Here is a 108,140-nt window from a genome sequence, read left to right as displayed (position 1 = left end):
GAGGGGATGTCGGCATTCTAACGCCGTGCAAGACACGCCGTGCCGGCGCGACGCGTCAGGGTAGCGTGCCCGGCGTGAGGCGACCCATGAGATCCATTCGGTAGCCGCCACCGGGACGGGCGCGCGGCTGCATGACGACAAGTTCGCCAGGCGCCGGATAGATGCCGCTCAAGGCCGTGATGTTGACCTGATGCGTGACCCAGACTCGGTTGCCTGCGACCGGGTCCGCCAACCCGGCCAGGGCGGCGGCGGTGGCAGCGTCGGCGCGATGGCGGGCATCGAAGAAGGAGTCCAGTGGTGGCCATGGGATCACCGTCGTCTGTGGCGCGAAGGCCAGCGTCGCAGTGTCGAGGCAACGACACCATCGGCTGCTGCGCACTTCGCCGACGGGGATGCGCTGCGCACCGAACCACGCGCCCAGTGCGCGGGCCTGGTCGCGTCCGGCGGCCGACAGATTGCGCTGCGTGGTGCAGTCGTCGCGTTGGAAGCCGGGCGGATCGCCGGTGCCGGATTCGGTCGCGGCATGCCGAATCAGCACGACGAGGCCGCCGGCGCGCAGGGCATCGACCAAGTGCGCGTCATTGGCCGCGGCGGTGGGGGTGCTCAGGAGGGTGAGTACCAGCGCACACAGGCCTGCCCATTTGCGGGCGGGCGCGAAGCGCTGGGGGCGAACGGCAAGATCGGTCATGGCAGGCTACCTCTGATCGGCAGACTGCTTGGGCGGGCGAAGGTTCAGGCGCGACGCGCCAGCCACACCCCGCCCACCGCGACCCCCATGCCGGCAATCGCCATCGGCGAGAGGGTTTCGTCGAACAGCGCCCAGGCGATCACCGCGGTGACCGGGGGCGTGAGGTAGAACAGGCTGGCCACGTTGGTGGCGCTGCCTTGGCGGATGAGGACATTGAGCAGGCTCACCGCGCCGACCGAGAGCACCAGCACCAGCCATAGCAAGGCGAAGATGAAGCGGCCATCCCACTCGATCTGCAGGGTTTCAGTCTGCACCGCGATAAAGCCGGTGACGATGAACACCGGCAGAAATTGGATGACGCTGCCGGTGCGCAACTCAAACTTCGGGCAGAAGCGCTTCTGGTAGAGCGTGCCGATGGTGATGCCGAACAGGGCGATCAGCGCGGGCCAGAGCATGTGCCACAGGTCGCCGGCCGGGATGCCGAGCTGTGCCCGCCCGCCGACCACCAGCGCCACGCCGACAAAGCCGAGCGCCAGGCCCAGCCACTGGCGCGAACTGACCCGCTCGCCCAGCAGCCAGCCTGCGCCGACGGCGGTCAGCAGCGGTTGCATGCCCACCACGAGGCTGGCGATGCCGGCCGGCAGGCCGTGGTCGATGGAGACGAACACGCCGCCCAGGTAGAGGCCGTGCAGCAGCAGACCGTTGATCGCGATGTGGCCGGCGCTGCGCCAGTCTTCCGGCCAGGGCGCGCGGCTGGCGAGTGCCACGAGCAGCATGACCGCCACCACCAGCGCGTAGCGCACACTCAGAAAGGTGAGCGGTTCGGCGTGCGGCAGGCCGAGTTTGGCGCCGATGAAGCCGGTGCTCCAGAGCAGAACGAAAAACACCGGGAGGAGGGCTTGGGCGCGCGGATTCATGTCGGCATTGTCGCCCAAAGTCTGGGGTTTGACCCGGAACGCATTGTGCCGGGCAAACCGGGCCAGTCGACGAAAAACCCCGCCACGCGGGCGGGGTCTTTCGTGATGCGGGTGAGTCGCTTACAGACCGGCGTCGGCGCGCAGCTGGGCGGCCTTGTCGGTGGCTTCCCAGGTGAACTCGGGCTCGTCGCGACCGAAGTGGCCGTAGGCGGCCGTCTTGCCGTAGATCGGGCGCAGCAGGTTGAGCGTCTGAATGATGCCTTTCGGACGCAGGTCGAAGTGGCGGCGCACCAGCGCTTCGATGTGGTCTTCCTCGATCTTGCCGGTGCCGAAGGTGTTGACCATCAGCGACACGGGCTGGGCCACGCCGATGGCGTAGGCGATCTGCACTTCGCACTTGTCGGCCAGGCCAGCGGCGACGATGTTCTTGGCGACGTAACGACCGGCGTAGGCGGCCGAGCGGTCAACCTTGGACGGGTCCTTGCCGGAGAACGCGCCGCCACCGTGGTGGGCTGCGCCGCCGTAGGTGTCAACGATGATCTTGCGACCGGTCAGGCCGCAGTCGCCGTGCGGGCCGCCAACCACGAAGCGGCCGGTGGGGTTGATCAGGTAGCGCACTTTATCGCCGATCATCTCGCTCGGCAGCACCGGCTTGATGATCTCTTCGATCACCGCTTCGGAGAGCTGGGCGTGGGAGATGTCCGGGTGGTGCTGGGTGGACACCACCACGGTGTCGATGCCGACCGGTTTGCCGTCCACATACTTGACGGTGAGCTGGCACTTGGCGTCCGGGCGCAGCCACGGCAGGCGGCCGTCTTTGCGCAACTCGGCCTGGCGCTGCATGACGCGGTGCGCGTAGTAGATCGGCAGCGGCATCAGCGAGGGGGTTTCGTTGCAGGCGTAGCCAAACATCAGGCCCTGGTCGCCGGCGCCCTGGTCCAGATCCAGACCTTCGCCTTCATTCACGCCCTGGGCGATGTCGGCCGACTGGCGGTTGATGGCGGTGAGGATGGCGCAGGATTTGTAGTCGAAGCCGGAAGACGAATCGTCGTAGCCGATGCGGCGGATGGTGTCCTGCGCCACTTCGCGATAGTTGATGTGGGTGTTCGTGGTGATCTCGCCGGAGATCACGACCAGACCGGTAGAGACCAGGGTTTCGCAGGCCACGCGGCCGTTCGGGTCGTCGGTCAGGATGGCGTCGAGAATCGCGTCCGAGACCTGGTCGGCGACTTTGTCGGGATGGCCTTCGGACACGGATTCCGAAGTAAACAGGAAGGCATTAGCCATGAGTGAGCAGCTCCAAAAACAAAAAATCCCCGAGCATCGCTGGCGAGGCCAGCTCCGGGGATTTCTGTCGAGCGGCGACGCTTTAGCAGTATTTGGCCGCCGAAGCAGCCTGCCGCCCTGCAAGTTGTCTTTAACTCGGCGGTAGCTGCGAATTATAGGACAACTTGTCGCGCATGCAAAATCCCCCCGCCGGGGCGCCCGCTGAACGGCGGAATCGGTTATAAACGCGCTCGTGCCTGCTCAGGTTTTGTTCCGCCTTCTTGCTGCCCTGCCGCTCTCGCTCGTGCATCGTCTCGGTGCGCTGGTCGGGTGGCTGACCTATGCGCTGTCGCCCAAGTACCGGGCGCGCCTGAAGGGCAATCTGGCGCAGGCGATGGGGCCGGCGGCGAATCGTCTGCGCGCCAGCGTGATTGCCGAGTCGGGCAAGCAGGCGCTGGAGTTGCCCTGGATCTTGCTGCGTTCGCATGCCGAGGTGGTGGCCAAGGTGGTGCAGGTGACGGGCTGGGAGTTGGTTGAGGCGGCCAAGGCCGAGGGCGCGGGCATGTTGTTTCTGGTGCCGCACCTGGGCGGCTTCGAGGCCACGGCCCAGTACTACGCGTCGCGCGGGAAGATGACCGTGCTATATCGCCCCCCCAACTTTGCCGAATTGATGCCGCTGATCACGTCCGGTCGTCAGCGCGGCGGCATGAGCATTGCGCCCGCCGAGTTGAGCGGCGTACGCAAGCTGATCAAGGCGCTGCGCAGCGGCGAGGCGATCGGCATGCTGCCCGACCAGACGCCCGATGTGGGCGAGGGCATGTGGGCGCCGTTTTTTGATCGGCCGGCCTGGACCATGACGCTGGCGGCGCGGCTGAGCGAGGTCAAAGGCGTGCAGGTGATCTGCTGCTGGGCCGAGCGACTGCCCGGCGGGCGGGGCTACCATATTCGCTTTCAGGCGCCGACCGAGCCCATCGAGGGCGATACCGCCGCCCGGGTGGCGGCGATCAACCGGCAGATGGAAGCCATGATCCGCGCCTGCCCGACTCAGTATCTGTGGGGTTATCACCGCTACAAGCGGCCGTCGAAGGTGGCGCCGCCGGAGAGTGAGGTATGAGCGCGCCCGACAGGAGGATCGTTCAGTGAGCCGGCTACTGGTGGCGCTGCTGTGGCTGCTGCACTGGTTGCCGCTGGCGCTGCTGGCACCCCTGGGCGAGGCGCTGGGTCTGCTGCTCTACCGGGTGGTGAGCGCGCGCCGCAAGGTGGTGCTGACCAATTTGCGGCATTGTTTTCCCGAGTGGTCGGAAGGCGAGTGCCGAGAGGTCGCCCGCCGGCACTTCCGGTTGCTCGGGCGCAGCCTGTTCGAGCGCGGCCTGTTGTGGTGGGCGCCGCGTGAGCGGCTCGAACGCATCATCCGCATCTCGGGCACGGAGCGCGTGCAGGCCTTGCTCGATGCCGGCACGCCGGTGATTCTGATGGCACCGCATTTTGTCGGCCTCGACATGGGGGGCACGCGGGTGACCATGGCCTTCGATATCGTCAGCATCTACGCGCGCCAGCGCGACAAGGTGATCGACCGCTGGCTCTACCACGGCCGCAGCCGTTTCGGTGACCAGCACCTGCTGCCGCGCGACGAGAGCATCCGCAGCACCGTGCGGGCGATGAAGGCGGGGCGGCCGTTTTACTACCTGCCGGACATGGATCATGGCCGCAAGGAGTCGATCTTCGTGCCCTTCTTTGGTATTCAGACCGCCACCATCACCGGCCTGCCGCGCTTTGCCCGCATGGCCGGCGCGGCGGTCGTGCCTTGCCAGACCCGCATGTTGCCGGGCGGCGCGGGTTACGAAGTGACGCTGGGCGAACCCTGGGCCGACTACCCCTCGGGCGATGTCACCGCCGATGTGGCGCGCATGAACGCCGAAATCGAAGGCATGGTGCGCGAGGCGCCCGAACAGTATTACTGGGTGCATCGCCGCTTCAAGACCCGACCCGAGGGCGAGCGGCGCTTTTATTGAGTGTCGTCCCCGGCGGCCAGCCGCGCGAACACCAGCGGAAACGCGCCGCTGCCCGCCAGCGCAATGCCCGACACCAGCATCACGATGCCCGCGCCGTCCGTGGCCAGCAGCGGGTGCCAGTCGGCGCCCAGACCGGCCATCAGCGCCAGTCCAAAGATGGTGCACAAGGCGCCGATCACGATCATCAGCGAGGCGAGCACGGGGGGTGATTTGGGACGCGCTTCGGTCATCTCAGGGGCTCCGGCGGATGCGGTGTTTGCGCAGTTTGTTGGCAATCATGGTGTGCGAGGTGTTCAACCGGGTGGCGAGGCGCCGGCTCGACGGGTAGTGCGGATACAGCCGGGTCAGCAACACGCGCTCGAAGTCGTCGATGGCGGCGGTCCAGTCGGTGATCTGCTCGGGCTGCAGCGTGTCGTTGGTGGGGCCGACGGCACCGGCCAGGTCCACATCCTCGGCGTCGATCAGCGGGCGGTCCTGCATGGTGACGGTGCGGAAGATCACGTTCTGTAACTGACGTACATTGCCCGGCCAGTCGTTGGCGGTGAGCTTGTCCAGCGCGGCGCCCGACAGGCGCACCGGCGGCCGGCCTGACTGGGTGCAGGCGCGGCGGATGAAGTGCTGGGCGAGCAGCGGGATGTCGTCGCGGCGCTCGCGCAGCGGTGGCACCTGCAGGGTCAGCACATTCAAGCGGTAATACAGATCCTCGCGGAAATCGCCCTCGGCCACCATGCGTTCGAGATTGCGATGGGTGGCGCTGATGATGCGCACATCGACCTGCGTTTCGCGTGAGCCGCCGACGCGGCGAAAACGCCCGTCGTTCAGAAAGCGCAGCAGCTTGGCCTGCAGGTAGGGCGACATCTCGCCGACTTCGTCGAGAAACACCGAGCCGCCGTCGGCCATCTCCAGCAGACCCGGTTTGCCGCCGCGCTGGGCGCCACTGAAGGCGCCGGGGGCGTAGCCGAAGAGTTCGCTCTCGGCCAGGCTCTCGGGCAGGGCCGCGCAGTTGAGCGCCAGAAACGGCGCCTCGTGCCGGCCACTCGCCTGATGGCAGGCCAGCGCGATCAGCTCTTTGCCGGTGCCGGTTTCGCCCAGCAGCATCAAGGGGCTGTCAGTGCCGGCCATGCGCACGGCGCGCTCCTTGACCGCGCGCAGCGCCGTCGAGCTGCCGAGGATGGCGTCAAAGCCGTGATCGTCCGGGTGTTGCAAGGCGTGCAGACGCTCGCCGATGCGCTGCGGTGCGTGGAGGGTGATCAGCCCGCCGACCGGCGGCGCGTCGGCGCCATAGGCCGGGTCGTGAATGGGCCGCACGTCGAGCAGAAACGGTTTGCCGCGGACCGAGATTTCGCGCGCCGGCACGCGAAAGCCCTGGCGCAGCAACTCGTCGGCCAGGGCACGGTCATCGAGCAATTGGTGCAGGGTGACCTGCCCGCCGGCGTCCCGGCTGCCATCGGCCAGCGGGGTGGCGGCCGGGTTGGCGTTGATCAGCCCGCCGCCCGCGTCAACCGCCAGCACCGGGTCGGCCATGGCCGCCAGCAGCGCTTCCAGGTGCAGGCGCTGGCGCATGCCGGGCAGCATCTCGATGGCCTCGACCGCGACCACGCCAGGCACGCTGAACAGCGCCGCGCGCGTCTCGAGAAAGTAGGGCTCGTGCAGGTCGGGGGCGTCGATGTAGACGTGGGACATGTCCACCTCCACATTCACCACGCTCAGCTGACGCCGCGCCATCTGGGCGAGGATCTCCTGGGCGATACCGACACGATCCTTGAAGGTGACGACAAGACGCATAGGCTGGCTTGGGTGTAAACGAAAGGCTACAGTGTAACGATATGTTTACGGCTGGCGCAAGCGCATGATTTAGATCGGAAGTTTTACGTGCTCCGTCGGGAAAGCATCGCTCGACGTAAACAATTGTTTACGCGCGCTGAGCGCAGACAAGCAGTTGATTCCCTTGCAAGCCAATAAAACCGCAGAATTTTGCGTGTGGCACGACGCTTGCATAGGACCTGCCCTTGCCAAGCCGGGCATCACCGGATCGCAGGGAGGAGACCCCGTCATGAAGATCGATCGTGTTCAGCGACAGTTGCTCAGCGAATTGCAGCTCAATGCACGTGTCAGTAATCAGGAGTTGGCCGACCGTGTGGGCTTGTCGGTGTCGCCGTGCTGGCGGCGGGTGCGCGACCTGGAAAGCTCCGGCCTGATCAAGCGCTATGTGGCGGTGCTCGATCGGCGCAAGCTCGGCCTGGGGACCTGTGTGCTGGTTAATCTGCAGCTCAAGACGCACGACGCGCGGGTGACCGATCAGGTCGAGCGGCACATCCACTCGCGCCGCGAGATTGTCGAGTGCTATGCCTTGTCGGGCGATAGCGATTACATGCTCAAGGTCTTCCTGCCGGACGTCGAGAGCTACGCCATGTTCATGCACAATTTTCTGCTCAAGCTGCCCGAAGTGGCGACGGTGCGTTCGGTTGTCGCGCTGCGCGAAGTCAAGCACGACACCGCCTTGCCCATTTGACGCGTCTGGCGCGTGTGCGCTGGACGCGCCCGCGCCGCTGCGGGACAATGCCATCCCAGTAGACATGGCGGGATGCGGCAATGCGATTGCGCTTTACCAAGATGCACGGGCTGGGCAACGACTTCGTCGTGCTCGACGCCACGCGTGCGCCGATTGACCTGACCCCTGAGCGGGTCCGTTTTCTGGCGGATCGCCACTTTGGCGTCGGTTGCGATCAACTGCTGGTGGTCGAAGCCCCGACCCAGCCCGGCGTTGATTTTCGCTATCGCATCTTCAATGCCGATGGCGGCGAGGTCGAGCAGTGCGGCAATGGCGCGCGCTGCTTCGTGCGCTTTGTGCATGACCGCGGCCTGACCGACAAGACCCACATCCGGGTCGAAACCCAATCCGGCCTGATCGAACCGCGCCTCGAGGCGGACGGGCAGGTCACCGTCGACATGGGTGAGCCGCGACTCGACCCCGACGATGTCCCCTTTGATTCTGACAGCGACGCGGTCGTCCAGCCCCTGTCGCTGGGCGATGTGCGCGTCCTGATCACCGCCGTGAGCATGGGCAACCCGCACGCCGTGCAGGTGGTGGCTGATGTCGATGCCGCGCCGGTGACCACGCTGGGGCCGTCCATTGAAACCCATGCGCGCTTTCCGGCGCGGGTCAATGCCGGCTTCATGCAGGTGGTGGATGAGCACCATATTCGTTTGCGGGTATGGGAGCGCGGCGCCGGCGAAACTCTGGCCTGCGGCACCGGCGCCTGCGCGGCCGTGGTGGCCGGTATGTTGCGCGAGTTGCTGGTCAGCCCGGTGCAGGTGGAGACGCGCGGCGGCGCATTGAGCATTGCCTGGGATGGGCCGGGGACGCCCGTGTTGATGACCGGGCCGGCGGTGACGGTATTCGAGGCCGAAATCGAACTGGACTAACAGCGTCGCGACAGGCGCGAGGAGACATGCGTAGATGAAGACCGATGACATCGTCCAGTTTCTCAAGGACAACCCCGATTTCTTCGAACAAAACGGCGAGCTGCTCGACTCCCTCACCGTGGCGCATCCGCACAACGGGCAGGCCATTTCGCTGGCCGAGCGGCAACTGCATGCCCTGCGCGAAAAAATCCGCCAGCTCGAAGTCAAGCTCACCGAATTGATTCGTTTCGGCGAAGAAAACGACGAAATCAGCGAAAAAGTGCACCGCATGGTGCTGGCTCTGCTCGACGCCGACAGCTTCGAAGGCGTGCGCGATGCGGTGTTCAGCCATCTGCGCGAAGATTTCTCGGTGCCGCATGTGGCCATCCGCATCTGGAACAGCGTGCTGCGTCGCGATACCGCCGAGTTCACGCCGGTCTCTGAAGACATCCGCTTCTTTGCCGGCGACATGCGTCGCCCCTTCTGCGGCAGCCCCGCCCATGTCGAAATCACCGACTGGTTTGGCGAAGCCGCGCCGCATGTGCGCTCCGTCGCGCTGGTGCCACTCAAGCAGGACGGCCGCCTGCTGGGCCTGTTGGCCATGGGCAGCGAAGACCCCGAGCGCTTCTATGCCGAAATGGGCACCTTGTATGTGAGCCGCATCGGCGAGATGGTCAGCGCTGCGGTTCAGCGTCGCCTGGGCTGACATGACCGAGGGGCGCGCCGCCTCGCCCTTCGATCCGCTGATCGACGCCTACCTCGGCTATCTCGCCAGCCAGCGCCGGGCCAGCGCACACACCCTCACCAGTTACCATCGCGAGCTGCTCAAGCTGGTCGAACTGGCCGACGGCGCAAGTCCTGACGCCATCACCACCGCCCAGATCCGCCGCTTCGCCGCACGCCTGCATGGCGGGGGGCTGTCGCCACGCTCGGTGGCGCGGGCGCTGTCGGCCTGGCGCGGTTTCTTTCGCTGGCGAGTGCGCCATCACGGCGCGGCCGACAACCCCGCCGAGGGCGTGCGCCCGCCGCGTGCCCCGCGCACCTTACCCAAAAACCTCAGCCCCGACGCCATGGTCGGCCTGCTCAATGCGCCGCCCGACGACCCGCTGGAAGTGCGCGATCACGCCATGTTCGAGCTGCTCTACAGCGCCGGTCTGCGCCTCGCCGAGCTGTTGTCGCTGGATGTGGATCGCGGGGTGGATGTGGCGGCCGGCGAAGTGACCGTGACCGGCAAGCGCGGCAAGACGCGCATCGTGCCGGTCGGCCGCGCCGCCTTGGCCGCGCTCGACGCCTGGCTGGCGGTACGCGCCGGCATTGCCCCGGCCCACGAAAAAGCCTTGTTCGTCACCCGGCAGGGCAGCCGCCCGTCACAGGCGGCGGTGCGCAGCCGGCTCGATCGCTGGGGCAAAGTGCACGGCGATGGCACGCACGTCCATCCGCACATGCTCCGCCACAGCTTTGCCAGCCATGTGCTGCAATCGAGTGGCGACCTGCGCGCGGTGCAGGAGATGCTCGGCCATGCCAGCATCCGCAGTACGCAGGTGTATACCCACCTCGATTTCCAGCATCTGGCCAAGGTGTATGACGCGGCGCATCCGCGGGCGCGGAAGCGGGGGAAGGGCTGAGGCAGTCGGGCCGGGCGTTTTCCGTCTCGGGAGATTTGCCGAGGGTGCTGTCTATCGACGGATCGTTGGCCGGGTCTCGCCCCGGCGGGCGAGTCACTTCTTTGTCGCGACAAAGAAGTCACCAAGAAAACGCCCCGCTGTACCGCCGGCTTCGCCGGTGCCCGAACGAAGCCCGCGCCCGGCGGGTCGTGTCGCAAACTCGCCCTGCGGGCTCAAACAGGCGACACGACAATTCCCGCCGTCCCCGGTCTTCGTTCGGCGGTACAGAAGGGGAGGGGGCGCGGCTTCGCCATCGCCCGCCCGGGGTATTGGCCGTAGGGTGGGCGGCTTGCCGCCCACCATCGTGCCTCACGACAAACGTTGCTTGGTGGGCAGCGGAGCTGACCACCCTACGAAACCCCATGATGGTCGAGTCGGGCACATTTGCCCGCCCTCTGCCGCGCCAACCGAAGGAGGGGGCGGGCGGAAAAAGGGGCTTCGCTGTTTGAGCCCGTAGGGCGAGTTTGCGAAGCACCCCGCCTGACACCTCCGTAGGGCGGGCACCCCGAAGGGGCGCGAAAGCGGGCTGTGCATCGACGCTTAGCTTTCTTGCACAAGCAAGAAAGTAAGTCGCCCGCCGGGGCGAGACCCGGCCAATGCCCAGCCGAAGCACGCACCGCCGTTGCCAAACGACCAACTGGTCACAAGTCCTCCCCCCGCGTACACTCGCAGGCTTTCGACCCTCACAACGCACCCATGGCTCAGCTCATTCTCAAATCCGGCAAGGATCGCGCCTTGATCCGGCGCCACCCCTGGATCTACGACTCTGCCGTGGCGCAGCTCGATGGTCGTGCCCGGCCGGGCGATACAGTCACGGTGCTGGCCGATAGCGGCAAGGTGCTGGGCAAGGCGTCGTGGTCGCCGGAGTCGAAGATTCGGGCGCGGATGTGGACTTTCGACCCCGACGAGACGGTGGATCATGCCTTCTTCAAGCGTGCGGTGGCGGCCTCGGTGGCGCGTCGGCAGACGCATCCGGCGCTGGCCGGGCAGGACGGACTGCGGCTGATTCACGGCGAGTCCGACGGCCTGCCGGGCGTGGTGGTGGATCGTTACGGGCCGGTGGTGGTGATGCAGCTGACCAGCGCCGGCGCCGACAAGTGGCGCGATGCGATTGTGGCTGCGCTGGTGCAGGCGACCGGCTGTGAGGCGGTGTATGAGCGCTCCGACTCCGATGTGCGTGGGCGCGAGGGGCTGGAGCCGGTGACCGGCTGTGTGTATGGCGAGCTGCCGGCCGATCTGTCGATCATCGAGAACGGCGTGCGCATGGCGGTGGATGTGGTCGGTGGCCACAAGACCGGCTTCTATCTCGACCAGCGCGATAACCGCCGGCTGACCGGTGAGCTGGCGGCCGGTCGGCGGGTGCTCAACTGTTTTTGCTACACCGGCGGCTTTTCGCTGCAGGCGCTGGCGGGCGGCGCGACGTCGGCGCTGTCGATCGACTCGTCCGGCCCGGCGCTGACCACGGCGGCAGCCAATCTGGCGATGAATCCGCAGCTCGATGCCGGCCGTGCCGAGTGGCGTGAGGCTGATGTGTTTGCCGCGCTGCGCGAATTGCGCGAGGCCGGCGAGCGCTTCGACATGATCATTCTCGATCCGCCCAAGTTCGCCCCCTCGGCCGCGCACGCCGAGCGCGCCGCGCGTGCCTATAAAGACATCAACATGTATGGCTTCCGCCTGCTCAATCCGGGCGGGCTGCTGATGACCTATTCGTGTTCGGGCGGGATTGGTATCGAGCTGTTCCACAAGATCATCGCGGGCGCCGCCTCCGATGCCGGCGTGGACGGCCGCATCCTGCATCGCCTCGGCGCGTCACCTGATCATCCGGTGGGCCTGTCGGTGCCTGAAGGCGAGTATCTGAAAGGACTGACCTGCCAGGTGGGTTGAGTGCGATTGGCCAGGCGTTACGTTTTTCCACAGCCTGGGTGGGCATGAGCGGGCAGTGGCGCCGGTATACTGGTCGGGAGTCAGCTAACCCATGCCGAGACGTGTGTCGTCCGGGATCGGCTGAGTACGACAAAGGGGGATGTGATGGAATATGAAATGTGGATGATTGTGGTGGGCGTGGGGCTGGTGACGCTGGTGCTGGGCTTCATGCTCGGGCGCATCTTCAGTGGCAACAAAAGCCGCATGGTCGAGTTGCAGATGGAACTGGATCGCGCGCAGACCGAGCTGACAGATTACAAACAGGATGTTGAGGCGCATTTCGACAAGACCGCGTCGCTGTTCGTATCCATGGCCGGCTCCTACAAGGATTTGTTTGATCATCTGTCGTCCGGCTCCGAGCGGATTTCGGCCGGGCCGGCGCGCAAGCGCTTCCGTGAGCGGGTCGATGCGATGCTGCTCGGCGAGGGCGCGGACACCAAGCAGCTGACCAGCGGTGTTGCCGCCGCAGCGGTGACGGGGGCGGCACTGGCCGAGGCGGATGACGCCGAGGAGGTCGATGCCCTGGCTGCCGACGCCAAAGCGTCCGTGGCCGAGCCCGCGGATGACGCCACGGATGTGGCGCAAGCGCCGGAAGCCCCGGATGCGCCCGAGCCGATGGGGGAGGTGGCCGAGCGCGCGGCTGACGAAGCCCCCGCCGCGGGCGCGGCTGAAGGCGCCGAGGAGGCCGCGACGGCGACCTTGCCGGAAGCGGATGCGGAAAACGCCGCGTCGGATGTCGAGTCGGACGCCGAGCGTCAGAAACCCAGCTAAACACACTGGCCCGCCGTCCGGGCCGCGACCGAACGGGAGGCACGGATGGCCTTTGCTTTTGAGGAACTCGATTTTCAGACGACCCCGCTGGGCGATATCAGCCTGCGGCGTCGTGCCGAGCCGCGCCTGGCCGGGCGGATCGTGTATGAGGTGAAGCTGAACGACGACTTCCTGATGTCGAGTCTGTTTACCGAATCCGAAATTCAGCTCGCAAGAATGGGGCTGGCGGCGCTCGAGGGCGATGCGCTGGATGTGGTGGTGGGTGGCCTGGGGCTGGGCTATACGGCGGTCGAGGCGTTGGATAATCCGGCGGTCCGCTCGCTGACCGTGATCGACGTCATGGCGCCGGTTATCGACTGGCACCGGCGCGGCCTGGTGCCGCTGGGTCCGACGCTCACGGGCGATGCCCGCTGCTCTTTGGTCGAGGCCGACTTCTTCGCGCGCGCCAGCGCGCCGGGCAATGGCTTTGGTGAGGGCACGAGCGACCAGCGCGTGCATGCGGTGCTGCTCGACATCGATCACTCGCCCAGCCACTGGCTGAACAGCGGCAACAGCCTGTTCTATACCGATGAGACGCTGGGCATGCTGGCTGACAAGATTCACCCGGGTGGTGTGTTCGCGCTCTGGTCCAACGATCCGCCGGACGATGCCTTCATGCAGTTGCTGGGGCGCGTGTTTGCCTCGAGCGAAGCGCATGTGGTGCCGTTCCCGAATTTTTACACCGGCGGCGAGTCATCGTGCTCGGTGTATCTGGCGCGCACCCACGCCTGAGGTTCTGATCGCTTGAATCGGGCCTTGGCTACGCGGGCAGCTGCCCCGCGATCAGCTCGCGCCCATCCGCCTGCACGGCATAGCAAAGACAATCCATTTTGGCGATGGCCGGCTGGGTGGTGATCATGAACAGCTTGAGCGCCTGCCGGGTGATCAACTCGCCGTCCGCCAGCGTGAGCACGTCCTTGAGCAGGCAGCTGCGCGCCGTGTTTTTTGCCACAAACAGCTCATCCAGCCGCGCCCCGCGCACCCAGCCCAGCGAGGTGCCGGCGGCCGTCACCCCGAAGTTGTAGTGCTCGATGTCCGGCCGCAGGGTCAGATGCACATCGTCGCGCGGGGTGTCGGCATAGGCCAGCGAACACGCGGGGGTGAGCTCCAGGCGTACCGGATTGCGCATGACGTCGACCTCGATGTCGGCGCGGCGGGTCAGCACGTCGGGTCGGCGAAAGAAGTGATCGATGCCGGCCCAGGCCACGGTGTGGGCGGCGTCGTCGGTCCGGCCGCCGCATTCGATTGTGACCGTCGGCACCAGGTGCTCGCTGATTTCCATGAGTGAGCCGAGGCGCAGATCGGTGTGCACCAGGCGCCGGGTGAACAGTGTGGTCAGGGCGAGGTGGGCGTCATCCGCGCAGATCGACACGCCAAACGAGGGGCCCGAGCCCGAGGTGTTGTGCAGGTCGATCACCGCCTCGGGCGCGAAGTGCACCAGCAAGTCGAGAATGCGCTGCGCCAGCAGGCCTTGCGCGTCGACATCGAAAGGCGCGCGAAAACAGCGGTTCAGATCGCGCCGACCGGTGAGCACGCGGTGGCTGAACACCGGCGGGTGTTGCGCCGCTTCGACCGCAGCGATCACGCACACGATGGTGACCGCGGGCTGAACGCCGGCGTGCAGCCAGCGGTGCAGCGCGCGTACGCCCGAGGGCTCGTTGCCGTGGAGCAGGGTGACCAGCGCACGACAGCGGCTGGGGTCGGCGCCGGTCAGGACGATGCAGGTGGGGCCGTCGAGGGCGGCCAGAAAGGCTTCCGGCGTGTCGCCCAAGGCCTCGGGCGTGGGGTTTTGCAGGGTGTGAAAATGCGGCGCCAGGGTGGCGGGCAGATCAGACAGGGGCATTGCGTTCAGTTCCATTCGCCGACCGGCGTGTTCGACAGACTGTGCTCATGGTAGCGGGCCAGCATCTCGCGTGCGGCGCGCTCGGGCGGAAGTTTTGTTTCCAGCCGGTGCAGGGTGTCGCGCTGCCAGATGGCGCCGGTTTGTCGGCTGGCCAGCCGCTGCTCGATCACCGCGAGATAGCCGCTGGCTTCATCATCCGCGACACCGATGGCGCGCAGGCCGTCGTAGGCGAATGGCAGGTAGCGCTTGAGCAGGTCGGCGGCGCTGTGTTCGTGACAGCTGGTCTGTTGCGGATCGGGCCACACCAGCCGGGCGGCGAGCCCGTCCTGCGCCGCCCGGTAGAAATTGTACTCGGCCAGGGCGAAGGGCAGCGCCGGCAGCAGCGTGTCGATCTGCGGGCGCAGGCCCTCGGCCAGGCCGATGCACAGGGCGGCGTTAGCGACCATGTCGATCGGCGTCGGCCCGGCCGGCAGGGCGCGGATCTCGATGCGCAGATGGCCGCCGCCGGTGTCGTCATAGACCGGGCGGTTCCACAGCCACACCGAGCTTTGATGTAGGCGTAGTTCTTCGAGCGCAGGTGTGCGGCCCTGGGCGAGTTCGTCCAGCGGATTGTGCTCGCCGCAGAGGGGGAAGAAGGGCGGGTAGAGCAGTACCGACTCGGCGAACAACTCGTAGGCGCCCTGACGCACCCAGCCGTGGCCGAAGCCGACGCGCGGGCTCTGGTGCCAGCGGTAGCGGTCCTTGATGCGGGTGTCGATCGACTGCTTGAACAGCGGCACCCGCGTCTCGTGCCACAGCTCATGGCCGAACAGCCCGGGCGAGTTGGCCGACACGGCAAGCGCCAGCGGGGTGATCAGCTGCATCGCGTTGAAGGTGTCGGCATAGGCCTCGGGCCTGACGCGGTAGTGAATCTGGAAGGAGGTGTTGGCGCCTTCCAGCGTCACGTCATCCATGGTCAGTTGCAGCGGGTCGCGCCCGTCGATGTTTACCTTGAATTGCTCGCCCCGGCTGCGCTTCAGGCGCTCGACCAGCACCTGATAGCGCTTTCGCTCGGTCATCTGCTGCGGGCCGAAGTCGCCAGGGGCCAGCGTCGGCAAGATGCCGATGAGCGCGATGCGCCCGCCGAAGTTGGTCGTGCATTGGCGCAGGTGCTGAAGTTTGTCGAGCATCTCCTGTTCGGTGGACCGAAACGCCTGCGCCGAGATCGGATAGGGCGACAGGTTGTATTCGAGGTTGTAGCGGTTCAGCTCCAGGGTGAGCTGCGGGTCGTGTGCGGCCTCGAGAATCTGCTGATTGACGCACAGGGGCCGGCCGTCAGCGTCGATGATGTACATCTCCAGTTCGGCGCCGAGCGAGGCCTCGCCCTGACCAAAGCCGCGACGTGCCAGCACCTGCTTCAGGGCGGCGAGATTGTCCTGCAGTCGCCGGCCAAAGCGCTGTTCCATCTCTGGCGTAAAGCCGGTTTCGGAAATTTCGATCCCCATGGTGGTGTCGCCTCCTCACCGCAGTGTCAGGGACATTTTGCGGACACGGCATGGCGTGTCGTCAAGGTTTTTTGTTTGACCGATGCTGTGGCATGGGCGTTCGCGGGCCCGCCGTTCGTCGGTGCGGCAAAAATTTGCGCCAACTCAAGGCGTTAGGTCGCTCAAATCGGGATCATCGGCGTACGAGGTCAGCGTCCGCGCTGGCCGTATCCGCAAACCCCAAGAGTGAAACCAACATGAACGATAGCAACGTCTTTCCGTTCGACGCCCGCGGTGTGGCCAAGCGCTTCCGCCATGCGTCGATTTTCGGTGCGCTGGAGTCCCTCGCCGACGGCGAGACCATGCGCTTTGTGAATGACCACGACCCGCTGCCCCTGCTGGGCCAGATCCAGCAGCGTTATGGCAACCAGGTCGGCATCAACTATGTGACCCGCGAAGCCGGCGAAATCGTCATCGACTTCACCATCCAGCTCGGCGTGGCCAATGGCGCACCGGCAGAGTCGGCGCCTGAGCAAGGTGGCGGCGGTTGCGGCGGCGGCGGTGGTGGTTGCGGCTGCTCGGGCGGCTGATCGTCGTTTCCGAAACGCAAAAAGGCGCGCCCATCGAGGCGCGCTTTTTTGTTCGCTGCGGGGTGATCAGTACGGCGTGAGATGGCTTTGCGGCGCGGTCTGCGGTTGGGCCTGGCCGAAGTAGCCCTCGGTGTGGATCATCTCGTCGGTGGCGCCCAGCGCTTTGGCCGCCGCGACGCAGTCGGCGACGAAGGCCGGGCTGCCGGCGATGAACACACTGTGCCTGGACAGGTCGGGAAACTGTTTTTGCAGCACCTCGGGAATCCGGCCGTGCAGCAGGCCATCGCAGGTTTCGCGGGTGAGCGTGGGGCGGTAGGTGAAGTTGCGGTGTTTGGTTTCCCAATACTTCATCAGGCCGCCATCGTAGAGGTCGGTGCGCTCGCGGGCCGAAAACACCAGGTCGACCGGCTTGCGATAGCCGCGGCGCAGCGCCGCTTCGGCCAGCGACAGAATCGGCGCGAGCCCCGAGCCGGCGGCCAGGCACAGCACCGGCGATTCGACGGCCGGGTCGCCAATGAAGGTGCCGTAGGGGCCGGAGAGTTTGACGAGCTCGCCGATGCCGAGCTTGTCGTGCACCCACAGACTGGTCTGGCCTTCGTCGACGCGGGTCACTTGCAGCACGATCTCGCCATCCGGGCGCGGCGCGTTGGCGATTGAGTAGCAGCGCGCCGGGGCGCCGTCGCGCTCGTTGCCGAGGGTGATGTACTGACCGGGCCAGAAGCGCATGGGCGGGCCGACCGGGCGCAGGCGCAGCTCGACGATGCGCGGCGTGCGCGGGATGCGGTCGGTGACCACGAAGCGCTGGTTCTCGCGCGGCGGAAAGAGTTTGGGCTTGGCGTCTTCCGTCCCCCACTCGATGACCATCTCTTCGGACAGCGGCTTGGCCATGCACATCAGGCCGAAGCCCTGCGTGCGCTCGTCTTGCGACAGCGCCATGTCGAGCACCATGCCCTGGTCGAAGTTGCCCGATACGACCTTGACCTTGCATTCGCCACAGGCGCCGGCGCGGCAGTTGTTGGGTAGCGCGTAACCGGCTTTTTCGAGGGCACCGAGCACGGTGTCACCGCTGGCACACTCCACTTCACGACCGGAGGGATGCAGGCGGATTCGACTCATTGTGATTCTCCTGGTGGGGCAAAAACGGGCCGCCGCACGCGCGACGACCCGGTGGCTGCATGACGCCGATCAGAATACCGGAATGATGTCGTCCATCTCGATGTCCGAGATCTCCTGGCCCGAGATGCCGACTTCGGGGATCGCCGGGAAGGGAATGTCGTAGCGGTCGAGCACGCCCTTCAGGTTGAGCATGGCGTTTTTCCAGTTTTCCTTCTTGGCCTCGTAGGTCGGGACGCCGAAGCCGGCGCCCCGGGCCACTTCCTCGGCCTCTCGCTGCACGTCGATGAAGTCGGCCGGCAGGTCCCAGAAGTCCATGGGCGGTTCGAACAGCACGGCCGACAGGAACAGATAGCCGGCGCGGATCTGCTTGGTGACGATGGCGCGGTCCTCGTCCGGCAGCTTGGGATAATCGCGCTCCATCAGCGCCATGCAGATCGCCATGTGGCGGCCTTCGTCACGGCCGATGTTGCGGAAGGCTTCCTTGAAGACCAGCTCGCGGGTGTTGTCATGCATCTGCTTGAAGATCGTCGCGGCAGCGATCTCGCCCATCAGGAAAGAGCTGAACAGCACGGCCAGGCTGTACTTGGGCACCGCCTTCTTGTAGCCCGTCCAGTAACGGGCGCCGTTGTAGTACAGCCAGTGGGCGTTGCGCTGCAGCTTCTTGCCCAGCTCGGTCTTGGGGGTGTAGGTGAGCGGGTCCGGATGCTCGAGCAGACGGGTGATGGCCAGGCCGCACATCTGCTCGTGGTTCTGCTCGTCGCGGGTGACCGAGAAGAAGCAGCGGCGCACCGGGTCTTCTTCATGGTCTTCGTAGCACTTGATCAGCGCTTCGGCGAAGACCGGCGGTGCCGAGGCGTCGAAACAGGACAGCAGGGTCCACCAGTAGGCGATGGACTCGCGCTCTTCCCAGCTATAGCTCTCGACGTCAAAGGTGTCCCAGGCCAGCTGCTTGGGATCCCAGTTCTCGCGCTGGGCGGCATCCCACACTTCTTCCATCTTGGCGGTCTGCGCGTTCCACGACAGCGGGAACACGTTGGGCTGCGCCGTGACCGGCGGCAGGTCCATGGTGTGGGCAATTTTTTCTTTATTCACTGTCTGTCTCCTCCTGAGTATCCGGGCGTCGCCATCGGCGACGCCCTGTGCTGTGCGCGCCCTGCTGGTGACATTAGCCAGGCCGCGAAAACGTGTTTTTGATACAGGTCAAGAGGTTAAACATTAACCGACCGGTCGGTCAATGTTTAAATTTCAAGGACGACGAACGGTCAGTGAAACCCGAAGGGATGCGCGTCAGTGGGTCTGGGCGGCGCTATGAGACGGGGCGCGGTAGTCGGGGTTGAGCACGACTTCAGCCTTGATGAAGGCGGCGGTGAACAGCACGATGCACAGCGAGAGGATCACAAAGTGCCGGATCTGCCAGGCGCGATCCGCGCCGGCGCGGGTGCCCATCGCCATGCGCTGCATGAAGCTGAGCCCCGCCGCGCTGAGGCACAGCAGGGCGCCGGCCAGCAAGCGGGCCGAGATGCCGCTGAAATGCGTGGCCAGCGACAGATCGAAGCGGTTGGGCAGATAGAACTCGCCGCGCGTGAACAACCATGCCCCGGCCAGGCCGCTGAGCAGCACCACGAACAGCGACAGCGTGCGCATCATGGGGTGGCGGCGGCTCCATTGGTGAGGGCGGCGGTGACCGGCGCGATCAGCGCATCACCGAGTTGTTCGTGCGCCTGGGCGTCCAGATGCACGCCATCGGCGGCGCTGCAGTGGATGACGCTGCCGGCATCGAAGAACGCGCAGTCGTGGTCCTTGGCGACGCGTTCGAGGGCGGCGGACAGGCCGGTGCATTTCAGATCGCCTTCACGAAATTTCTGCGCCATGGTGCCCGCGGGCATGCCGATCGGCGGCGGGGCGACGACCAGGATGGGCGGCGAGGGCATGCCCGGTTCGATTGGCGCATTGCGGATGGCGTCGATCAGCGCACCCACGCCCTCGGCAGCATGCCAGGCATTGTGCGGGTGCATGGACTGGAAGTCGTTATTGCCGAGCATGAGAATGACCAGATCCAGCGGACTGTTCACCTCGATGCGCTGGGCCAGCCCCTCGATGCCCTTGCGGCCGGCCTTGAAGGGGTCGTCCCACACCGTGCGCCGGCCATTCAGGCAGTCTTCGATAACGCGGACATCCTGCCCGGCCGCGCGCAGCGCGTTCTCCAGCCGGCCGGGCCAGCGCACCGGAAACGGGTGTCGCTGCCGCGTGTTGGGGATGATGCCCCAGGACAATGAATCGCCGTACACCAGAATCTGTTGCATCTGACTCTCCCTGTGTGTGGATCAGTCGCCGCCGCAGCCACCGCCACAACCGCCATCCGAACCGCCCGAATCGCTGCTGCAGCCACTGCAACCGCCGCCACAACCGATGTGACCGGCACAGTATGCGCCGCTGCCGGCCGCGCCGGCCTTGAGGCAGTCGAGTTGGTAGTTGAAGCCGTCGCTCAGGCCGAGCGTCGCGTCGATGGCAAACAGGCGCGGCAAGCGGGTCGGCGATTTCGGATCGATGCCCTCATGGGCGCAGGCGTGCCGCCAGCTGCGCTTGAGACCGTCTTGCGCCTGCGTCGGGCGGGTCATGGCCTCGGCAGGCACATGGTGCAGGAAACGGCCCAGCCCCTTGCGGCAGAAATCCTGATAGTTGCGGGTGAACAGGATGAACTCGTGCCAGGCATCGTCCACCGCTTGCGAGGGCATGGCCAGCTTGCGCCGGCCGGCGCGGTGGTTGATCTCGAACCAGTCGCGCAGGCCGTGAAACACCGCCTTGCGCTGCGTCGGGGTCAGCTCGGGACGGCGCTCGGCGAGGCGTTTGTCGAGCAGGCGGCTGAAGTCGTAGCTCGCCAGAAACTGCCCCCGTGCGCCGGCGGTGCGTTTCCGCCACAGGACGCCACCGGCGAGCACGGCGACCGCGCCAGCCATCAGCAAGGGGATGCTGATGCCCGCCACGGATCAGCCGCCGAACATGTCGCCTGCCTTGCCCGGCGGCGTGAGGCCGAAATGCTGCCAGATCGCGTGCGTGGCGATACGACCGCGCGGGGTGCGCTGCAGGTAGCCCTGCTGGATCAGATAGGGTTCGAGCACATCCTCGATGGTGTCGGGCGACTCGCCGATTGCCGCCGCGATGTTGTCCAGCCCCACCGGGCCGCCGCCGAATTTCTCGAGCACCGCGCTGAGCAGCTTGCGGTCCATCAGATCCAGCCCGAGCGAGTCGACATCGAGCATCACCAGCGCGGCATCGGCCACCGGCGAGGAGATGTGGCCATCGGCGCGCACCTCGGCGTAGTCGCGCACCCGGCGCAGCAGGCGGTTGGCGATGCGTGGCGTGCCACGCGCGCGGCGGGCGATCTCCAGTGCGCCGGCGTCGTCGATGTCCACATTGAGCAGGCCGGACGAGCGGCTGACGATGGTGCGTAATTCGTCGGCGGTGTAGAACTCCAGCCGCGACACGATGCCGAAGCGGTCGCGCAGCGGGTTGGTGAGCATGCCGGCGCGGGTGGTGGCGCCGACCAGCGTGAAGGGCGGCAGGTCCAGCTTGACCGAGCGCGCCGCCGGCCCCTCGCCGATCATGATGTCGATCTGAAAGTCTTCCAGCGCCGGGTAGAGGATCTCCTCCACCACGGGCGACAGGCGATGGATCTCGTCGATGAACAAGACATCGTTCGGTTCGAGGTTGGTCAGCAGGGCCGCCAGGTCGCCCGCGCGCTCCAGCACCGGGCCGGAGGTCTGACGCAGGTTGACGCCCATTTCGGCCGCCACGATATGCGCCAGCGTCGTCTTGCCCAGCCCCGGCGGCCCGAACAGCAGCACATGATCAAGCGCCTCGGAGCGGCGCCGCGCGGCCTGGATGAAAATCTCCAGCTGCTCGCGGATTTTCTCCTGCCCCACATAGTCGGCTAGCCGCTTCGGCCGCAGCGCGCGCTCGATGGCGTCTTCCTGCCGGTTGGCCGTCTGCGGCGCAATCAGCCGCTCGGTGCTCGCCTGGAGTTTGTCGGTTTCGATCATGGCGGCAGTTTAACGGATGCGCTCGCCTGCAGGCTGAGTGACCGCTCAGCCGGCCGGTTTGGGGGCGAGCTTCCGGATGTAGACCGTCTTCTCCACCCGCGCACATACCTCGCCGTCGGCATTGACCACGTCAACCGTGTAGGTCGGCAGGTGTTTTTCGCCGTCGGCGGTGGCGGCGCGGACCGCCTCGATTTGCGCTTCGTCGAGCGTGAAGCGGGCGGTGACCGTGCCTTTGGCGGGGTGCAGGAAGTCGATCTTGGCGGCGCGATCCCACACCACATAGCCTTTGCCGAGGCGGTGCATCAGCATCAGCATGAAGAACGGATCGGTCATGGAGAACAGCGAGCCGCCGAAGTGGGTGCCGACGTAGTTGCGGTTGAACAGGCCCATCTTGAGAGCGACCACGATTTCGCTGAAGTCGGGCGCGATGTATTGCACGCGGATGCCGGCGCCGAGGAAGGGCGGCCACAGGCTGATGCCCCATTTGAGCAGGCCGGGGCCGAGGCGGATGCTGCGTAAAAAGCCCTGTTTCGGGGTCGGCGGTGCGACGCGTTGCATCAGGCTTTGGCGAGGAGCTTGAGGGCCGCGCGGATGCCGTCGGAGACGGTGGCGTCGTCGGCCAGGCCTTTCATGGCGCCGAGGGCTTCTTTCTCGTTGTAGCCCAGCGCCATCAGCGCGTTGAGGATGTCGCTGCGTGCGTCCGGTGCGGCCGCGCTGCCGGCTGGCGCGAGGCTGGCGGCGACGGTCGGCAGGGCTTTGCCGAGTTTGTCCTTGAGTTCGAGCAGCAGGCGTTCGGCGGTTTTCTTGCCGATGCCGGGGATCTTCACCAGCCGGCCGGTTTCCTGTAGCGCGATGGCTTGCGCCAGGTCGGTGACCGACAGGCCCGAGAGCACGGCCAGCGCGGTGCGTGCGCCGATGCCGGAGACCTTGATCAGCTGGCGAAAGGCGGCGCGTTCTTCGACGCTGCCAAAACCGTACAGAAAGTGGCCGTCTTCGCGCACCGCGAGGTGGGTGTGCAGGCTCACCGCCTGGCCAGTGGCGGGCAGGTGGTAGAAGGTGCTCATGGGGACGTCGACTTCATAGCCGACGCCGCCGGCGTCGATGAGGATCTGCGGCGGGGTTTTTTCGAGCAGGGTGCCGCGAAGGCGTCCGATCATGGTGTGGGGCTCAGAAATCTGCAGCTTGAAATGCCGTCAGGGCCTCGGCTGCGGCTGCATGGGCGGCGAGGCGGGGGTAGTCGGCGGGGTCAATCACGCCGGGGAGTTTGCTTTGAGTGAAGCGCCAGGCGACGGCGGTGCTGACGTCGGCCTGGGTGAGGTCGTCGCCACACAGCCAGTCGCTATCGCCAAACTCGGCTTCGAGCAGGTCGTAGCTGGCACGTAGCTGTTCGGTCAGGCGGCCGGACCAGTCGAGCCAGCGGTGTTCTTCGGGGCGGATGCTGGTTTCGTAGTAGCGCTGGACGGAGCGGTCGCAGGCGGCCAGCGCCAGGCTGGTCAGCCGCAGGCAGCGCTGGCGCGCCACTGGATCGCTTGGCGTGAGGCGGTCTTTGGGGGCGGCGAGGGTTTCGAGGTATTGCAGGATGATCTGGGACTCGACCATCACCGTGCCGTCGTCAAAGACCAGGGTCGGTGCCTTGACCAGCGGGTTGAGCGCGCGGAACTGCTCGTACTGGCGAAACACCGAGATCTGTTCGTGGTCCAGCGACAGATGCATCAGGTGCGCCGAGACGACGGTGCGGCGGACAAAGGGCGAGTCGAGCATGCCGATGAGTTTCATGACGGGCTGGGGGTTAAATCAAACGGGCGTTTATTGGCGCGTGAACCGGGTGGCGATGTCAAGCAGACTATCGACCACGAGGATGCCGCCGGCGCGGATATCGTCGGCTGGAGTGACCAGATCGGGCACCATCACCACGCACATGCCGGCGTCGCGGGCGGCGCGTACGCCGGCGTTGGAGTCTTCCAGCGCGAGGCAGTCGGACGGGCGCTGGCCGAGGCGTTCGGCGGCGGCGAGAAAGATGTCGGGTGCGGGTTTGCCCCGGGCGACCTCGTCGCCGGCGACGACGATGTGCACACGGTCGAGCAGGCCGACGGCGTCAAGTTTGGGCAGGGCACGGCTGCGCCGGGTGGAGGTGGCCACGCCGCGCGGCAGGCCGGCGGCCTCCAGCGCATCAAACAGTTCGAGCACGCCGGGTTTGAGCGGGATGGTACCGGCGTCGATCACCGCCTCGTAGCGCAGGCCGAACTCGGCGCGATGCGCGTCGAGCGGGTAGTCGTCACCGAAGGCGCCCTTGAGCAGGGATTCGTGTTCGCGCGAGTTGAGGCCGATCATCTGCATGGCCACCTCATGCGTCCAGGGGATGCCCAGATCGAGGCTGACCTGGCGGCCGATGTCGTAGGCGATGCGTTCGCTGTCGAGCAGCAGGCCGTCCATGTCGAAAACGACGGCGCGGAGGTCGGTCGGGTTGAAGGTGTTCATTTTGGAAGATGAGCTCGCTCGGACGAGGTGTGGCGGCCGAGGGGCGGGCAGTGCCCGCGGGATGCGCCACCTGCGCGGTGGCGGCGCAGGTGGCAGTGTCTAGTTAGTGAGGGATGATCGGTGTGTGGCCAACGGCATGCTTTTTGGCTTGCTTGGCGGCTTTCTTTTCCTTGGGGCTGAGCAGCGGCTGTTTTCGCTGTTCTTTGTTGCTTTGCTTGATTTTGCCCATGATCGTACTCCCGAGACGCGTCGGCAAATGCCGCTGCTGACCCAGTATAGGCCGTCCCGACGTCGGGTGCCGCCCGACGACATCAATTGGCCGGGGGGCGTACGATGGTGCTTTGGAGGGCCGCGTATGCAGATTCAATCAGCATTCAGCATGTCCGGCGCCGTATTGGCGGTGCGGGGGAGCGTGGTCGACGTGCGTTTTGAGGGCGGCGTGCCGCCCATTCGTACGCTGTTGCGCTCGGGCGCGTCCAGCGAGATTGCCATTGAGGTGATGGCGCACCTGGATGCCCATCGTGTGCGCTGCATCGCGCTGACCCCGACCCAGGGGCTGGCGCGTGGCATGCCGGTGACCAACTCCGGCGCGCCCTTGCAGGCGCCTGTCGGGCCGGGCATTTTGTCGCGCATGTTCGATGTGTTCGGCCAGGCAATCGATCGGCAGGCGCCGCCCGAGGTGAGCTGGCGCAGCGTGCATCGGGCGCCACCTGCGCTGGCGCAGCGCTCGACCCGCTCGGAGGTGTTTGAGACCGGCATTAAGATGATCGATGTGCTGATGCCGCTGGAGCGCGGAGGCAAGGCGGGGTTGTTCGGCGGCGCGGGCGTGGGCAAGACGGTGCTGCTCACCGAGATGATTCACAATATGGTCGGCCAGCATGCCGGAGTGAGCATCTTCTGCGGCATCGGCGAGCGCTGCCGCGAGGGCGAGGAGCTCTACCGCGACATGAAGGCGGCCGGCGTGCTGGACAACATGGTGATGGTGTTCGGCCAGATGAACGAGCCGCCGGGCGCCCGCTTCCGGGTCGGCCATGCGGCGCTGACCATGGCCGAGTATTTTCGCGACGACACCCACCGTGACGTGTTGCTGCTGGTCGACAATATCTTCCGTTTCATCCAGGCCGGTATGGAGATCTCCGGCATGTTGGGGCAGATGCCTTCGCGCCTGGGCTATCAGCCGACCATGGGCACCGAGTTGTCGCAGCTCGAGGAGCGCATCGCCAACACCGATCGCGGTGCGATCACCTCGATCCAGGCGGTGTATGTGCCCGCCGATGACTTCACCGATCCGGCCGCGGTGCACACCTTTTCCCACCTGTCCGCCTCGATCGTGCTGTCACGCAAGCGCGCCAGCGAGGGTTTGTATCCGGCCATCGACCCCTTGCAGTCAAGCTCGCGCATGGCCACGCCGGGCGTCGTCGGCGAGCGCCACTATGCCCTGGCGCAGGCCATTCGCCGCACGCTGGCGCAATACGCCGACTTGAAAGACATCATCGCCATGCTCGGGCTGGAGCAGCTGTCGGTGGCGGACCGAAAAGTGGTGGCGCGCGCACGCCGGCTGGAGCGCTTTCTGACCCAACCCTTCTTCACCACCGAGCAGTTCTCGGGGCTCCAGGGGCGGCTGGTCAGCCTGGCCGATGCGCTCGACGGCTGCGAGCGGATTCTCAATGACGAGTTCGCCGACGTGCCGGAGCGCTCGCTGTACATGATCGGCGCCGTCGACGAGGCCCGGCGCAAGACCGTTCCGGCGCCGGAAACGGCGACGGCCCCATGAAGCTGAAAATCCTCCTCCCCGATCGTATCTTCGCCGACATCGGCGGGGTGTCGCGCATCGTGGCCGAATCGGTCGACGGCGCGTTTGGCCTGTTGCCGCGGCGACTCGATTGCGCGGTGGCGCTGGCGCCGGGCATCTTGCTGTACGAGACCGATGCCGACGGCGAGGTGTGTGTGGCGGTGGATCAGGGGGTGCTGGTCAAGGCCGGCGCCGAGGTCCGGGTGTCGGTGCGAAGCGCCATGGCCGGAGCCGATCTGGGCAGCTTGCGCGAGGCGGTAGACAGGGAGTTTCTCGCGCTCGACGCGCAGGAAAAGACGCTGCGCGACGCGCTGAACAAGCTCGAAGGTACGCTGGTGCGGCGGCTGGCGGAGTTCAGCCATGACTGAGCCGCGCAACAATCGTCCGTCACCAGAAAGCGAATTCAGCCGTGAGGTCGGCCGCAAGGCGGCGCGCAAGCTCAAGGCCCAGCGGCAGGTGAATCACACCATCTGGTTCGGGCTGGGGATGATGGGCCTGGTGGGCTGGTCGGTGGCCATGCCAACCCTGGTGGCGGTGGGCATCGGCTGGTGGCTCGACGCCCGCCATCCGGCCGGGCACTCCTGGGTGCTGGTGTTGATGCCGATCGGGCTGGTGCTGGGCTGCTTCAGCGCCTGGCACTGGGTGCTGCGCGAGGGGCAGGAAATCCGCGATCGGGAGGATGATGACGATGCATGAAGCGCTGGCGCTGATGCTGCCGCTGGGGGTGGGCGGTGTGCTGGGCGCGATCTTTTTCGGTGGCCTGTGGTGGACCGTGCGCCGGGCGGTCTCATCGCCGCGGGTGGCGCTGTGGTTTTTCGGCAGTCTGGTGCTGCGCATGGGGATCGTGCTGGCCGGGTTCTTTGCCGTGTGTGGCAGCGACTGGCGGCGCTGGCTGGCGGCCCTGCTCGGTTTTGTGCTGGCGCGTGTGGCGGTCACTCGGCTGACCCGATCGGCAGATGCGGAGACGAGCCATGCACCTTAGCCCCGACGACATCATTCTGTGGCAGTTTGGCCTCTTCAAGATCAACGCCACCATCGCCTTCACCTGGGCGCTGATGGCGGTGCTGACGGTGGGTGCCTGGGCGATCACGCGGCGGCTGTCGCGCGGTCTGGCCCGCTCGCGCTGGCAGAACCTGCTCGAGATCATCGTCACCGGCATCGAAACGCAGATTGCCGATATCGGGCTGGTCGCGCCGCGCAAATATGTGGGCTTTCTCGGCACCTTGTTCCTGTTCGTTGCCACGGCCAGCCTGTTCACCATCGTGCCCGGCTACGAGCCGCCCACCGGCTCGCTGTCGACCACCACCGCGCTGGCGCTGGCGGTGTTTGTCGCGGTGCCGATGTTCGGCATTGCCGAATGCGGGCTGCGCGACTACCTCGCCGCCTATGTCAAACCGACCGTCATCATGCTGCCGTTTAACATCATCAGCGAGCTGTCGCGCACCCTGGCGCTGGCGGCCCGCCTGTTCGGCAACATGATGAGTGGGACCATGATCCTGGCCATTTTGCTCACCATCACCCCCTTCATCTTCCCCATCGTGCTCAGCGCCCTCGGGCTGCTGACCGGCATGGTGCAAGCCTATATTTTCAGTGTCCTGGCGGCGGTGTATATCGCCGCCGCCACGCGCATTCGCCCCCCGGTTCCGGGCGGCGCTGCGGCTGACACAGCGTCTGCAAATACACTCTGAGGAGTCATCATGGATAGTCAGACCATCATTGCCGTGGTGTCGATCATCACCGCCGGACTCACCATCGCGATCGGCAGCATCGGGCCGGCGCTGGGCGAGGGGCGGGCGGTGTCGTCGGCGCTCACTTCGCTGGCCCAGCAGCCCGACGCCGCAGCCACCATCACCCGCACCCTGTTCGTTGGCCTGGCGATGGTCGAGTCGGTGGCGATCTACTGTTTCGTGGTGTCGATGATCCTGCTTTTCGCCAACCCGTTCTGGTCGCACGCCATTGCCCAGAGTGCAGGAAGTTGAGCCATGCTCATCGATTGGTTTACCGTTGTTGCGCAGTTGCTCAATTTTCTGATTCTGGTGTGGTTGCTCAAGCGCTTCCTGTATCAGCCAGTGCTCGACGCGATCGACGCGCGCGAGCACCGGATTGCCAAGGAACTGGCACAGGCCGACGCCACGCGCAATGCGGCCCAGGCCGAGCAGACGCATTTTCGTGAGCAGCAGGCGGCGCTGGACGCACAGCGCGAGGCACTGCTCGCCACCGCGACGGCCGAGGCCGATGCCGAAGGAAAGCGCCTGATCGAGGCTGCGCGTCAGCGTGCGACCGAACTGGAGGCCCACCAGACGCAGCGACTGGCCACGCAGGCGACGGCGCTCAGGCAGGCGCTCGCCGAGCGCACGCAACACGAAGTGTTTGCAGTGTGCCGCAAGGCCCTGGGCGACCTGGCCGATGCCGGCCTGGAGTCGCGCATGGTGGCCACCTTTGTGCGTCGGTTGCAGGCGGCCCGTGCGACGGACGAAGCGGCGCTGTTGGCGGGCTTCAAGACATCGGTGGCGCCCTTGGTGGTGCGCAGCGCCTTCGCCTTGTCCGACGCGGATCGCGCCGCCGTGCAGGCTGCCTTGAAGGACGATTTGGGCATCGCCCAGGCGCCGCAATTCGAGATTGCGTCCGACCGGGTGGCCGGGATCGAAATCGCTTCGGCGGGCCAGGCGCTGGGCTGGAGCATCGCAGACTACCTCGATGCGCTGCAGGCGAGCGTGACCGAGCTGCTGGCGGCGCCGGCGCCCCCGGCGGGCGAGGCCAAGCCCAGTATCAAACTCAAGGTGCCGACCGATGCCGGGTGACAGCCTCGCCTCGGCCCTCGCGCAGCGCTTAGACACCATCGCCCAGGCGCGCGAGGCTTTTGCACCGCCGCTTGCGCCGAAAGAAACCGGCACGGTGACGCATGTCGCCGCCGGCGTCGCACGCGTCTCGGGCCTGCCCGGCGTAGCCTTCGAGGAGGTGCTGGCCTTCCCCGGCGGGCTGACTGGCATCGCCTTCAATGTGGACGAAGACGAGATCGGTGTGGTGTTGCTCGGCGACTACTGGCCGCTGCGCGCCGGAGACCGGGTGACGCGGCTGGGGCATGTGGTTGACGTGCCGGTGGGCGAGGCCCTGATCGGCCGCCTCATCGACCCCACGGGGCGGGTGCTGGACGGCGGTCCGCCGCTGCTGAGCGATGCGCGATTGCCGGTCGAACGCCCGGCGGCGCACATCATGGATCGTGCGCCGGTGACCGTGCCGCTGCAGACCGGCATCAAGGTCATCGATGCGCTGATCCCGATCGGGCGCGGTCAGCGCGAGCTGATTCTCGGCGACCGGCAAAGCGGCAAGACCGCCATCGCCGTCGACACCATCCTCAACCAGCGCGGCAAGAACGTGCTGTGCGTGTACTGCGCCATCGGCCAGCGCGCCGCCGGGGTGGCCAAGGTGATCGCCATGCTGCGTGAGCACGAGGCCATGGCCTACACCGTGGCAGTGGTCACCGAGGGTAATGACGCGCCCGGGCTGAGCTATATCGCGCCCTATGCAGCCACCAGCATTGCCGAGCATTTCATGGCCCAGGGGCGGGATGTGCTGGTGGTGTACGACGACCTCACCCACCATGCGCGCGCCTATCGCGAGTTGTCCTTGCTGTTGCGTCGGCCGCCGGGGCGGGAGGCCTTTCCGGGCGACATCTTCTACATCCACTCGCGCCTGCTCGAGCGTGCCACCCATTTGCGTGACGACCTCGGTGGCGGCTCGCTGACCGCGCTGCCGATTATCGAGACCGAGGCGCAGGATATTTCGGCTTACATCCCGACCAATCTGATTTCGATCACCGACGGGCAGATCTACCTGTCGCCGACCCTGTTCGAGTTGGGCGTGCTGCCGGCGGTTGATGTGGGCATGTCGGTGTCGCGCGTCGGCGGCAAGGCGCAGCGAGCCGCTTACCGCGCGGTGGCCGGCGACCTGAAACTGGCCTACGCCCAGTTCGAAGAGCTGGAGAGCTTTACCCGCTTTGGCGCGCGGCTGGACGAGGACACCGTGCGCATGATCGACCACGGTCGGCGCATCCGCGCCTGCCTCAAGCAGCCCGATGGCGCGCCGATCCCCATGCCCGCGCAGATTGCCGTGCTGCTCGCCTTGAGCGATGGCTTGTTTGACGCGGTGCCCTTGTCTGATATGCCCACCGCCGAGGCCGCCGTGCGCGCGGTCGCGGTGGCGCTGCCCGATGCGCTGTGTGCGCGGCTCGATGCGGCCGATACCTTGAGCGACGCCGACCGTGCAGAGATTGTTGGGCGCGCACGCGAGGCGCTGGCGGGCTTTGTGAAAGACGCCGCCGAACCGACGGAGGCGCCGACCCCATGAGCGACGGCGTCGCCGGCTTGCGCCACCAGATTGCCGGGGCCGGCGAGTTGGCCACGGTGGTGCGCACCATGAAGGCCATGGCGGCCTCCAGCATCGGCCAGTACGAGAACGCAGTGCGTTCGCTCGACGAATACGCCCGCACCGTGCAATTGGGGCTGGCCGCCAGTTTGCGCCCGGTCGACACCACTGCGGTGCTCGCGCCCGCGTCGGGGCGCGACGCGCCGGTCGGTGCCGTGGTGTTCGGTTCCGACCAGGGGCTGGTTGGCCGTTTCAACGAGGTCTTGCTGTCCTATGTGGTCGAGACGCTGGGCGCACCACCAGGCGGGGCCGTGGTGTGGGCGGTGGGGGAGCGTATCCAGGCCCGTCTGGCCGACGTCGGGCTGGCGGCGGGCGCGCCCTTTGCGCTGCCCAATGGCATCGCGGCCATCACCGCACTGGTGGGGCGCGTTCTGAACGCACTGGAGCAACGGCGTGACGCGGGCGAGGTTGGCGCTGTCTGGCTATTCCACAACCAGCCGCAGCCGGGCGCACTGTACCGGCCCGTCGGTCAGCGTCTGCTGCCGCTGGATGCGGCGTGGCGGCAGCAATGGGCGCAGACGCCCTGGCCGACCGGTAACTTGCCGGAACTGATGAACGGCCCGGCCCGGACGTTGCCGGCCTTTGTGCGCGAATACCTGTTCATCTCGCTGTTTCGCGCCTGTGCCGAATCGCTGGCCAGTGAAAACGCCAGCCGGCTGGCGGCCATGCAGCGGGCGGAGAAAAACATTGGTGAGCTGCTCGACGTCCTGAAGCGCCGCTTCCACCGCCTGCGCCAGAGCGGCATCGACGCCGAGCTGTTCGATGTGGTCGCGGGCTTCGAAGCCCTGGCAGACGAACACGGCCGAGGCGAGGCCAAACCTTAAGGCCGCGCCCCCATCGGGCGGCATATCACACTGGCCGCCGGCATGTTGCCGGCAGGCTGCTACCGACCGGGTGAATCGACGACCGATCTGTCGCTCGTCAGAACCCATGGAGTCCCTGTCATGAACACCTCCCCCAAAGCGACTCACTTCCCCTGCCATGAACACTCCGTGCCGTGCTTCTGGCCCATGGCCGCCGCGATCGAGCTCGGAGAAGAAGGCCTCACCCTGTTCCAGAATAACCTGCGATTCGTCGAGAAAGCCATCGCGTTTGGTGACCCATCTGACCCCGAGTGGGCCACCGAAAATCGCATCGTGCTGGAGCTCGACACCCTGCGTCTGCGCGACTTCTCGCCCCCCGGTCAGAACGCCGCGCAAACCCCGGTGCTGGTGGACGCCCCCTACGCCGGCCACAGCTCGACCATCGCCGACTACGCCGTCGGCCAGAGCCTGGTCGAAACCCTCATGGCCAGTGGCCTCACGCAGGTGCTGGTCACCGACTGGAAAAACGCCACCGCCGAGATGAAGGACTTCGACATCGACACCTATCTGGCCGACATCGACAGGGTCGTCGACCACCTGGGGGGCAAGGTCGATCTCGTCGGCCTGTGCCAGGGCGGGTGGATGAGCGCCATGTATGCCGCGCGCTTTCCGCACAAGGTGCACTGCATCGTGCTCGCCGGCGCGCCCATCGACACCGATGCCGGCGACGGGCCGATCAAGAAGCTCGCGCATACGCTGCCGTTGAGCCTTTACGAGCAAATGGTGGCCGCGGGCGATGGCCGGATGCTCGGCCAGACCATGCTCGCTGGCTGGAAAGGCATGAACGCAGACGAGCAATACCTGGGCAAGTTCATCGACCTGTATGCACACATCGAAGACAAGAACTTCCTGCGCCGCACCGAGCATTTCGAGCGATGGTACGAAAATCCCATCGATCTGCCCGGCGCGTACTACCTCCAGACCATCCAGCAGCTCTTCAAGGAGAACCGCTTTGCCAAGGGCGAGTTCGTTGGCCTTGGCCAACGCCTGTCGCTCAAGGACATCGTGTGCCCGGTCTACCTGCTGGCCGGATCGGAGGACGACATCACCACCAAGGAACAGGTCTTCGACGCCGAGAAATACCTCGGCACCCCCAAGGCCGACATCGTCAAGAAACTCGTCGCGGGCGGGCACATCGGGCTGTTCATGGGTTCCAGGACACTGACCGAATGCTGGCCGCAGATCGCCCTCTGGTTACGCGCCGGCGGGCGGCAGGGGCGTTGAGCGTGGCGACGTGTGGGGCTGGAGTCGACCCGGAGCCGTCCGTCGTAAGTGCGCAACGGCACCATGTAGGCTGGATTGAGCGCAGCGAGCCCCAACATTCAACCGCGCAATCATGAAACACTGAGTGTTGGGCTTCCTTCGTCAGCTCAGCGTACGCGCGCTGACCAGATGAAATTGGCGAGTTGTTCGAAGTTGGCGCTCATGGGTGCGTCCTGGAATGCGAGGGATTCTGTAGGGCCGCTATTGACTGGGCCTCATCCGCGGCGATCGATATAAGGCTTTGATTTATTTGATCTGTGCTGGCGTATCGCTCGTTTTCTATCGTCCAGCTATTGCCGATAGGGCGCAAGTTGTCCGATAGCCTGTTCATTACACCGCCCAGTAGCGCCGCCAGCGCTTGTCGCCCTCAAAGCGCACGTCGCCCTTGTCGACCAGGCCATCCACCGCACGCTTGACCTGCCTCGGGTGGATTTCGCTACCGATGCGCTGGCGGATATCGCCGATCGCGGATTCGGGGTAGCGCTTGAGGTCCTCCAGAATCAGGGCCGCAAGCCGGTGCGGCTCGATCCGCTTCAGGGTAGTCTCCCCGGCAAAATCGAGATGGCGCAGCAGCCCCGGATCGACGAAATAGCGCGTGGCTTGCGTGCGCCCTGCGCTCTGGATCAGATCCCAATCCAGCAGCCGCTTGATCCACGGTTGCAGCGCCTCGACCGAGGGCAGCTCCAATACCACAGACAGTTCGCGTGCGGTCATGGCGTCGTGCTGCGCCAGCAAACCCAGGGCGATGCGTTCGCGCTGGGTTAGCTGGTAGGTCTGATCCGCCTTGGCAATGAAATCGATGACTTCCGCCTTGAGAATGCGGCGGCGTACCGTGACCTGCACGCGGTCGTGGGTTTCGATCAACTGCGGCGCCGGGCGGCCTTGCGACAGCAGCACCTCGAAGATCTTGTCGAAGCCACTGCCTTCGCGCTCCATCAGCTTCAGGTCGTGGAACAGGCGGGCCAGGTGCTCGTTGCGGCGCACGGTGGTATGCAGCACGTTCTGCGGGGTGACGCCCAGCGGCAATGGGCCGGGGTTTACCACTTCCAATCGGTCTGGGTGCAGATTCAGGAAGATATCACCTCGCTGGGTGTAGGGGCGATGGACCAGTGCGTTGACCAGCAGTTCACGCACCACGATTTCGTCGAAGGCGGGCACGTTCTGCCGGTACAGGCCATCGGGCAGTTCGTAGCGCTCGCGGAAGTCGGGCACCTCCAGCCAAACTGCCTCGATCAGCTCCATCGGGCTCTGCGTGTGGTCATCCCATACCAGCTTATTGACCTTCTGGTTGTGCTCGTCGTACTTGATGAACTGGATGACCGGTGCCGTGGTCAGTTGGGCGCGGTGGTGCTGGCGGCCAAGGCAAAGAACGCCCAGATTGGTCAGGGCCTGCCCCTGCGCCAGCTGATAGTGGTCGAGTAGTTCATCGTCGGACTTCTCCTTGACCGAGGCCTTGACACGGTCGGATGCGCGCAAGGCCTGTAGCAGCTTGTCGCGACTGACGGCATCAACCTCGATGCGAGGAATATGCAGTGTGGTCTGCGTTTCCCACGGCCGCGCGGAACGCTCGCTGGCCAGCCGCATCACGTCGTCGCCCGTGACGGGCTTGCTTTGGTCGGCCACGCGCAGAAAGTAGCGGCCATCGGTGGTGGATGCCACAGCCAGGGCGCGAGGAATCCGCAACTCGATGTACTGACCACCATTCGCGGCGGTGACGATATCCGGCAGCACCGCAACATTGACCGTGCGCTCGGCCAGCTTGCGCCGAATGGTGTCGGGCAAATCGGTGGGGATTTTTTGACCGACTGGCGGGGCATCCTTCCCGTCCTCGATGCCCAGCAACAACCGACCGCCCGTTGCATTGGCAAAGGCGATGCAATCCTTGGCGATTTCGTTCCAGTCTGCCGTCTTGCCAGTCACTGCCCGCAGGGACTTCTGGTCGAGGAGTTGTCCTTCCAGGCTCACGCGATCCTTTCCTTGCTTTGCGTCACTCTTGTTCGCCCCCGCCATCCGACTCGTCGCCGGCCCCGCCCGTGCGCACCCATTCATCAACCTCGGACAGCTGGAATTTCCACAGTCGGCCGATCTTGTGCGCGGGCAGGCCCTTGTGCTCGCGCCAGCGGTAGACCGTATCCTTCACGACGCCCAGGTGCTGAGCGACTTCGCTTGCGGTGACCCACGGTTCAGCACTCATGGCATTAGCTCTCGGACGTGTCTCAGAGTCGTCTTAAATCGTCATCAGTCTAACAGGAGACTACAGAATCCCTCCTCGACGCTTGATGATCAATACAGTCCAGCACGCTTGAGTTCCGACGCCGCAACGGCCATTTGCCTCAAACTCACGCCGACCCAGACCCTGTCCCCGCGGGCGTGTTCGCTGTCTCGGAAACGGGCCGATTGGAGTTGGATTCAGAAATGCAGCTAGGGAAGCGTGTCGCCAGGTGCAGTAATGGAAGCACAACGGAAGGCCTAGAAACATGCCTCAAAAAATCTTGCGACGAACGCCCGATCTCGAATCGTATTCCAGCCATTCGGAGCATCACACGCGAACGGCTCCTCGGGCCGAATTGTGTGAAGTGGCCTTCTGGCAGGTCCTGGGGAGTGGCTGTCGGTCGGATACCCGCTTTCCGGAAGCATCGACGACGGTGAATGGCCGATAGCCGCCCCAAGTCCGAGCTTGCCGGGTTCTTACGTTTCAATCTCGGAACGACGCATGCATCGTGCGGGAGAGGGACTCCGTCGAGCGTCATACGCCCCAGGTCACGACGGCTTTTTCCGCCAGTGATCGTTCCAGCAGTTCGAGCAGGGGCAGACCCCGCTGATGGAAGGAGAGGTCGGCGTCGGGGGTTTCTTCGGTGTTGTCACGGGGGGGCTGGCCGGCTTGCGCGGCGACGTCGGCGGCGATGGCCTCGCGCACGCGAGTGATCGCTTTGGGGAGTTGTTCGACGGTGACGATGCCTTGTGCGGCGTCCCGGTCCTTGTGCAGCACATCGAGCATTCTCTTTCCGATTTTCTCGAGGAAAATGACGTCGCCGCTGGCGGCGGATTTGAAGGTGATCAGCATGCAGGGTCTCCTTGTAGGGGGCTGATGGCCGCGGACGGGATTCGCGGTTGCGCGGGCTGCGGTCAGGGTGACAATGCTACGCGTCGCGGGGCATGGCGGTCTGTCCGTCAGCGCACACACGCCGGGCGCGCGCTGGCGCCGGGCAATAAGAATCCCGATGGGCGGTGTGGCTAGAGGCCGTCGGAATAGGGGAGCAGGCGGTCGAGTTCTTTCTTGACCACCGCGTAGCACTCGCAGGTGCGTGCTTCGAGGCCGGGGCGGTCGATGACCGAGATGTGTCCGCGCTGGTAGGTGATGAGGCCGGCACGCTGGACGTTGCCGGCCGCTTCGGTGACCCCTTCGCGGCGCACGCCGAGCATGTTGGCGATCAGCTCCTGGGTCATCACCAGTTCGTTTGAGGACAGGCGGTCGAGCGACAGCAGTAACCAGCGGCAGAACTGCTGGTCGAGGGTGTGGTGGCGGTTGCAGACGGCGGTCTGCGCCATCTGGGTCATCAGGCTCTGGGTGTAGCGCAGCAGCAAACGCTGCATGGGGCCGGCGAGATAGAACTCGTTTTTCAGTGCCTGGCCCGCCCAGCGGTAGGCGTGGCCGGCACTTTGGACCACTGCGCGGCTGGGGGTGGTTTCTCCGCCCATGAAAAGGGAGACGCCGACGATGCCCTCGTTGCCGACGATCGCAATTTCGGCGGATGCGCCGTCTTCCATGACGTAGAGCAAGGAGACGATCGAGGTGGCCGGGAAATAGACGTGGCGCATCTGGATGCCGGATTCATATAGCACGTGGCCCAGTGGCATCGGCACGTATTCGAGTTGCGGGAAGATGCGTTCGGCATCGGCCGCTGGAAGCGCCGCGAGGAGGTGGTTCTGGCGGGGATGTGGTTCGCTCTGTGCCATTGGGCCGCGGGGTGGGACAAGACGTTTTCAGTATAGGCGCGAGAGCGTCCGCGCGCGATGCAAGGGCGTGGATTGGTCGTGCTTGCGCGTCAGGCCGACCGGCAGGCGACGGCGCTGGGTTTTCTTGCGCCGGCTGCGTTGCAATGGGCGCTGGCGCACAGACGGCCATGAACCGCGGCGGTAGTGTGAATGTGTGGTGGCTCTGGTGCCCGGAAGCGGGTGCTGCAGATCCCTTTGCCACATAGCAACACCGAGGAGTAGTACATGAACAAAGATCAAGTGCAGGGCCGTGTCGAAGCGGTGAAGGGCAAGCTTGAGCAAGCTGCCGGGCAGCTTGTTGGCAACAAGGACCTTGAGCAAAAAGGCAAGATTGACGAGGTCGCGGGCAAGGTCCAGGCCGTTGCCGGGGATGTCAAAGAAGAACTGAAGAGCGTGACCAAGCCCATCTGATTTTTCTGCGGCGCGCAGCGTGAGTGCTCGGGCATTCATGCTGCGCGCCGCTTTTGTAGGGGCTTCGTGCCCGGCGCCGACCTTATGTTCGCGAGCGAACAGACCGGCGTTTGCACTCGATCCCATGCTGCAGGTTTCCGGTCGTGCTGTGCCGATTTGTCGGCGCGGGCTGCGGCTGGCATCGAATGGCACACCCAAGAGAAGGAGCACTCAGATGAGCAAGCGAGAAGACTATCTGGCCTTGATGGAAAAGCAGTTGGCCGAATGGAAGGAGCAAATCGAGCCGCTCCTGGCCGAGGCCGAGCAGTGGGAGGTTCGTGTGAAGCGGCAGTACGAGACGAACATCGAGACGCTCCACACCAAGCGCAAAGAGGCATTGCAGCACCTGTCAGATTTGCAGCAGGCGAACGATGAGAACTGGGAGCAGATCAAAACCAATACCGACGCCGCCTGGGAGGCGCTCAAGGAGATGACCGAGCGGCTCAGGACGGTCAAGAAGAAGTGAGCCACAGCAGCGCGGCCGTGGCGCTCGCTATGGCCGGGCGGCGACGGACTCGTAGCTGCGAAGTGTCTGCGAGAAGTCGTGCAACGCGGCGATGCCGCTGGTCTCGGCGCGTTGGCACCAGCGCTCCAGCTGGGCGGTCAGTTGCGCCGTGGAGGCATCGGAGCGACGCCACAGGGCGGCCAGATCCTCGCGCAGGCCATACAGGGTGCGCAGCACGGCACTGGCCGGCAGCGCGTCTTCCAGTGCCCGGCGCTCCGGTTCGGGCAGGGTGCCGACGCTTGCCCAGAGCCAGTGCCTGACCGCGTCACGCAAGGTGACGTCGCGCAGCGATGGGGGCTGGGCGCCGGAGGCGAGGCGGTGCAGTGCGTCGCGTGAGACGCCGCTGACGGCGCGGGCGAAACCGGCCAGGACATCGAAGCGGTGGGTGAGCACCGACGCCAGGGTGTCGGCGTCGCAGCGCTGTTTGGCTGTGTTGTAGCGGATGGTCGGCGCCAGCCGGCTCACTTGTGCCAGGCCGAGCAGTTCAAGCAGGCGGATGAGCGCCCAGCCGCTGTCGAACTCCCACCATCGATTCGAGAATTTCGCCGAGCTGATATAGGCGTGGTGGTTGTTGTGCAGCTCTTCGCCGCCGATCAGGACGCCCCAAGGCGCGATGTTGCGCGAGGCGTCGCTGGAGGCGAAGTTGCGATAGCCCCAGTAGTGGCCGATGCCGTTGATCACACCCGCGGCAAAGAACGGAATCCACAGCATCTGCACCGCCCAGACGGTCAGCCCGATCGGACCGAACAGCAGCAGGTCGAGGATCAGCATGAAGCCGATGCCGAGCTGGCTGTGACGGGTGTACAGGCGGCGCTCGATCCAGTCATCCGGCGTGTGGTGGCCGTATTTTTCGATTGTCGCGGCGCAGCAGCTCTCTTCCCGGTAAAGCTCGGCGCCTTCGAGCAGCACCTTGCGGATGCCGTGGATCTGCGGACTGTGCGGGTCGTCGGCCGTGTCGGTGGTGGCGTGGTGCTTGCGGTGAATGGCGACCCATTCGCGCGTGATCATGCCGGTGCTCAGCCACAGCCAGAAACGGAAGGCGTGGCTGATGGCCGGATGCAGCGTCAAGGCGCGATGGGCCTGGTGGCGGTGGAGAAAAACTGTCACCGAGAGGATGGTGAGTTGGGTCAGGCCAAGTGTAACCAGCACGACCCCCCACCAGGGAAGATCAAGCACGGGGATGGGCATTTGCGGGTTCTCCTGGAGCACGGCGACCTCATGCCTTGCGGTTGCGTACGACACGGGCGTCTCAAGCATGATGATCGCGCGCATGACCCTGCAGCGTCTGTGCGTCCGCGCACACAGGCCGGCGCCGCGCACCGACGGAAAGCGCTTCGCTTGGGTTTGGTATTCCCCGTGCGGGGGTGATGTGTTCGCTAGCGTACCGATTCGGCGATGACCAATGGCTATGCTGGTGCCAGTCAAGCGACGTGGGTGTGCGAATCGGGGCCTGCCCCGCCAGCACCTCGCGACGTTCAGGCCGATCGCTGCAGAAACAGTGGCTCGTACGGTGTTTTCTGGTGCGAGAACCGCAGGTCCATCCCATCAAGGAGAACACATCATGAATCGTATCGGTACTTATTTGTCAGCCATTGTCCTGGCCGCGGCATTGCTTACTTCGGTGGGCTGCAGTTCCACGCCGAGGCAGGAAGGCACGGGCGAATACATCGACGACAGCGTCGTGACATCCAAGGTGAAAGTGGCGATTTTCGGTGATCCGATGCTCAAGTCGGCCGAGATCAATGTGGAAACCTTCAAGGGGGTCGTTCAACTGAGCGGCTTTGTCAGCTCGCGGGCGGCGGCCAACCGGGCGACCGAGGTGGCGCGCGGCGTGGCGGGTGTGACGTCGGTCAAGAACGACATGCGGGTCAAATAAACAAAGCGGCCGGTAAGACACCGGCCGCCGTGCCATCGCGGACACACGCCGTGGCCGCGATGGCGTGAGAGGAGAATGAAATGTCGTTGGGAACCGTGTTGTTGATTGTGGTGATTCTGATGCTGCTGGGCGTGATTCCCACCTGGCCGCACAGCCGTGGCTGGGGCTATGGCCCCAGCGGCGGGCTTGGTCTGGTGCTGCTGATTCTGCTGGTGCTGTGGCTGCTTGGAAAAATCTAGTGTAGTGCTTGCGAAGTCCCCATGCCGCGTCGGGTCGGCTTCAGCCGACCAAGGCGGGTTGAAAACCGCCCTACAGGGGGGGCAACAATTGCAAAGCAGACCACCAGCCGCCAAGGCTTTTATTCAGAGCGCGGTGCCGAACAGGCGGCCGACGGCCGCGGTGAGCGTCATCGCCAGCGCCCCCCAGAACGTGACCCGAACGGCGGCGCGGAGCATCGGTGCCCCGCCGGCTCGGGCCGCCAGGGTGCCCAGCGCCGCGAGCACGACCAGCGAGGTGCCCGATACGGTCGGCACCAGCCAGGGGGCCGGGGCGACAATCGCCGCCGCCAGCGGCAGCGCGGCGCCGACGGCGAAGGTGGCGGCGGAGGTCAGTGCCGCCTGCACGGGGCGGGCGCTCAGGGTGTCGGTAATGCCCAGCTCGTCGCGCGCATGGGCGCCGAGCGCGTCGTGGTCCATCAGCTGGTGCGCCACCTGGTCGGCCAGCGTCGGGCTGAGGCCGCGCTTGACGTAGATGGCGGCCAGTTCCTGGTGTTCGTAGATCGGGTGGGCGTCCAGTTCGGCGCGCTCGCGGCGCAGGTCGGCCTGCTCGGTGTCGGCCTGGGAGCTGACCGAGACATACTCGCCGGCCGCCATCGACATGGCGCCGGCCACCAGTCCGGCCACGCCGGCGATCAGCAGGGCGCTGTGTCCGGCGTCGGCGGCGGCCACGCCGAGCATCAGGCTGGCGGTCGACACAATGCCGTCATTGGCGCCCAGCACCGCCGCGCGCAGCCATCCGGCGCGATGGGCGTGATGCACTTCCGGGGTGTGGCGCGTGTGGGGCATGGTGCGCGTTGGCCGGGGGACGATGTGGTCGGAACGACGCTGACTGGTCTCTTCAGAGCAGTACAATGTCGTATTGCTCCTGGGTGTAGCTGGCTTCGGGGTGCAGCGAGATGGTCTTGTTGATGAAGTCCGACAGCATGGCCAGCGCCTGGGATTCTTCGTCGAGGAAAAGGTCGCACACGTTCGGCGCGGCCAGCACGCGGAACTCGCGGGCGTTGTACTGGCGGGCCTCGCGCAGCAGCTCGCGCAGGATCTCGTAGCACACGGTGCGGGCGGTCTGCACTTCGCCGCGGCCGTCGCAGGTGGGGCAGGGCTCGCACAAGGTGTGGGCCAGCGACTCACGGGTGCGCTTGCGGGTCATCTCGACCAGGCCGAGCGCAGTAAAGCCATTGACCGTCATCTTGGTGTGGTCGCGCTCCAGCGAGCGTTTGAACTCGCCGAGCACGGCGTCGCGGTGCTCCAGGGTTTCCATGTCGATGAAGTCGATGATGATGATGCCGCCCAGGTTGCGCAGGCGCAGCTGCCGGGCGATGGTCTGCGCCGCTTCGAGGTTGGTCTTGAAGATGGTGTCGTCAAAGCTGCGCGCGCCGACGAAGCCGCCGGTGTTCACATCGATGGTGGTCATCGCTTCGGTCTGGTCGATGATCAGGTAGCCGCCGCTTTTGAGGTCCACCCGCCGGGCCAGTGCTTTTTCGATCTCGTCTTCGACGTTGTGCAGGTCGAACAGTGGCCGCTCGCCGGTGTAGTGGGTAATCAGCGGCAGCACCCGCGGCATGTATTCCTTGGCGAAGGCGGTGAGCTTGATGAAGTTCTCGCGCGAGTCGACGATGATGCGCGAGGTCGAGTCGGTGACCAGGTCGCGCAGCACGCGCTGGCCGAGCGTCAGGTCTTGATACAGCGCCAGCGGGGGTTTGGCACCGCTGGCGCGGCTCATGATCTCTTGCCACAGCTTGCGCAGGTAGGCGATGTCGGCGGCCAGTTCGGCGTCGCTGGCCTGCTCGGCCATGGTGCGCACGATGAAGCCGCCGGTTTCGTTCTCGCCCATCAGGCGGGCGAGGCGCTCGCGCAGGGCTTCGCGGCCGGCTTCGTCCTCAATGCGCTGGGAGATGCCGATGTGCTTCTCCTGCGGCAGATACACCAGCAGGCGACCGGCGATGCTGACCTGCGTGGACAGGCGCGCGCCCTTGGTGCCGATCGGGTCTTTGAGCACCTGCACCATCAGGCTCTGGCCTTCCATCAGGATTTTTTCGATCGGGCGGGCGTGATCACCGTTGTGGCGATCGCTCCAGATATCGGCCACATGCAGGAAGGCGGTGCGCTCGAGGCCGATGTCGATGAAGGCCGACTGCATGCCGGGCAGGACGCGCACGACGCGGCCCTGATACACATTGCCGACGATGCCGCGGCTGGCGGTGCGCTCGACATGGAGTTCCTGGACCACGCCTTGTTGCATCAGGGCGGCACGGGTTTCCTGCGGGGTGAAATTGATCAGAAAGTCTTCGGTCATGGACGGGTCGGCAAGAGTGAGAATTCAGGGGGCGAGGCCGAAGCGCTCGAGCAGCGCGGCGGTGTCGAACAGGGGCAGGCCCATGATGCCGGTGTAGCTGCCCTCGATGTGTTCGACGAACATCGCGGCGCGGCCCTGGATGCCGTACGCGCCGGCTTTGTCCATGGGCTCGCCGGTGGCGATGTAGCGGCGGATGTCGGCGTCGCTCAGGGTGCGGAAGCGCACCCGGTTGGTATTCAGTCGGTGTTCGGTGCGCTGGCCGTCGGTCAGCGCGATGGCGGTGTGCACCACATGCTCGCGCCCCGACAGGGTGCGCAGGATCTGGGCGGCGTGTTCGGCGTCGTCGGGCTTGCCGATGATCTGGCCGTCGACTTCCAGCGTGGTGTCGGCCGCCAGCACCGGGCGGTGCGGCAGGTGACGCCACTGCACGCGCCCCATGCCGCCCTCGGCCTTGGCCAGCGCCACGCGCTGCACGTAGTCGGCCGGGATCTCGTCCGGCAGCGGGGTTTCGTCGATGTCGTGGTCGCCGCGGGCCATGTCGCGGAACAGCAGCACGTCGAAACGCACGCCGATCTGGCGGAGCAGTTCGCGGCGGCGGGGGCTGTTCGAAGCGAGGTAGATGGCGTTTTGCATGGCGGGGTCGGGTGGGATCTGCGCCATTTTACGGGATTCGGTCCCCGCACGGCCGATGATGGGCGTTGACCGGGCAGCGTAGGGCCGGTTTCAACCGGCCAGGAGATCATGGAGGTGTCGGCGGGTTGAAACCCGCCCTACTCGCGGTGATAGGGGTGGTTGCGGGTGAGGCTCCAGGCGCGGTAGAGCGCCTCGGCCAGCAGCGGGCGCACCAGCGCATGCGGCAGGGTCAGGCCCGAGAGGCGCACGGTGTCGTGGGCGGTGGACTTGATGGTCGGGTCGAGGCCGTCGGGGCCGCCGACGATGAAGGCCACGTCCTGCCCGTCGCCCAGCCAGCGCTCGAAGCGCTCGGCCAGTTTTCGGGTGGTCAGCTCGGTGCCGCGCTCGTCGAGAATGACGCGGTGGCAGCGTTCGGGCAGCGCGGCTTCAATGCGCGCGGCTTCGGCGGCCATCATGGCCGGCACCGTCTTGCCGGTGGTGCGCGGCTCGGCCTTGACTTCAATCAGCTCGATGCTCGCCTCGCGCGGCATGCGGCGGGCGTAGTCGTCGTAGCCCGCGCTGACCCAGTCGGGCATGCGCGTGCCTACGGCGACAATCAGCAGCTTCACGCTTTGGGCGCGGGCTTCGGATTTTTGGGGGTGGCCTTCCAGAGCTCTTCGAGGTTGTAGTAGGCACGCACGGCGGGTTGCATGACGTGCACCACGATGCCGCCGAGGTCGACCAGCACCCAGTCGCCGCTGTCTTCGCCTTCGACGCTGGCCACGGTGCCGCCGGCCTTCTTGACCTCGTCCTGCACGTTGCGCGCCAGGGCGCGGGTCTGACGGCCCGAATTACCGCTGGCGATGATCATGCGATCAAACAGCGCGGTGAGTTTCGTGGTGTCGATGACTTCGATGTCGATCGCTTTGACATCTTCGAGTGCGTTGATAACGATCTGTTGGAGTTGGTCGAGTTCCATGGGGTCAGCTATAGAGGGAATGCGCGGCAATATAGTCGAGAACCGGAGCCGGGAGCAAATATCGGGCACTGTGCCCTTGCGCCAGCAGTTCCCGGATGTGGGTGGCCGAAATGGCCAGTGGGGTCATGTCAAAAGGCAGCAGACCACCCGCTGGTGCGGCGCTCAGCTGATCGGGGTGGTTCAGCCGGCGACCCTGGCAGGCCGCTTCAAGCGCCGTCGATAAAACCGCCGGCCAACGTCGGCCATGCGGGGCGTAGCCGGGGCGGTTGGCGACGGCGATGTGGGCGAGATCGAACAGCTCGTTCCAGCGATGCCAGCTCGGCAGGCCTTCGAAGGCGTCGGCGCCGAGGATCAGTACCAGCGCCCGGTCAGGCCCGACCTGCGCGCGCAGGCGCTCCAGCGTGAGCACGGTGTAGCTCGGGCCGTCGCTGCGCACTTCGCTGTCGTCGACGGTCAGCAACGGATTGCCCGCCACGGCCAGTCGGGCCATGGCCAGGCGATGTTCGCCGGGGCAGCGTGGCGCGCCGCGGTGAGGTGGTTCGCCGGCCGGAATCAGGCGTAGCTCGGCCAGGCCGAGGCTTTCGCGCGCCTCTTCGGCCAGACGCAGGTGGCCGATGTGGATGGGGTCGAAGGTGCCGCCGAGCAGCCCGATCGGTCCCTCAGCCATGGGCGGCGGGCGGCGGTTCGTGGCCGAAGATGTCGAGCACATTGGGCAGGAAGGAGGCGAACACGATCGGGATGGTGATCAGCGGCAGCGGCACGGTGAGCAGGCTGGCCAGCGCCGGCGAGCTCTGGGCGATGGTCGCCACCAGCAGCGCGGGGCCGCCGACGACCAGGAAAAAGATCCCCAGCAAATACATGCTGAAGGCGCCGAAACTGCGCCAGCAGGCGATCAGGCTGAAGAACATGGCTTTGGGCGCCGACAGCCCGTGCCAGCCGACCAGCATGGCGGCAAACCAGTAGGCCATCATCAGCGGGGTGGTCAGCAGCGTGCCGAACAGCGAGGCGTTCATCAGGCCCGGCGTGGCCATGGCTTCTTCATTGAGCGGGTGATTGCCGACCATGATCTTGAGCAGCATGCCGCCGTCGATCAGCGCCGTGGCGCCCAGCGCCAGCAGGGTGCCGGTGAGGTACAGGCCGCCGACCGTGATCAGACCGGCGACATTGCTCTTGAAGCCCGACAGCAACACCTCCGGCCCGACCTTGCGACCCTCGTGCACGGCCAGGGTGCCGTTGAGCACGCCGAGCGAGATGATCGGCAGGATCAGCGAGGCGACGGCCTGACCAAGCAGCGGGATGACGCTGAGCACCACCAGAATCAGCAGATAGCCGAAGGTCAGATAGGTGATCAGGGCCGGGCTGCGCTTCCACAGGCGGAAGCCTTCGGCGATCCAGGCAAAGCCGCGGGTGGGGTTGCGTTTGTACGCTTGCATGTCAGACGGACTCGTTGGGCGGCGGCAGGGCGGGGCGATTGCCAAAGGTTTCAAGGTAGGCGGCGTGCTGCGCGCCGGCCACGACGGGCACCAGCACCAGCATGCCCAGACCGGCGGGCAGCATGGCCAGCCAGCCGAGCACATACAGGCACAGGGCCAGCACGAAGAACACCGGCAGGTTGTGCAGGCAGGCGCGGGCCGAGTGGCGCAGGGCGGCGACCGGCTCGGCCTGGTGAAATACCACCAGCGCCGGGGCGTACCACAGCGCCATCATCAGGCCGATCCACAGCGCCATGAAGACGATGCTGGCAATCATCACCCCGCCGGCGGTGAGCCCGGCGGCCGCCAGCGGGCCGATCAACGCGCCGGTGAGCGCGGCGCTGCCACCAATGGCGGCGGCGATGAAGGCCGACAGCAGGCCGCCGACCAGATAGCAGATGCCGACCATCACATGCTTGCCGGCGTCGCGGCGCAGGCCGTCGAACAGGCCGTCGATGCGCACCGCCCGACCGGCGGCGGCGTCATCGGCCACCATCAGCAGGCCGGCGGTGAGCACCGGCAGCCCGACCAGGCTGAACGCCCAGCCGACCAGCGGCACGAAGCCGAGCGCAGCCAGGATCAGCACGAAAATGAGCGCGATTACCGCCCAGCGTGCCGGGTCGCGCAGAAACAAGCGCCAGCCATGGGCCAGCCAGCTCAGACAGGCGCTGGGGCGCAGGGCGTGCGCGGGCGGGAGGTCGGGGTGGGTGTCGGTCATCAGTCGTGCCAGTGCAGCGTGTCACCCGCGGCGATGCGCTGGCGGAGGATGTCGCGGTATTCGTTGGGGTCTTTGACCAGCACCATTTCGCCGTCGCGCGGCAGGTGGAAGTCTTCGGCCCGCGACAGCCAGAAGCGCAGCGCCGCAGCGCGCAGCATGGCCGGCCAGGCGGCGTGTTCGGGGTCGGTCAGCGGACGCTCGGCATGGTAGCCGGTGAGCAGGGCGCGGGTGCGGACCGGGTCGAGCTGGCCGGTCGCGTCGGCGCACCAGTCGTTGACCGTGACGGCCAGATCGAAGAGCAGTGCGTCGTTGCCGGCAAAGTAGAAGTCGATCACGCCGCCGACCTCGTCGCCGTCCCACAGCAGGTTGTCGCGGAACAGGTCGGCGTGGATGGCGCCGCTGGGCAGCGCTGCGACGTCGATGCTGGCCTGGAAGGCGAGCTCGGCGTCGAGCAGGGCTTGCTCGTCGGTGCTCAGATAGGGGCGCACGGCTTGCGCGGTGCGGGCGCGCCATTCGGGGCCGCGCGGGTTGTCCTGGCGGCGGCCGAAGCGCTGCCCGGCCAGATGCAGCCCGGCCATCATGGTGCCGACCTTGGTGCAGCGCGCGGCGTCCGGCGACATGTCGGAGGCGCCCGAGAGGCGACGCACCAGTGCGGCCGGCTTGCCCGAGAGCGTGCCGAGGTATTCGTTGTCGAGGTCGGCAATCGGCGCCGGCACGGGCAGACCGTGGCGCGCCAGATGCGCCATCAGGTGCAGATAGAAGGGCAGCTCGGCGTGCGACAGGGTTTCGAACAGCGTCAGCACATAGCGGCCGAGGCTGGTGGTGACGAAGAAATTGCTGTTCTGCACCCCTTCGGAGATGCCGCGCAACTCGATCAAGTGACCGATGGCGTAGTTGGACAGCCACTCGTCGAGGGCGTCGGAGGTAACCGGTGTGAAAACAGACATAGTGATATCACCGACCGGACCGTGGCCCGGCCGGCGAGAGAATTGAACTTACCAGGACTTGACGATCCACATTGGCACGGACAGCGGCTTTTCGCCGGTGACATGCTCGAAGGTGCCGTCGCCGCGGCGGTCGATCATGTAGTAGGGCGTGCCATGCGGCGGCGTGACCTTGACCATGTAGAGCTTGCCGTGGGAACGATACTCCTCGACCACGTCTTCGCCGCGCTTGACGATGGTGACCTGCGGCTCGAAGTCTTCCTCGGTTACGCCGGCCGGAATCGGCGGCGGCGCGGGGACATCTGCGAGGTTTGCCGGTCGATCCTGCGCGCTGGCGGACAGGGTGAAGGCAAACAGCGGGGCGGCAATCAGCAGGGCAAAGGTCGGCTTGCGCATGGGGTTCTCCTTGATTGGCGCGATTCTAGCAGTTTGACCTCTGCGCCATCGCTTGGTTTTAGCGTTTGCTTACATTGCTGCCGCGGCCAGGCCTGTGGTTCAAGTGGCCGGCGCCCGCACCCGCTGCACCTGCGCGCCCAGCCCGTCGATGCCGGCTTCGACCACATCGCCCACCTGCAGGTAGCGCGGCGGCTTCTGGCCCATGCCGACGCCCGGCGGCGTACCGGTGATGATCAGGTCGCCGGGTTCCAGCGTCATCACCCGGCTGCACTCGGCCACCAGGCGGGCGCAGGAGAAGATCATGGTGGCGGTATGGCCGTTTTGCATGCGCTCGCCATTGACGCTCAACCACAGGCCGAGGGCCTGCGGGTCGGGCACGTCGTCGGCGGTGACCAGCCAGGGGCCGACCGGGCCGAAGGTGTCGAAGCCCTTGCCCTTGCCCCACTGGCCGCCGGAGCGGTCGAACTGGTAGCTGCGCTCCGAGACGTCGTTGGCCACGCAGTAGCCGGCCACATAGTCCAGCGCCTCGGCCTCGCTCACCGAGCGCGCCTGCCGGCCGATGACGATGCCCAGTTCCACCTCCCAGTCGAGCCGGGTGAAGTCTGGCGGCGGCACGATGTCGTCGTTGGCACCGCACAGGCAGCTCGTCCATTTGGGAAACATCACCGGCTCGGCCGGCTCGGGCAGACCGGCTTCGGTGGCGTGATCGGAATAATTGAGACCGATGGCGACGAACTTGCCGCAGCCCGCCCAGGGCACGCCGAGGCGGGGGGCGCCCGTCACCACGGGCAGGCTGTTAGTGTCGAGCGCGCGCAGGGCGGACAAGGCCTCGGGGCCGAGCGTGGCCGGCGTGATGTCGCCGACGATCGCAGACAGGTCGCGCAGCGTGCCGTTTGTGTCGAGCAGTCCGGGGCGCTCTTCGCCTGCGGGGCCGTAGCGCAGCAGCTTCATAGATTCAGCATCAACTCGTGTTCGTCGGGCAGCGGCAGGAAGCCGCGGGTTTCGTAATGCTTGAAGATCGCCTCGACCACCTGGTCCGGGTCGTCGATGAGCTGGATCAGGTCGAGGTCTTCTGGGTTGATCATGCGCTCGCTGACCAGTCGGTCCTTGAACCACGCCAGCAGGCCTTCCCAGAACGGCGTGTGCACCAGAATGATCGGGATGTTGCGGGTCTTGCCGGTCTGCATCAGCGTCATCGCTTCGAGCAACTCGTCGAGCGTGCCGAAGCCGCCGGGCATGACGACATAGGCCGAGGCGAACTTCACGAACATGAACTTGCGCGCAAAAAAGTGCTGGAAGGTCTGCGAGATGTCCTGATACGGGTTGGCCTGCTGCTCGTGCGGCAACTGGATGTTCAGCCCGATCGACGGACTCTTGCCAAAAAAGGCGCCCTTGTTGACCGCTTCCATGATGCCCGGGCCGCCGCCCGAGATGACTGAAAAGCCGGCGTCTGACAGCTTGCGGGCGATCTGCTCGGCGAGCACGTAATAGGGGTGGTCCGCCGGCGTGCGGGCGCTGCCAAAGATGGAGACCGCCGGACGGATCGCGCTGAGCCGTTCGGTGGCCTCGAAGAACTCTGACATAATTCCGAAGATTCGCCAGGATTCGCGCGCGTTGTACTGCGGCACGGCGGCATTGGGCAGGTCGGCGGGGAGTTTGTCCTTGACGTTCATGTGGCCTCGTGTGCAGTGCGTAGTGGCGGGTCCGCCTTCCGACAACCCTTGCCGGTGACATCCCCATGCCCACGCTTTTGCTCGTTGATGGTTCGAGTTATCTCTTCCGCGCCTTCCATGCCATGCCCGATCTGCGAAATGCCGCAGGCGAGCCAACCGGCGCGGTATATGGGGTTCTGAACATGCTACGTCGGCTCGATGCCGACTACAAGGCAGAGTACCGCGCCTGCATTTTTGACGCCAAGGGCAAGACCTTCCGCGACGACTGGTTCCCCGACTACAAATCGCACCGCCCGCCCATGCCCGAAGACCTCGCGGTTCAGATCGCCCCGCTGCACGCGGCCGTGCAGGCGCGCGGCTGGCCGCTGCTGATGGTCGAGGGGGTTGAGGCCGACGACGTGATCGGCACGCTCGCCCGCCAGGCCAGCGCGGCGGGTATGGACGTGGTGATCTCTACTGGCGACAAAGACCTCACCCAGCTGGTCGACGAGCGCGTGCGCTGGGTCAACACCATGAGCAACGAGGTGCTCGACCCGGCTGGCGTCGAAGCCAAGTTCGGCGTGCCGCCCGAGCGCATCATCGACTACCTCGCGCTGGTCGGCGACACCGTGGACAACATCCCCGGCGTGGACAAATGCGGCCCCAAAACCGCAGTGAAATGGCTCACCCAGTTTGGCTCGCTGGACGAGATCGTCGCCCATGCCGACGAGGTGGGCGGCAAGGTCGGCGAGAACCTGCGCAAGCATCTCGACTTTCTGCCGCTGGGGCGCAAGCTGGTGACCGTGGCCACCGACCTCGACCTCGGCCTCGGCCCCACCGATCTCGCCCCGCGTGAAGAAGACCGCGAAAAGCTGGTCGAGCTGTTCTCGCATCTCGAATTCAAGAGCTGGCTGCGCGAAGTGCAGCAAGCCGGCGCCGCCCCGGCCAAGGGCGAGGCGGCTACCCCTGCGGCCCCCGCTGCGGTCGCCCCCCCCGATGACCCGACCATGCACCGCCAGGGCTACGATACCGTGCTCGACGCCGAGTCGCTGGCCGCCTGGGTGCTCAAGCTGCGCAGCGCGCCGATTGCTGCCTTCGACACCGAAACCACCAGCCTCGACCCCATGGCCGCCACGCTGGTTGGCCTGTCCTTTGCCGTGCCGGGTGGCGGCGCAGCGTATGTGCCCGTCGCTCACACCTACGCTGGCGCGCCCGATCAGCTCAGTATCGACACCGTGCTGCTCGCCCTGCGCCCCTGGCTGGAGAGCGACAAATACAAAAAGGTCGGCCAGAACCTCAAGTACGACAAGCATGTGCTGGCCAACTACGACGTGCGCCTGCGCGGCATCGCCGACGACACCATGCTCGCCTCCTATGTGCTCGAGAGCGACAAGTCGCACGACATGGACAGCCTCGCCAAGCGCCACCTCGGGCTGGAGACCATTCCCTACACCGCGATTTGCGGCAAGGGCGCCAAGCAGATCGGCTTCGATCAGGTCGCGCTTGAGCAAGCCGCCGAATACGCCGCCGAAGACGCCGACATCACCCTGCGCCTGCAGCAGCACTTTGCCGCGCACCTAGCCGCCGAGCCCGCGCTCGACGCGCTGTATCGCGACATCGAGCTGCCGAGCATGGAAGTGCTGTTCGAGATGGAGCGCAACGGCGTGCTCATCGACGACTTCCTGCTCGCTCAGCACAGCGAAGAACTCGGCCGCCGCCTGGTCGAGCTCGAAGCCGAAGCCCACAAGCTCGCCGAGCAGCCCTTCAACCTCAATTCGCCCAAGCAATTAGGTGAGCTGCTGTTCGGCAAGCTCGGCCTGCCGGTGGTCAAAAAGACCGCCACTGGCCAGCCCTCGACCGACGAAGAAGTGCTGCAAAAGCTCGCTGAAGACTACCCGCTGCCGAAGCTGCTGCTCGACTACCGCGGCCTCGCCAAGCTCAAGAACACCTACGCCGACAAGCTGCCGTTGATGGTCAACCGCAAGACCGGCCGGGTGCACACCAGCTTCTCGCAAGCGGTGGCCGTCACCGGCCGCCTCGCCAGCTCCGACCCCAACCTGCAGAACATCCCCATCCGCAGCGAAGAGGGCCGCCGCATCCGCGCCGCGTTCATCGCGCCCAAGGGGCACCGCCTGGTCAGCGCCGACTACTCGCAGATCGAGCTGCGCATCATGGCCCACCTGTCCGGCGACAAGCGCCTGCTGCAAGCCTTTGCCGACGGCGAAGACGTGCACCGCGCCACCGCCGCCGAAATCTTCGGCCTCACCCCGCTGGAGGTCGACAAGGAACAGCGCCGCTACGCCAAGGTCATCAACTTCGGCCTCATCTACGGCATGAGCGCCCACGGCCTCGCCAAGAACCTGGGCATCGACCGCGGCGCCGCCGCCAACTACATCGAACGCTACTTCGCCCGCTATCCCGGCGTGGCCGACTACATGGCCCGCACCCGCGCCGAGGTCGCCGATAAAGGCTACGTCGAAACCGCCTTCGGCCGCCGCCTCCACCTGCCCGACATCCACGCCAGCCAGGCCGGCCGCCGCCAGGGCGCCGAACGCGCCGCCATCAACGCCCCCATGCAAGGCACCGCCGCCGACCTCATCAAAAAAGCCATGATCGCCGTCTCGGGCTGGCTCAAGAAAGAACAGCTCAAATCAAAGCTGATCCTGCAAGTGCATGACGAACTGGTGCTCGAAGTGCCGGACGGGGAATTGGCCTTGGTGCGCGAACAGCTACCGAAGCTGATGGCCGGCGTGGCGAAGCTGTCGGTACCGCTGGTGGCGGAAGTGGGGGATGGGGCGAATTGGGATGAGGCGCATTGAGGGTGTGACGCACGGCGCGGGTCGCGTGGTTTGGGTTGCAAATGTCATTGTGTCGCGGTAAATGTTGGGCTTCGCTTTGCTCAACCCAACCTACGCCAGTGCCCTACGCGGTTGTCATCGGTCTGTAGGTTGGGTTGAGCAAAGCGAAGCCCAACAACCCCCTCACGACAGCGGCGACATCCCATGCGATACCGACGGTCCTTGATCGAAGGCGGCACCTTCTTCTTCACCGTCAACCTCGCCGATCGAAGCAGTGATCTGCTGGTGCGTCACATCGATGATCTACGGGCCGTCACCCGATCCGTCCAGCAACGCCACCCCTTTCATATCGTCGCCACGGTCGTCTTACCCGATCATCTCCACGCCATCTGGACGTTGCCGGTAGGCGACGCCGACTACCCGCTACGCTGGGCTTTGATCAAAAGCGCCTTTTCCCGCGCGATACCAAAAACCGAAGCGATTCACCCCGGCCGAGTCCAAAAGCGAGAGCGCGGTATCTGGCAGCGCCGTTATTGGGAGCACCAGATTCGGGATGACGCGGACCTCCAGCAACACGTTGATTACATCCACAACAATCCGGTCAAACACGGTCACGCCCAGTGCGCCACGGACTGGCCGTATTCGTCGATTCACCGGTTTATGCGGGAAGGGCTGGTGAAGGGCGGGTGGGGTGTGGAATAGTTGCGGGTGTCATGGCGTGGTTGTTGGGCTTCGCTTTGCTCAACCCAACCTACCCATACTTGTCACCTCTTTGTCTGAACATGAGACAAGTCACGGGGTACCTTTGGTCACCGGCTGGGGCTTTTTGCCCGCGCCTACGGCGACCAGTTTGGGGGCTGTAGGGCGAGTCGGATTGCGATAGCCGGGGGCCGAATGAAGTCTGATCTTGAAGCCGAACAACTCGATACAACATCAGAACGAATTTTATTGCCGGCAGTGGCGATGAGAGTTCGAATAAAGCAGGAAACACGTTTCGGTCCAACAGAGCTTGATGTGACCACCTCACTTCCCGTCGCTTTGGCAATTGTGATGTGTCTCGGCTTCGTTGGAGTTTTAGCGATTGCAACAGTCTGGACCACGTAGGTTGGGTTGAGCGCAGCGAAGCCCAACAACCCCCCTCAACCATCCCCCGCCCGTCGTCCCGCCAACGCCACCCCGAGCGTCAACACGGCTCCCACGTAGATCCAATGGACCAGCGACCCCGCCAGTTGGTACCACGGCGAGCGTAGAAGCATGTATCCGGCCTCCGGATCAATCTGCGCATACGCCTGCACGCCAATGTTGAGCGCGACGGATATCCCGAGTGCGATCGGGACGATCCACACCCACCGCTTTCCAAAATAACGCGCGAGCAACACCCAGCCGGCGGTGAGCATGAGGCCGGGGAGGGCTTGCAGGGCGAAATGGGTGAACACGCCGGCAGACCCGCCGAGCAGGCCGATACCGATGCTGGTCAGGATGAGCGTGGTCGCGGCGATGGTGCGTGCCCACAGGCCGGGGCGGCCGGCGATTTGGTAGGTGTCGAGTTGGGTGTCGGGGCGGACCTTGGCGAGGACGGCGCCGAGTTGGCTGCGGATGGCGTCGGCGACGCGGCCGTGTTCGGTGAACGCCCAGCGTTTGCGCGGCGCGTCGGGCGCCATGACCGGGGTGCCGTCGGCATCGAAGCCGATAAGGTAGGTCGATTCGGTGAACGGCGGCATCGTCAGGCCGAAGTGTTTTTCGACCAGCGCTCTGAAGTGTTCGTAGATGGCCTGTTCTTTCTTGTGCCGCCCCTTGCGGGTGAAGGCGTCGGCGGGGCGCGGGGGCAGGTAGAGCAGCAGCGACTGCGGGCCGACGCGTTGGCGCACTTGCTGGATTTCCCATTCGATGCCGGGTGAGTCGCCCATGGCCAGCACGACCATGCCGGCCTGGTCGAGCCAGGTCTGGACACGCGCCTGCCAGTCGCCTTCGCCGACGAAGTCGCGGTAGGCGCCGTGCGGGTGCATGCCGAGGCGCGCCCAGCGATTGGGTTCGGCGATGGAGACCAGCGGGCCGATGGCGTTGAGCGCGAGCAGAAAGTCTTCGGCTTTGGCGGTGATGGCGGTGGTGGTTTCGCCGGTGCTGATGACGTCGTAGGTGAGGGCTTCGTCCTCGCCGAAGGGGCGTAGATAGACCACCGGCGGGCGGGCATCGTGCGCGAGTACGTCGGCGACGCTGGGCACGAAAAAGTGTTCCGCCGCGACCAGCACGGCGACCGCGATCAGCAGCAGCACGGTGGCGACAATCGCGCCGGCCAGCCAGTGGCGTGGTTGATCAAACGCCGCAAAGGCGACGGCCACCGACACCACGCTGAGCACGCAGCCGATGAGGTAGCACGCCACGCCCGCCGCGCGCCGGCGGCTGCGACGCACCGGGCTGTCGGGGGCGGATGGCAGTGGCGTTTCCATGCGGGGGCTCCGATGGCTTCCGGAGTTTGAGTCTAGCAAGCGTAGCTCGAATGCAGCGCAGTGGAATCCGGGAATCGTCGGTGGCTCAAGCACAAATCGCGGACTCCGGCCTTCGGACTGCACCCGGACTGGCGCCCCCGAACCGCGTCACGAATCCGCCGCACGCTGTCGTTGCGGCGACGGCTTGCCCCGCTGCTTCACCCGCCGATTTGCGGTACTTGTCGGCGTTTGGACGCTTCGGACTTCAAGACTGTCTCGATTCCGCCGTAGAACGTTCGTAGTAGGCGGATAGCCAGTGATGGGGTTGAGGAGAGGCGATCGAGTGGTGTCGGTGACGAAGGTCCTGCGGGATAAGCGGATGCGGCTGTTGGTGGTTGGACTGGGGGCGGCGGCTTGCCTCGCGGTCGGTGCGCAGTGGGCGTCCGATGTGGCCTTTATGGCGGGATTGGCCCTGTTGGCGGTGACACTGATGCTCGGCTGGCAGGAGCTGCGCCGTCTGCACGAGATCTATCGTGCACACGGCTTGGCGATGCGCGGGGCACACGATGGGCTGTGGTCGTGGGACCCGGTGAGCAAGCGGCTGTGGGTGGGCGACCGGCTGCTGGCGATTCTCGGCTATTCGAGCAATTTTCTGGACGATACGCATGGCTGGCTGGACCTGGTGCATCCGGATGACCGGGCCGGCTACAACCAGGCGGTGGCCCGGCATCTCAAGGGCGAGACGCCGTTTTTCTACTTCGAGTACCGGGTTCGCGCGCGCGACAGCAGTTACCGCTGGATTGCCTCGCGCGGCGAGGCCGTGCGTAACCGGCGCGGCCGTGCGGTGCTGATGGCCGGGTCGGTGTCGGACATTACCAAGCGCAAGGAGACCGAGGCGCGTATTCATTATCTGGCGTATCACGATCAGCTCACCGGCCTGGCCAATCGGGCGCTGCTGGCCGATCGCCTGGATCTGGCCATTGCCCAGGCATCCCGGGGAAAACCTGCCGGTGTGGCGGTGTTGTTCATCGATATCGATCGTTTCAAGGATGTGAACGATGTGCACGGTCATGCCACCGGCGACGTGTTGCTGGTTGAACTGGCCAGGCGCCTGCACGGCTGTGTGCGCGAGTCCGATACGCTGGTGCGCCAGGGGGGAGACGAATTCATCATGGTGATGTCGGCGGTCGATGCGCCAACGACCGTGGCGCCGGTGGTGGCCAAACTGCTCGAGGCCGTGCGCCAGCCGCTCACCGCCGGCGAGGTGGAATTGTGTGTGAGTGCCAGTATCGGGGTGAGCCTGTTTCCGGATGATGCGGCCGATGCACAGACATTGCTGCGCAATGCCGATACGGCGCTGTATGACGCCAAGCGTTCGGGGGGCAACGTGGCGCGTTTCTATACCCGCGAGATGAACGATGCGGTGTGTCAGCGGGTGGCGATCGAGAGTGGCTTGCGTCAGGCGATTGCGCGTGAGGAGTTGTCGCTGCATTTCCAGCCACAGTTAAGCATTGCCACGGGCGCGCTGGTGGGCTGCGAAGCGCTGCTGCGCTGGCGTGACGGCGAGGGGCACTGCGTGCCGCCGGATCGTTTCATCCCGGTGGCGGAGGCGTCCGGCCAGATTCTGCCGATTGGTGAGTGGGTGGTCGGCCGGGCGCTTGATCACATTGCCGCTTGGCGGGCCGAGGGCTTGGCGCCGCCGCGGGTGGCCATCAACGTATCGGCACGCCAGCTGGTCCAGCCGGGTTTTGCGGCCATGGTGCTGGCGGCGCTGGCCCAGCGCGCACTGCCAGCCGAGGTGCTGGAGGTGGAGGTGACCGAGTCGATTTTCCTGCACCCGGAAGCGGCTGCGCTGGGCGAGTTACGCCTGCTGCACCGGCGCGGAATCCGGCTCGCACTGGACGATTTTGGCACTGGCTATTCGTCGCTGTCCTATCTGGGCGTGCTGCCCTTCGATACGCTGAAGATCGACCGCAGTTTCGTCGCCAACGTCGACGCACCGGACGATGCGCGCGGCGATGCGATCTTGAAGGCGACGATTGCCATGTCGCGCGCCTTCGATATGCAGGTGGTGGCCGAAGGGGTTGAGCGACCCTCGCAACTGGCGGCCTTGCAGACGTTGTCGTGTGATGTGTGCCAGGGCTATCTGTTCAGCCCGCCGCTTGCCGCCGAGGCGTTTGCAGACCGTTGCCTGGCGATCAAGCCGACGCAGAATATCGCGCCGACTGGCGAGCCGCAGTGAATAGGCGCTGCAATGGGAAATGAGCGCCCCTCTGGCTTTGCGGTCTCGTTGGGTGACGTGCTCGCCCATGCGCTGTCTTGTATTTGCGAAACCCGTGGCCGGCCGGCTCGCCGCATTTGATGTGCCATTGTTTTCAACGGATCCCGTCATGACTCACGCCGCCGATGATGTCCCGGCCGACAGCACGGTCTATAAAACCTTGCTTGAATCGACCAAGGCCATTCCCTGGCAGATCGACTGGAAGACCCTGCAGTTCACCTATATTGGCCCGCAGATCGAGCAACTGCTTGGCTGGTCGCCGTCGAGTTGGGTGACGGTGCAGGACTGGGCTGAACGCATGCATCCGGAAGACCGCGAACGGGTGGTCGATTTCTGCGTGGCGCAGTCGCAGGCCGGTACCGATCACGAGGCCGACTATCGTGCGCTGACCAAGGACGGTGACGTAGTGTGGATTCGGGACGTGGTACATGTGAAGCGCAACGACGCCGGTGACGTCGAGTCGCTGATCGGCTTCATGTTCGACATTAGCGAGCGCAAGGCCGCCGAGCAGAAACTGCTCGCGATGCAAAAGGAACTCGAGTCACTGTCGTTCAAGGACGGGTTGACCGGAGTGTCCAACCGCCGGATGTTCGATTCCATCCTCGACGCCGAATGGGTCGAGGCACGGCGCATGGGTCAGGCGCTGTCGCTGATCCTGATTGATATCGACTACTTCAAGCAGTACAACGACCGCTATGGCCACATTCAGGGCGATACCTGCCTCAAGCAGGTGGCTCAGGTGCTCGCCGGTGCGGCCACCCGAAGCGGGGACGGCTTTGCCCGTTTTGGCGGAGAAGAGTTCGTTCTGATTCTGCCGGGCACCGATGCCGCGTCAGCATTGACGGTGGCCGAGCGCTGCCGAAGTTTGATCTTCAAGGCGCAGATCCCGCACGACGCCTCACCGGCGGGCCAGCTGCTGACGATCAGCCTTGGCGTCGGCACCACCATTCCCGCGCGTCACGAAGCGGCCATCGACTTTGTCGAGATGGTCGACCAGCGCCTCTACCAAGCCAAGCAACGCGGTCGCAACTGCATCGTTGGCGCGCTCTGACCGGTCGGGTGCTGGCCGCGTTACGGCTCCCAGTGCGTGGGCCGGCGCACTGCGATATACACCTCGCGCAAAAACAGGCCGAGCCCGCTGATCATGGCCAGCATGGCGAGGATGAACAGGGTGGCGATCGTCCCCGTGAGTTCAACCCGCACGAGGGTGCCGACAAAAGCGCCCGCCACCACCAGGCACACCAGCAAGGCGCTGAGCACCTGGCAGAAGATGGCCTGGTAGATCTGGGTGCCGCGGCGGGCGAGCAGGGCCAGCTCGCGTTCGAGCGCGTCTTTCTGGTCGGGTGCGGTTTTTTCCTGCAGGCGACGGCGGACGACGCGGCGGCGGTCGACCACCCGCGCCAGCCGGCCGCTCATGGCGTTGATCAGCGTGGCCAGCGCGGTGAGCAGAAACACCGGCGCGACGGCGAGCTGGATGGCGTGAGAGAGGTCGGTGAGGTGTTCGGGCATGGTGTGCTCAAGCGCAGGAGTGACAGGGCGATAGCCAGTGTAGCCCGGAAGCCGCGCAGCGGAATCCGCGGGCGGTGGTGGCTTAAGCGATGATCCCGGATTCCGGACTCCGGCCTGAATTCGGGCGACGCCCCTCGTGTGTCGGCCGACGCGGCGTATTCGCCTATACTCGCGTTCATGCGAATGACATTGTTGTTGCTGGTGTGGCTGCTGCGTTTTGGCCTATGCGCGCTGGCGCCGATCGCCATGGCGTCGCCGCCGTCCGTGTTGCTGGCGCGCGAGGCGACCGAGGGCATCGACCCGGCGCCTTACTGGGTGAGCGAAAAACTCGATGGCGTGCGGGCGATCTGGGATGGCCGGGCGCTGCGTTTTCGCAGTGGTCGGCCGGTGCACGCGCCGGACTGGTTCGTGCAGGCGCTGCCGTCGCAGGCCATGGATGGCGAGTTGTGGCTGGGGCGCGGGCGTTTTGCCGAGCTGTCGGGCGTGGTGCGCAAGCAGGTGCCGGTGGACGCCGAATGGCGGGCGGTGCGTTACCTGATTTTCGAATTGCCGGACGCGCCGGGCGATTTTTCGCAGCGGGTGATGGCGATGCGGGCCTTGGTGGCCTCGGCCGATGTGCCGTGGCTTGGCGCCGTGGCGCAAGCGCGGGTGCCCAACCGCGCGGCGCTGACGGCCCGGCTCGCCGAGGTGTTGGCGGACGGGGGCGAGGGCTTGATGCTGCACCGGGCCGATGCGCCTTACCTTACGGGGCGCAGCGATGCGCTGCTCAAGCTCAAGCCCTGGCAGGATGCGGAGGCGGTCGTGACCGCGCATCTGTCGGGGCAGGGGCGCTTTGCGGGCATGCTCGGGGCGCTGGAAGTGCGCATGGCCGACGGCCGGCGATTCCGCATCGGCACCGGGTTTTCAGACGCCGAGCGGCGTGCGCCACCGGCGGTGGGTGCGCAGATCAGCTTCCGCTATCGCGGCCTGACGGCGACCGGCTTGCCGCGCTTCGCCAGTTTCTGGCGGGTGCGCGAGCCGCTGTAGGTTTGGCGGGCGTAGTGCTGGCGGGTTGAAACCCGCCCTACGATTCGTTACTGCTTTGTGAGCCGCCAGTGAATAGAATGGCGCCATGAAAAAACTGCTCCTGCCCCTGTTTTTGCTGGTCGCTGCCCCGGCGGCTCACGCCAATGCCGATTTTGACGCTTGCCTGTCGCGCTTGCGCGCCGAGGCGCCTTCGAAGCAGGTGACGACCGACACCTTCGACCGGCTCACCGCCGGCCTCGTCCCCGATCCGACGGTGCTCGAGGCGCTCGACCGCCAGCCCGAGTTCGTCACCCCGATCTGGGATTACCTCGCCGCGCTGGTCGATCAGGAGCGCATCGACGATGGCGCGGCCGGGCTCAAGGAATGGGCCGGGGTGCTGGACAAGGTGGCGGCCGAGTACGGCGTCGATCCGGCCACGGTGGTGGCGGTGTGGGGCGTGGAGAGCAATTTCGGGCGCAACTTCGGCAGCCGGCCGCTGATCACCTCGCTGGCGACGCTGTCCTGCGAGGGGCGGCGGCAGAGCTTTTTCAAGGGCGAGTTTTTCACCACCTTGCGCATCGTGCAGGAAGGCCATATTGCGGCGGACCGGCTGACCGGCTCGTGGGCGGGCGCCTTTGGTCACACCCAGTTCATGCCCTCGACCTTCATGCGCGTGGCGGTGGATTTTGACGGCGACGGTCGCCGCGACCTGATCGACAGCGTGCCCGACGCGCTGGCCTCGACCGCCAACTACCTCAAGCGCGCCGGCTGGCGCACGGGCGAGGGCTGGGGTTACGAGATCCGCCTGCCGGTTGGGTTCGACGAAAGCATCGCGGGGCGCAAGGCGCGCCGCCCGTTGGCCGAGTGGGTGCGCATGGGCGTCAAGCGAATCGACGGTAGCGCGATCGCGCCGGACGATAGCTCGGCGGCGGTGCTGTTGCCGGCGGGGGCCGAGGGGCCGGCCTTTCTGGTCTTCCGCAACTTCAATGCCATCTACAGCTACAACGCGGCCGAAAGCTACGCACTGGCGATTGCGCACCTGTCCGACCGGCTGCGTGGCGGTGCGCCCTTTGTCACCGCCTGGCCGACCGACGATCCGGGCATTGGCCGCAACGAGCGGCGCGAGCTGCAGCAATTGTTGCTCGATCGCGGCCACGATATCGGCGAGGTGGACGGCATGATCGGCAGCCGCAGCCGTGCGGCCATTGCCGACGAGCAGACACGCCTCGGCTTCGAGGCCAACGGCCGCGCCGGGCGCAAGATTCTGGACGCCTTGAAAGCGGGCCGATGATTCGTCTGTAAGAACAGCCGAGCTTCGAATGTCTATGCATCACACGCAGGTGCAGCCGCGGTGCGCCGTGGCTGGCGAGCGTGGGCGGTACGCGGGCTTTTCCAGCCCGCGATCACAGGTGCGATCGGATCGACGGAGGGGCAATGTTGAGCTGCAAGCAGGTGACGCGGTTAGCGTCAGAAAAACGGGACCGCTCCTTGAGCCTGCGCGAGCGCTTGTCGTTCCGGGTGCACTTGATGATGTGCGCGGCGTGCCGCCGTTTTGATGCGCAGATGCAGTTCATGCGCACGGCGATGTCGCGGTTCTCGCGTGGCGAGACGCCCGACCGGGAGGATCGCTGACTCAGGCCGTGAGCGCGTCGAAGGTTTCGCCTGCTCGGCGAATGGACGCGCGTTTGGGCGCGTTCTTGACGTGCAGGCGCCAGAAGTAGCCCAGCAGGTTGTCGCCGTAGGAAATCGCCTTGCGCGGCAGGGTGAGCGGGTCGTCGGCCACCGTCGCCGGTGCCCGGATGCAGGTGGTGGCGCTGAGGTAGCCGGCATCGGCCACGGCGTCCACCGCCCGGCGGTCGTGGCTGCCGAAGGGGTAGCAGAAGTGATTGACCGGCGCGCCCAGCACGTCTTCGAGCGTGGCCTTGGAGCGGGTGACTTCCTCGCGAATGCGCGGGGTTTCCTGCTCGGAGAGCTTGGCGTGCGTGGCGGTGTGCGAACCGAAGGTGACGCCCTCGCCGTGCAGCTGACGCACCCGCGCGGCGCTCATCAGCGGCGGGGTGTCACGGCCGTCGGCCGCAAACCAGCTGGATGGCTGGCCGAGCAGGTCGGAGATCAGATACACCAGCGCCGGAAAGCCGTGCTTTTGCAGCACCGGCCAGGCGTACTCATAAAAGTTCTCGTAGCCGTCATCGAAGGTCAGGGCCACGGCCTTGGGCGGCATCGGCTGCTCGCCGCGCAGACAGGTGAGCACCTGGTCCATCGACAGCACGGTGTAGCCGAAGCGCGCGAGGTAAGCCATCTGGCGGGCAAAGCGCTTGTGATGGCAGTAGGTCGAGCGATGCCCTTTCATGGGGGCGAAGTCGCCCACCTGGTGGTACATGAGAATGTTGATGCCGGTGGTCATGTCAGCGATTGTCCAGCAATTGGGCGTACAGCGCACGATATTGGTCGATCACGGCGGCCTCGCCAAACTCGGCCTCGATGCGCATTGTGCCGGCGCGGATCATGTCGCGCTGCAGCGCCTCGTTGGTGATGACTTCGCGCATGCCTGCCGCCAGGGCGGGGGCATCGTCGCAGGGTGACACCCAGGCATCCAGGCCGTGATGGGCGATCTCGCGCGCGCCGCGAAATGCGGTGCAGGCCAGCGGTTTGCCGTAGGCCCAGGCTTCGAGAATGACGTTGCCCAGGGTTTCGGCGTCGCGCGAGGGGAAGGCCACCATATCGGACAGATGGAACCACGGCGCCGGGTCGTGCTGCCAGCCGGCGAAATGCACCCGCTCGGCCACGCCGAGCTGGCGTGCTTGCGTCTCAAGCGCTTCGCGCAGCGGCCCGTCGCCGAGAATCGCCAGGCGCAGGCGCTTGCCGGCGAGTTCGGCGGGCAACTGGCTGAAGGCGTCGATCAGCGTGTCCTGGCCTTTGACGTCGATCAGTCGGCCGGCGGTGACGATCAGCCAGTCGTCGGCTTGCAAGGCGAGTTGCTGGCGCAGCGCGTGCTGCACCTCGGCGTCGAGCGGCTTGGCCGGGTCGGCGAAATTGGTGATGTGGTGCACCCGCTCGGCCGGCAGCCCGCCCTGGATCATCCAGTCGCACAGGCCCTTGGTGTTGCCGATCCAGGCGTGGGCGTGGCGGAAGGGGGTGAGCTTGTAGTAGCCGCCCAGACGCGACAGATGCACCTTGCCGCGACCGCGCTTGAGGTGGGTGAGGCGGGTGGCGCGGCCCATGTAGGTTTGTACGATGGGCGCGTCGCTCGCGGCGATCAGGCGCGAGAGTTCCCAGCGCGAGAGCGGGTCCCACACCGTGCGCATGGGCGACTCGCGCATGCTGACGCCGTCGAGATGGTGGCGGGCGAGGTCGGAGTCGCGACGCACGATGACTTCGACCGATTCGCCATGGCGGAGCATGGCGCGCACGAAGCGCACCAGCCAGCGCTCGGCGCCGCCCATCTCCTTGCTGCCGAGGATGTGGAGAGACTTCATCGGGCCAGCACCTTGTTGTAGATGGCGAGGTTTCCGGCGCACATGGTGTCGATCGAGAAGTCGTGCATCACCATCGTCCAGCCGGCATCGCCCATGCGTTTGCGCAGCTCGGCATCGCCGAGGAGCTGATTCATGGCGGCGGCCAGGGCGGCGACGTCGCCGACCTCGATCAGCACGCCGTTTTCGCCATCGATAACCGCCTCGGGCATGCCGCCGGCGCGGCTGGCGATGATCGGCACCCGCGCCGCCGAGGCCTGCAGCAGCGACACGCCGAGGCCTTCCATGTCGGCCGGGTGCACCAGCAGATCGAGGCAGCCGAGCTGAGCGGGCAGGTCGTCGGCAAAGCCCATCAGCGTGACCTGGCCGGCCAGCCCTTGATGGGCGATGGCCTGGCGCAACTCGGCTTCGAGCGGGCCGCGGCCGTAGATCAAGACCTGCACATTCGGGTGCTCGGCCAGCACGGCCGGCAGTGCGGCGAGCAGGTAGCGATGGCCCTTGCGCGGGATGAGCTGGGCGACCATGCCGACGATGGGCGTGTCGGCCTCAAAGCCGAGGTCGGCGCGAAAGGCGGTCTTGTCGTAGTCGTGCAGATAGGGGGTCGGGTCGACGGCGCTGCGCACGCAGCTGACGTTTTCGGGCGCCAAGCCCTCGGCCAGCAGCACCTGCCGGATGCCTTCGGAGATGGTGATCACATGGTCGAACAGGCGGTATTTGAGCGACACCGCCCAGCGCGCTTCGGGGTTGTCCACCCGGCGCGAGAGCACGCAGGGCACGCCGTCCAGTTTGGCTGCAAGGCCGCCCCAGATGTCGGCGCCGCGGCGGCTGTGGATGTGCACGATGTCAGGCTGGTGCGTGCGGATCGCCTGCTTGAGGCGCAGCACCATGCCGAGATCGGCATCGCCGCCCATGGGCATCTCGACCACCTCGGCAAAGGCGCGGGCCTCGGCGGCGATGTGCGCGCCGCTCGGGCAGGCCAGCACATTGCTCACCCCGCGCGTGGCCAAGCCTTGCATGATGTAGAGCACTTGTTTGGCGCCGCCGTAGAGGTGTCGGCCGGCTTCGATGTGCAGCACTTTCATCGGGAAAGCACCTCGCGGGCGACGGCCATGACCCGATCCGGCCGGATGTCACGCAGGCAGGTGAAGGCGCCATCGCAGGTGGGTCGGCGGCGGCAGGGTGAACATTCGAGCCCCAGCCAGATCACCTTGGCATTGGCGCGGCCGGTGTCGAGATAAGGGCGGGTCGAGCCGAACAGCGCCACGGTCGGCGTGCTGAAGGCGATGCCCATGTGGGTGAGGCCGGTATCGACGCCGACTAGCAGACCGGCGCGTTCGATGAGCGCGGCGGCGTCGGCCAGACCGGTTTGCCCGGCCAGCGACACCGCGCCGGGAATCGCGGCGGCCATGCGTTCGGCGGCCTCGCGCTCGGCCGGGCCGCCGAGGATCACCGGCGTGAGGCCGAGGCCGCCACGCACTTGCGGCCCGAGCGCCACCCAGGCGTCTTCGAACCAATGCTTTTGCGGACGCGTGGTGAAGGGCGCGAACACCGCATAGCCGCCGCGGGCGAGGCCACGCTCGGCAAGCAGGGCATCGACCCGCGTCGCGGTCTCGCTGGCCACGCACAGGCGCGGCAGAAACTCGCCGGTGTCGAGGCCGAGCTGCTGCGCGAGGTACAGATATTCGGAGCTGATCCGTCCGGCGTCGCCGCCCTTGGCGACCACCTCGGTCATCAGGTGCTGACTGCCTTCGCGTGAGCCCAAGCCGATGCGCCGCGGCGCGCCCGACAGCCAGGTCAGCACGCCACTCTTGAGCAGGCTCTGCATGTCGATGGCGGTGTCGAACTGGCGCGATTTCAGCTCACGCGAAAAGGCCCGCACCGCACTGAAGAAGGCGTCGAAACGCTTCGCCTGCCACAGCTTCTTCCACTCGCCCTTGGGCCACAGGATCAGCTCGTCGATGCACGGATCGGCTTCGAGCAGCGTGTGAATGCCCGGCTCGACCAGCCAGGCCACATGGGCATCTGGGTAAGTGGCCTTGAGCGCGGCGGCGAAGGGCGAGGCGAAGACCACGTCGCCAATGGCGGAGGCGCGGACGATGAGGATGCGTTTCATGTGCGCACCGCCGTGGATGAGCGCTGACCGAGCAGGCGCAGCGAGAGCAGCAGCAGGATCGAGAAGAAGCGCATGTCGGGGTGCGAGAGGCGATAGTCGAAGAAGGCCCACACGGCGGTGAAGGCGAGCACCGCCCACATTGCTGGCAGCAGCATCTGGCGCTGGCGATCGGTGCGGGCCGCGCGCACGGCGTCACGGATCAGCACCAGCGACAGCGCGATCCACAGCGCGGTGCCGATCAGGCCCTGACCCCACAGGGTCTGCAGGTAGCTGTTGTGCACCTGGTCGTAGCGCTCGCTTTCGTTGAGCGCGGCCACCGGGCGTACATCGCGGTCGATGATGTCCTTCACGTCGCCGAAGCCATGGCCGATCCAGGGCGCGTCGGGGAAGCGCTGCAGCACGTAACGCCACAGGCGCAGGCGGACGGTGACCGAGGCGGCGGGGGCCGCGTCCAGCCCCTCGGTGAGCACGGTTTCGATGGTGGCGCGTTCGGCCTCGATGCGTTGCTGTACGACATCGAGATTTCCGGCAAAGACGAGGCCGGCGAGCAGCGCGCCGATCAGGCCCAGCGCCACGCGCCGCTGCCCCGGACGCGTGCTGCGATTGCGCAAGCTGCGCCACACCGCGATGGTGACGGCGCCGGCGGCGACGATGGCCAGCGCCAGATAGGTGCTGCGGTTCTGGGCGGTCAGCAGCACCTCGAGATTGAGCGCGATCAGTGCGATGCCGGCGATTCGCGCGGGCCAGCGCAGGCCGCCGGCCACCGACCACCACAGTCGGACCGTCGCGATCAGCGCCACGGCAAAGGCGCCGGCATACAGGCCGACGCCCAGCGCGCGGTTCAGATGGAAGCCGAGCCGCTCGCCCGACCACAGCACGGCGAGGCCGCGCTGCCAGAGGAAGCTGATGACGCCGAGCGTAAAGCCGAGCATGGCCAGCATCCACAGCCGGCGCAGGCGTCGTACGGGGTCGTCGCAGGGCAGGATGGCCAGCAAGGCGAAGACCGGCACGAACAGCCAGTCGATGAAGACCTCTTTGGGCGTGAGCAGCCCCGGCTCGGCCAGGCCGCCCCAGCTTTGCAGTGCGTAGCGGGCGCATAGCCACAGGGCGACGAACGCGGCGAGTGCGCTGGCGGTATCCCAGGGAATACGGCGGCGCTGCCACAGGGCGAATGCGATGGCGGGCAGGCACAGGGCGATACCGATGTGGCCGGGCGCGGTCTTCCAGACGCTGGTCAGGGCGAACAGACCGAGGCCGAAGACGCCGATCCGGTGAAGCCAGTTCATGTGGACGCGTCCGTGTTGTGAACAAAGGCGAGCAGCTTGGCGGCACGGGCGTCCCAGCCGTAGTCGCGGGCGGTGATCCGGCCCGCTTCGGCCATGGCCAGTGCGGCAGCCGGATCGTTCTGGACCTGACGCATGGCGGCGATCCAGGCGGCGGGATCGCCGGCCGGCACGAGCAGGCCGTTTTCGCCATGGCGGATGACTTCGCGGATGGGCGCCAGATCGGAGGCAATCACCAGCCGGCCGGCGGCCATGGCTTCAAAGAGCTTGATCGGGCTGATCGTGGCTGCGTGGCGCAGATCGGCCTGGTAAGGCATCAGCGCGACAGCACCGCGGGCCAGCGCAGCCGGCACCTCGGCGTGCGGTACAGCATTTTCGACGCGAAGCGTGTCCTGCGGCTGGACGGGCTCGTGATCGCGCGGGCCGATCAGCGTGACCGCAAAGCCGGCGCTGGCGATGGCCTCGAACAGCGGCAGACCGCGATCGCGGCTGATGCGCCCGACGTAGAGCGCGTGCGGTTGCGCGAAATCCGCCTCGGTGGCGGTCGGCACGGCATTGAACGCGGCCAGGTCGACGCCGCTGGGCAGCACCGCAATGCGCGCGGCGTCGAAACCGGCCTCGACCAGCGCATCGCGTCCGGCGGCGGTGATCGCGGTGAGCCCGCGCAGCAGGCCATGCTGCTGCGCTTGCAGCAGGGGTGTCATCAGGCCGTCGGCGATCAGCGATTCGGTGTCATGCACTTCGAGAAAATGACGTAGCCCGCTGCGGGCGAGCAGCACGGAGAAGTCCGGCACGCGGGTATACACCGTCCGCGCTTCGCGCAACTCGCGACGGTGAGTCAGCACGAAGGGCCAGCCCTTCCATTTGCTGTGCAGGGTTAGTGCGCCGCGCAGGTCGATGGGGTGGCGAATGCCCATGCCGGCCAGAAACCCCGCGGTGTCGAAGCCGCGCGGCAGTGGCGGCACATACAGGCGCGCGTCGACACCGGCTTTGGCAATGGCCTCGACCGTGTGCAGGGTCTGGATCAGGTTGGCTCGGGGGCGCTGCGGGCGGCCGCGGGCGAGGTAGATGAAGTCCGGCATGACGCCCGGTGTGCAATGAAAGCGGCAAGTATATCGCGCTCTGGTGGCCTCAATGCCGGCCCGCCATGCTTCGGGGCTGGCGCCGGCCTCGGCTATACTCGCAGCCTTGTTCCGGAGCCCTGCATGCGTGTTGCCATTTTCATTCCTTCGTTCGGTGACGGCGGTGCCGAGCGGATGCTCGTGAATCTGGCGAGCGCGCTGAGCGCGCGCGGGGTGTCGGTGGATTTTCTGACCCGCAGCCGCGAGGCGCCGTATGTGGACAGCCTTGCGCCCGCCGTGCGATTGATCGAGACATCACGCGGCGGCGCGTTCGCGGAGCAGCTTCAGCTACGGCAATACCTGCGCGGCGAGCGGCCCGATGTGGTGCTGTGCGGTAAGGACCGCGCCGGGCTGTCGATGCAGCTCGCCCGTCGCCTGTCCGGCGTGCCGCTGCGCATCGTCATGCGGCCGGGCACCAGCTACAGCGCGCGTTTTGCCGAGCTGCGCCCCTTCAGCCGCTGGCGTGCCCGGGCGCGGGTGCGCCGGGTGTATCAGGGCGCCGACGCGGTGGTCGGCAATTCGGTCGAGGTGGTGGCCGATGTGGCGGCCGCTGCCGGTCTGCCGGCCGGACGCATGCACCTGATCCGCAATCCGGTAGTGACGCCGCAGCTGCTGTCGCAGGCCGGGGCGCCGCTCGATCATCCGTGGTTTGCGCCGGGGCAGCCGCCGGTCGTTCTCGGTGTGGGCCGGCTTGGGCAAGTCAAGGGCTTCGATGTGCTGCTCGATGCCTTTGCCCGTGTGCGTGCCGAGCGCTCGGTGCGGCTGATGATTCTGGGCGAGGGGCGTCTGCGCGGCGAGCTCGAAGCGCAAGCGTCGCGCCTTGGCGTGGCTGAGGATGTCGCCCTGCCGGGCTTCGACGCCAACCCCTATCGCTACCTGGCCCGCGCGGCCTTGTTCGTGCTCTCGTCACGGCGCGAAGGCTCACCCAACGCGCTCACCGAAGCGCTGGCGCTCGGTGTACCGGTGGTGGCGACCGACTGCCCGGCCGGGCCGCGCGAGGTGTTGCGCGGCGGCGAGGTCGCGCCGTTGGTGCCGGTGGATGACGCCGAGGCCATGGCGGCGGCGATGCTGGCGACGCTGGATGCGCCGGGCGATGCCGATCGCCGGCGTGAGGCGGTGCAAGAGTATTCGGCGGTCACCTGCGCCGAGCGCTATCACGCGTTGTTCGAATTACTGCTGGCCGAGGGGCGCGCATGAGCACCGATCTGGCCATCTTTGCCGCCACCTCCGGACACAGCGGCGTCGATCGCGTACTGCGCAATCTGGTGCCGGCGATCGCGCGTCTGGGCGTGACGGTGGATGTGCTCGGCATCGAGGGCCACGGCCCGCATTTCGAACAACTCCCCGAGGGCGCACGACACCTGCCGCTGGGCGCCCAGCATGTCAATTCGGCCATCCCGGCGCTGATCCGCTACCTGCGCCGCGAGCGTCCGCAGGCCATGCTCTCGGACAAGGACCGGGTCAATCGCGCAGCGCTGCTGGCGCGTGCCGTGGCGCGGGTGCCGACACGGGTTGGCTTGCGCCAGGGCACGACGGTGTCGGTCAATCTGGCCAGTCGCGGGGTGATGGATCGCTGGGTGCAGACGCTGTCGATGCGCTGGTGCTACCCGGCGGCCGACGCGCTGCTGGTGCCGTCGGCTGGCGCGGCCGACGACTTGGCCGCCTTCGCCCGACTGCCGCGCGAGCGTATTCATGTAGTGCCCAGCCCGATCCTTACCGATGCCTTGCTGGCGCGTGCCGCCGAACCGCTGGATCACCCGTGGTTTGCCAAGGGGCAGCTGCCGGTTGTTCTCGGCGTCGGCGAGCTGTCGGAGCGCAAGGACTTTGCCACGCTGCTGCGTGCGTTCGCGCAGGTCCGCGCGACGCGCCCCTGCCGCCTGGTGATTCTCGGCGAGGGGCGTCGCCGTGGTGAACTGGAGCGCCTCGCCGTCGAGCTGGGCGTGGCCGACGATGTGGCGCTGCCGGGCTTCACGGCCAATCCCTATCCGTACATGGCGCGCGCCGCGGTGTTTGCGCTGTGTTCGCGTTGGGAAGGCATGCCGGTGGTGCTGATCGAAGCGCTGGCGCTGGGCGCGCCTTCGGTGGCCTGCGACTGCCCGAGTGGTCCGCGCGAGGTGCTCGCCGGCGGCACGGTCGGCCCGCTGGTGCCGGTGGGCGACGTGGCGGCGCTGGCCGAGGGCCTGCGTCGCCAGCTCGCGCAACCCGTGCCGGCGGCGCAATCGCGCGCGGCGGTGGCGGGCTATTCTGATTCAGCGAGCGCACGCGCCTATCTGGCGGCGCTCGGTTTCAAGGCATTTCAATGACCCGGCTTGCGGTATTCATCTCTTTTTCCGGCGAGGGCGGCGTCGAGCGCATGGTGCTCAACCTGGTCGAAGGCTTCGCCGCGCGTGGCTTTGCGGTCGATCTGCTGGCCATCCGTGCCGACAGCGCGCACCTGGGCAGCCTGCCCGAGGGCGTGCGGCTGATTGATCTGGGTGTGCGCCACAGCGGCCTCGCCGTGTGGCCGTTGATGCGCTATCTGCGCCAGCATCGGCCGCAAGCCATGCTGGTGGCCAAGGATCGGGCGATCCGTGCCGCCGTACTGGCGCGGGCACTGGCACGCGTGCCGGTGCGCATCGTCGGGCGGTTGGGCACCAATCTGTCGGCCGCGCTGGAAGACCGCGCGGGCCTGTCGCGCTGGCTGCGGGTGGCGCCGATGCGCTGGTTTTATCCGGCCGTGGATCGCGTCGTGTGTGTGTCGCAAGGCGTGCTCGACGACACCGTGCGCCTGACCGGCCTGCCGGTGGGGCAGCTGCAGGTGATCCGCAACCCGGTGGTGACGCCGCGCCTGGTCGAGATGGCGGCTGAGTCGGTGCATCATCCGTGGGTGGTGGATCGTTCGGTGCCGCTGGTGCTGGCCGCCGGGCGGCTCACCGAGCAGAAAGATTTCCCGACCCTGGTGCGCGCCTTCGCCGTGCTGCGCCGCGCACAGCCGGCGCGGCTGGTGATTCTCGGCGACGGTCGCCAGCGCAAGAAGCTCGAAGCCTTGGCCGCCGAGCTCGGCGTGGCCGACGATATCGACCTGCCGGGCTTCACGCCCAACCCCTATGCGTGGATGGCCAAAGCCGATCTGTTTGTGCTCAGCTCCGCCTGGGAGGGCTCGCCCAATGTACTGACCGAGGCGCTGGCGCTGGGCGTGCCGAGCGTGGCGACGGACTGCCCGAGCGGTCCGCGCGAGGTGCTGGCGGGCGGGCGCTTTGGCGCGCTGGTGCCGGTCGGCGATGCGGCCGGGCTGGGGCAGGCGATGATCGAGACGCTGGCCGCACCGCTGCCGGCCGAGGTGCTCAAGTCGGCGGTGGCCGAGTATTCGCGCGAGGCCTCGGCGGGCGCGTATCTTGCCGCGCTGGGCCTGAATGCGGACGTGGGCGACAATAGCGACCGAGGAGAAACCTGAATGCTGCTGTCCCTGAAACACAATTTTCTGTTCGTGCACATCGCCAAGACCGGCGGCACTTCGGTGCGCGATTCGCTGCGGCCGTTGCGCCTGCGCGACCCGTGGTTCGTGGCGCAGTTTCTGTGCTCGCGCCTGTCGTCGCTGTCGGGGCACCGGCTGGGCATCAAGTTTCCACGCCACTCCAAGATCATCGCCGCCAAGGAAATGCTGCCGGCCGAGACCTTCGACAATCTGTTCAAGTTCGTCTTTGTGCGCAACCCGTGGGACCTGCAGGTCAGCTCCTTCCACCACATCCGGCGCGAGCGCCCGCACTTGATGGCGCATATCGAGACCTTCGACGAGTTCATCCGCTGGAAGCTCGACCCCGAACGCCCCTACCAGTTTCATGTGGACACCAGCATCGAGTTGCAGAGCGATTATGTGGTCGATCTGCACGGCAAGGTGCTGGTCGACTTCATGGGGCGTTACGAAAACCTGCACGACGATTTCGAAGAGGCCTGTCGCCGCATCGGCGTGCGCGCGCCCGAACTGCAGCACAAGCGCCAGGCCAAGGATCGTAAAAAGGACTACCGCAGCTATTACTCGGACGAAATTGCCGAGGCGGTGGCCAGGCACTTTGCGCGGGATATCGAGATTTTCGGGTATTCGTTCGACCCGGCGGCGTGACGGCGATGGGCGCGTGGCTGCAGGCGCATACCGGATTCATTTATCTGATGCTGTTGGTGGCCGGCGCGACGGGGGCTTTCCTGGCAACCCGGCTGAACGTGTCGATACGTGAGGCGGGAAGCGTTTTTGCCTATCTTCGCAAGAATCTCGGCAGCGCACGTGAGGCACAAGCGCTGTTTGCGTGCCTCATCGTGTTCCAGGTGGCTGTGATTGCGCTGTCGATCGCGCGATTCGCCGAGGCGTAGGGCGGGTTTCAACCCGCCAACAACCTGTATGCGAACACCGATGGCGGGTTGAAACCCGCCCTACGACGCCGGCGCGTCCTCGTCGACCACCACGCCTTCTCCGCTCGCCAGCAGCCGCGCATACGCGCCGCCGCTATTGGCGAGCTCGGCGTGTGTGCCTTGCTCGACGATGCGACCGTGTTCCATCACCACGATCAGGTCGGCGTCGCGGATGGTCGACAGGCGGTGGGCGACGACCAGCACGGTGCGGTTCTGGCGTAGCTCGGCGAGGGCGTCCTTGACGGCGCGTTCGGACTCGTTGTCGAGGGCCGAGGTGGCTTCATCGAGCAGCAGGATGGGCGCATTCTTGAGGAAGGCGCGGGCGATGGCGACGCGCTGGCGCTGGCCGCCGGAGAGCTGGCTGCCGTTGGCGCCGACGCGGGTGGCCAGGCCGTCGGGCAGCTTGGCGATGAATTCCATGGCGTGGGCATGGCGGGCGGCGGTTTCGATGTCTTCGGCGGTGATGTCCGGCCGGCCGTAGGCGATGTTGGCGGCGATGGTGTCGTCGAACAGCACCACTTGCTGGCCGACCCAGCCGATCTGCGCGCGCAGCGCTGCCAGCGGCAGCTCGGACAGCGGGGTGCCGTCGAGCAGGATGCGACCGCTGGCCGGGTCGAAGAAGCGCGCGATGAGCTGGATGATGGTGGTCTTGCCGCTGCCCGAGGCGCCGACCAGGGCGACGGTCTTGCCGGGCGGGATGTCGAGCGTGAAGTCGCTGACCGCCGCCTGGCTCTGGCCGGCGTAGCGGAAGCCAACCGATTCGAAGCGCAGTGCGCCGCGACCGCGTTCGACGGTGCCGACGGCGGTGTCCGGCTCGGCCGGGCTGTCGAGAAGTTCGAAGATGCTTTGCGCCCCGGCCAGACCTTTCTGGATGACGTTGTTCACATTGGTCAGCCGGCGGATGGGCTCGAAGAGCATGGCCATGGCGGCCACGAACGAAACGAAGGTGCCGGGCGTGAGCCGGTCTTCGGCCGACAGCGCAGAGGCGGCCCAGATGACCAGCGACACGGCGGTGGCGGCGACGATCTGCACGATGGGCACGTTGGCGGCCGAGACGCGCACGGTGCGCATGGTTTCTTTGCGCAGGCGCTCGGAGATTTCGGCGAAGCGGCTGTTTTCGTGATCGTGTGCGCCGAAGATCTTGATCTCGCGCACCCCGTTCAGGCTCTCTTCGACCGCGCCGGTCATGTGGCCGGTGGTGGCCTGCATGGCGCGGTTGCCGCCGCGCAGCTTGCGGCTGGCCTGACGGATGATGATCGCCATCACCGGCGCGACGATCAGCAGCAGCAGGGTCAGCTCCCAGGCGGTCCACACCAGGTAGCCGGTGAGGCCGATCACCACCAGGGTGTCGCGCACCACGATGATCCAGGCGTTGGACAGCGCGCTGCCCACCTGGGGGATGTCGTAGAGGATGCGCGAGAGCATGCGCCCCTGCGCTTCGGCCTGATGCGCCGACACCGGCAGATGCATCTGGTGGCGAAACACTTGCTGGCGCAGATCGGTGATGGCCTTGTTGGCCACCCACTGGCTGGAGACGCTCGACAGGTACTCGGCAATGCCCTTGCCCAGAAAGGCCAGCATCAGCAGCAGCGGCACCTTCCACTGCGCGCTCTCGCTCTTGCCTATCAGGCTCTCGTCGATCAGCGGCTTGAGCAGCGCCGGTAGCACCGGCTCCAGCGAGGCGGCGGCGATCATGGCGATCACCGACAGCGCCACCACCTTGCGGTAGGGCAGGATGCTGCCGAGCAGTCGGCGGTAGAGGGCGAGGCCTTCTTTCATTCGCGGTGTAACACCTTGTCTACGATCAGACTCGACCAGCCATCCGAGCGGAATTGCTGCTTGAGTGCCTCATCTTCGTACACCGTATCCACCCATGTCATGAAGTCGATCGGCGTCTTCTCGTTGTACGCCACATAGCTGGCGAGGAAGAAGTCCAGCACGCCGGTGCGCGCTTTGCGCGAGTGGCCGTAGCGCCAGTGCAGCTCGCTCATGGTGTCGGCCACCGGGTGACCCAGATGCAGGATGCGGTAGAGCGCGGCGGCGATGCCGGCCCGGTCGGCGCCGGACTTGCAGTGCATCAGCGCGGGGTACTCGATGGACGCGAACAGGTCTTTAAGCATGTGGATGCGCGCCCGGCTCGGTGCGCCACGCGAGAACATTTTGGCGTCGATGAAGGCAATGCCGAGCTCCTCGCAGACCTGGCGCTCCAGCGTGTAGGAGCCGAACTCGCTCTCGCCGCGCAGATTAAGGATGGTCCGCAGGCCATGCTTGCGATGGTAGCGACGGATCTGCGCCGGGCTGGGCTGGCTGCTGCGGAACATGCCGCCGCCCAGGTCGTGAAAGTTGTTGTAGATCGCACGGATAAAGCCGTGGTCGACCACATGCATGTCGAGCCAGGCGAGAAAACGACCAACCGGGGTGGAGATGTCTTTAGCCACTCAGTGCTCAAAAGGCGTTTGGCACGCGACAGCGCGCGTCGCGTGGCGCCGGCAATCGGCGCGGATCAGGGGCGGAGTATACCGGACGCCCCTAGCGGTTGAACCATTTGAGCGTCACGCCCCAGGCGTGGATGTCCAGCCGGGTGGCCTGGCCGCAGGCAAAATCGAGCCCCAGCCAGCGGTCGGGTGCCAGGCCCAGAAGCTGCCCGGCGATGACCCGCAACGGCCCGCCATGACCGACCACCACATGCGCGGCGGCGTCCGGGTCGAGCGCGGCTTCCATCCAGCTGCGCACGCGGGTGGCCATCTCTAGCGGGGTTTCGCCGCCGGGCGGGCGGAAGTTCATCGGGTCTTTTGACCAGTCGTCGATGGCGCTGCCGAGGGATTCGAATGTCTGCCCTTCCCACTGGCCGAAGCTGATCTCCTGCAGGCGGGCGTCCACCGCCGGTGTACCGAATTCGGTGGCGAGGCGGTGCGCGCGTTGCAGCGGGCTGCTGTGCAGAAGATAGTCGGTGGGCAGCAGCGGTTTGAGACGCTCGGCCACATCGGTGGCGGACTCCGCCAAGCCGACGTCGGTCTGGCCGTAGCACACGCCGGGCGGCACATCGGGCCGCGGGTGGCGGATCAGATAGAGTTCCATGCGATCAGGATTCCGAGGTAAGTGGCCAGCTCGCTGACTTGCTGGGCGGCGCCCAGACAGTCGCCGGTGTAGCCGCCGATGCGGCGCACGAACATGCGCGCCGCCCAGGTGGTGACGATGACGACCGCGACCACCGCGCCGAGTGCTTCAACGGGGCCGAGCAGCAGCAACGGCAGCAGCCCCCCGGCGCCGGCAATCGAAAGCTCCATGCGGCTCAACTGCTTGGCCAGCGGTTTGGACTTGCTGGTTTCGTCCTCGCGCACATAGCTCAGGGTGTGGATCAGGCTGGTCGAGGCGAGGCGCGAGAGGGTGTGGGCGACGATCATCGCCGTGATGGCGTTGGGGATGCCGTGGGCGGCAATCTCGACCAGCGCGGCGGCCTTGGCCAGCAGCATCAGCACCAAGCCCGTCGCGCCGTAGCTGCCGATGCGCGAGTCTTTCATGATCTCCAGCACCTGCAACTTCTCCCAACCGCCGCCGAGGCCGTCGCAGGCGTCGGCCCAGCCGTCTTCATGGAAGGCGCCGGTCAGGCGGATGGTGGCCGCCATCGACAGAATCACCGACAGGCTGGCCGGTAGCCACTGCCGCGCAAACCAGAACACCGCCGCGCCGGCGGCGCCGACGACGAGGCCGACCCACGGGAAGTAGCGCGCGGCATGGTTGAGCCGCTCGGGCGAGTAGGGCACCCAGCCCGGCACCGGGATGCGGGTGAAGAAGCCGAGCGCGGTGAAGAAGAGTTCGAGCTGGTAGCGCATGCGGTCAGCGTCTTCGAGTCATCAAGCGGCACCATGGCGATGAATCCGCCCGCGACAGGTCGCGAACGGCTCCGCGCATGCCCCACGGGCTGTCTGTGCAAAGACAGCCCTCCGCGAGCAGTTGTGAGCGTGGGGGGGGCAGTCTCATCACGCCTTTCCGCTGACGCCGGCGGATTCGAAACTGGCCATGTCATTGAGGAAATTGACCGCCGCCTGCAGCAGCGGCCAGGCCAGTGCGGCGCCGGTGCCTTCGCCCAGGCGCAGGCCGAGGTCGAGCAGCGGTGCGGCATTGAGGTGGCGTAGCTGGGCGATGTGGCCGGCTTCTTCGGAGCGGTGGGCAAACACGCAGTAGTCGGTGATGGCGGGGGCGATGGCCTGCGCCACGAGCAGGGCGGCGGTGACGATGAAACCGTCGATCACCAGCACCATGCGCTTTTCGGCGGCGCCGAGCATGGCGCCGACCATCATCGCGATTTCGAAGCCGCCGTATTCGGCGAGTAGCGCCAGCGGGTCGTCCGGCCGCCCGCCGCGGGCCAGCGCGGCGCCGAGCAGTGCCTGCTTGCGGTCGAGGCCGGCGTCGTCCAGCCCGGTGCCGCGGCCGACCACCTGCGGCAGTGGGACGCTGGTGATGCCATGGGTGATGAGCGAGGCCGAGGCGGTGTTGCCGATGCCCATTTCGCCAAAGCCGACGGCGTTGCAACCGCGCTCGGCGAGGCTGTGCGCCAGCTTGCGCCCGGACCGGATCGCCTTGTCGCACTGCGTCGGCGTCATGGCCGGCTGTTCGATGTAGTTGGCGGTGCCGGCGGCGATCTTGCCGTTGATCAGCCCCTCGCGCGGGCCGAAGTCATGCGCTACGCCAGCGTCCACAATCCGCAGGCCGAGGCGCATCTGGCGCGCAAACACGTTGATGGCTGCGCCCCCGGCGAGGAAGTTCTCGACCATCTGCCAGGTGACATCCTGCGGATAGGCCGACACGCCGGCCTTGGCAGCGCCGTGGTCGCCGGCAAACACCAGCACGTGCGGTTGGGTCAGTGACGGCGTCAGCGTCTGTTGGATGCGCCCGATCTGCATGGCCAGCAACTCCAGCCGGCCGAGTGCGCCGAGGGGTTTGGTTTTGCCATCGACCTTGGCTTGCAGGGCGTCAACCAAGGCGGTGTCGAGTGGGGCGATGTCGTAGGACATGGGAGAAAAATCCGTCAAAAGTCGGGCGGATGGTAGCACGCAGCCCGGCTCAGGCTGGGGGCGCCTTGAGCGTCAGCGGCAGGCCGGCGGCGACGAAAGTGACGCGGTCGCACACGGCGGCGACCGACTGGTTGAGCCGGCCCGCTTCGTCGCGAAACAGCCGCCCCAGCGGTGAGTCGGGCACCAGACCGAGGCCGACCTCGTTGGCCACCAGGATCGTCAGGCCGGGTAGCTCGGGCAGGCAGGCGAGCAGCGCGGCGTGTTCTCGCTGCCAGCCGGGCAGGGCGTCGGCCACATGCGGTGCACGCAGCTCGGCCCCGTCGTGCATCAGCAGGTTCGACAGCCACAGGGTGAGGCAATCGACGATCACGCAGCCATCGGCGTGCGCGGCGGCTTGCAGTGTGTCGGCCAGCGCGGTGGGCGCTTCGATGGTGTGCCAGTGCTCGGGCCGGTCGGCGCGGTGGCGGGCAATGCGCGCGGCCATCTCGGCGTCGCCGGCTTCGGCGGTGGCGATGACGGTGACGGTGACCGGGCCGCCGTGGTCCAGCGCGCGTTGTTCGGCGAGCCGGCTCTTGCCGGAGCGGGCGCCGCCTAGGATGAGTTCGGTGGGCATGGAATGGTGCGTCGCACAAGCCGTGGTAAGCAGTGTATTATTGCCGACTGCTCGCGATTGCGGGCAAACGCATGTTTCAGGTGCCTGCGAATGCATCCATTCGCGGGATAAACGGGAAACAGGTGCGCGACGATATCAAACGCTCCTCTGGAGCGGTCGCAAGGCCTGTGCTGCCCCCGCAACGGTAAGTGGTGACAAGGCGCATCCAACCGCCACTGGATCTTCGGATCTGGGAAGGCGATGCCCCCGGCGCAATCAGCGCGCCAACCATGAGCCCGGATACCGGCCCGGAACTGCACAAGCGGAAGTGCCGCGGGGGGCGGTCACGGGTGCGTCACGCCTGTCTCACTCTCTTCGGTACGCCATTTTCTTTGCGTTGGCATGTTTGGACGGGGTCGTCCGGTGTGCCTGGGAGTGTTCTCGTGCGACTTCGTTTGTCTACCGCCGCACTGGCGGTGTCCTGTGCTTTTCCTTTGGTTTCGATGGCGGCCGATTCGGTCGGCGATACGGTGGTGGTGACCGCGACGCGCACGGCGCGCACGGTCGATGAGTCGCTGGCCGCAGTGACGGTGATTACGCAGGCCGATATCGAGCGCCTGCAGGCGCGCTCGGTGCCCGATCTGCTGCGCGGTCAGGTTGGCATTTCACTCACCAACAACGGCGGTCGTGGCAAGCAGACCTCGGTCTTCATGCGCGGCACCGAGTCAGACCATCTGGTGGTGCTCATCGATGGCATCAAGGTCGGTTCGGCAACTTCCGGTTCCGCGGCCTTCCAGGACATGCCGGTCGATATGATCGAGCGCATCGAAATTGTCCGCGGCCCGCGCTCCAGCCTGTATGGCTCGGAAGCCATTGGTGGTGTGATCCAGATTTTCACCAAGCGTGGCGGCGGTGAGTTCCGCCCCAGCGGCAGCATTGGCTTTGGCAGCAAGGGCGCGCGCAAGGCGAGCATCGGCCTGGATGGCGGTGGCGAGCAGGGTTGGGTGAGTCTGAATTTGTCCCATGACGCGACTGATGGTTTCGATTCATGCCGGGCAGAGGCGGACGGTTTTGGTGGTTGCTTCAACAACGAACCGGATCGCGACGGCTATCAGAATCTGTCCGGTTCGGTGCGCGCCGGCTACCGCTTTACGGGCGGGGCCGAGGTCAATGTGAACTGGATGCGTACCCAGGCCAAGTCCGACTTCGACGGTTCATTCCAGAACGAAAGCGATACGGTGCAGGAAGTGTTTGGCGGCCGTTTCTCGTTCTCGCCGGTCGCGGCCTGGAAGATGTCTTTCAGCGCCGGGGTGAGCACGGACGACTCGAACAACTACAAGGACGACCTGTTCAAGAGCAGCTTCGACACCGAGCGCACCACGCTGTCGTGGCAAAACGATATCGCGCTGGGCGCCAACACGATGCTGACCCTCGGTCTGGATCACCAGGACGACGAGATCACCAGCACCACGGCCTACCCGGAAACCACGCGCACCAACGACGGCGTGTTTGCGCTGTATCAGGGCGCGCTGGGCCAGCATGACTATCAGGTCAGCCTGCGCAGCGACGACGACGAGCGCTATGGCCGTCACAACACTGGCGCCATCGCCTGGGGCTACACCGTGTCCGACGCGCTGCGCCTGACCGCGAGTTATGGCACGGCCTACAAAGCACCGACCTTCAACGAGCTGTACTTCCCGTTCTACGGCAATACCGATCTGGAGCCCGAGCGTTCGCGTACCGTGGAGTTCGGTCTGTCGGGTCGGGGCGGCTGGGGCTACTGGTCGGCCAATGTGTTTCAGACGCATGTGGAAGATCTGATTGGCTACGACGCCAGCATTTTCCTGGCTAACAACATCAGCCAGGCCCGGATTCGCGGCATCGAGGGCGTGATCGGCGCGCGTCTGGCCCAGTGGGACTTGCGCACCAGCGTGACCCTGCTCGACCCACGTGATCAGTCGGGCGGCAAGAACGACGGCAACCTGTTGCCGCGTCGCGCCAAGCAGACCTTGCGTGTCGATGCCGACCGCGACTACGGCAAGTTCAGCGTCGGTGCCTCGCTGCTGGCGGCCAGCCACCGCTACGACGAGGTGGCCAACACCAATCGTCTGGGCGGCTATGGCGTGGTCGACCTGCGCGCCGAATACAAGCTGACCTCGGATTGGCGTCTGCAGGGCACGATCGGCAACGCGTTCGACCACGAATACGAAACCGCGCGCTTCTACAATCAGGAAGGTCGCAGCGTGTTCGTGACCCTGAAGTACCAACCCAAGCGTTGATGCGCACCAAGGCGCTGCCGATCTCGTCGGGCACTGCGGCTCATCCGCGTGCGGCAGCGCCGTTTTCGGGCGACACTAGGGCGGTTCTGACTGCCCGAGCCTTGCATAACCGGATGTTCGCCCGAAAATCCGCCTTTCTGACCCTGGCCGGTTTGCTCGTCCTGAGCGTGTTCGCCTTTCTGCTCGCCTTGCGCGCGGGCAGTCTGGACGCGGCATGGGGCGACGTGTTTGCCGTGCTGGGCGGTCAGGTCGATGGCACGCTCGGTGTCGTCATCCGCGAGTTGCGCCTCCCGCGTGCCGTCGCCGCTTTTACCAGCGGCGGTTTGCTGGCGCTGTCGGGGGCGCTGATGCAGGTCTTGCTGCGCAACCCGCTGGCCGATCCGTATGTGCTGGGTATTTCCGGTGGTGCGGCGGTGGGCGCACTGTCGGCGATCTTGCTCGGTGCGGCGACCTGGCTGATCGATGGCGCGGCCTTTGCTGGCGCGGCGCTGGCCATGCTGGTGGTGTTCGGGCTGTCGCGCGGCGATGGCTCGTGGACGCAGACCCGCTTGCTGCTCACCGGCGTGATTGTCGCCGCGGGTTGCGGGGCGGTGGTGGTGTTCATGCTGGTGATGGCGACCGACACCCGAATTCAATCGATGCTGTTCTGGCTGACCGGCGATGTCTCCGGCGCATCGCGGCCGTGGCCGGCGCTGGCGGTGCTGGTGGCCGGCTTGCTGGCGACACTGCCGTTTGCGCGGGACCTGAACGTGCTGGCGCGCGGCGAGTTGAGTGCGCGGGCGCTCGGCGTGCGCACCAAACGCCTCCGTCTGCTGGTCTATCTGCTGGCTTCGCTGCTCACCGCCACGGCGGTGACGCTGGTCGGGCTGGTGGGCTTTGTTGGCTTGATCGTGCCCCATCTGGTGCGCCTGGCCACCGGCAACGACCAACGCATTCTGCTGCCCGCCTCGGCCTTGGCCGGTGGCGCCATGCTGACGCTGGCCGATACCGCCGCGCGGACGCTGGTCGCGCCGATTCAGCTACCGGTGGGCGTGCTGACCGCCATGATCGGCGTGCCGGTCTTTCTGTTTTTGCTGGTGCGTCACCCGCGATGAAGTCCGACGCTTACGCCCTGCTCGAAGCTGACGATCTCGCGGTGCAGATCGGCGAGCGCTGGATCTGCTGCGATTTGTCGCTGCGGCTGATGCCCGGCGAGCGCCTGGTGCTGATCGGCCCCAATGGTGCGGGCAAGACCACCTTGCTGCATGCGCTGGCCGGTTTGCGCGACGTGCAGCGTGGCGAGGTGCGTTTGCAGGGCCGAGCGCTGGCGGAGTGGCCGGGGCGCGAACTGGCGCAGGTGCGCGGCGTGCAGCCGCAGTCGCAGCCGGACTGGTTTGCCGCCACGGTAATGGAAACCGCGCTGGTGGGTCGTCATCCGCATCTGGGGCGCTGGGCCTGGGAAAGTGGCGACGATGTGCGCATTGCGCATGAAGCATTGATCTGCATGGGTCTCGATCACATGGGGGAGCGTAATATCCTCACCCTGTCGGGCGGTGAGCGGCAGCGTCTGGCCATCGCCAGTTTGCTGGCGCAGCAGCCGGACCTGTATCTGCTGGATGAACCGCTGTCACATCTCGACCTGCACTACCAGATGGCGGTGCTGGCGCATTTCTCGGCCCTGGCCCAGGCCGGTGCCGGGGTGGTGATGGTGTTGCACGACCTGAATCTGGCGGCGCGTTTTGCCGACCATGTGGTGCTGCTCGACGGCAGCGGCAAGATGGTGTCGGGCACGGCCGACGAGGTCTTGCAGGCGGATGTATTGAGTGCGGCGTTTGGGCATCCGCTCCGCCGTCATGTGATCGAAGGTCAGGTGGCCTTCTTGCTCGAATGAGGTTTGTCATGCGTTATGTGTCGCGATTGATTGCCGTCTGGCTGCTGGCCATGGCGAGTGTGCAGGCCGCCGAGTGCCCGCGCATCGTCAGCCAGTCGCCCTATCTCACCATGGCCATCGAGTGGCTGGGGCAGGGCGAGTGCATTGTTGGCGTGTCGCGCTACGACGCGTTCAAACCGAAGCTGCCGCGAACCGGCGGCGTGATGGACCCGGACGCCAAGGCCATTGCTGCGCTCAAACCCGAGCTGGTGATCGGCTCCGACATGGCCGACGAGGCGGCGTTTGCCGCCGCCGTGCCCAAGGGCGCCAAGGCGGCGCGGATGGGCGGCTTCAACTCGATGTTCGAGGTCGAGTCCATGCTCGAAGACATCGCCTTGCTCATTCAATCATCCGAAGGCGGCAAGGTGGCGAGCTTCCGCCGCGGCTGGTTCACCCGCGCCAAAAACACCGGCGCACGCGGTGAACGCGTGCTGCTGCTGACGGCCTGCTCCGGTACGCCTTACTCGTATGGTCGCAAGCATGTGCTCGGCGATCTGTTTTTCGCCGCCGGTTTCAATGTGGTCGAAGAGGATGTGCGGGTGCGCGCCGTGCGTGCCGGCGAGGCCGTGGCCGACCTGCCCGCGCTGATCGCCAAGACGCAGCCTGACATCGTGTTCACCTTCAACCGCGCCGCCGACACCGAATGCAAGGTGGTGCTGGAGGCGACGCCCGGCGTCAAGATCATCCCGCTCGATGGCGACAATTTTCTCAACCCCGGCCATCGCATGATCGACGGCCTCGATGAAGTGACCCGCATCATGCGGGCGCAGCGCAAATAATGACCGATAGCTCCGACCGCGACGCGCGGCACAAGAATCGCATGGCCCGCAAGAAGGCCGTCGTGGATGAAAAAAACGCCGCCGCCGACACCGCCCGCGGCGTCCTGCTGGTCAATACCGGCAATGGCAAAGGCAAGTCCAGCGCCGGTTTTGGCCTGGTCGCGCGGGCGCTCGGCCATGGCATGAAGGTCGGCGTGGTGCAGTTCATCAAGGGGCGCTCCGACACCGGCGAAGAGGCTTTCTTCCGCCGCCAGCCTCAGGTCCAGTGGCATGTGATGGGCGACGGCTTCACTTGGGAGACCCAGGATCGCGCCCGCGACGTGGCCAGCGCCGAGGCGGCCTGGGCGGTGGCACAGCAACTGCTCACCGACCCGGCGATCGGTCTGGTGGTGCTCGATGAGCTGAACATCGCGCTCAAATACGGTTATCTGGAGGTGAACGCCGTGGTGGCCGATCTGCGCGCCCGCCCCGTCGATCAGCATGTGGTGGTCACCGGCCGCGCTGCGCCGCCCGAGCTGGTGGCCGCGGCCGACACCGTGACCGAGATGGGCCTCACCAAGCACGCCTTTGCCGCTGGCATACAAGCCATGGCCGGCATGGAGTTTTGAGCGCCTCACGGCAGCTCACCGCACTGGCGCCGGCGGCGGCGGGTCGGCATACTTCGTTCCATTGAGCGAATTCTGGAAACACATGCGTAAAGTGATCGACAACCCCGCGCGTCCCGGCTGGGTGTATCTGGTGGGCGCCGGCCCCGGCGATGCCGAATTGCTGACCTTGCGGGCGGCGCGCCTGCTGACTGAAGCGGATGTGGTGGTCTACGACAACCTCGTTGGCCCCGAGGTCATGGCCTTGTTGCCCGACACCGCCGAACAGCGCTACGTGGGCAAGAAGGCCGCCGATCACGCGATGCCGCAGGAACAGATCTGTGCCTTGCTGGTGTCGCTGGCGCGCGAAGGCAAACGGGTGGTGCGGCTCAAGGGTGGAGACCCCTACATCTTCGGTCGCGGCGGCGAGGAGGCCGAGGCGCTGGTCGAGGCGGGCGTGCCGTTTGAAGTGGTGCCGGGCATCACCGCCGCCTCTGGCGTGTCGGCCTACACCGGCATTCCGCTCACCCATCGTGAGCATGTGCAGAGCGTGGTGTTCGCCACCGGCTACGGCAAGGAAGGCGCGGTTGACCTCGACTGGCCGGCGCTGGCCCGACCGAACCAGACCGTGGTGATCTACATGGGCGTGTCGCGTATCGGCGAGATCTGTCGCGAGCTGGTCCGCCATGGTCTGTCGCCCGATACCCCCGCCGCCATGGTGCGCCACGGCACGCTGCCGGCCCAGCGGGTGATCACCGCCACGCTGGCTGACCTCGAGGACAAGGCCACCGCCGCCAACATCAAGCCGCCGGCGCTGCTGCTGGTGGGGACGGTGATTACGCTGGCCGACAAGCTGGCCTGGTTTCAGGGGGCTGCGGCAGACACCGATTGAGCATTGATCGCGCCCGACACAAATAAAAACGCCCTGCACTTGCAGGGCGTTTTTCATGGCTCTGGTAGATGGGGCCGGGCGGTGTTCACCGCCGCGACTGACGACGCCGGGCCGTCCGTCGCGCCATGGCGATGCCGCCGATGGCGCTGAGCAGCACGGCGGTGGCCAGCCATTCGGACCAGTGAATGGATTGATCGGCGTGGCCGGGATGGGCCAGCGCCGGGGCGCAGCTGAGTGCGACGAGGCTGGCGGACATGAGGATCTTGCGAAACATGGCGGTCTCCTGTGAGGGTCAGGCGGCGGCCGCAGGGGACTGCAGCAGGCCTTCAGTCTTGATGAAGTCGATGATCTCGGCCAGGCCCTGGCCGGATTTGAGGTTGCTGAAGATGAACGGGCGGGTGCCGCGCATCTTGCGCGCGTCGCGGTCCATCACCTCCAGGCTGGCGCCGACCAGGGGGGCGAGGTCGATCTTGTTGATCACCAGCAGGTCGCTCTTGGTGATGCCCGGCCCGCCCTTGCGCGGGATCTTGTCGCCGGCGGACACGTCGATCACATACAGCGTGAGGTCCGACAGCTCCGGCGAAAAGGTGGCGGCCAGATTGTCGCCGCCGGATTCGACAAAGATCACGTCCAGCCCCGGAAAGCGCTGGTTGAGCCGGTCGACCGCTTCGAGGTTGATCGAGGCGTCTTCGCGGATGGCGGTGTGCGGGCAGCCGCCGGTTTCGACGCCGATGATGCGCTCGGGCGCGAGCGCGTCATTGCGCACCAGAAACTGGGCGTCTTCGGCGGTGTAGATGTCGTTGGTGACGACGGCGATGTTGTAGTGCTCGCGCAGGGCGCAGCACAGGGCCAGGGTCAGGGCGGTCTTGCCGGAGCCGACCGGGCCGCCGATGCCCACGCGCAGAGGGGTCTTGTTGGCAGGGTTCATGAGGTCTCGCTTCAGGATCGGAAGAGTCGGGAATACTGGGTCTCGTGACGGCAACTGGCCAGCGCGAGCCCGGGGGTGAAGTTGCTCCACTCGGCCTCGGGCAGGCTGAGGGCGGTGGTGGCCAGCGCCGGGATGTCTTCGCCCAGGCGCGCCAGCAGTCGCTGCCCGGCGGACTGGCCGAGCGGCACGACCTTGATCGCAGCCATCACCTGATTTTCCAGCCAGGCCCACAGGTAGGCGGGCAAGGCCTCTCTGGCAGGAATCTGCCAGGCACTGGCGGCGGCCGCCCAGGCGGTGGGGAAGGCCGGGGTGTCCAGGGCAACAAGTCGATCGACCCGGCCGGGGACCCCACCGAAGGCCGGCAGGTCGCGCAGCAGGCGCACCAGCGAATAGCCCATCTGCACCGTTTCGGCACGCAGCTCGGCGGCTTCGCGGCTGGCCAGAAAGTCGGCGTTGAGCCGCGCCACGGTGGCATCGTCGCCGCGGGTCCAGGCGGCCAGCAAGGCCGCAGTGAGAGGGGCTTCGAAGCGCGCCACTGCGCTGTGCATGAGGCCGCCGATCCACGCGCTGGCGCTGGCCTCGTCGGTGACGGTGCCGGCCTCGGCCGCCCATTCCAGGCCTTGCGAGTAGGTGTAGGCGCCGACCGGCAGCGCGGGCGACGTCAGTTGCAGAAGGCGAATGCGGGCCAGGCTCATGCGGGACTGCGGTATTCGTGGATGCGCGGGCCGCGCCGATCGGCGGAGGTGTCGTCGCCCGCATGCGAGTGGCCGCCACCGTAGGCGCCGGCTTCGGGTTCGAAGGGTGCGTCGAGGCGGGTGAGCGTGCAGCCCAGGCCGGTGAGCATGTCGGCCAGCACATGGTCATTGGCCAGGCGCAGCCAGCCGCCGCGCATGTCGCCGCCGACCTGCACCGGCACATGGCGGTTGCCCAGGTGATAGGCGGCGCGGGCGAGGTCGAGCAGGTTCTCGCAGCGCACTTCGATCAGCGATTCGGGCGATGAATAGACTTCGACGATGTCGCCGTCGCTGGCCAGCAGGCGGTCGCCACCGCGCAGGATGGTGCCGCGCGGCAGGAACAGGCCGGCGTCCTCGCCGCTGTCCAGCGTGGTGCGCAGCCGACTCTTGGTGCGGTGGTCGAAGTTCAGTGTGAGCGTCTTGGTGCTCTCGTCGGTGCCGGTGTAGCGGTGTTCGATCAGCAGCATGTTCGTGCCCTCAGAACAGGAAATAGCGTTGCGCCATGGGCAGGATGTCGGCCGGCGCGCAGGTGAGCAGCTGACCGTCGGCGCGCACCTCGTAGGTTTCCGGGTCGACCTCGAGCCGGGGCATCCAGGCGTTGTGCACCATGTCGGTCTTGCGCATGGCGCGGATGTTGCGCACCGCTTCGAGCGGGCGGGTCAGGCCCAGGCCGTCGAGCGCGCCCTGCGCCAGCGCGGCCTGCGAGGTGAAGGTGACCGCCGTTTTCAGGCCGCCGCCGTAGCTGCCGAACATCGGGCGGTAGTGCACCGGCTGCGGCGTGGGGATGGAAGCATTGGGGTCGCCCATGGCGGCGGCGGCGATCATGCCGCCCTTGAGGATCAGGCTGGGCTTGACGCCGAAGAAGGCCGGCTTCCACACCACCAGATCGGCCAGCTTGCCCGGCTCGATGGAGCCGACCAGGTGGCTGATGCCGTGGCTGATCGCCGGGTTGATGGTGTATTTGGCGATGTAGCGCTTGGCGCGGAAGTTGTCGTGCCGGGCAGTGTCCTCGGCCAGCGCGCCGCGCTGCACCTTCATCTTGTGGGCGGTCTGCCAGGTGCGGATGATGACTTCGCCGACGCGGCCCATGGCCTGCGAGTCGGAGCTCATCATCGAGAAGGCGCCCAGGTCGTGCAGGATGTCTTCGGCGGCGATGGTCTCGCGGCGAATGCGCGACTCGGCAAAGGCGACGTCCTCGGCAATGGCCGGGTCGAGGTGGTGGCAGACCATCAGCATGTCGAGGTGCTCGTCGATGGTGTTGACCGTGTACGGCCGGGTCGGGTTGGTCGAGCTGGGCAGCACATTGGGCAGCGAGGCCAGCTTGATGATGTCCGGCGCATGGCCGCCGCCCGCGCCCTCGGTGTGGAAAGTGTGGATGCAGCGGTCCTTGAAGGCGGCGGCGGTGTGTTCGACAAAGCCGGACTCGTTGAGCGTGTCGGTGTGGATCGCGACCTGCACGTCCATGTTTTCAGCCACCGCGAGGCAGGTGTCGATGGCCGCCGGGGTGGTGCCCCAGTCTTCATGCAGCTTGAGGCCGATGGCGCCGGCCGTCACTTGTTCTTCCAGCGCGCCGGGCAGGCTGGCGTTGCCCTTGCCGAGAAAACCGAGGTTCATCGGGAAGGCGTCGGCGGCCTGCATCATCTTGTGGATATGCCACGGCCCCGGCGTGCAGGTGGTGGCGTAGGTGCCCGTCGCAGGTCCCGTGCCGCCGCCGAGCATGGTGGTGACGCCGCTCATCAGCGCCTCTTCGATCTGTTGCGGGCAGATGAAGTGGATGTGTGCGTCGATGCCGCCGGCGGTGAGGATGTTGCCCTCACCGGCGATGATCTCGGTGCCCGGCCCGATGGGGATGGTCACGCCGGGCTGGATGTCGGGATTGCCGGCCTTGCCGATGGCGCTGATGCGCCCGTTCTTGATGCCGATGTCGGCCTTGACGATGCCCCAGTGGTCGAGGATCAGTGCGTTGGTAATCACCGTGTCGGCCACCTCGGCCGACAGCCGCTGGCTCTGGCCCATGCCGTCACGGATTACCTTGCCGCCACCGAACTTCACCTCTTCACCGTGGATGGTGTAGTCCTTTTCGACCTCGATCCATAGCTCGGTGTCGGCCAGGCGCACCCGGTCGCCGACGGTGGGGCCGAACATTTCCGCGTAGGCGCGGCGGGAAATCTTCAAACTCATCAGAGGCTCCCCATGACTTGGCCGTTGAAGCCGTAGACCTTCCGGTCCCCGGCCAGCGCCACCAGTTCGACCGTGCGCAGTTGCCCCGGCTCGAAGCGCACCGCGGTGCCGGCGGCGATGTTCAGGCGGAAGCCGCGTGCCGCCGCGCGGTCGAAGCTGAGCGCCGGGTTGGTCTCGAAAAAGTGGTAGTGCGAGCCGACCTGCACCGGCCGGTCGCCGGTGTTGGTGACTTCGAGCGTGAGCGTCTCGCGGCCGACGTTGAGGTCGATCTCGCCGGGCAGGGTGTCGATTTCACCGGGAATCATGAAGGCCTCCGGAGCGGCATGTGCCGCGTCGTAGGGCCGGATTCATCCGGCCGCGGTGTTTCCCCGCGCAGATGGCGGGTTGAAACCCGCCCTACGAGTTCTTCGGATCGCTGCGGGCGATCTGTACGAGCGTGAGCGTTCATGTGCCGGCCTCGCCTAGATGATCGGGTTGTGAACGGTCACCAGCTTGGTGCCGTCGGGAAAGGTCGCTTCGACCTGGATCTCCGGGATCATCTCCGGCACGCCCTCCATCACCTGCTCGCGGCCCAGCAGCGTGGTGCCATGGCTCATCAGCTCGGCCACGGTGCGGCCATCGCGTGCGCCTTCGAGGATGGCAGCCGACAGGTAGGCGACCGCTTCCGGGTAGTTGAGCCGCAGGCCGCGCGCCAGCCGGCGTTCGGCCAGCAGGCCGGCGGTGAAGATGAGCAGCTTGTCCTTCTCGCGGGGCGTCAGTTCCATGGGCGTCCTCAGGTGTTCCAGATACGGGGGGTTTGGGCGTCGCGGCCGGTCAGTGCGGGGCGCAGCAGTTGCCACAACTGGTTGAACCAGGCGCGGCCGGCTTCGCAGCGCTCGCCGACATAGCGGGCGACCAGCAGGTCGGGCGGGCGGGTGATGGCGCCCTCGCCATGGGAAACCGGCAGGGCGCGGCAGGCGGCGAGCAGGGCGTCGTCGAGGCCGTCGCCGACGGCGATCAGGCTGCCGAACACCGGGCGGCCGGCCAGGCCGCAGGCCGAGTTCAGGAGCGGGTCGCTGCCGTGCAGGCGGATCTGCTCGCGCCACAGCGCCCGGCCGTCCAGGTCGACGCGCAGGGTCTGGGCCAGCGCGCCAGCGTCGAAACGTTCGCCGCTGCCGTGACGGCCGAGGGCGGTCATGTCCATGGCGATCAGCGTGGCGCCGGCAGCCAGGCGGATGGTGGTCTCCATGTGCGCCTGGGCGCGGTTGAAGACGATGTTTTCTTGCGGCAGCCATTCGAGCACGCCGCCGGCGGCGACCGAAAGGTGTTGGGTCAGACGGCCGTCGGCGCCATTGCTGCGATACCACTTGCCGGCACCGGGGGTGGTTAGCAGGGCGTGGGCGCCGGTGCCGACGTCGACCTCAATGCTGAGCTGGTCGCCCCCGGCGATGCCGGCGGGCGGATGCAGCACGATGCCGTGGCAGATGGCCTCGCCTTCCGGGTAGAGCGCCTTTTGCAGTCGCAAGGGGCCCAGATGCTCGCGCCGCGAGAGGATGGTGCGTGCGTCGCGCTGCGCGAAGGCCAGCGATAGCCGGGCTTGCCAGGCAGGCGCGGCGGTGTCGGGTGGCAGGTCGATGCGGGGCAGCGGGGCGTTCATGCCACAGCCATTGCAACATGCGGGCCAGCTTGGCGAAGCAGGCGAGAAATCGGGGGAGATGGGCACGGCCCGCGCCGTGTGGCGGGGTTGGCGCGGCGGGCAGTGCCAATGGGCCGGGCGTGTGAATGCACAGCGGTGGTGCGCACCATCGTGGTGCAGTCCACAATGGTGCTCACACTGACAGCGCCTCGCGCACACCGTGCGCCACCATCTCGTCACCCCGGCCGCGCATGATGATCTCGCCGCGCTCCATGAGCAGGTAGTGGTCGGCCAGCGATTCGGCGAAATCGTAGTACTGCTCGACCAGCAAGATCGCCATTTCGCCGGTGGAAGCGAGGGTGCGGATGGCGCGTTCGATGTCTTTGATGATGGACGGCTGAATGCCCTCGGTGGGCTCGTCGAGGATCAGCAGCTTCGGCCCCATGGCCAGCGCGCGGCCGATGGCCAGCTGCTGTTGCTGGCCGCCCGACAGGTCGCCACCGCGTCGGCGCATCATCTGCAGCAGCACCGGAAACATCTCGAAGATGCGGTCGGGCAGCGGTGTGCGGGCGGAGCAGGTGGCCAGGCCCATCTGCAGGTTTTCTTCGACCGTGAGCCGCGGAAAGATCTCGCGCCCCTGCGGCACATAGCCGATGCCGGCCTTGACGCGGGCGTAGGACGTCGTGCGGGTCAGCTCATGCGTGGTGCCGCCGGCCTCGAGCCGGATGCTGCCGGTGGCGCTGGGCACCAGGCCCATCAGCGTCTTGAGCAGCGTGGTCTTGCCGACGCCGTTGCGCCCGAGCAGGCAGGTGACCTTGCCCATCGGCACCTCGAAGCCGAGGTTGCGCAGGATGTGGCTGCCGCCGTAGTACTGGTTGAGATTGTCGACTGTCAGCATGGGGAGGCCTGCGGTGCTTGAGGTGTCGTAGGGCGGATAAGCGAAGCGCCATCCACCGTTTGGCATGATTTGAAGGCGCATGCGCCTTGAGAGGGACGACCGGCGAAAGGCGCCTTCGGCTTTTCCGCCCTACGCGGTGCTCGGTGTGTGGTGCCCAATTTATCCGTCCATCGGCCGCGGGGATGATCGGTTGGCGGGTTGAAGCCCGGCCCACGGAGGCATGTTTCATCGACCAAGGTACACCTCGATCACGCGCGGGTCGGCCTGCACCTTGGCGAGGCTGCCTTCGGCCAAGACCGAGCCCTCGTGCAGCACGGTGACCTGACCGCCGAGGGCCTCGACAAAGCTCATGTCGTGCTCGACCACCACCAGCGAGTGCTGGCCGGCGAGGCTGACGAAGAGCTCGGCGGTGCGTTCGGTTTCTTCGTCGGTCATGCCGGCAACCGGCTCGTCGAGCAGCAGCAGCCTGGGCTCTTGCATCAGCAGCATGCCGATCTCCAGCCACTGCTTCTGGCCGTGCGAGAGCAGACCGGCGGGGCGGTCAGCTTCGGTTTGCAGGCGGATGCGCTTGAGGGTGTCGGACACGCGGTCGCGTTCCTCGCCGCTGAGTTGGGCGAAGAGGCTCTTCCACACGCGCTTGTCGGTCTTCATCGCCAGTTCGAGGTTTTCGAACACGCTGTGGTTTTCGAAGATGGTTGGTTTCTGGAACTTGCGGCCGATGCCGGCATGGGCGATCTCGGGCTCGTTCATGCGCGTCAGGTCCAGCGTCTGGCCGAAGAAGGCCTTGCCGCTGTCGGGCCGTGTCTTGCCGGTGATGACGTCCATCATGGTGGTCTTGCCGGCGCCGTTGGGGCCGATGATGGCGCGCAGCTCGCCAGCGTCGATGGTCAGCGACAAGTTGTTGAGCGCCTTGAAGCCATCGAAGCTGACCGAGATGTCTTCCAGATAGAGGATGACCTTGTGCGACAGGTCGAGCTCGCCGGGGCGCAGCACATGGCTGTCGCCGGCGCGCCCGGAAGAGGCGATGCCGTCATGCATGGCGGTGCTCATGCCTTGGCTCCTTGAGTCGTGGCGGCCGGTGCCGGGGTTTCCGTTTCGGGGGCGGCCGGGCGGCGGCCGCGCAGCTTGCGCCACAGGCCGACCACGCCGTTGGGCAGAAACAGGGTCACGCCGATGAACAGGAAACCGAGGAAGAACAGCCAGTAGTCGGGAAAGCTGACGGTGAAGAAGCTCTTGGCCAGATTGACGATGAAGGCGCCGATGACGCCGCCGATCAGCGTGCCGCGCCCGCCCACGGCCACCCATACCGCGATCTCGATGGAGTTGGCCGGGCTCATCTCGCTCGGGTTGATGATGCCCACCTGCGGCACATACAGCGCCCCGGCCAGCGCGCACAGCACGGCCGACAGCGTCCAGATGGCCAGCTTGTACTGCGTCGGCTGGTAGCCAATGAAGCGCACCCGCGATTCGGCATCTCGGATCGCGGCCAGAACGCGGCCGAACTTGGAGGTGACCAGGTAGCGTCCGAGGATCAGCACGGCCATCAGCAGCGCTGCCGACAGGCCGAACAGCACCAGGCGCATCTGCGGCGAGGTGATGTCGTAACCGAGGATGCGCTTGAAGTCGGTAAAGCCGTTGTTGCCGCCAAAGCCGGTTTCATTGCGGAAGAACAGCAGCATGGTGGCGTAGGTCAGTGCCTGGGTGATGATCGAGAAATACACGCCCTTGATGCGCGAGCGGAAGGCGAACCAGCCAAACACGAAGGCCAGCAGGCCGGGCACGGCGACGACCATGATAAGCGCCCACAGGAAGGAGTCGGAGCCGATCCAGAACCATGGCAGTTCCTTCCAGTCGAGGAAGACCATGAAGTCGGGCAGCGCGACGCCGTAGCTGCCGTCGGTGCCGATCTGGCGCATCAGGTACATGCCGAAGGCGTAGCCGCCGAGCGCGAAGAACACCCCGTGGCCGAGCGACAGGATGCCGGCGTAACCCCAGATCAGGTCCATCGCTACGGCCACCACGGCGTAGCAGAGGATCTTGCCGAGCAGGGTCACGGTGTAGGCCGAGACATGGAAGGGGCTCGATTCGGGCAGCAGCAGATGCGCGGCGGGGATGGCGATCCAGGCCACGGCGGCGAAGATCGCCAGCGCCAGCCAGCCGGTGCGCGGCAGGCTCTGGAAAAGACGGACGGACAGGGGTGTTCTCATGAGGTGATCCCTTGGGCAGGGGTTTGGCGGGTTGAAACCCGCCCTACGATGGCGGCGGTTGAGCGCGTAGGTTGGGTTGAGCGCAGCGAAGCCCAACATGCGGTGTGCCAGGCCGGGCGGCTGGGTGTTGGGCTTCCTTCGTCAGCCCAACCTACGCGGCTGGCGGGTCGGATGTGGCGGGTTGAAACCCGCCCTACGGAGCGGTGGTTTGTTGTAGGGCGGGTTTCAACCCGCCATGCGGTGCTGGCCATGGCTTCAATCCTCCACAAACCGCCCCTTGAGGGCGAACAGGCCCTGCGGGCGTTTCTGGATGAAGATGATGATGAACACCAGCACCAGGATCTTGGCCACCACCGCACCGGCCCAGCCTTCGAGGATCTTGGTCATCAGCCCCAGGCCCATCGCCGCGGTGACCGCGCCGGCGAGCTGGCCGACGCCGCCGAGCACCACCACCATGAAGGAGTCGACGATGTAGCCCTGACCCATGGCCGGGCCGACGTTGGCCACCTGCGACAGCGCGCAGCCGCCCAAGCCGGCAATGCCGGCACCGATGCCGAAGGCGAGGGTGTCGATGCGCGCGGTGGGCACGCCGACGCAGCCGGCCATGGCGCGGTTCTGTGTGACGGCGCGCACGAACATGCCCAGGCGCGTCTTCTGCATCATCAGCCACACCAAGAGCAGCACGAAGATGGCGAAGCCGATGATCACCACCCGGTTCCATGGCAGCACGATGTCGGCATAAGTGCTGAAGCCGCCGCTCATCCACGCCGGGTTGGCGACCTCCACGTTCTGAGGGCCGAAGATCACGCGCGCCGACTGGATCAGCACCAGCGACAGGCCCCAGGTGGCGAGCAGGGTTTCGAGCGGGCGGCCGTAGAGCCAGCGGATGACGGTGCGCTCCATCAGCATGCCGACCGCGGCGGCGGTGAGGAAGGCCACCGGCACGGCGGCGATCACGTAGCTGTCGATGTACTCGGGCAGGTGCGTGCGGAACAGCCCCTGCACCACATAGGTGGCGTAGGCGCCGACCATCAGCAGCTCGCCGTGCGCCATGTTGATCACGCCCATCACGCCGTAGGTGATCGCCAGGCCGAGCGCGGCGAGCAGCAGGATGGAGCCGAGCGACAGGCCGGTGAAGGCGGTGCTGGCCAGGTCGGCCATGGCCAGCCGGCGCTCGATGGCCTGCACGGAGGCCTTGGCGGCGGCGCGCACCTCGGTGTCGGGCTCGATGAACTGGCCCTTGGCGTCCTTGTCCAGCAGTGTGGCGAGCATGGCCTTGACCGAGGCGTCGGACGAGTCGCCGAGGCGCTGCGCGGCGAGGATGCGCTTGGCCGGTTCCGCACTGGCCAGATTCACCCGCGCCACGGCGAGTGCCAGGATGCTGCGGATTTCCTTGTCCTGCTCGGCGGCCAGTGCCGGCTCGAGGATCGGCATCAGCAGCTCGCTGGCGCTGTCGCGCAGCAGTTGGGCGGCGGCCAGCCGGGTGCCGCGGTCGCTGGCGCGGATGTTGGTGGCCGCCTTGGCGCTTTGCAAGGCATTGCGCACGCGGTTGTTGATCATCAGCGGATCGGCGTCGTCCGGGTAGGGCTCGATCGCCTCGCCGGTGGCGGCGTCGAGCGCGCCGGTGTCGGTGAGGATCACCAGCCGGCCCGCGCCGGTCAGCGCCAGGGCCTCGTCGGCCAGCGCGTCGAGCAGGGCGACGCTCTGCGCGCTGCCCTCTGCGCCGAGTTCGGCGATGGCGGCGATGCGGGTATCAGAGTCGTCGTCAGTCAACCGGGCGAGCGTCTCGGCCGAGGGCGCGGCGTGGGCGCTGCCAAGTGCGCAGCACACGGCAAGCAAGAACATGCGAAGCAGGTGAGGCAGGGAAAGGGGCATGGTGGATGACCGGTTGAGTGCCTGAGAAGTTGTGAATAAATCGACTGCGCTTGGCATCTCGGGGTTGGGCGGTGCTCGCAATGCTCATGTATTGATAGACATTCCGCTTGCTGCGCGCCGGCCGCCCCCGACCTGCCTGCGCTCGCGCCGATTTCTTCACAACGCCTGACCCGAGCCCACGCCGGGCATGGGCTCGGGTCAGGCCCCCGCCGAGGCGGGGGCGGGGTTGGTTACATGTTCTGCTTGCCTTCGTTACCCGCGATGAACGGGCTCCACGGCTGGGCGCGGATCGGTTCCTTGGTTTTCCATACGGTGGAGAACTGGCCGTCGGCGCGCACTTCGCCAATCAGCACCGGCTTGTGCAGGTGGTGGTTGGTCTTGTCCATGGTCAGCGTGAAGCCGCTCGGCGCCTTGAAGCTCTGGCCGCCCAGCGCGGCGATGACCGCATCCACGTCGGTGGTCTTGGCCTGCTCGACCGCCTGCTTCCACATATAGATGCCGACATAGGTCGCTTCCATCGGGTCGTTGGTGACCACGGTGTCGGCATTGGGCACGCCGTTCTTCTTCGCCCAGTCCTGATACTTCTTGATGAAGGCGGCGTTGGTCGGGTTCTTTACGCTCATGAAGTAGTTCCAGGCCGCCAGATGGCCGACCAGCGGCTTGGCATCGACGCCGCGCAACTCTTCTTCACCCACCGAGAAGGCGACCACCGGCACGTCGGTGGCTTTCAGGCCGGCGTTGCCCAGCTCCTTGTAGAAAGGCACGTTGGAGTCGCCGTTGATGGTCGACACCACGGCGGTCTTCTTGCCCTCAGCGGCGAACTTCTTGATGTTGGCGATGATGGTCTGGTAGTCGGAGTGCCCGAAGGGGGTGTACTCCTCCATGATGTCGGCATCCGCCACGCCCTTGCTGTGCAGGAAGGCGCGCAGGATCTTGTTGGTGGTGCGCGGGTACACATAGTCGGTGCCCAGCAGCACAAAGCGCTTGGCCTCGCCGCCGTCCTTGCTCATCAGGTATTCGACGGCCGGGATTGCCTGCTGGTTGGGCGCGGCGCCGGTGTAGAACACGTTCTTCTCCAGCTCTTCGCCTTCGTACTGCACCGGGTAGAAGAGCAGCCCGTTGAGCTCCTTGAACACCGGGTTGACCGACTTGCGTGACACCGAGGTCCAGCAGCCGAAGGTGACGGCGACCTTGTCCTGGCTGAGCAACTGGCGGGCCTTCTCGGCGAACAGCGGCCAGTTCGAGGCCGGATCGACCACCACCGGCTCGAGCTTCTTGCCGAGCACGCCGCCGGCGGCGTTGATCTCGTCGATGGCCATCAGCGCGACGTTTTTCAGCGCGGTCTCGGAGATCGCCATGGTGCCGGACAGCGAATGCAGCACGCCGACCTTGATGGTGTCGGCCGCATGGGCCAGCGTGGAGACGGAGCCCATGGCCGCCAGTGAGGCGGAAAGGGTCAGGGCCTTGATGAAGGAACGGCGGGTTTTCATGAACAGCACTCCCAGTCAGGTCAAATCGAACCACCGGTGGGGCCGGCGGTGTTGCATTGCACGATGACTAGCTTAGGGAGCGGGGGCGTGCGCACCTATACGCAAGATGGCGTACGTGCTGCGTAGGAAATGCGGCGTTGCGGCAGGCGTAGCCCGGATGCAGCGCAGCGGAATCCGGGGCCATCGGTACGAGAACCACCGCCCCGGGATTTCGGCCTTCAGCCGGATCGATGATCAAGCAATGAACCGTCTTGCGTGATCAGCCGCTGATCCCGGATTCCGCTGCGCTGCATCCGGGCTACGACGCTGGCTTCAGTCGCCGTTGGCGCGCAGCTTGTTCATGGCCAGGGTCGCGGCGGCGGTGCGGGTCTCGACGCCGAGTTTGGCGAAGATGTGTTCGAGGTGCTTGTGCACGGTGCGCGGCGACAGGCCGAGGATGTCGCCGACGTCGCGGTTGGTCTTGCCCTTGCTGACCCAGTACAGCACCTCGGCCTCGCGCGCCGTCAGGCCGAAGGCGGGCATAAGGGCGTCGATGCTGGCGCGGTCGGACTCTTCGCGCAGGCCGAGCAGCCATTCGCCGTCGGGGGTGTGCTCATGCAGGCTGAAGGTCAGGCGCCGCTCGCCGACGGCCAGTGACAGCGGCAGCGGCGTGTGGCCCTCGCGGTGGGCCGCGGCGGCGGAGGCGATCCATTGCAGCAACTGGGGCGGCGCGCGCTCGCCGTCGGCATCCAGAAAGTCGGCCAGCAGACGACGGGCCAGCGGCGTTTGCCAGACCACCGTGCCGCTTGTGATGTGCACCGCCACGGTCGCCTGCCCGCTGGCGTCGAGCGCGTTGCGCGCCAGCGACATCTGCCGGGCGCCCTGCATGTGGGCGGCGATGCGTGCCAGCACTTCGGGCGGGCGGATGGGTTTGGTCACATAATCGATGCCGCCGGCGTCGAAGGCGGCGACCACGTGCTCGGTCTCGGTGAGGCCGGTCATGAAGACGATGGGGATGTGCGCGGTGCCGAAGTCGGCCTTGAGCCGGCGCGCCACCTCGAAGCCGTCCATGCCCGGCATCAGCGCGTCGAGCAGGATCACGTCGGGCTGCTGACGGGCTGCTCGGGTGAGCGCCGAGGCGCCGTCGGTGGCGACCAGCACGGCGTAGCCGGCCTCGTCGAGCGCGTCATGCAGCAGGGCGAGGTTGTCGGGAATGTCGTCGACGATCAGGACGACGCGGGGCGGGGCGGGCTCAGACATCGGCGTCCTGCGAAATAAGATGCATGATCGCATCGAATTCGAAGGCGGTGGCCATCTGGCGGATGCGCTCGGCAAACGGGGCGTAGCGCGCGTCGAGCCCTTCGATGGCGTCGAGTTGGGCGAGGATGCCGCGCACATAGCCCATCTCGACCGCGTCGGCCAGGGCGTCGAGCGCGTCGTCGGGCGGCATGACCAGGGTGCCCGGCGCGGGCGGCGGCGTTTCGGTCTTGTGGGTCCAGGTCAGGCCGAGGCGCTGGCCGATCCAGTCGAGCAGGGCGTCCATCTTGAAGGGCTTGAGGATGAAGTCCTCGGGGGGCAGGCCGACATCGTTGTCCAGGCCCTTGTCGAAGGCATTGGCCGAGAGCACGGCGATGTTCACCTCGCGCGCCTTGCCCTGGCGGATGCGGCGGATGGTCTCCCAGCCGTCGATGCCGGGCATGGCCAGGTCCATGAAGATGAGGTCGGGCTGGAAGGCCTCGAGCAGTTTGAGGCACTCCAGCCCGGAGGCGGCCTGGGTGACCTTGAAGCCGAGAAACTCGAGGATGCCGGCGAGCATTTCGCGGTCGTCGCGCTCGTTGTCCACGATCAGGATGCGTTTGCGCGGGCCTTCGTAGCCGGTGCGCTGGCGCGGTGGCTGCGGCATGGCCGCCTGGGCGCCGTGCATCTGCGGCAGAAACAGCCGCACGATGAAGCGGGTGCCGCTGGCAAGGCTGCGATCGAGCTTGAGCTCGCCACCCATTACGTCGGCAAACATGCGGCTGATGGTCAGCCCCAGCCCGGCGCCGCCGGCCTTGCTGGCGGTGTTGCCGCGGCCGAAGGGCTCGAACACGCGCTCGATGTCGTCCTCGGCGATGCCCGGGCCGGTGTCTTCGATGGTGAAGGTGCCCATCTCGCGGGCGTAATGCACGCCAAAGCGCACGCCGCCGCGATCGGTGAATTTCACCGCGTTGCCGAGCAGGTTGATGAGGATCTGGCGCAGGCGTTTTTCATCCGCCCGCACCACCGCTGGCAAGCTGCCCTGCGGCTGGTAGTCGAAGCTCAGATCCTTGCGCGTGGCCTGCAGTTCGAACATGCGCACGATCTGGTGCAAAAAGGCGGGGAAGTCGATGGGCTGGGGTTCGAGCGTGAGCTTGCCGCCCTCGATGCGCGCGATGTCGAGCGTGCCCTCGATCAGCGACAGCAGGTGGTCGCCGCTGCGCCGGATGACGCTGATCGCCTGCCGGCGCTGCGGCGGAATGGCCTCGTCGCCATCAAGGATCTGCGCATAGCCGAGGATCGAGTTGAGCGGGGTGCGCAGCTCGTGGCTTATGGCGGTGATGTAGCGGCTCTTGGCCTGGTTGGCCAGCTCGGCCACCTGCTTGGCCTGCTGCAGCGCGTCGTCGGTGCGGCGGTGGTCTTCGATTTCCTGCATCAGCAGGGCGGTCTGGCGGTTGGATTCTTCTTGCGCCACCTGCCGGCTCTTGTGGGTGAGCACCAGCCACCAGGCCACCACCGCGCTGACCAGCACCAGCGCGGCAAACACTTTCAGCAAGGCGGCGCCCAGCGCCGGCCCGACCACGGCCGCCGCTTCGCCGGGTACCCGCAGCTCCTGGTAATAAAGCATGCCCAGCAGCAAGGCGAGGAAGGGCAGGATCACCGCCATCAGCATCAGGTAGTGGCCCAGGCCGCTGTCCAGATACGGCCACAGGCGCTCGGGCAGCAGGCGGTGCATGGCGGCGGTCCACTGCGCCGACAGGCGGGCATGCGGCTTGCACTGGTCGTGGCAGCGCGCGTCGAGCGAGCAGCACAGCGAGCAGATCGGGCCGCCGTAGGCCGGGCAGCGCGAGATGTCGTCGGCTTCGTACTCGCGCTCGCAGATCACGCAGCGGCAGGTGCGCGCGTCGAAGCTGTCGGGCGTACGGGCGATGTAGTAGCGCCCGCCGGTGGCCCAGGCGATCAGCGGCGAGGCGATCAGCGCGGTGACCAGCGCGATCAGCGCCGAGAAGGCCTGCGCACCGGCGCCGAACAGCCCGAAGTAGGCCGCCACCGACAGCACCGAGGCGAGCAGCATGGCGCCGACGCCGACCGGGTTGATGTCGTAGAGGTGGGCGCGCTTGAACTCGATGCCCGGCGGCGACAGGCCCAGCGGCTTGTTGATGACCAGATCGGCCACCACCACCATCAGCCAGGAGATGGCGATGTTCGAATACAGCCCGAGCACCCGGCCCAATGCCTGGAACACATCGAGCTCCATCAGCGCCAGCGCGATGCCGGTATTGAACACCACCCACACCACCCGGCCCGGATGGCTGTGGGTGAGCCGCGCGAAGAAATTGGACCACGCCAGCGAACCGGCGTAGGCGTTGGTGACGTTGATCTTGAGCTGCGACACCACCACCAGCAGCAAGGTGGCGAAGACCGCCCAGCGGTGGTCGGAAAACACGTATTCATAGGCCACCAGATACATCTGGTTGGGGTCGAGCGCGCGCTCCGGCGGCACGGAATGGCTGATCGCCAGGTAGGCCAGCATCGCGCCGCCGAGCATCTTGATGACGCCGGGCACCACCCAGCCGGGCCCGCCGATGAGTACGGCCAGCGTCCACCGGCGGCGATTGTGCGCGGTGCGCTCGGGCATGAAGCGCAGGTAGTCCACTTGCTCGCCCATTTGCGTGATCAGCGCGATGCCGACGGTGAGCGCGGCACCGAAGCCCAGCAGATCGAAACTGCCATGCTGGCCGTCCGAGCCGGGGTAGGCCACCAGCCCGGCCAGCACGCCGGGGTTCTCGCGCAACACATAGACAAAGGGCACCACCAGCAGCACGATCCACAGCGGCTGGGTGAGCACCTGCAGCCAGCTGATGACGGTGACGCCGTGGGTGACCAGCGGGATCACCACCAGTGCGCAGATCAGGTAGCCCCAGGCCGGCGGGATGTCCAGCGCCAGCTCCAGCGCATAGGCCATGATCGCCGCCTCGAGGGCGAAGAAGATGAAGGTGAAGCTGGCGTAGATCAGCGAGGTGATGGTCGAACCCAGGTAACCGAAGCCGGCGCCGCGGGTGAGCAGATCCATGTCCAGACCGTAGCGCGCCGCGTACTGACTGATCGGGATGCCGGCCAGGAAGATGATCAGCCCGGTGGCGAGGATCGCCCAGAAGGCATTCCAGAAGCCATAGCTCAGCAGTAGTGCGCCGCCCACCGCCTCCAGCACCAGAAAGGCCGAGGCACCGAAAGCCGTGTTGGCCACCCGCATTTCCGACCACTTTCGGAAGCTGTGCGGCGTGAAGCGCAGCGCGTAGTCTTCAAGACTCTCTCGCGCCACCCAGCTGTTGTAGTCGCGCCGCACCTTGATGACGCGCTGCGCCGGCGCAGCGCGGGCATCGCCGGACCGAGGCGGTGAAAGGGGTGAGGTGGTGTTCGGCACGCTGCATAGGATACCGGTCGAGCGAGCCGGTCAACATGCGTATTTTGGCGTAGCCGGCCGATCCGGCCAGGGTGCCGGCAATTGCCCGCCAACCGGCAAGCGACTATGCTCGGGCTGCCTTGACTCCCGTGCGCTGCCTATGCGACTGACCGCCTATACCGATTACACCTTGCGCGTTCTCATGTATCTCAGCCTCCGCTACGAAAGCGGCGAGCTGGCGACCATCGAGGATATCGCCACGGCGTACGACATTTCGCGTAACCATCTGATGAAGATTGTTCACCAGATGGCCGGCGCGGGCTTGCTCGACACCGTGCGCGGACGCAACGGCGGCGTGCGTCTGGCGCGCGATCCGTCGACCATCTCGGTGGGCATGGTGGTGCGGCTGGCGGAAAGCGATTTTGTGCTGGTGGAGTGCTTCGAGCCGGGTAAGGAACACTGCTGTGTGATTTCGCCGGCCTGCAACCTCACCCGCGGGCTGCGTCGCGCGCTCGACGCCTTCATGCTCGAGCTCGATCGCATGACCCTGCACGACGCGGTGTCGGCGCCGAGTGTGGCCTCCGAACTGCTCGGCATCGCCGCCGTGCCGCGGCGGATTATTCCGCTGACGCAGGCGCCGGCAACGCGCGGCAAGCGCTCGCCGGGCTGATCGGCCTCAGCAGACGGCGCACGGCCAGTGTGCCGATGAGCACGGCCAGTGCGATCAGCCCCTGGCCGGTGACGATCTGCTCGTCGAGCAGATAGCTCACGCATAGGCGCTGGGGGGCTTCCTGAAACAACAAGCCCGCGGTGGCCAGCATCCAGGCGATGTTGCCCAGAAAGAAGACGCCGACCACCGCCCCGGCGCGCGGCAGGCTGCCCCGTGCGGCGACGCCGGCCAGCAGCCAGGCGAGGTACTTGGCCCATTGCAGGCGGATGTCGAGCAGGCTCAGGTCGAGCATCGAGGGAATCATCCACAGCGCCGACACCGCGCTCACCCAGGTGAGCCCGAGCAGGCCGTGCGCATCTATGACGGCCGGCAGGCGGGCGCGCGGGCCGAGTGCCTGGGCCAGCGCCCAGCCGGCGATGAACAGCAGCGGCAGCTCGACCAGCATGTGCGGCAGCATGCGGCTCTCGAGCAGCTGGCGCAGCGGCGTGATCCACAGCAGCAGCGGCAGTGCGGCCAGCACCCAGGGCAGGCGGCGTTTCATGTCGGCGTGCCTGTCAGCTGCAGCGCCCGGTCGAGCGCCTGCGGCCATTGCTCGAGATCGAAGATACCGCGCACCGCGCCATGACTGTCGATCAGGTGGATGGTGCCGTTGTGTACGAAGCCGCCCAGGCCGTCCGGGATCGCGACCACGCCAAGCGCTTTGAGCAGCGTGTCGGACGCCTGGGCGCTGGTCGGCGTCCCGATCAGCCACAGATCGTCTTCGGCCGCGTGGCGCTGTGCATAGCGTTGCAGTTCGGCCGGGGTGTCGTGTGCGCGGTCGAAGGCCACCGACACCAGGCGCACCGGGCTGTGCGCGCCGAAGCGTGCGCGCAGCTGGCGTTGCAGGCGGGTGTATTCGCCGCCGAGTGCCTGGCAGATGGTCGGGCACTGGGTGTAGATGAAGTCGACCAGATACACCGTGTTGGTGCCGTTCGGCCAAGGGGTGCCTGTCTCACCGTGCGCGGTGCGCAGCGGTATCGCCGGGGCGCTCAGACGACCGGTGGCGGCGGCGTCTCGGCGCAGGGCCTCGAAGGTCCAGCGGGTGAAGCCGTCGGTCAGCTGCGCGCTCAGCCCGACCAGTGCCAGCGACAACACGGTTGCCGCGAGCAAGGTCAGCGCCAGCGGACGCCGGCTCATGAGGTGGCGACCACCACGCGGCCGTCGTCGTCGGCGATGAACGCGGCCGAGCGGTTGAAGAAGCCGAGGAACAGGCTGCGGCCGATGGTCTGCGCCGCCTGGCGCAGGCGCTGGCGGTCGTCCGGCGCGAAGTGGCGGGTGTGGTGGTGCCAGTGCGTCATCCAGCGCTCGAAATGGGCCGGCTCGACGCCCTCGAGCGCCATGTGCTTGCCATAGACATTGCCGCTGAAGCCGCGGGTGTCGAGCATGACATGGCTCCAGAACTCGACCATGCGTTCGAGATGGTGCGCCCAGTGCTCGCCGATGGCGGCGTCGAAGACCGGACCGAGCGCGGTGTCGGCGCGCACGTCGGCATAGAAGGCGTGCACCAGATCGTGCAGCTGCTGGCGGGTCAGGGTGGTGTGCTTTTCGGACATGGCGCTCTCAGGGCAGTTGAGCCAGTTCGTCGCCGCCGTTGAAGGGCGTGCTGCGATCGGCATGCAGGCTTCGGGTGTTGGCCACCAGTTCGGCGGGGATCGGCGCAGCGCTGTTGCCCCACTGGCTGCGCACATGGCTCAGCACGGCGGCGATCTCGGCGTCGCCAAGCGAGGCGGCAAAGGCCGGCATGGTGCCGTTGAAGGGCTGGCCCTTGACCTCGATCGGTCCCGACACGCCATGCAGCACGATGGCCGCTGCGGTACTGGCCTTGCCAACCACCCATTCGGAGCCGGCCAGGGGCGGGAAAACGCCGGGCAGACCCTGGCCGGAGGCCTGGTGGCAGCCGCTGCACATGGCGGCATAGATCGCCGCGCCGTCGACGCCCTGGCCGGCGGCCGGGCGGTCGCCGACCAGTTCGGCGCGGGTGCGCGCGTCGCCCCAGGCAGAGGGGCTGTTCACATCGGCATGGGAGATGTAGTCGATGCCGAAGGCGACCAGCACCAGGGCCAGCAGCAGCACCAGGCGCGGCATGGGGGTGCTGCGCTCCTGGGGGTCGGGGTTCTCGCGCCGCTGTTGCGGCAGGACGTCGGGGGTGTTCATGTCCGGAAGTGCTCCGTCATTGATCGGCGGCGAGCGCCGGGTAGCTGCGATCGAGCGATTTGAGGTAGGCGACGAGATCGAGCGCGGCCGGCCGCGCCACCACCACCTCGCCCTCGGGCACGGTGCCGGGTGGCAGGGCGACGATTGTCTCGCCCTCGTCGGCGCGATCGCGTACGTCAAACAGGAAGGGATAGGCCGGCATGATGCTGCCCGGCACATAGGCGCGCGGCTGGAACAGATGACCCAGATGCCACTGATCGCTGGGCTGGCGCGCGCCGATGTTCATCAGGTCGGGGCCGGTGCGCATGGTGCCCAGCAGCGGTGGGTCGTCGTAGGCATAATCGCCGGCCACCGTGGCCCGGCCCCAGCCGCGCTTGGCGTCGGGGGCGAAGGCGCGGGCACGCGGCTGCTGCGAGTGGCAATACACGCAGCCGTGCTGGATGTACTGCTCGCGGCCGCGCAGCTCGGTTGGCGTATAGGGCTTGAGACCTGGCGCCGGGGCCGAATCAGCGATGGTGATGTAGGGCAGCACGACCAGCGCGGCGGTGGCGACGGCGAGGGTGGTCAGGCCACCGAGGATGAGGCGGGTTTCGCTGTGCATCAGATGCCCTCCGCGGCGGTGGCGAAGGGGCTGGCCGGTTGTGCCCTGCGGCTGGCGCCGCGCGCGGTCAGCAGGCGAATGAAGTGCGCGGCGAAGATCACATGGCCGAGCGCCATCATCGCGCCGCCCACGCTGCGTGCCTTCAGGTAGGGCAGGGTGAGCAGCACCGATTCCATGAAGCCGCGGCTCTCGTCGAGCATGGCGCGGCCCTGCAGCCAGCCACCGATGGTCAGCGACACGAAGTAGATGGCGACGCCGATCGAGGCCAGCCAGAAGTGGGCCGAGATCATGCGCGGCCAGGGCCAGTCGCGGCCGGTGATGCGCGGGATCACGAAATACATGGCGCCGAAGAACACCAGGCTGACGAAGCCGTACAGCCCCAGATGCGCGTGCGCCACGGTGTAGTGGGTGAAGTGGGTGACGGCGTTCATGCTGCGCAGCGCCTCGAAGGAGCCCTGCACCGAGCTGGCGGTGTACATCAACCCGCCCAGGCACATGAAGCGCAGGGTCGGCGAGTGGCGCAGCGCCGCCAGATTGCCCTTGAGCGTGAGGTGCTGGTTGGCGGTGAAGGCGGCCACCGGCAGGATCATCATCATGCTCTGGACGATCGACAGGGTGACCATCCAGCCTGGCACCGGCCCGCCGATTAGGTGGTGGCCGCCGACCTGGCCGTAGAAGAAGGCCAGCCCCCAGAAACCGAGCAGCGACAGGTTGTAGGACTGGATCGGCCGGCCGATCACCTTGGGCAGGAAGTAGTAGATCGAGGCCAGCGCCAGCGGGGTGTAGAACAGCCCCAGCACGTTGTGGCCGAACCACCAGTTCATGGTCGCCTGCTCGATGCCGTGATGCAGGCCGGGGACGTTGGCCACCAGGAACAGCACCGGGAACCAGAACAGCGCGCAGCCCATATACCACACCGACACATACAGGTGGGCCACCTGGCGCCGGCGCAGGGTGAGGATCAGCGGCAGGCCGATCAGTGCGCCGCCGGCGACGAACAGCAGGTCGATCTGCCAGGGGATTTCCAGCCATTCGAGCCCGTCGCTGACGCCGTAGGCCAGGCTGCCGAGGCCGGCGATCAGCGCGGCGTTCCACAGCGCGGCGCCAAGCAGGGCGTAGCGGCCGCCGACCAGCTCGGTCTTGAGCAGGCGCGGGATGACGAACAGCGCGGTGCCCAACCCGGCCATCGGCGCCCAGCCATAGGCCACCGCGTTCAGATGCACGGTGCGGATGCGCCCGAAGCTCAACCAGGCGTCCGCGGTCAGCCAGTCCGGCGCATGCAGTTTGATCGACGCTGTCAGGCCGGCGGCCGAAGCGACCAGCAGCCAGACGAAGGCGCAGCAGTAGAAGAAGAACACCAGCGGGGCGGTCGAGGCGTCGGCCCGGGCGCGGGCGGCCAGTTCGGCATCGTCCGCGCCGGCGGCGGGGCGGGTGGCAAGCGGCGCGGCGGGCTCTTCCGGGGTGCCGATTTCACCGGCGGCGAAGATCACCTCGCTGCCTTCGGTGCTGGGGTCGGTCAGGTGGGCGCGTTGCGACCAGATGAAGAAGCCGAGGCCGACGATGGACAGGATGAACGCCGACATCAGGATGGCGAGGGGACTCATGGACAGGCGGGCTCTTGGTGGGTGCGGAATCCAGCATGCCACTGCGCCATGACCGGAGACGGCGCCTGACCGGTCGTGACGGCAGGTGCGTGCCGGTGCGACAGGAAGGTGGCGTGATGGTCTGAATGCATGTTTTAAGCGACGATGAAACGCTGGTGGCGCGCATGGCGCCGAGCTTCAGCAAGGGATGGGAGAATGACTATCTAAAAAAGATGCGTAGACAATACATCTTTGATTTAGGTCAAGCAAGTGCCCGTGCGGTGCGCTGTCGAGACCGGCGCTTGTGTTCGGCGGCAGCCTGTGTGGTCCTGGCGGTCGGTAGGGAAATGTCCGCCGCTGCGTCGCGCGGGGCGATGGTGACGGAGGGGCTATTGCGCATCAGCCACCTCGCGCGTGCCACGGCTGTTTGCGCAGGCGGCTGGCGGGTGTCATGGCCCCGGGCAGGCCGTGCCGGCAGGGGCCGCCGGTCGACGGGTGACGAGGCGGGCGGTTGTCGGCCGGAAGGGGGCGGACGAGGCGAGCGTTGCCATCGTCGCGGGGCTGGCGCCGATGACGCGGCGCACGGCAGAGTGCTCGAAAGGAAAAAGGCGGGGCGGAAAAACGGAAAGGGCCCAGTCTTGCGACTGGGCCCTTGGTGTCCTGGTAGGCCGTGCGTGGCTCGAACACGCGACCAACGGATTAAAAGTCCGCTGCTCTACCAACTGAGCTAACGACCCGAAAGGAAGCGCGAATTATAGGAACCGATCGCAGTGCTGTCAAGACGATGTTCAAGAAATTTCGGGGGGCTTGCCATTGACGTAGCGGGTCGGGTCGTCGACGCCGGCTTCGAGGAAGCCCGCGCGGCGCAGGCGGCAGGCTTCGCAGCGCCCGCAGGCGCGCCCGGTGTCGTCGGCGAGGTAGCAGGTGACGGTCTGGGCGTAGTCGACACCGAGCGTCGTGCCCTGGCGGATGATCTCGGCCTTGCTGAGCGAGATGAGCGGAGCGTGAATGGTCAGGCGCTCGCCCTCGACGCCGGCCTTGGTGGCGAGGTTGGCCATGGTTTCGAAGGCCTGTATGTACTCCGGGCGGCAGTCGGGGTAGCCGGAGTAGTCGACGGCGTTGACGCCGACGAAGATGTTGCGCGCGCCGAGGACTTCGGCCCACGCCAGGGCGATGGAGAGCATGACGGTGTTGCGTGCCGGCACATAGGTGACGGGGATGGGCGAGGTGTCTGCGCCGCGGGCCTCGATCGGAACGTCGATGGTCGGGTCGGTCAGCGCCGAGCCGCCGAACTGACCAAGGCCGACGCGGGCAAGGCGGTGTTCGGCTGCGCCGAGGCTGTCGGCGACACGCTTGGAGGCGGTCAGCTCGGCGGCGTGGCGCTGGCCGTAGGCGACGGACAGGGCATAGCACTCGAAGCCTTGTTCGCGGGCGATGGCCAGGCAGGTGGCGGAGTCGAGTCCGCCAGAGAGCAGGACCACGGCGCGGCGCGGCGGCGTTTCGGTGATTTCGGTCATGAGCGTTATTTGCCGCGGGCGTCGGCCCACAGCACTTTGTGCAGTTGCATTTGAAAGCGCACCGGCAGGCGGTCGCGCACGATCCATTCGGCCAGGTCGGCCGGGGCGAGTTCGCCGGCCACCGGCGAGAACAGCACCGGGCAGCGTGTGGCGAGCGCATGCGTCTTGAGCTGGTCGCAGGCCCAGGCGTAGTCATCGGCATTGGCGATGACGATTTTCAGTTCGTCGCGGGCGGTGAGTTGGGGCAGGTTGTCCCAGCGGTTTTTGTCGGCCTCGCCGGAGCCGGGTGCCTTGAGATCCATGATGCGGCTGACGCGCGGGTCGACGGTGGCGATGTCGAGCGCGCCGCTGGTTTCGAGCGACACGTCGTAGCCGGCGTCGCACAGCGCGGTGAGCAGGTCGAGGCAGCCTTTCTGGGCGAGGGGTTCGCCGCCGGTCACGCAGATGTGGTGCAGGCCGTGGCTGGCGATTTCGTCGAGGATGGTGCTCAGATCGCGGGTCTGGCCGCCGTTGAAGGCGTACTCGGTGTCACACCACACGCAGCGCAGCGGGCAGCCGGTGAGGCGGACAAACACCGTGGGCAGACCGGCGCGAGAGGCTTCGCCCTGTACGGATGCGAAGATTTCCGTCACCCGCAGCCGGGTGACGGTTTGTCGCGTGCTCATGCGCGGGTCAGCTGCCCAGGCGCTGTTTGGCCGATTTGGCGGCAGCGCTGTCCGGGTACTGGCTGATCACGGCTTTGAGCGTGTTCTGCTCCAGGCGACGCTCACCCATGGCACGTTGGCAGTTGGCCACGCCGAGCAGGGCATCGGGCGCGCGGGCGTCCTGCGGCCACTGGTTGACCACGGTGTTGAAGTGCTGCGTGGCGCGGGCGATGTCTTTGGCCTGCAAGGCGGCGCTGCCGGCCCAGAAGTGGGCGCTGGGCAGGAAGCTGCTGCCGGCGTAGGTGGTCACGAACGTGTCGAAAGCGGTGGCTGCTTCGGCGTACTTGCCGCTCTTGAGCAGGTTCAGTGCGTTCTCGTAGTCGCGCGACTCCGCTGCGGGATCAATCTGCGCTGCGGGGCCGGCAGCGCCGGATTCGAGTGTGCGCAGACGTGCGTCGAGATCGACATAGAAGTCTTGCTGGCGCTTCTTGACCGACTCCATGTCGTGCATCAGCAGCTCGACATCGCCGCGTAGCCGGGCCACCTCGGCCTTCATGGCCTCGATCTGGTTGGCCAGTTGCAGCGATGCGCGTGAGCTGGATTCGAGGGCGTCGAGGCGCGCGGTGTGATCATCGCGAATGCGCATGATCTCCTTGCGCGCTTCGGCGTCGTCAAACAAGCCAGCATGCGCCGGCCACGTGAGCAGCGCTGCAAGCAGTGCAATCCAGGGGGCCGGCCGCATCATCAGAACTCTCCAGCGTAGAGCATTTCGCCACGACGGTTTTCGGCGTAGCAGGCTTCGTTGCGCTCGGTGCACTGCGGCTTCTCTTCACCCAGGCTGACCGATTCAATCTGGCCTTCCTTGGCGCCAAGCAGCATCAGCGATTTCTTGACCGCGTCAGAACGCTTCTGGCCCAGGGCGAGGTTGTACTCGCGGCTGCCGCGTTCGTCGGCGCTACCCTGGATGAGCATTTTCATCTGCGGGTTGGCAGCCAGGAAGCGGCCGTGGGCTTCAACCAGCGGCATGAATTCGCCGCGGATGGTGAAGCTGTCGTAGTCAAACATGATGGCGCGTTTGGACAGGATGTTGTTCGGGTCGCGCAGGGCGGCCAGACCAGCACCTTGCATCTGATCCGGACGCACGGTCGGGATCGTACCGGCAGACGACGCGGTACGGTCTTCAACCGAGGCGCCCTGGTCGGCGGTCATCGGGGT

At 66.5% G+C, this 108,140-nt stretch carries 118 protein-coding genes, 1 tRNA gene and 1 riboswitch (1 of these 120 running past the window's edge); of the genes, 43 read left to right on the top strand and 76 right to left on the bottom strand.

Features of this window, described 5'->3' with window-relative positions; all coding sequences use genetic code 11:
• Positions 1-55 precede the first annotated feature (55 nt).
• The 3 genes from FHP89_RS06850 to metK form a co-directional block, all read right to left on the bottom strand.
• A complete protein-coding gene (locus tag FHP89_RS06850) occupies positions 56-688 on the bottom strand; it encodes a histidine phosphatase family protein (RefSeq protein WP_144174944.1) in 633 nt (210 codons plus the stop codon).
• A gap of 44 nt (positions 689-732) precedes the next feature.
• Positions 733-1,605, bottom strand: a complete 873-nt coding sequence (locus tag FHP89_RS06845; RefSeq protein WP_144174946.1) for a DMT family transporter — start codon at positions 1,603-1,605, stop codon at positions 733-735.
• 120 nt (positions 1,606-1,725) lie between these two features.
• Entirely contained in the window at positions 1,726-2,892 is a 1,167-nt protein-coding gene (gene metK, locus FHP89_RS06840; protein ID WP_144174948.1) for a methionine adenosyltransferase, read from the bottom strand.
• A 232-nt stretch (positions 2,893-3,124) separates the two neighbouring features.
• Between metK and FHP89_RS06835 the strand changes: the two genes are divergently transcribed.
• Both FHP89_RS06835 and FHP89_RS06830 read left to right on the top strand, forming a co-directional pair.
• Complete coding sequence (locus FHP89_RS06835; RefSeq protein WP_144174951.1) at positions 3,125-3,985, top strand: lysophospholipid acyltransferase family protein; 861 nt, start codon at positions 3,125-3,127, stop codon at positions 3,983-3,985.
• A 25-nt stretch (positions 3,986-4,010) separates the two neighbouring features.
• Positions 4,011-4,883, top strand: a complete 873-nt coding sequence (locus tag FHP89_RS06830; protein ID WP_144174953.1) for a lysophospholipid acyltransferase family protein — start codon at positions 4,011-4,013, stop codon at positions 4,881-4,883.
• Here the strand turns inward: FHP89_RS06830 and FHP89_RS06825 are convergent.
• Both FHP89_RS06825 and FHP89_RS06820 read right to left on the bottom strand, forming a co-directional pair.
• Positions 4,877-5,113 (bottom strand): hypothetical protein, encoded by a 237-nt coding sequence (locus tag FHP89_RS06825; RefSeq protein ID WP_144174955.1) that lies wholly within the window; start codon positions 5,111-5,113, stop codon positions 4,877-4,879. The genes FHP89_RS06830 and FHP89_RS06825 overlap by 7 nt on opposite strands.
• Position 5,114: 1 nt before the next feature.
• Complete coding sequence (locus FHP89_RS06820) at positions 5,115-6,668, bottom strand: sigma 54-interacting transcriptional regulator (protein ID WP_144174957.1); 1,554 nt, start codon at positions 6,666-6,668, stop codon at positions 5,115-5,117.
• A gap of 268 nt (positions 6,669-6,936) precedes the next feature.
• On the opposite strand from FHP89_RS06820, the gene FHP89_RS06815 reads away from it, so the two are divergent.
• From FHP89_RS06815 to FHP89_RS06785, 7 genes are all read left to right on the top strand, one after another.
• On the top strand, positions 6,937-7,395 hold the full coding sequence (locus tag FHP89_RS06815) for an Lrp/AsnC family transcriptional regulator (RefSeq protein ID WP_144174959.1): 459 nt from the start codon (positions 6,937-6,939) through the stop codon (positions 7,393-7,395).
• 80 nt (positions 7,396-7,475) lie between these two features.
• Positions 7,476-8,309: a diaminopimelate epimerase gene (dapF, locus tag FHP89_RS06810; RefSeq protein WP_144174961.1), complete on the top strand. Its 834-nt coding sequence runs from the start codon at positions 7,476-7,478 to the stop codon at positions 8,307-8,309.
• A gap of 34 nt (positions 8,310-8,343) precedes the next feature.
• Positions 8,344-8,994: a DUF484 family protein gene (locus tag FHP89_RS06805; protein WP_144174963.1), complete on the top strand. Its 651-nt coding sequence runs from the start codon at positions 8,344-8,346 to the stop codon at positions 8,992-8,994.
• A gap of 1 nt (position 8,995) precedes the next feature.
• Positions 8,996-9,913: a tyrosine recombinase XerC gene (xerC, locus tag FHP89_RS06800; RefSeq protein WP_144174965.1), complete on the top strand. Its 918-nt coding sequence runs from the start codon at positions 8,996-8,998 to the stop codon at positions 9,911-9,913.
• 735 nt (positions 9,914-10,648) lie between these two features.
• Entirely contained in the window at positions 10,649-11,836 is a 1,188-nt protein-coding gene (locus tag FHP89_RS06795; RefSeq protein ID WP_144174967.1) for a class I SAM-dependent rRNA methyltransferase, read from the top strand.
• Between the two features lie 144 nt (positions 11,837-11,980).
• Positions 11,981-12,646: a YhcB family protein gene (locus FHP89_RS06790; RefSeq protein ID WP_144174973.1), complete on the top strand. Its 666-nt coding sequence runs from the start codon at positions 11,981-11,983 to the stop codon at positions 12,644-12,646.
• A gap of 45 nt (positions 12,647-12,691) precedes the next feature.
• Positions 12,692-13,417, top strand: a complete 726-nt coding sequence (locus FHP89_RS06785) for a spermidine synthase (RefSeq protein WP_144174975.1) — start codon at positions 12,692-12,694, stop codon at positions 13,415-13,417.
• A gap of 28 nt (positions 13,418-13,445) precedes the next feature.
• On the opposite strand, the gene FHP89_RS06780 is transcribed toward FHP89_RS06785, so the two are convergent.
• Both FHP89_RS06780 and FHP89_RS06775 read right to left on the bottom strand, forming a co-directional pair.
• Positions 13,446-14,528, bottom strand: a complete 1,083-nt coding sequence (locus FHP89_RS06780; RefSeq protein WP_144174977.1) for a succinylglutamate desuccinylase/aspartoacylase domain-containing protein — start codon at positions 14,526-14,528, stop codon at positions 13,446-13,448.
• Positions 14,529-14,533: 5 nt separating this feature from the next.
• Entirely contained in the window at positions 14,534-16,012 is a 1,479-nt protein-coding gene (locus FHP89_RS06775; protein ID WP_144174979.1) for a glutamate--cysteine ligase, read from the bottom strand.
• Positions 16,013-16,248: 236 nt separating this feature from the next.
• Between FHP89_RS06775 and FHP89_RS06770 the strand changes: the two genes are divergently transcribed.
• Positions 16,249-16,581 carry a DUF2249 domain-containing protein gene (locus tag FHP89_RS06770; RefSeq protein ID WP_144174981.1) on the top strand — a complete coding sequence of 111 codons (333 nt, stop codon included), beginning with the start codon at positions 16,249-16,251 and terminating at the stop codon, positions 16,579-16,581.
• 66 nt (positions 16,582-16,647) lie between these two features.
• On the opposite strand, the gene FHP89_RS06765 is transcribed toward FHP89_RS06770, so the two are convergent.
• The 11 genes from FHP89_RS06765 to FHP89_RS21165 all read right to left on the bottom strand — a co-directional run bounded on the left by FHP89_RS06765 (position 16,648) and on the right by FHP89_RS21165 (position 24,444).
• Complete coding sequence (locus FHP89_RS06765; RefSeq protein ID WP_144174983.1) at positions 16,648-17,697, bottom strand: 2Fe-2S iron-sulfur cluster-binding protein; 1,050 nt, start codon at positions 17,695-17,697, stop codon at positions 16,648-16,650.
• Between the two features lie 69 nt (positions 17,698-17,766).
• On the bottom strand, positions 17,767-18,789 hold the full coding sequence (locus FHP89_RS06760; protein ID WP_260851510.1) for a hypothetical protein: 1,023 nt from the start codon (positions 18,787-18,789) through the stop codon (positions 17,767-17,769).
• Between the two features lie 195 nt (positions 18,790-18,984).
• Positions 18,985-19,344, bottom strand: coding sequence for a hypothetical protein (locus tag FHP89_RS06755; RefSeq protein ID WP_144174985.1), 360 nt, complete (start codon positions 19,342-19,344; stop codon positions 18,985-18,987).
• Entirely contained in the window at positions 19,341-20,000 is a 660-nt protein-coding gene (locus FHP89_RS06750) for an SGNH/GDSL hydrolase family protein (RefSeq protein WP_144174987.1), read from the bottom strand. Before FHP89_RS06750 ends, FHP89_RS06755 begins: the two co-directional genes overlap by 4 nt.
• A 21-nt stretch (positions 20,001-20,021) precedes the next feature.
• Positions 20,022-20,681: a glycine-rich domain-containing protein gene (locus tag FHP89_RS06745; protein ID WP_144174989.1), complete on the bottom strand. Its 660-nt coding sequence runs from the start codon at positions 20,679-20,681 to the stop codon at positions 20,022-20,024.
• A gap of 3 nt (positions 20,682-20,684) precedes the next feature.
• Positions 20,685-21,737: a Holliday junction branch migration DNA helicase RuvB gene (ruvB, locus tag FHP89_RS06740; protein ID WP_144174991.1), complete on the bottom strand. Its 1,053-nt coding sequence runs from the start codon at positions 21,735-21,737 to the stop codon at positions 20,685-20,687.
• A gap of 45 nt (positions 21,738-21,782) precedes the next feature.
• Positions 21,783-22,295, bottom strand: a complete 513-nt coding sequence (locus tag FHP89_RS06735; RefSeq protein WP_144174993.1) for a DUF4442 domain-containing protein — start codon at positions 22,293-22,295, stop codon at positions 21,783-21,785.
• Positions 22,295-22,894, bottom strand: a complete 600-nt coding sequence (gene ruvA / locus FHP89_RS06730; RefSeq protein WP_144174995.1) for a Holliday junction branch migration protein RuvA — start codon at positions 22,892-22,894, stop codon at positions 22,295-22,297. Before ruvA ends, FHP89_RS06735 begins: the two co-directional genes overlap by 1 nt.
• Before the next feature lie 10 nt (positions 22,895-22,904).
• Positions 22,905-23,513, bottom strand: a complete 609-nt coding sequence (locus FHP89_RS06725) for a glutathione S-transferase family protein (RefSeq protein WP_144174997.1) — start codon at positions 23,511-23,513, stop codon at positions 22,905-22,907.
• Between the two features lie 30 nt (positions 23,514-23,543).
• Positions 23,544-24,215 carry an HAD family hydrolase gene (locus FHP89_RS06720; RefSeq protein WP_144174999.1) on the bottom strand — a complete coding sequence of 224 codons (672 nt, stop codon included), beginning with the start codon at positions 24,213-24,215 and terminating at the stop codon, positions 23,544-23,546.
• A 103-nt stretch (positions 24,216-24,318) separates the two neighbouring features.
• Entirely contained in the window at positions 24,319-24,444 is a 126-nt protein-coding gene (locus FHP89_RS21165) for a hypothetical protein (protein WP_260851509.1), read from the bottom strand.
• A 126-nt stretch (positions 24,445-24,570) separates the two neighbouring features.
• Between FHP89_RS21165 and atpD the strand changes: the two genes are divergently transcribed.
• The 10 genes from atpD to FHP89_RS06670 all read left to right on the top strand — a co-directional run bounded on the left by atpD (position 24,571) and on the right by FHP89_RS06670 (position 32,519).
• Entirely contained in the window at positions 24,571-25,989 is a 1,419-nt protein-coding gene (gene atpD, locus FHP89_RS06715; RefSeq protein ID WP_144175001.1) for a F0F1 ATP synthase subunit beta, read from the top strand.
• Positions 25,986-26,375 (top strand): F0F1 ATP synthase subunit epsilon, encoded by a 390-nt coding sequence (locus tag FHP89_RS06710; RefSeq protein ID WP_144175003.1) that lies wholly within the window; start codon positions 25,986-25,988, stop codon positions 26,373-26,375. Before atpD ends, FHP89_RS06710 begins: the two co-directional genes overlap by 4 nt.
• Positions 26,368-26,703, top strand: coding sequence for an AtpZ/AtpI family protein (locus FHP89_RS06705; protein WP_144175005.1), 336 nt, complete (start codon positions 26,368-26,370; stop codon positions 26,701-26,703). The genes FHP89_RS06710 and FHP89_RS06705 overlap by 8 nt, the downstream gene beginning before the upstream one ends.
• Entirely contained in the window at positions 26,696-26,989 is a 294-nt protein-coding gene (locus tag FHP89_RS06700) for an ATP synthase subunit I (protein ID WP_144175007.1), read from the top strand. Before FHP89_RS06705 ends, FHP89_RS06700 begins: the two co-directional genes overlap by 8 nt.
• Positions 26,979-27,695: a F0F1 ATP synthase subunit A gene (locus FHP89_RS06695; protein WP_144175009.1), complete on the top strand. Its 717-nt coding sequence runs from the start codon at positions 26,979-26,981 to the stop codon at positions 27,693-27,695. The genes FHP89_RS06700 and FHP89_RS06695 overlap by 11 nt, the downstream gene beginning before the upstream one ends.
• A gap of 9 nt (positions 27,696-27,704) precedes the next feature.
• Complete coding sequence (locus tag FHP89_RS06690; RefSeq protein ID WP_144175011.1) at positions 27,705-27,986, top strand: F0F1 ATP synthase subunit C; 282 nt, start codon at positions 27,705-27,707, stop codon at positions 27,984-27,986.
• Between the two features lie 3 nt (positions 27,987-27,989).
• Positions 27,990-28,808, top strand: a complete 819-nt coding sequence (locus FHP89_RS06685) for a F0F1 ATP synthase subunit B family protein (protein WP_144175013.1) — start codon at positions 27,990-27,992, stop codon at positions 28,806-28,808.
• Entirely contained in the window at positions 28,798-30,354 is a 1,557-nt protein-coding gene (locus tag FHP89_RS06680; protein ID WP_144175015.1) for an alternate F1F0 ATPase, F1 subunit alpha, read from the top strand. The genes FHP89_RS06685 and FHP89_RS06680 overlap by 11 nt, the downstream gene beginning before the upstream one ends.
• Positions 30,351-31,256 (top strand): F0F1 ATP synthase subunit gamma, encoded by a 906-nt coding sequence (locus tag FHP89_RS06675; protein WP_144175018.1) that lies wholly within the window; start codon positions 30,351-30,353, stop codon positions 31,254-31,256. The genes FHP89_RS06680 and FHP89_RS06675 overlap by 4 nt, the downstream gene beginning before the upstream one ends.
• A gap of 120 nt (positions 31,257-31,376) precedes the next feature.
• A complete protein-coding gene (locus FHP89_RS06670) occupies positions 31,377-32,519 on the top strand; it encodes an alpha/beta fold hydrolase (RefSeq protein ID WP_144175020.1) in 1,143 nt (380 codons plus the stop codon).
• A gap of 369 nt (positions 32,520-32,888) precedes the next feature.
• Here FHP89_RS06670 and FHP89_RS06665 read toward each other — a convergent pair whose 3' ends face one another.
• From FHP89_RS06665 to FHP89_RS21405, 5 genes are all read right to left on the bottom strand, one after another.
• Positions 32,889-34,523 (bottom strand): ATP-binding protein, encoded by a 1,635-nt coding sequence (locus FHP89_RS06665; protein ID WP_144175022.1) that lies wholly within the window; start codon positions 34,521-34,523, stop codon positions 32,889-32,891.
• Between the two features lie 22 nt (positions 34,524-34,545).
• Positions 34,546-34,752 (bottom strand): helix-turn-helix domain-containing protein, encoded by a 207-nt coding sequence (locus FHP89_RS06660; RefSeq protein ID WP_144175024.1) that lies wholly within the window; start codon positions 34,750-34,752, stop codon positions 34,546-34,548.
• 552 nt (positions 34,753-35,304) lie between these two features.
• Positions 35,305-35,622, bottom strand: coding sequence for a DUF1840 domain-containing protein (locus FHP89_RS06655; RefSeq protein WP_144175026.1), 318 nt, complete (start codon positions 35,620-35,622; stop codon positions 35,305-35,307).
• A 170-nt stretch (positions 35,623-35,792) separates the two neighbouring features.
• On the bottom strand, positions 35,793-36,515 hold the full coding sequence (locus FHP89_RS06650) for a Crp/Fnr family transcriptional regulator (protein ID WP_144175029.1): 723 nt from the start codon (positions 36,513-36,515) through the stop codon (positions 35,793-35,795).
• A gap of 27 nt (positions 36,516-36,542) precedes the next feature.
• Positions 36,543-37,091: a hypothetical protein gene (locus tag FHP89_RS21405; protein WP_449240217.1), complete on the bottom strand. Its 549-nt coding sequence runs from the start codon at positions 37,089-37,091 to the stop codon at positions 36,543-36,545.
• Between the two features lie 88 nt (positions 37,092-37,179).
• On the opposite strand from FHP89_RS21405, the gene FHP89_RS06640 reads away from it, so the two are divergent.
• The gene (locus FHP89_RS06640) at positions 37,180-37,470 is read left to right on the top strand and encodes a hypothetical protein (protein WP_144175035.1); all 291 of its coding nucleotides are present in this window, start codon (positions 37,180-37,182) and stop codon (positions 37,468-37,470) included.
• A 27-nt stretch (positions 37,471-37,497) separates the two neighbouring features.
• Here the strand turns inward: FHP89_RS06640 and FHP89_RS06635 are convergent, their stop codons facing one another.
• Entirely contained in the window at positions 37,498-38,697 is a 1,200-nt protein-coding gene (locus tag FHP89_RS06635; protein WP_144175037.1) for a DesA family fatty acid desaturase, read from the bottom strand.
• Positions 38,698-39,070: 373 nt separating this feature from the next.
• Between FHP89_RS06635 and FHP89_RS06630 the strand changes: the two genes are divergently transcribed.
• Together FHP89_RS06630 and FHP89_RS06625 are read left to right on the top strand one after the other, a co-directional pair.
• The gene (locus FHP89_RS06630; RefSeq protein ID WP_144175039.1) at positions 39,071-39,385 is read left to right on the top strand and encodes a BON domain-containing protein; all 315 of its coding nucleotides are present in this window, start codon (positions 39,071-39,073) and stop codon (positions 39,383-39,385) included.
• A gap of 80 nt (positions 39,386-39,465) precedes the next feature.
• Positions 39,466-39,624 carry a DUF3309 family protein gene (locus FHP89_RS06625; protein WP_144175041.1) on the top strand — a complete coding sequence of 53 codons (159 nt, stop codon included), beginning with the start codon at positions 39,466-39,468 and terminating at the stop codon, positions 39,622-39,624.
• A gap of 123 nt (positions 39,625-39,747) precedes the next feature.
• On the opposite strand, the gene FHP89_RS06620 is transcribed toward FHP89_RS06625, so the two are convergent.
• The 12 genes from FHP89_RS06620 to FHP89_RS06565 form a co-directional block, all read right to left on the bottom strand.
• The gene (locus FHP89_RS06620; protein ID WP_144175043.1) at positions 39,748-40,449 is read right to left on the bottom strand and encodes a VIT1/CCC1 transporter family protein; all 702 of its coding nucleotides are present in this window, start codon (positions 40,447-40,449) and stop codon (positions 39,748-39,750) included.
• 52 nt (positions 40,450-40,501) lie between these two features.
• On the bottom strand, positions 40,502-41,956 hold the full coding sequence (gene rng, locus FHP89_RS06615) for a ribonuclease G (RefSeq protein ID WP_144175046.1): 1,455 nt from the start codon (positions 41,954-41,956) through the stop codon (positions 40,502-40,504).
• Positions 41,957-41,980: 24 nt separating this feature from the next.
• Positions 41,981-42,616 carry a Maf family protein gene (locus tag FHP89_RS06610; protein WP_260851507.1) on the bottom strand — a complete coding sequence of 212 codons (636 nt, stop codon included), beginning with the start codon at positions 42,614-42,616 and terminating at the stop codon, positions 41,981-41,983.
• Between the two features lie 110 nt (positions 42,617-42,726).
• Positions 42,727-43,197, bottom strand: coding sequence for a 23S rRNA (pseudouridine(1915)-N(3))-methyltransferase RlmH (gene rlmH / locus FHP89_RS06605; RefSeq protein WP_144175048.1), 471 nt, complete (start codon positions 43,195-43,197; stop codon positions 42,727-42,729).
• The gene (gene rsfS, locus FHP89_RS06600; RefSeq protein ID WP_144175050.1) at positions 43,194-43,547 is read right to left on the bottom strand and encodes a ribosome silencing factor; all 354 of its coding nucleotides are present in this window, start codon (positions 43,545-43,547) and stop codon (positions 43,194-43,196) included. Before rsfS ends, rlmH begins: the two co-directional genes overlap by 4 nt.
• Before the next feature lie 4 nt (positions 43,548-43,551).
• Entirely contained in the window at positions 43,552-44,214 is a 663-nt protein-coding gene (gene nadD, locus FHP89_RS06595; RefSeq protein WP_144175052.1) for a nicotinate-nucleotide adenylyltransferase, read from the bottom strand.
• Positions 44,207-44,980 (bottom strand): BPSS1780 family membrane protein, encoded by a 774-nt coding sequence (locus FHP89_RS06590; protein ID WP_144175061.1) that lies wholly within the window; start codon positions 44,978-44,980, stop codon positions 44,207-44,209. The genes nadD and FHP89_RS06590 overlap by 8 nt, the downstream gene beginning before the upstream one ends.
• 1 nt (position 44,981) lies before the next feature.
• Positions 44,982-45,737 carry a BPSS1780 family membrane protein gene (locus FHP89_RS06585; RefSeq protein WP_144175063.1) on the bottom strand — a complete coding sequence of 252 codons (756 nt, stop codon included), beginning with the start codon at positions 45,735-45,737 and terminating at the stop codon, positions 44,982-44,984.
• Positions 45,737-46,684: a homoserine kinase gene (locus tag FHP89_RS06580; protein ID WP_144175065.1), complete on the bottom strand. Its 948-nt coding sequence runs from the start codon at positions 46,682-46,684 to the stop codon at positions 45,737-45,739. Before FHP89_RS06580 ends, FHP89_RS06585 begins: the two co-directional genes overlap by 1 nt.
• 48 nt (positions 46,685-46,732) lie before the next feature.
• Complete coding sequence (locus tag FHP89_RS06575; RefSeq protein ID WP_144175067.1) at positions 46,733-47,077, bottom strand: DUF2782 domain-containing protein; 345 nt, start codon at positions 47,075-47,077, stop codon at positions 46,733-46,735.
• A gap of 99 nt (positions 47,078-47,176) precedes the next feature.
• Positions 47,177-48,028 carry a fumarylacetoacetate hydrolase family protein gene (locus FHP89_RS06570; RefSeq protein WP_144175069.1) on the bottom strand — a complete coding sequence of 284 codons (852 nt, stop codon included), beginning with the start codon at positions 48,026-48,028 and terminating at the stop codon, positions 47,177-47,179.
• A complete protein-coding gene (locus tag FHP89_RS06565) occupies positions 48,025-48,750 on the bottom strand; it encodes an LOG family protein (RefSeq protein WP_144175093.1) in 726 nt (241 codons plus the stop codon). The genes FHP89_RS06570 and FHP89_RS06565 overlap by 4 nt, the downstream gene beginning before the upstream one ends.
• A 65-nt stretch (positions 48,751-48,815) precedes the next feature.
• Here FHP89_RS06565 and polA point away from each other — a divergent pair, with 65 nt between their 5' ends.
• The 3 genes from polA (at position 48,816) to FHP89_RS06550 (ending at position 52,631) form a co-directional block, all read left to right on the top strand.
• On the top strand, positions 48,816-51,548 hold the full coding sequence (polA, locus tag FHP89_RS06560; protein ID WP_144175095.1) for a DNA polymerase I: 2,733 nt from the start codon (positions 48,816-48,818) through the stop codon (positions 51,546-51,548).
• A gap of 183 nt (positions 51,549-51,731) precedes the next feature.
• Positions 51,732-52,229: an REP-associated tyrosine transposase gene (locus FHP89_RS06555; RefSeq protein ID WP_144175097.1), complete on the top strand. Its 498-nt coding sequence runs from the start codon at positions 51,732-51,734 to the stop codon at positions 52,227-52,229.
• A 192-nt stretch (positions 52,230-52,421) separates the two neighbouring features.
• Positions 52,422-52,631, top strand: coding sequence for a hypothetical protein (locus FHP89_RS06550; RefSeq protein WP_144175099.1), 210 nt, complete (start codon positions 52,422-52,424; stop codon positions 52,629-52,631).
• A 35-nt stretch (positions 52,632-52,666) separates the two neighbouring features.
• Here FHP89_RS06550 and FHP89_RS06545 read toward each other — a convergent pair whose 3' ends face one another.
• The gene (locus tag FHP89_RS06545) at positions 52,667-53,974 is read right to left on the bottom strand and encodes a hypothetical protein (protein ID WP_144175101.1); all 1,308 of its coding nucleotides are present in this window, start codon (positions 53,972-53,974) and stop codon (positions 52,667-52,669) included.
• A 331-nt stretch (positions 53,975-54,305) separates the two neighbouring features.
• Between FHP89_RS06545 and FHP89_RS06540 the strand changes: the two genes are divergently transcribed.
• A complete protein-coding gene (locus tag FHP89_RS06540; protein WP_186300820.1) occupies positions 54,306-56,195 on the top strand; it encodes a putative bifunctional diguanylate cyclase/phosphodiesterase in 1,890 nt (629 codons plus the stop codon).
• 148 nt (positions 56,196-56,343) lie between these two features.
• Positions 56,344-57,285 (top strand): sensor domain-containing diguanylate cyclase, encoded by a 942-nt coding sequence (locus FHP89_RS06535; protein ID WP_144175105.1) that lies wholly within the window; start codon positions 56,344-56,346, stop codon positions 57,283-57,285.
• Positions 57,286-57,305: 20 nt separating this feature from the next.
• On the opposite strand, the gene FHP89_RS06530 is transcribed toward FHP89_RS06535, so the two are convergent.
• Positions 57,306-57,743 carry a DUF2721 domain-containing protein gene (locus tag FHP89_RS06530; protein WP_144175112.1) on the bottom strand — a complete coding sequence of 146 codons (438 nt, stop codon included), beginning with the start codon at positions 57,741-57,743 and terminating at the stop codon, positions 57,306-57,308.
• 183 nt (positions 57,744-57,926) lie between these two features.
• On the opposite strand from FHP89_RS06530, the gene FHP89_RS06525 reads away from it, so the two are divergent.
• From FHP89_RS06525 to FHP89_RS06515, 3 genes are all read left to right on the top strand, one after another.
• On the top strand, positions 57,927-58,769 hold the full coding sequence (locus FHP89_RS06525; RefSeq protein ID WP_144175114.1) for a DNA ligase: 843 nt from the start codon (positions 57,927-57,929) through the stop codon (positions 58,767-58,769).
• 85 nt (positions 58,770-58,854) lie between these two features.
• A complete protein-coding gene (locus tag FHP89_RS06520; RefSeq protein ID WP_144175116.1) occupies positions 58,855-60,039 on the top strand; it encodes a lytic murein transglycosylase in 1,185 nt (394 codons plus the stop codon).
• 143 nt (positions 60,040-60,182) lie between these two features.
• Entirely contained in the window at positions 60,183-60,380 is a 198-nt protein-coding gene (locus FHP89_RS06515; protein ID WP_144175118.1) for a zf-HC2 domain-containing protein, read from the top strand.
• A 1-nt stretch (position 60,381) separates the two neighbouring features.
• Here FHP89_RS06515 and FHP89_RS06510 read toward each other — a convergent pair whose 3' ends face one another.
• The 6 genes from FHP89_RS06510 to FHP89_RS06485 are packed head-to-tail and all read right to left on the bottom strand — an operon-like array spanning position 60,382 to position 66,699.
• Positions 60,382-61,152, bottom strand: coding sequence for a polysaccharide deacetylase family protein (locus FHP89_RS06510; protein ID WP_144175120.1), 771 nt, complete (start codon positions 61,150-61,152; stop codon positions 60,382-60,384).
• Between the two features lies 1 nt (position 61,153).
• The gene (locus FHP89_RS06505) at positions 61,154-62,224 is read right to left on the bottom strand and encodes a glycosyltransferase (protein WP_144175123.1); all 1,071 of its coding nucleotides are present in this window, start codon (positions 62,222-62,224) and stop codon (positions 61,154-61,156) included.
• Positions 62,221-63,303: a glycosyltransferase gene (locus tag FHP89_RS06500; protein WP_144175125.1), complete on the bottom strand. Its 1,083-nt coding sequence runs from the start codon at positions 63,301-63,303 to the stop codon at positions 62,221-62,223. The genes FHP89_RS06505 and FHP89_RS06500 overlap by 4 nt, the downstream gene beginning before the upstream one ends.
• Positions 63,300-64,334 (bottom strand): glycosyltransferase family 9 protein, encoded by a 1,035-nt coding sequence (locus tag FHP89_RS06495; RefSeq protein ID WP_144175127.1) that lies wholly within the window; start codon positions 64,332-64,334, stop codon positions 63,300-63,302. Before FHP89_RS06495 ends, FHP89_RS06500 begins: the two co-directional genes overlap by 4 nt.
• Entirely contained in the window at positions 64,331-65,620 is a 1,290-nt protein-coding gene (locus tag FHP89_RS06490; protein ID WP_144175129.1) for an O-antigen ligase family protein, read from the bottom strand. The genes FHP89_RS06495 and FHP89_RS06490 overlap by 4 nt, the downstream gene beginning before the upstream one ends.
• Positions 65,617-66,699 (bottom strand): glycosyltransferase family 4 protein, encoded by a 1,083-nt coding sequence (locus FHP89_RS06485; RefSeq protein ID WP_144175131.1) that lies wholly within the window; start codon positions 66,697-66,699, stop codon positions 65,617-65,619. The genes FHP89_RS06490 and FHP89_RS06485 overlap by 4 nt, the downstream gene beginning before the upstream one ends.
• A 123-nt stretch (positions 66,700-66,822) precedes the next feature.
• Between FHP89_RS06485 and FHP89_RS06480 the strand changes: the two genes are divergently transcribed.
• Genes FHP89_RS06480 through FHP89_RS06460 form a run of 5 tightly spaced genes read left to right on the top strand, consistent with a single transcriptional unit; the run spans position 66,823 to position 71,082 of the window.
• Entirely contained in the window at positions 66,823-67,935 is a 1,113-nt protein-coding gene (locus tag FHP89_RS06480) for a glycosyltransferase (RefSeq protein ID WP_144175134.1), read from the top strand.
• A complete protein-coding gene (locus FHP89_RS06475; RefSeq protein WP_144175136.1) occupies positions 67,932-69,041 on the top strand; it encodes a glycosyltransferase in 1,110 nt (369 codons plus the stop codon). Before FHP89_RS06480 ends, FHP89_RS06475 begins: the two co-directional genes overlap by 4 nt.
• Positions 69,038-70,171 carry a glycosyltransferase gene (locus FHP89_RS06470; RefSeq protein WP_144175138.1) on the top strand — a complete coding sequence of 378 codons (1,134 nt, stop codon included), beginning with the start codon at positions 69,038-69,040 and terminating at the stop codon, positions 70,169-70,171. Before FHP89_RS06475 ends, FHP89_RS06470 begins: the two co-directional genes overlap by 4 nt.
• Positions 70,172-70,837 (top strand): sulfotransferase family 2 domain-containing protein, encoded by a 666-nt coding sequence (locus FHP89_RS06465; protein WP_144175140.1) that lies wholly within the window; start codon positions 70,172-70,174, stop codon positions 70,835-70,837.
• Positions 70,838-70,842: 5 nt separating this feature from the next.
• Positions 70,843-71,082: a hypothetical protein gene (locus FHP89_RS06460; RefSeq protein WP_144175142.1), complete on the top strand. Its 240-nt coding sequence runs from the start codon at positions 70,843-70,845 to the stop codon at positions 71,080-71,082.
• Positions 71,083-71,142: 60 nt separating this feature from the next.
• Here FHP89_RS06460 and msbA read toward each other — a convergent pair whose 3' ends face one another.
• The 6 genes from msbA to cobU form a co-directional block, all read right to left on the bottom strand.
• On the bottom strand, positions 71,143-72,900 hold the full coding sequence (msbA, locus tag FHP89_RS06455) for a lipid A export permease/ATP-binding protein MsbA (RefSeq protein ID WP_144175144.1): 1,758 nt from the start codon (positions 72,898-72,900) through the stop codon (positions 71,143-71,145).
• Complete coding sequence (locus tag FHP89_RS06450; RefSeq protein ID WP_260851504.1) at positions 72,897-73,559, bottom strand: tyrosine-protein phosphatase; 663 nt, start codon at positions 73,557-73,559, stop codon at positions 72,897-72,899. The genes msbA and FHP89_RS06450 overlap by 4 nt, the downstream gene beginning before the upstream one ends.
• A gap of 91 nt (positions 73,560-73,650) precedes the next feature.
• Positions 73,651-74,199: an alpha-ribazole phosphatase family protein gene (cobC, locus tag FHP89_RS06445; RefSeq protein WP_144175146.1), complete on the bottom strand. Its 549-nt coding sequence runs from the start codon at positions 74,197-74,199 to the stop codon at positions 73,651-73,653.
• On the bottom strand, positions 74,184-74,954 hold the full coding sequence (locus tag FHP89_RS06440) for an adenosylcobinamide-GDP ribazoletransferase (protein WP_144175148.1): 771 nt from the start codon (positions 74,952-74,954) through the stop codon (positions 74,184-74,186). Before FHP89_RS06440 ends, cobC begins: the two co-directional genes overlap by 16 nt.
• Before the next feature lie 147 nt (positions 74,955-75,101).
• Positions 75,102-76,136, bottom strand: coding sequence for a nicotinate-nucleotide--dimethylbenzimidazole phosphoribosyltransferase (gene cobT / locus FHP89_RS06435; RefSeq protein ID WP_144175151.1), 1,035 nt, complete (start codon positions 76,134-76,136; stop codon positions 75,102-75,104).
• Between the two features lie 49 nt (positions 76,137-76,185).
• Positions 76,186-76,749, bottom strand: a complete 564-nt coding sequence (gene cobU / locus FHP89_RS06430) for a bifunctional adenosylcobinamide kinase/adenosylcobinamide-phosphate guanylyltransferase (RefSeq protein WP_144175153.1) — start codon at positions 76,747-76,749, stop codon at positions 76,186-76,188.
• Positions 76,750-76,810: 61 nt separating this feature from the next.
• Positions 76,811-77,054: riboswitch (cobalamin riboswitch) on the top strand.
• A gap of 117 nt (positions 77,055-77,171) precedes the next feature.
• Here cobU and btuB point away from each other — a divergent pair.
• The 6 genes from btuB to cobA all read left to right on the top strand — a co-directional run bounded on the left by btuB (position 77,172) and on the right by cobA (position 83,171).
• Positions 77,172-79,007, top strand: coding sequence for a TonB-dependent vitamin B12 receptor (gene btuB, locus FHP89_RS06425; protein ID WP_222105327.1), 1,836 nt, complete (start codon positions 77,172-77,174; stop codon positions 79,005-79,007).
• 113 nt (positions 79,008-79,120) lie between these two features.
• Entirely contained in the window at positions 79,121-80,101 is a 981-nt protein-coding gene (locus FHP89_RS06420) for a FecCD family ABC transporter permease (RefSeq protein WP_144175155.1), read from the top strand.
• Positions 80,098-80,877 carry an ABC transporter ATP-binding protein gene (locus tag FHP89_RS06415; protein ID WP_144175157.1) on the top strand — a complete coding sequence of 260 codons (780 nt, stop codon included), beginning with the start codon at positions 80,098-80,100 and terminating at the stop codon, positions 80,875-80,877. The genes FHP89_RS06420 and FHP89_RS06415 overlap by 4 nt, the downstream gene beginning before the upstream one ends.
• An 8-nt stretch (positions 80,878-80,885) precedes the next feature.
• Positions 80,886-81,695, top strand: coding sequence for an ABC transporter substrate-binding protein (locus FHP89_RS06410; RefSeq protein WP_144175159.1), 810 nt, complete (start codon positions 80,886-80,888; stop codon positions 81,693-81,695).
• Positions 81,695-82,303: a cob(I)yrinic acid a,c-diamide adenosyltransferase gene (gene cobO, locus FHP89_RS06405; protein ID WP_144175162.1), complete on the top strand. Its 609-nt coding sequence runs from the start codon at positions 81,695-81,697 to the stop codon at positions 82,301-82,303. The genes FHP89_RS06410 and cobO overlap by 1 nt, the downstream gene beginning before the upstream one ends.
• An 82-nt stretch (positions 82,304-82,385) precedes the next feature.
• Positions 82,386-83,171 carry a uroporphyrinogen-III C-methyltransferase gene (cobA, locus tag FHP89_RS06400; RefSeq protein WP_144175164.1) on the top strand — a complete coding sequence of 262 codons (786 nt, stop codon included), beginning with the start codon at positions 82,386-82,388 and terminating at the stop codon, positions 83,169-83,171.
• An 85-nt stretch (positions 83,172-83,256) separates the two neighbouring features.
• Here cobA and FHP89_RS06395 read toward each other — a convergent pair whose 3' ends face one another.
• The 15 genes from FHP89_RS06395 to FHP89_RS06325 form a co-directional block, all read right to left on the bottom strand.
• Entirely contained in the window at positions 83,257-83,445 is a 189-nt protein-coding gene (locus FHP89_RS06395; RefSeq protein WP_144175167.1) for a hypothetical protein, read from the bottom strand.
• Positions 83,446-83,463: 18 nt separating this feature from the next.
• Positions 83,464-84,099, bottom strand: a complete 636-nt coding sequence (gene ureG / locus FHP89_RS06390; protein ID WP_144175169.1) for an urease accessory protein UreG — start codon at positions 84,097-84,099, stop codon at positions 83,464-83,466.
• 11 nt (positions 84,100-84,110) lie between these two features.
• Positions 84,111-84,794, bottom strand: a complete 684-nt coding sequence (locus FHP89_RS06385; RefSeq protein ID WP_144175171.1) for an urease accessory protein UreF — start codon at positions 84,792-84,794, stop codon at positions 84,111-84,113.
• Positions 84,791-85,300, bottom strand: coding sequence for an urease accessory protein UreE (ureE, locus tag FHP89_RS06380; RefSeq protein WP_144175179.1), 510 nt, complete (start codon positions 85,298-85,300; stop codon positions 84,791-84,793). Before ureE ends, FHP89_RS06385 begins: the two co-directional genes overlap by 4 nt.
• Before the next feature lie 10 nt (positions 85,301-85,310).
• Positions 85,311-87,014 carry an urease subunit alpha gene (gene ureC, locus FHP89_RS06375; protein WP_144175181.1) on the bottom strand — a complete coding sequence of 568 codons (1,704 nt, stop codon included), beginning with the start codon at positions 87,012-87,014 and terminating at the stop codon, positions 85,311-85,313.
• Positions 87,014-87,319 carry an urease subunit beta gene (locus FHP89_RS06370; protein ID WP_144175183.1) on the bottom strand — a complete coding sequence of 102 codons (306 nt, stop codon included), beginning with the start codon at positions 87,317-87,319 and terminating at the stop codon, positions 87,014-87,016. The genes ureC and FHP89_RS06370 overlap by 1 nt, the downstream gene beginning before the upstream one ends.
• A gap of 156 nt (positions 87,320-87,475) precedes the next feature.
• On the bottom strand, positions 87,476-87,778 hold the full coding sequence (locus tag FHP89_RS06365) for an urease subunit gamma (protein ID WP_144175185.1): 303 nt from the start codon (positions 87,776-87,778) through the stop codon (positions 87,476-87,478).
• Between the two features lie 8 nt (positions 87,779-87,786).
• Positions 87,787-88,650 carry an urease accessory protein UreD gene (locus FHP89_RS06360; protein WP_144175187.1) on the bottom strand — a complete coding sequence of 288 codons (864 nt, stop codon included), beginning with the start codon at positions 88,648-88,650 and terminating at the stop codon, positions 87,787-87,789.
• 172 nt (positions 88,651-88,822) lie between these two features.
• Positions 88,823-89,527 carry an urea ABC transporter ATP-binding subunit UrtE gene (gene urtE, locus FHP89_RS06355; protein WP_144175189.1) on the bottom strand — a complete coding sequence of 235 codons (705 nt, stop codon included), beginning with the start codon at positions 89,525-89,527 and terminating at the stop codon, positions 88,823-88,825.
• A gap of 225 nt (positions 89,528-89,752) precedes the next feature.
• Positions 89,753-90,565 (bottom strand): urea ABC transporter ATP-binding protein UrtD, encoded by an 813-nt coding sequence (gene urtD / locus FHP89_RS06350; RefSeq protein ID WP_246116268.1) that lies wholly within the window; start codon positions 90,563-90,565, stop codon positions 89,753-89,755.
• A gap of 8 nt (positions 90,566-90,573) precedes the next feature.
• Entirely contained in the window at positions 90,574-91,734 is a 1,161-nt protein-coding gene (urtC, locus tag FHP89_RS06345; RefSeq protein WP_144175194.1) for an urea ABC transporter permease subunit UrtC, read from the bottom strand.
• A 255-nt stretch (positions 91,735-91,989) separates the two neighbouring features.
• Complete coding sequence (gene urtB, locus FHP89_RS06340; protein WP_144175196.1) at positions 91,990-93,609, bottom strand: urea ABC transporter permease subunit UrtB; 1,620 nt, start codon at positions 93,607-93,609, stop codon at positions 91,990-91,992.
• 230 nt (positions 93,610-93,839) lie between these two features.
• Positions 93,840-95,099 (bottom strand): urea ABC transporter substrate-binding protein, encoded by a 1,260-nt coding sequence (gene urtA, locus FHP89_RS06335; protein WP_144175198.1) that lies wholly within the window; start codon positions 95,097-95,099, stop codon positions 93,840-93,842.
• Between the two features lie 312 nt (positions 95,100-95,411).
• Positions 95,412-96,338, bottom strand: a complete 927-nt coding sequence (locus FHP89_RS06330; protein WP_144175200.1) for a response regulator transcription factor — start codon at positions 96,336-96,338, stop codon at positions 95,412-95,414.
• Positions 96,331-99,738 carry a hybrid sensor histidine kinase/response regulator gene (locus FHP89_RS06325; protein ID WP_260851503.1) on the bottom strand — a complete coding sequence of 1,136 codons (3,408 nt, stop codon included), beginning with the start codon at positions 99,736-99,738 and terminating at the stop codon, positions 96,331-96,333. Before FHP89_RS06325 ends, FHP89_RS06330 begins: the two co-directional genes overlap by 8 nt.
• A gap of 139 nt (positions 99,739-99,877) precedes the next feature.
• Here FHP89_RS06325 and FHP89_RS06320 point away from each other — a divergent pair, with 139 nt between their 5' ends.
• Positions 99,878-100,387, top strand: a complete 510-nt coding sequence (locus tag FHP89_RS06320; RefSeq protein WP_144175204.1) for an RrF2 family transcriptional regulator — start codon at positions 99,878-99,880, stop codon at positions 100,385-100,387.
• Here FHP89_RS06320 and FHP89_RS06315 read toward each other — a convergent pair.
• From FHP89_RS06315 to pal, 11 genes are all read right to left on the bottom strand, one after another.
• On the bottom strand, positions 100,335-100,928 hold the full coding sequence (locus tag FHP89_RS06315; protein WP_144175206.1) for a hypothetical protein: 594 nt from the start codon (positions 100,926-100,928) through the stop codon (positions 100,335-100,337). The two genes, FHP89_RS06320 and FHP89_RS06315, sit on opposite strands and share 53 nt — an antisense overlap.
• The gene (locus FHP89_RS06310) at positions 100,925-101,563 is read right to left on the bottom strand and encodes an SCO family protein (RefSeq protein WP_144175208.1); all 639 of its coding nucleotides are present in this window, start codon (positions 101,561-101,563) and stop codon (positions 100,925-100,927) included. Before FHP89_RS06310 ends, FHP89_RS06315 begins: the two co-directional genes overlap by 4 nt.
• Positions 101,560-101,979, bottom strand: a complete 420-nt coding sequence (locus tag FHP89_RS06305) for a group III truncated hemoglobin (RefSeq protein ID WP_144175210.1) — start codon at positions 101,977-101,979, stop codon at positions 101,560-101,562. The genes FHP89_RS06310 and FHP89_RS06305 overlap by 4 nt, the downstream gene beginning before the upstream one ends.
• A 7-nt stretch (positions 101,980-101,986) precedes the next feature.
• Entirely contained in the window at positions 101,987-102,580 is a 594-nt protein-coding gene (locus FHP89_RS06300) for a c-type cytochrome (RefSeq protein ID WP_144175212.1), read from the bottom strand.
• 16 nt (positions 102,581-102,596) lie between these two features.
• The gene (locus tag FHP89_RS06295; RefSeq protein ID WP_144175214.1) at positions 102,597-103,181 is read right to left on the bottom strand and encodes a cbb3-type cytochrome c oxidase subunit II; all 585 of its coding nucleotides are present in this window, start codon (positions 103,179-103,181) and stop codon (positions 102,597-102,599) included.
• On the bottom strand, positions 103,181-104,785 hold the full coding sequence (locus tag FHP89_RS06290; RefSeq protein ID WP_144175216.1) for a cbb3-type cytochrome c oxidase subunit I: 1,605 nt from the start codon (positions 104,783-104,785) through the stop codon (positions 103,181-103,183). The genes FHP89_RS06295 and FHP89_RS06290 overlap by 1 nt, the downstream gene beginning before the upstream one ends.
• Before the next feature lie 640 nt (positions 104,786-105,425).
• Positions 105,426-105,501: transfer RNA gene (locus FHP89_RS06285), tRNA-Lys, on the bottom strand.
• Positions 105,502-105,552: 51 nt separating this feature from the next.
• Positions 105,553-106,281, bottom strand: coding sequence for a 7-cyano-7-deazaguanine synthase QueC (queC, locus tag FHP89_RS06280; protein WP_144175218.1), 729 nt, complete (start codon positions 106,279-106,281; stop codon positions 105,553-105,555).
• A gap of 5 nt (positions 106,282-106,286) precedes the next feature.
• Positions 106,287-106,946, bottom strand: a complete 660-nt coding sequence (queE, locus tag FHP89_RS06275; RefSeq protein ID WP_144175220.1) for a 7-carboxy-7-deazaguanine synthase QueE — start codon at positions 106,944-106,946, stop codon at positions 106,287-106,289.
• 7 nt (positions 106,947-106,953) lie between these two features.
• Complete coding sequence (ybgF, locus tag FHP89_RS06270) at positions 106,954-107,670, bottom strand: tol-pal system protein YbgF (protein ID WP_144175222.1); 717 nt, start codon at positions 107,668-107,670, stop codon at positions 106,954-106,956.
• Positions 107,670-108,140, bottom strand: the 3' portion of a protein-coding gene (gene pal, locus FHP89_RS06265) for a peptidoglycan-associated lipoprotein Pal (RefSeq protein ID WP_144175225.1). It continues 60 nt past the right edge of the window; the window shows 471 of its 531 coding nt (coding positions 61-531); its start codon lies off the right edge, out of view — the gene reads right to left on this strand; its stop codon occupies positions 107,670-107,672. The genes ybgF and pal overlap by 1 nt, the downstream gene beginning before the upstream one ends.

This window comes from Denitromonas ohlonensis (genome assembly GCF_007625205.1).
GTDB classification, from domain to species: domain Bacteria; phylum Pseudomonadota; class Gammaproteobacteria; order Burkholderiales; family Rhodocyclaceae; genus Nitrogeniibacter; species Nitrogeniibacter ohlonensis.
Note: the sequence above shows the minus strand (reverse complement) of the source record. Positions and strands in the feature narration are given on the sequence as shown.

Excerpts from the sequence above, each read along its gene's own strand:
- FHP89_RS06770 (WP_144174981.1), top strand. The coding sequence starts at position 16,249 with ATGAACGATAGCAACGTCTTTCCGTTCGACGCCCGCGGTGTGGCCAAG.
- FHP89_RS06470 (WP_144175138.1), top strand. The coding sequence starts at position 69,038 with ATGACCCGGCTTGCGGTATTCATCTCTTTTTCCGGCGAGGGCGGCGTC.
- FHP89_RS06775 (WP_144174979.1), bottom strand. The coding sequence starts at position 16,012 with ATGGGGATCGAAATTTCCGAAACCGGCTTTACGCCAGAGATGGAACAG.
- FHP89_RS06750 (WP_144174987.1), bottom strand. The coding sequence starts at position 20,000 with ATGCAACAGATTCTGGTGTACGGCGATTCATTGTCCTGGGGCATCATC.
- FHP89_RS06535 (WP_144175105.1), top strand. The coding sequence starts at position 56,344 with ATGACTCACGCCGCCGATGATGTCCCGGCCGACAGCACGGTCTATAAA.
- FHP89_RS06610 (WP_260851507.1), bottom strand. The coding sequence starts at position 42,616 with ATGGCGCAGATCCCACCCGACCCCGCCATGCAAAACGCCATCTACCTC.
- FHP89_RS06825 (WP_144174955.1), bottom strand. The coding sequence starts at position 5,113 with ATGACCGAAGCGCGTCCCAAATCACCCCCCGTGCTCGCCTCGCTGATG.
- FHP89_RS21165 (WP_260851509.1), bottom strand. The coding sequence starts at position 24,444 with ATGGGCAAAATCAAGCAAAGCAACAAAGAACAGCGAAAACAGCCGCTG.
- FHP89_RS06520 (WP_144175116.1), top strand. The coding sequence starts at position 58,855 with ATGAAAAAACTGCTCCTGCCCCTGTTTTTGCTGGTCGCTGCCCCGGCG.
- cobO (WP_144175162.1), top strand. The coding sequence starts at position 81,695 with ATGACCGATAGCTCCGACCGCGACGCGCGGCACAAGAATCGCATGGCC.
- FHP89_RS06290 (WP_144175216.1), bottom strand. The coding sequence starts at position 104,785 with ATGAGTCCCCTCGCCATCCTGATGTCGGCGTTCATCCTGTCCATCGTC.
- FHP89_RS06655 (WP_144175026.1), bottom strand. The coding sequence starts at position 35,622 with ATGCTGATCACCTTCAAATCCGCCGCCAGCGGCGACGTCATTTTCCTC.
- FHP89_RS06360 (WP_144175187.1), bottom strand. The coding sequence starts at position 88,650 with ATGAACGCCCCGCTGCCCCGCATCGACCTGCCACCCGACACCGCCGCG.
- FHP89_RS06580 (WP_144175065.1), bottom strand. The coding sequence starts at position 46,684 with ATGTCTGTTTTCACACCGGTTACCTCCGACGCCCTCGACGAGTGGCTG.
- queE (WP_144175220.1), bottom strand. The coding sequence starts at position 106,946 with ATGAGCACGCGACAAACCGTCACCCGGCTGCGGGTGACGGAAATCTTC.
- FHP89_RS06315 (WP_144175206.1), bottom strand. The coding sequence starts at position 100,928 with ATGAAACGCCGCCTGCCCTGGGTGCTGGCCGCACTGCCGCTGCTGCTG.
- rsfS (WP_144175050.1), bottom strand. The coding sequence starts at position 43,547 with ATGGAACTCGACCAACTCCAACAGATCGTTATCAACGCACTCGAAGAT.
- FHP89_RS06735 (WP_144174993.1), bottom strand. The coding sequence starts at position 22,295 with ATGCAACGCGTCGCACCGCCGACCCCGAAACAGGGCTTTTTACGCAGC.
- FHP89_RS06365 (WP_144175185.1), bottom strand. The coding sequence starts at position 87,778 with ATGGAACTGACGCCCCGCGAGAAGGACAAGCTGCTCATCTTCACCGCC.
- FHP89_RS06525 (WP_144175114.1), top strand. The coding sequence starts at position 57,927 with ATGACATTGTTGTTGCTGGTGTGGCTGCTGCGTTTTGGCCTATGCGCG.
- FHP89_RS06590 (WP_144175061.1), bottom strand. The coding sequence starts at position 44,980 with ATGCAAGCGTACAAACGCAACCCCACCCGCGGCTTTGCCTGGATCGCC.
- FHP89_RS06475 (WP_144175136.1), top strand. The coding sequence starts at position 67,932 with ATGAGCACCGATCTGGCCATCTTTGCCGCCACCTCCGGACACAGCGGC.
- FHP89_RS06485 (WP_144175131.1), bottom strand. The coding sequence starts at position 66,699 with ATGCCGGACTTCATCTACCTCGCCCGCGGCCGCCCGCAGCGCCCCCGA.
- FHP89_RS06670 (WP_144175020.1), top strand. The coding sequence starts at position 31,377 with ATGAACACCTCCCCCAAAGCGACTCACTTCCCCTGCCATGAACACTCC.
- FHP89_RS06300 (WP_144175212.1), bottom strand. The coding sequence starts at position 102,580 with ATGAACACCCCCGACGTCCTGCCGCAACAGCGGCGCGAGAACCCCGAC.
- urtE (WP_144175189.1), bottom strand. The coding sequence starts at position 89,527 with ATGCTGACAGTCGACAATCTCAACCAGTACTACGGCGGCAGCCACATC.
- FHP89_RS06765 (WP_144174983.1), bottom strand. The coding sequence starts at position 17,697 with ATGAGTCGAATCCGCCTGCATCCCTCCGGTCGTGAAGTGGAGTGTGCC.
- FHP89_RS06550 (WP_144175099.1), top strand. The coding sequence starts at position 52,422 with ATGAAGTCTGATCTTGAAGCCGAACAACTCGATACAACATCAGAACGA.
- ybgF (WP_144175222.1), bottom strand. The coding sequence starts at position 107,670 with ATGATGCGGCCGGCCCCCTGGATTGCACTGCTTGCAGCGCTGCTCACG.
- ruvB (WP_144174991.1), bottom strand. The coding sequence starts at position 21,737 with ATGATCGAAACCGACAAACTCCAGGCGAGCACCGAGCGGCTGATTGCG.
- FHP89_RS06690 (WP_144175011.1), top strand. The coding sequence starts at position 27,705 with ATGGATAGTCAGACCATCATTGCCGTGGTGTCGATCATCACCGCCGGA.
- FHP89_RS06635 (WP_144175037.1), bottom strand. The coding sequence starts at position 38,697 with ATGCCCATCCCCGTGCTTGATCTTCCCTGGTGGGGGGTCGTGCTGGTT.
- ruvA (WP_144174995.1), bottom strand. The coding sequence starts at position 22,894 with ATGATCGGACGCCTTCGCGGCACCCTGCTCGAAAAAACCCCGCCGCAG.
- cobU (WP_144175153.1), bottom strand. The coding sequence starts at position 76,749 with ATGCCCACCGAACTCATCCTAGGCGGCGCCCGCTCCGGCAAGAGCCGG.
- FHP89_RS06585 (WP_144175063.1), bottom strand. The coding sequence starts at position 45,737 with ATGACCGACACCCACCCCGACCTCCCGCCCGCGCACGCCCTGCGCCCC.
- FHP89_RS06640 (WP_144175035.1), top strand. The coding sequence starts at position 37,180 with ATGAGCAAGCGAGAAGACTATCTGGCCTTGATGGAAAAGCAGTTGGCC.
- FHP89_RS06790 (WP_144174973.1), top strand. The coding sequence starts at position 11,981 with ATGGAATATGAAATGTGGATGATTGTGGTGGGCGTGGGGCTGGTGACG.
- metK (WP_144174948.1), bottom strand. The coding sequence starts at position 2,892 with ATGGCTAATGCCTTCCTGTTTACTTCGGAATCCGTGTCCGAAGGCCAT.
- nadD (WP_144175052.1), bottom strand. The coding sequence starts at position 44,214 with ATGGCTGAGGGACCGATCGGGCTGCTCGGCGGCACCTTCGACCCCATC.
- FHP89_RS06620 (WP_144175043.1), bottom strand. The coding sequence starts at position 40,449 with ATGCCCCACACGCGCCACACCCCGGAAGTGCATCACGCCCATCGCGCC.
- urtA (WP_144175198.1), bottom strand. The coding sequence starts at position 95,099 with ATGAAAACCCGCCGTTCCTTCATCAAGGCCCTGACCCTTTCCGCCTCA.
- FHP89_RS06815 (WP_144174959.1), top strand. The coding sequence starts at position 6,937 with ATGAAGATCGATCGTGTTCAGCGACAGTTGCTCAGCGAATTGCAGCTC.
- FHP89_RS06410 (WP_144175159.1), top strand. The coding sequence starts at position 80,886 with ATGCGTTATGTGTCGCGATTGATTGCCGTCTGGCTGCTGGCCATGGCG.
- FHP89_RS06415 (WP_144175157.1), top strand. The coding sequence starts at position 80,098 with ATGAAGTCCGACGCTTACGCCCTGCTCGAAGCTGACGATCTCGCGGTG.
- FHP89_RS06845 (WP_144174946.1), bottom strand. The coding sequence starts at position 1,605 with ATGAATCCGCGCGCCCAAGCCCTCCTCCCGGTGTTTTTCGTTCTGCTC.
- FHP89_RS06705 (WP_144175005.1), top strand. The coding sequence starts at position 26,368 with ATGACTGAGCCGCGCAACAATCGTCCGTCACCAGAAAGCGAATTCAGC.
- dapF (WP_144174961.1), top strand. The coding sequence starts at position 7,476 with ATGCGATTGCGCTTTACCAAGATGCACGGGCTGGGCAACGACTTCGTC.
- FHP89_RS06785 (WP_144174975.1), top strand. The coding sequence starts at position 12,692 with ATGGCCTTTGCTTTTGAGGAACTCGATTTTCAGACGACCCCGCTGGGC.
- FHP89_RS06680 (WP_144175015.1), top strand. The coding sequence starts at position 28,798 with ATGCCGGGTGACAGCCTCGCCTCGGCCCTCGCGCAGCGCTTAGACACC.
- FHP89_RS06570 (WP_144175069.1), bottom strand. The coding sequence starts at position 48,028 with ATGAAGCTGCTGCGCTACGGCCCCGCAGGCGAAGAGCGCCCCGGACTG.
- rng (WP_144175046.1), bottom strand. The coding sequence starts at position 41,956 with ATGACCGAAGACTTTCTGATCAATTTCACCCCGCAGGAAACCCGTGCC.
- FHP89_RS06460 (WP_144175142.1), top strand. The coding sequence starts at position 70,843 with ATGGGCGCGTGGCTGCAGGCGCATACCGGATTCATTTATCTGATGCTG.
- queC (WP_144175218.1), bottom strand. The coding sequence starts at position 106,281 with ATGACCGAAATCACCGAAACGCCGCCGCGCCGCGCCGTGGTCCTGCTC.
- FHP89_RS06710 (WP_144175003.1), top strand. The coding sequence starts at position 25,986 with ATGAAGCTGAAAATCCTCCTCCCCGATCGTATCTTCGCCGACATCGGC.
- FHP89_RS06305 (WP_144175210.1), bottom strand. The coding sequence starts at position 101,979 with ATGTCCGAAAAGCACACCACCCTGACCCGCCAGCAGCTGCACGATCTG.
- FHP89_RS06480 (WP_144175134.1), top strand. The coding sequence starts at position 66,823 with ATGCGTGTTGCCATTTTCATTCCTTCGTTCGGTGACGGCGGTGCCGAG.
- FHP89_RS06395 (WP_144175167.1), bottom strand. The coding sequence starts at position 83,445 with ATGTTTCGCAAGATCCTCATGTCCGCCAGCCTCGTCGCACTCAGCTGC.
- cobA (WP_144175164.1), top strand. The coding sequence starts at position 82,386 with ATGCGTAAAGTGATCGACAACCCCGCGCGTCCCGGCTGGGTGTATCTG.
- FHP89_RS06780 (WP_144174977.1), bottom strand. The coding sequence starts at position 14,528 with ATGCCCCTGTCTGATCTGCCCGCCACCCTGGCGCCGCATTTTCACACC.
- FHP89_RS06725 (WP_144174997.1), bottom strand. The coding sequence starts at position 23,513 with ATGAAACTCATCGGCATGCTCGACTCGCCCTTTGTCCGCCGCACCGTC.
- polA (WP_144175095.1), top strand. The coding sequence starts at position 48,816 with ATGCCCACGCTTTTGCTCGTTGATGGTTCGAGTTATCTCTTCCGCGCC.
- FHP89_RS06700 (WP_144175007.1), top strand. The coding sequence starts at position 26,696 with ATGCATGAAGCGCTGGCGCTGATGCTGCCGCTGGGGGTGGGCGGTGTG.
- FHP89_RS06420 (WP_144175155.1), top strand. The coding sequence starts at position 79,121 with ATGTTCGCCCGAAAATCCGCCTTTCTGACCCTGGCCGGTTTGCTCGTC.
- FHP89_RS06440 (WP_144175148.1), bottom strand. The coding sequence starts at position 74,954 with ATGCGCTACCAGCTCGAACTCTTCTTCACCGCGCTCGGCTTCTTCACC.
- FHP89_RS06295 (WP_144175214.1), bottom strand. The coding sequence starts at position 103,181 with ATGCACAGCGAAACCCGCCTCATCCTCGGTGGCCTGACCACCCTCGCC.
- FHP89_RS06385 (WP_144175171.1), bottom strand. The coding sequence starts at position 84,794 with ATGAGCCTGGCCCGCATTCGCCTTCTGCAACTGACGTCGCCCGCGCTG.
- FHP89_RS06555 (WP_144175097.1), top strand. The coding sequence starts at position 51,732 with ATGCGATACCGACGGTCCTTGATCGAAGGCGGCACCTTCTTCTTCACC.
- FHP89_RS06320 (WP_144175204.1), top strand. The coding sequence starts at position 99,878 with ATGCGACTGACCGCCTATACCGATTACACCTTGCGCGTTCTCATGTAT.
- FHP89_RS06695 (WP_144175009.1), top strand. The coding sequence starts at position 26,979 with ATGCACCTTAGCCCCGACGACATCATTCTGTGGCAGTTTGGCCTCTTC.
- FHP89_RS06465 (WP_144175140.1), top strand. The coding sequence starts at position 70,172 with ATGCTGCTGTCCCTGAAACACAATTTTCTGTTCGTGCACATCGCCAAG.
- ureC (WP_144175181.1), bottom strand. The coding sequence starts at position 87,014 with ATGAGTTTGAAGATTTCCCGCCGCGCCTACGCGGAAATGTTCGGCCCC.
- FHP89_RS06675 (WP_144175018.1), top strand. The coding sequence starts at position 30,351 with ATGAGCGACGGCGTCGCCGGCTTGCGCCACCAGATTGCCGGGGCCGGC.
- FHP89_RS06530 (WP_144175112.1), bottom strand. The coding sequence starts at position 57,743 with ATGCCCGAACACCTCACCGACCTCTCTCACGCCATCCAGCTCGCCGTC.
- FHP89_RS06310 (WP_144175208.1), bottom strand. The coding sequence starts at position 101,563 with ATGAGCCGGCGTCCGCTGGCGCTGACCTTGCTCGCGGCAACCGTGTTG.
- FHP89_RS06820 (WP_144174957.1), bottom strand. The coding sequence starts at position 6,668 with ATGCGTCTTGTCGTCACCTTCAAGGATCGTGTCGGTATCGCCCAGGAG.
- FHP89_RS06625 (WP_144175041.1), top strand. The coding sequence starts at position 39,466 with ATGTCGTTGGGAACCGTGTTGTTGATTGTGGTGATTCTGATGCTGCTG.
- FHP89_RS06575 (WP_144175067.1), bottom strand. The coding sequence starts at position 47,077 with ATGCGCAAGCCGACCTTTGCCCTGCTGATTGCCGCCCCGCTGTTTGCC.
- FHP89_RS06505 (WP_144175123.1), bottom strand. The coding sequence starts at position 62,224 with ATGAAGTCTCTCCACATCCTCGGCAGCAAGGAGATGGGCGGCGCCGAG.
- FHP89_RS06510 (WP_144175120.1), bottom strand. The coding sequence starts at position 61,152 with ATGACCACCGGCATCAACATTCTCATGTACCACCAGGTGGGCGACTTC.
- atpD (WP_144175001.1), top strand. The coding sequence starts at position 24,571 with ATGCAGATTCAATCAGCATTCAGCATGTCCGGCGCCGTATTGGCGGTG.
- xerC (WP_144174965.1), top strand. The coding sequence starts at position 8,996 with ATGACCGAGGGGCGCGCCGCCTCGCCCTTCGATCCGCTGATCGACGCC.
- FHP89_RS06755 (WP_144174985.1), bottom strand. The coding sequence starts at position 19,344 with ATGATGCGCACGCTGTCGCTGTTCGTGGTGCTGCTCAGCGGCCTGGCC.
- FHP89_RS06545 (WP_144175101.1), bottom strand. The coding sequence starts at position 53,974 with ATGGAAACGCCACTGCCATCCGCCCCCGACAGCCCGGTGCGTCGCAGC.
- cobT (WP_144175151.1), bottom strand. The coding sequence starts at position 76,136 with ATGTCCTACGACATCGCCCCACTCGACACCGCCTTGGTTGACGCCCTG.
- FHP89_RS06685 (WP_144175013.1), top strand. The coding sequence starts at position 27,990 with ATGCTCATCGATTGGTTTACCGTTGTTGCGCAGTTGCTCAATTTTCTG.
- FHP89_RS06795 (WP_144174967.1), top strand. The coding sequence starts at position 10,649 with ATGGCTCAGCTCATTCTCAAATCCGGCAAGGATCGCGCCTTGATCCGG.
- urtC (WP_144175194.1), bottom strand. The coding sequence starts at position 91,734 with ATGAGAACACCCCTGTCCGTCCGTCTTTTCCAGAGCCTGCCGCGCACC.
- cobC (WP_144175146.1), bottom strand. The coding sequence starts at position 74,199 with ATGGAACTCTATCTGATCCGCCACCCGCGGCCCGATGTGCCGCCCGGC.
- FHP89_RS06490 (WP_144175129.1), bottom strand. The coding sequence starts at position 65,620 with ATGAACTGGCTTCACCGGATCGGCGTCTTCGGCCTCGGTCTGTTCGCC.
- FHP89_RS06495 (WP_144175127.1), bottom strand. The coding sequence starts at position 64,334 with ATGAAACGCATCCTCATCGTCCGCGCCTCCGCCATTGGCGACGTGGTC.
- FHP89_RS21405 (WP_449240217.1), bottom strand. The coding sequence starts at position 37,091 with ATGGGATCGAGTGCAAACGCCGGTCTGTTCGCTCGCGAACATAAGGTC.
- urtB (WP_144175196.1), bottom strand. The coding sequence starts at position 93,609 with ATGCCCCTTTCCCTGCCTCACCTGCTTCGCATGTTCTTGCTTGCCGTG.
- FHP89_RS06500 (WP_144175125.1), bottom strand. The coding sequence starts at position 63,303 with ATGAAAGTGCTGCACATCGAAGCCGGCCGACACCTCTACGGCGGCGCC.
- msbA (WP_144175144.1), bottom strand. The coding sequence starts at position 72,900 with ATGAAAGAAGGCCTCGCCCTCTACCGCCGACTGCTCGGCAGCATCCTG.
- FHP89_RS06650 (WP_144175029.1), bottom strand. The coding sequence starts at position 36,515 with ATGGCACAGAGCGAACCACATCCCCGCCAGAACCACCTCCTCGCGGCG.
- ureE (WP_144175179.1), bottom strand. The coding sequence starts at position 85,300 with ATGCTGCTGATCGAACACCGCTACACCGGCACCGACGAGAGCACCAAG.
- FHP89_RS06720 (WP_144174999.1), bottom strand. The coding sequence starts at position 24,215 with ATGAACACCTTCAACCCGACCGACCTCCGCGCCGTCGTTTTCGACATG.
- FHP89_RS06515 (WP_144175118.1), top strand. The coding sequence starts at position 60,183 with ATGTTGAGCTGCAAGCAGGTGACGCGGTTAGCGTCAGAAAAACGGGAC.
- FHP89_RS06630 (WP_144175039.1), top strand. The coding sequence starts at position 39,071 with ATGAATCGTATCGGTACTTATTTGTCAGCCATTGTCCTGGCCGCGGCA.
- FHP89_RS06850 (WP_144174944.1), bottom strand. The coding sequence starts at position 688 with ATGACCGATCTTGCCGTTCGCCCCCAGCGCTTCGCGCCCGCCCGCAAA.
- FHP89_RS06805 (WP_144174963.1), top strand. The coding sequence starts at position 8,344 with ATGAAGACCGATGACATCGTCCAGTTTCTCAAGGACAACCCCGATTTC.
- FHP89_RS06660 (WP_144175024.1), bottom strand. The coding sequence starts at position 34,752 with ATGAGTGCTGAACCGTGGGTCACCGCAAGCGAAGTCGCTCAGCACCTG.
- FHP89_RS06330 (WP_144175200.1), bottom strand. The coding sequence starts at position 96,338 with ATGTCTGAGCCCGCCCCGCCCCGCGTCGTCCTGATCGTCGACGACATT.
- ureG (WP_144175169.1), bottom strand. The coding sequence starts at position 84,099 with ATGAACCCTGCCAACAAGACCCCTCTGCGCGTGGGCATCGGCGGCCCG.
- FHP89_RS06565 (WP_144175093.1), bottom strand. The coding sequence starts at position 48,750 with ATGAACGTCAAGGACAAACTCCCCGCCGACCTGCCCAATGCCGCCGTG.
- FHP89_RS06370 (WP_144175183.1), bottom strand. The coding sequence starts at position 87,319 with ATGATTCCCGGTGAAATCGACACCCTGCCCGGCGAGATCGACCTCAAC.
- urtD (WP_246116268.1), bottom strand. The coding sequence starts at position 90,565 with ATGCATGACGGCATCGCCTCTTCCGGGCGCGCCGGCGACAGCCATGTG.